Here is an 84,787-nt window from a genome sequence, read left to right on the forward strand (position 1 = left end):
TCCCGAAAAGTGGCACCGGTTTTCGGAAAAGATGTGTCAATACAAATAGATGAAGCGATGACGGAGTTCCACCTCGTACGAAATCGCTTCAGCCCACTGATCTGAAAGAACGCACCATGAGTTCCCCCAAAACGGTTTCCGCTGACTCCGGCGAGACGTTCAAGACACTGCGAAATCTATGGCCCTATATGTGGCCATCCGACAGGCCTGATCTGCGCATGCGCGTGGTTTGGGCCACGTTCTATCTGGTGATTTCCAAGATCGTGCTCATCCTCGTTCCCTATTTCTTCAAATGGGTGACGAATTCGCTGACCGGTCAATTGAACCCGCCGGATTATATACCGCTGTTTCTGGTCGGCGCGGTCATGCTGGTTCTGGCCTATAATGGTGCCAAAATCGTGCAGGCTGGCCTCAACCAGCTTCGTGATGCACTGTTTGCAAGCGTCGGCCAATATGCTGTAAGGCAGCTTGCCTACAAGACGTTCGTGCATATGCACCAGCTTTCGCTCCGGTTTCATCTTGAACGGCGCACCGGTGGCCTTTCACGGGTCATTGAACGCGGCACCAAGGGCATTGAAACGATTGTTCGTTTCACGATCCTCAATACGCTGCCCACCATTCTGGAGTTTGCGCTGACGGCGGTTATTTTCGCTTTCGCCTACGGCATTTCCTATCTGCTCGTAGTCGCGGCTACGGTCTGGCTCTATACCTGGTTTACGATCAAAGCGAGTGATTGGCGCATCAGCATTCGCCGCGAGATGAATGACTCCGATACGGATGCCAACACCAAGGCAATCGACTCCCTGCTCAATTTCGAAACGGTAAAATATTTCGGCAATGAGAACATGGAAGCCAAGCGCTTCGATGCATCGATGGCACGCTATGAAAAGGCTGCAACCCAGACCTGGACATCGCTCGGCTGGCTGAATTTCGGTCAGGCGGTTATCTTCGGTGTCGGCATGGCTGTGGTCATGGTCATGTCTGCGCTGGAAGTTCGGGCCGGAACGCAATCCATCGGCGACTTCGTTTTCATCAATGCGATGCTGATGCAGCTTTCCATTCCGCTCAATTTTATCGGCTTCATCTACCGCGAGATCCGTCAGGGTTTGACCGATATTGAGCAGATGTTCGATCTCCTTGATGTAAAGCAGGAAGTCGTAGACAAGCCCAATGCACCGGCGTTGAAAATCGATCACGGCGCAATCCGCTTTAATGACGTGCATTTTGCCTATGATGCAAACCGCCCGATCCTCAAGGGCATCAGTTTTGAAGTTCCGGCAGGAAAGACGGTAGCGATTGTCGGCCCATCGGGCGCTGGCAAATCCACGATCTCACGGCTACTGTTTCGTTTTTATGATGTCCAGTCGGGGTCGGTTTCCATCGACGGACAGGACGTGCGCGATGTTGCACAGGAAAGCCTGCGCAAAGTCATTGGCATGGTGCCGCAGGACACTGTACTTTTCAACGATACGATAGCTTACAACATTCGCTATGGTCGTCCCGATGCCACGAATGAGGAAGTGGAGAAGGCGGCGGAACTGGCGCAGATTTCCGGCTTCATCCAGCATCTCCCGGAAGGCTACCAGGCCATGGTCGGCGAACGTGGCCTCAAGCTTTCTGGCGGTGAAAAACAGCGTGTAGCCATTGCGCGTACGATCCTGAAAGCCCCCCCGATCCTGATTCTCGATGAAGCGACCTCAGCGCTCGATACGGCAACGGAACAGGAAATCCAGTCTGCGCTCGATATTGTTAGCCGGGGCCGGACCACGCTTGTCATAGCGCACCGTCTGTCGACCGTGATCAGTGCAGATGAGATCATCGTCCTCAAGGACGGCCTGATTGCAGAGCGTGGCACCCACCGCATGCTTCTCAAGCATAAAGGGCTTTATGCTTCCATGTGGGATCGTCAGCGCGAGGCGGATGAGGCGGAAGAGCGTCTGCGTCAGGTGCGGGCAAGCGACGAATTGGGTGTCGTTACACGTGGCGTTCCGGCGGCGGAATAGCCATTGTAACGGCGGCCAGTTATGTTAGGGCACGATCACATGCCCTAACAGCCGTGAATAATTTGCGAAATGGATTTCGATTCTGAGCAGGATGAGGTAAATAACGGCCAAACTCAAAGGAAGAGCGATGAGCCTTACTGACACCATCCGCAATACTTTCGTGCCAATTCATCGGGAAGGCTATCCGTTTATCGCGGGCTTCTTCGTGGTTTCGCTCATTCTGGGCTGGCTCTGGGACCCGCTGTTCTGGATCGGTATGGTGCTGACCGTCTGGTGCATTTACTTCTATCGTGATCCAGAGCGTGTGACGCCGATGGATGATGACTTGGTCATCAGCCCTGCTGACGGCAAGGTTTCTTTCGTCGGATCGGCGGTGCCGCCAGCCGAGCTGGACCTCGGTGCCGAACCACGCATGCGTGTATCGGTTTTCATGAATGTGTTCTCGGTACACATCAACCGCTCTCCGGTGCGTGGCAAGATCGACAAGGTCGTGCACCGTCCGGGCAAGTTCCTTAATGCGGAACTGGACAAGGCCAGCACGGAAAATGAACGCAACAGCGTGCTGATCGAAAGCCCGCACGGCAAGATCGGCGTTGTTCAGATTGCAGGTCTGGTTGCACGCCGTATCGTCTGCTGGTCCAACGAGGATGATGATCTGTCCGTGGGCGAGCGGTTTGGCCTGATCCGTTTTGGATCGCGCGTCGATGTTTATCTTCCGGCTGACGCGACAGTTCGTGTTGCTGTTGGTCAGACGGCAATCGCCGGTGAAACCGTGCTAGCCGATTATGGCAGCCAGCGCGGCGAACCCGTGGTGCGGATCGGCTGAGCCGATGGAAACACCATTCCCGCCCTTTGAGCCCAATGGCCGCGTGGATTTATCGCGCGGCCCAAAGCTGTCGCAGATACCGCTGCGTATTGTCGTTCCCAATGTCATAACAGTTCTTGCCATTTGTGCCGGTCTAACCGGCATTCGCCTGGCTTTCGAGAACCGCTTCGAGCTTGCCGTGGTGATGGTGCTCGTGGCCGCGTTTCTTGACGGCATTGATGGGCGCGTCGCTCGCATGATGAAGGGATCGTCCAAGTTCGGCGCCCAGATGGACTCGCTCGCCGACATTGTCAATTTCGGTGTGGCGCCTGCCTTGGTGCTTTATGCCTTCATGCTCGATCAGGCGCGCTCGTTTGGTTGGATTGCTGCGCTTCTTTATGCCATTGCCTGCTGCCTGCGGCTTGCGCGGTTCAACGTCATGCTTGAAGATCCGAACCGTCCGGCATGGCAAAGCAACTATTTCATCGGGGTGCCCGCGCCAGCCGGCGCCATGCTTGTTCTGCTGCCGGTCTATCTCGGTTTTCTGGGATTGACGCCCACGCGGGGACTCGCTTTTGGCGTGGCCATTTATACCGTGGCAATCGCATTCCTGTTGGTAAGCCGTCTGCCGGTCTATAATGGCAAATCCGCCGGAAGCCTTGTCCGGCGGGATATCGTTATGCCCCTCATCCTGTTCGTGGTGGTTTACGTTGCCTTCCTGATGAGCTTCACCTGGCAAACACTGAGCCTAACGGCGCTTGCCTATCTCGCATTTCTTCCGTTCAGCCTAGCTGCCTGGAACAAGCGGGAAGCCGCTGATCGAAAGGCTGAGAAAGCAGCGGATATGTCATCAGAGCAAAACTGATGACAATTCCCGCTTGATGAAATCGATGCGCTCCTCGACCGACCCTTTCGGCAGGAGCGCGATTTCATATCCGAGATGTCTGTAAGTTCTGTCCATCGCATCGAAAGTACGCACGGCTTCTGCGAAATCCTGCTTCCGCTCCGCATCCTGCCCGAAGATTTCTTCCCATGGCGGAGCCAGAAAGACTGTCTTGTTGTACTGAAACTGCTGTGCGGCTTCTTCCATGTGTTGCGGAACGGGCAAGTCACATAGTTTCAGATAGCCAATTACGTCTGGGACACCGCGGTCGAAGAAGACTGTCCCGCATTGTTGTTCTGCCATCGCGTGAGAGCGCATTTCCCAGCAAAGCATCAATTCCGCAAAAAGTGTACGGTCACTCCAAGGCAAGGCATTGCCACCGATAGCGACCTGATCCTGAATGATGGCGCGTCCGGCTTCCACCGTGCGGGGAAAGCCATCCTTTTCAAGCGCATCAATCAGCGTGCTTTTACCTGATCCTGGCCCGCCGCTGATGATGATAAAGCGCTTGTGGTTTTTGATCATAGATCATCCTCCAATAGCAAATAGAACGCGCGCCAAGCTTGGCCGCACGTGACGAAAGCGTTGAGGGTGGGAGAAATGCCCGCTTAAAAAAGAGCCACCAAGCGGCTAGGCGGGAAACATCAATAAACAAATAGAACCGGCCTTGCATTTAGGCAAGGCCGGAAAAAAATCAGCTTGGCAGATTATAATCGAGGAAACGATCCTGTCGCACATCGAAAAGCTTACCGCTAACTTCAAGCTTCGGGTCAGCGAGCTTGACGATCTTTTCCGCGACCGACTGCGGCGTTGGCAGCGTCTCTGGATCTTCGCCCGGCATCGCCTGTGCACGCATTGCCGTACGAGTAGCGCCCGGATTGACGGAGTTGATCTTGAGCTTCATCTGCTTGGTTTCTTCAGCCCAACTGCGGGCCATCACTTCGACGGCGGCTTTCGAGGCAGCATAAGGCCCCCAGAAGGCGCGGCAGGTGTGCGCTACACCGGAAGAGAGCAGAATGGCACGCCCGGCGTCGGAAGCTCGCAGCAGCGGATCGGTGGACCGGATTAGACGCCAGACGCTGGTAACATTGACGTTCATGACTTTCTCGAAGGTCTTCGCCTCGACATGGCCAATGGGAGAAATTGTACCGAGAACCCCCGCATTCGCGACCATGATGTCGAGCTTGCCCCAGCGCTCATGGATGGATCCGCCGAGGCGATCAATCGCTTCCATGTCGGTGATATCGAGAGGCACCAGGGTCGCGTTGCCTCCCAGTTTGCGGATGTCGTCATCCAGTTCTTCAAGTCCGCCGACGGTGCGGGCAACCGCAATCACGTGCGCGCCGCGTTTTGCCAGTTCAAGTGAAAGAAAGTAGCCAATACCGCGCGATGCGCCTGTTACCAGTGCGATACGGCCCGTAAGGTCGATGCTCATCTCGTCCCCATATGATGCAAGAACATGAAACAGGCGGCCTTTTGAGCCGCCTGCGTGAAGAATTGGGCGATCAGCCGTTGCTGGCCAGCAGCGACAGCGTATGCACGTTGCTCTCGCCTTCCTGATCAAGGAGGCGGGTGGGATATTCGCCCGTAAAGTAGTGATCGGTGAAAGCTGGCGCCTTCGGATCACGTGGCTTTCCGCCGACAGCTTTGTAGAGTCCATCGATGGAAAGAAAGGCCAAAGAATCTGCGCCGATATAGCGGCACATGGATTCCAGGTCTTTGTGCTGGTTAGCCAGCAGCTTATCGGCATGGGGGGTGTCGATACCGTAGAAGTCCGGGTGGTAGATCATTGGACTTGCCACGCGGATATGCACTTCCTTTGCGCCTGCGTCGCGGATCATCTGCACGATCTTGACAGAAGTGGTGCCGCGCACAATGGAATCATCCACCAGCACGACACGCTTGCCTTCGATCATGGCGCGATTGGCTGAATGCTTCAGCTTGACGCCAAGGGCGCGAATTTGCTGCGTCGGCTCGATAAAGGTGCGGCCCACATAGTGATTGCGTATAATACCATATTCGAACGGGATGCCGCTTGCCTGCGCGAAGCCAAGAGCGGCAGGTGTGCCGCCATCGGGCACTGGCACGACCACATCGGCTTCGATGCCGGATTCCCTGGCAAGCTCCATGCCCATGTTCTTGCGCGCTACATAGACGCTGCGACCGCCGACAACGGAGTCGGGGCGGGCGAAATAGACATATTCGAACAGGCAGAGCCGTTCGGGCTGCGGATTTTCAGCCTTGATGGACTCGATGGTGATGGAGCCGTCCTTCTGAATCTCGCAGATGACCACTTCGCCATTTTCGACGTCGCGAACATATTTCGCGCCGATAATGTCGAGGGCACAGGTCTCCGAGCAGAAGATGGGCTTGCCATCGAGCTCGCCCATGACGAGCGGGCGGATACCGATAGGATCACGCGCGGCAATCAGTTTGGTCCGGGTCAGCGCCAGCATGGCATAGCCGCCTTCGACCTGCCGGATGGCATCGACGAAACGGTCGGAAGAAGATGAATGGCGCGAACGGGCAATCATATGCAGCACGACTTCCGTATCGGAGGTCGCCTGAAAGATCGCGCCGGAAGCAATCAGCTGCTTGCGCAGCGTAATGCCGTTGGTGAAGTTGCCGTTATGGGCAATGGCAATGCCGCCGACTTCCAGTTCCGCGAACAATGGCTGCACGTTGCGCAGGATCGTCTCGCCGGTGGTGGAGTAGCGCACATGGCCGATGGCGCGGTCACCGGGCAGGCGGTTCAGCGTTGCTGCATCGGTGAAATGATCGCCGACGAGACCCATATGGCGTTCGGAATGAAAACGACGATTGTGATAAGAAACGATACCGGCGGCTTCCTGCCCACGATGCTGGAGGGCATGTAGGCCCAATGCGGTCAGCGCGGCTGCGTCTTCATGGCCAAGTATGCCAAATACGCCGCACTCTTCATGCAGGGTGTCTTCGTCCAGCATAAAGGAGGCATTTTCAGAAGAATGGCTGGTCATTGCCGCAAGGCCTTTCGATTGCAGAGGCAACTAAAGCGCCTCTCTATCACAAGATGGCTTTTTGTTAAAAGCGAAGAGTTCACCGCTGCGTCGATATAGTCTCATGAACATTAGTATCGCACGATGTTCACGAATAATCTCGCTAATTCCCGCCTGAAATATGATCGCGGAACTGAAATGACAATGTTTGAGCGTCAACTTGGCTATTTTGGTTCCAGAATCAGAAAAGCCGCCAGCGTGGCTGACGGCTTCCCGATAATCGAAAACGGCTTATTGCTGCGCAGGTGTATCGTCAGGAACCGGAGCTTCTTCCTGCTCACCAGCGGTCGGTGCATTGTGCTGTGGCTTGAACTTGTCGATCATCTGGTCGGGATTAGCCGGCAGAAGGTCAATCAGTTGCTGCCCGAACGAATCGAGCATTGGCTTTGACTTCGCGTTTGTAACCCAGGCTGGCTGGTTTGTCGGGACGAGCCAGTTGAAGAACAGCATGGCAACGACTACGAGAAGAACACCGCGCACACCGCCGAACAGAAAGCCAAGTGTACGGTCAAGCGCGCCGATACGGCTGTCGATAATGAAGTCGGCGATCTTCATTGTGATCAGGGAAACCACGATCAGCACGACGAGGAAAACCGCGCCAGCGGCAGCGATCTTCGCGATGGTTTCATTGTTGATATAGGGCTGCACGAATGGCAGAACCGGCTGGTAGAAGAGATAGGCAGCAGCGGCCGCTGCCGCCCACGATACCAGCGACAGCACTTCGCGGGAAAAACCGCGAACCATCGCTAGAACGGCTGAAACCAGCGTTATCCCGAGTAGAATTCCATCAAGCATGGTTATCGGCATTCTGCCTGTCCTCAGTTATTATGCGCAATCACTTTAATACGCAGGGCAGTCAAAGATGCTAGAGCTTATCACCGGAAGGTTGACAGATTCTTCCAGTCATAAAACTCCAGATTTTATTGTTTCTTTCCGGAGCCTGAAGCCGCAATGCGCGCAACAAGGTCAGGCAGGGCCGAAGTTTCCATAAGACGGAAGTTGCGATCTTTCCAAAGTTCGCCGCTGCCGCCGGGCACTTCTGCCTGCCGGAAGCCGAGTTTCTCAGCTTCCTTAAGCCTCTGTACAGCATGCGTTACCGCACGAACAGCACCGGAAAGGCTGATTTCGCCGAAATAAACACAATCTGGCGGAAGGGCAATACCGGCCATGGATGAAACCAGTGCAGCAGCCACAGCTATATCGGCGGCGGGTTCGCTGATACGATAGCCGCCCGCAACATTCAGATAGACGTCATGCTGGCCGAAACGAACCCCGCAATGCGATTCGAGCACGGCGAGGATCATGGCAAGTCGTCCGCCGTCCCAACCGACGACTGCACGTCGCGGGGTACCAAACGATGAGGGGGCGACAAGTGCCTGTATTTCCACGAGTACCGGACGTGTGCCTTCCATGCCGGCGAAGACTGCCGCACCCGGAGCCTTGGCGTTTCGCTCGCCCAGAAAAAGCTCGGACGGATTGGAAACCTCGCGCAGTCCGCCATCAGACATCTCAAAGACGCCGATCTCGTCAGTCGGGCCAAAACGGTTCTTCACCGTGCGCAGGATGCGATATTGATGTCCGCCTTCCCCCTCGAAATAGAGGACGCCATCGACCATGTGCTCGACCACACGCGGGCCGGCAATCTGGCCTTCCTTGGTGACATGGCCGACAAGGACCACGGCGGCACCGGTCTGCTTGGCGTACCGGATCAGCGCCTGTGCGGAGGAGCGCACCTGTGTAACGGTTCCCGGTGCCGAATCTGCCATATCCGTCCAGAGTGTCTGGATCGAATCGATGATGACAAGATCAGGTCGCTTGGCATCGGAAATAGTGGCAATGATGTCTTCGACATTGGTTTCGGCAGCAAGCTCTACCGTCGAGGACGCGACACCCAGACGCTGCGCACGCAGACGAATCTGAGCAACCGCTTCTTCGCCCGAAACATAAACAATGCGATGGCCGCGATTGGAAAGCGCCGCCGCAGCCTGCGTCAACAGTGTGGATTTGCCGATACCGGGATCGCCACCGATCAGAAGAGCGGAACCGCGGACGAAACCGCCGCCGGTCACACGATCAAGCTCGCTGATGCCGGAAATGATCCGCGGCGCATCTTCAATGTCGCCGGACAAAGACGTCAGGGCGACAGCGCGACCTTTGCGCTTCGACAACATTGCGCCGGGTCCAGACCCGATGCCGCTATTCGTGCCTTCCTCGACGAGTGTGTTCCACTCGCCGCAGGAGTCACACTTGCCCGCCCAGCGCGAATGAACAGTGCCACAATTCTGGCAGATGAATTGAACGCGCGCCTTGGCCATCAGACACGCCCTTTAGGATCGGGAAGCTTATTCATATTGTTCCGGGAGATAGGAACCCTCGGCCAGGTCTGCAAATCGTGTGAACTCAGACTGGAAGGCAAGCTTGACTGTGCCGGTTGGTCCGTGACGTTGCTTGGCTATAATGACGTCAGCAGTACCGCGCACTTTCTCAAAGTGCTGTTTCCATTCTTCATATTTCGGATCGAATTCGTCCCGCGGTTCGAGGTTCTTAACGTAATATTCCTCACGGAACACGAATAGAACCACGTCGGCGTCCTGCTCGATTGAGCCCGATTCACGAAGATCAGAGAGCTGTGGGCGCTTGTCGTCGCGGCTTTCCACCTGACGGGAGAGCTGTGAAAGCGCAATGATGGGCACGTTCAGTTCTTTGCCGAGCGCTTTGAGGCCAGTGGTGATCTCGGTGATTTCCTGAACGCGGTTCTGCGCCGAAGCTTTCGACGAGCCAGTCATCAGCTGCACGTAGTCGATCACAAGGACATCGAGGCCACGCTGGCGCTTGAGGCGGCGCGCCCGCGCTGCAAGCTGCGCAATTGAGATGCCGCCGGTCTGGTCGATATAGAGGGGGATCTTCTGCATCACCTGCGAGCAGGCGACGAGCTTTTCAAAATCGGTTTCTGTAATGTCACCACGGCGTATTTTCGAGGACGAAACTTCTGTTTGCTCGGAAATGATACGTGTTGCCAGCTGTTCCGCCGACATTTCAAGCGAGAAGAAGCCGACCACGCCGCCATTGGCCGCTTTTACGGTACCGTCGGCTTGCTGCTCGCCTTCATAGGCATTGGCAATGTTGAATGCGATATTGGTTGCAAGCGAGGTCTTGCCCATACCCGGACGACCCGCAAGGATGATCAAATCGGAAGGCTGCAAGCCGCCCATCTTGGCATCGAGGGTGTGAATACCGGTTGAAATACCGGAAAGGTGCCCATCGCGCATAAAGGCGGCATTGGCCATGTCTACGGCGGTGGTAACAGCATCCTTGAATGGCAGAAAACCGCCATCATAGCGGCCTGTCTCGGCCAATTCGAACAGGCGGCGTTCGGCATCTTCGATCTGTTCCTGCGGGGCCATGTCGACAGGCGCGTCATAGGCAACGTTCACCATGTCTTCGCCGATGCCAATCAGCGCTCGACGTGTCGCCAGATCGTAGATCGCACGACCATAGTCCTCTGCGTTGATAATGGTAACGGCTTCGGTTGCGAGACGGGTTACATATTGAAAGATCGTGAGATCACCGACCTTGCCTTCGGTCGGCAGGAAGGTCTTCATCGTCACGGGATTGGCCATCTTGCCCACGCGAATGAGATCGGTCGTGATCTCATAGATTCGACGGTGCAGAGGTTCGAAGAAATGCGTCGGCTTGAGGAAGTCGGACACCCGGTAAAAGGCATCATTATTGATCAGAATGGCACCCAGCAGCGCCTGCTCCGCTTCAATATTATGGGGGGCCTCCCGATAAAGCGCGTCTTTTTGGTCTCGCGCATCGTCGAGTTTACGTACCGCCGCTTCCGCCATGATTCTCTTTTCCGTTCCTGATGCAACCAGCTAGCCTTCAAGCGAGGCCAAACGCAACGAGGCTTCGGATGATTCCTGCTGGAAGAAACAAGCTATACCATGATTCACACTGATCCACAGTTTCGATGATGGTTTTGTCAGTCCGCTGTTGACGCGGACTGACTCCGGATTGGCGGGGCGGTTTCAAGCGTTCATGCTTTTCCTGACGGCTCGCCCCTCGCTATTGGCCCCTTTCGGCGCGCTGTCGAGGCGCTTGAGACGTTTTTCTTCCGCCTCGATATAGTTGCGGGTCAGTGGAACGGATTCCTGCCTGTGGGCGATCTGAATATGGAACACCATCATATTTTGCCAGCGGAACGCGCTTTCCGACGCTGCCAGATAGAACTCCCACATACGGCAGAAGCGCTCGTCATAAAGCGCCTTGGCTTTGTCACGATTGGCCATAAACGCCTCCCGCCACGCCTTCAGCGTTTCCGCATAATGCAGTCGCAGGATTTCTACGTCGGTGACATACAGCCCGGCCTTTTCGATATGTGGCAAAACCTCTGAAAGTGCCGGAATATAACCGCCCGGGAAGATGTACTTGCGGATGAACGGATTTGTCGCTCCCGGTCCATCAGCACGTCCGATGGCATGCAGAAGGAAAACGCCGTCCGGTTTCATCAGGCGAGCAACGTGCTGGAAATACTCGGCGAAATGGCCGACGCCGACATGTTCGAACATCCCGACCGACACCAGCCGGTCAAACTTGTCGTCGATGTTGCGATAATCGGTCAGTTCAAACTTCGCACGGTCGCCAAGTCCTTCATCCCGTGCGCGCTGGTTGGCAACGGAGTGCTGTTCTTCGGATAAAGTTACGCCGGTGACATTGGCCTTGAGATGGCGGGCGAGATAGAGCCCCATGCCGCCCCAGCCACAGCCGATATCGAGCACCTTGTCGCCTTCCTTCATCAGCAATTTCGCGGCGATGTGGCGTTTTTTGGCAAGCTGTGCTTCGGCCAGAGTGGCATTTGGCGGATCGAAATAAGCGCAGGAATACTGCTTATCGGGATCGAGAAACAGGTCGTAAAGCTCGCCCGAAAGATCATAGTGACTTTTGATGTTATCCGAAGACCGCGAAATCGTGTTCATCTGCTGAAAGCGGCGAAACAGAATGCGTAGCTTCGCCAGGGCCTTCATCCACGGCTCTGTGGCGGCTGTAGGCCCGGTATTTTCAAACACGATCCGGAGTAGCGTGTAAATATCACCTTCCAGAAAGTCGATCTCACCGTCCATGAAACATTCGGCGAGTTTCAGTTCCGGGTCGAGTGCTACGGCGCGCTCTGCATGCTTTGTCTTAAAGTGTATATGAACCGGCACGCCAGTCTTGTCGCCATAATGCGCACGCGCGCCACTGGAATCGGTAACCGTCAGGTCGCCGGTCTTAATCATATGCGAAAGAACGGTACGCATCATTCCATACATCGGCCCCATCTCCTCTTGGGGGATCGAAGCAGGCGCACGTCCATGCGTTTGCATGGCAGGCGGCAGAATAAGTATCAGGACCGCACTGTCATCAGATTTTCAGGCAATATCCCTTCGGTCAATCGGCCTAGGGAGTAATGCCCAAGCAACGCGGACGTTTCCGTCAGCACCCTCTCCAATCCAATACTAATATGCAGAATAGGGAGTTTTACCGATCTGAAAAGAGAAAATGCCCGACGGAGGCCGCCGGGCACGATCATATAAAGTTTACCCCGATGGGAATGCCAGCCGTCTGGCTGGCCATTCTCTCGGATATTAGTTGGCGAAATTAAGCCTGATCTTCAGCTTCTTCTTCGTCGTCGAAAACTTCTTCCGACAGAGGCTGTTCTTCGATGCCGTAGATAGCTTCGATCGAGGTCAGGTCTTCACCCTTTGCCTGACGTTCGGCTTCTTCTGTCGAACGGGCGATGTTGACCGTAACCTGAACCTGAACTTCCGGATGCAGCGAAATCGAAACTTCGTGCAGGCCGATCGTCTTGATCGGATGGTTCAGTTCAACCTGATTGCGGTGTAGGGTGAAGCCGTTGGCCGAGATGATTTCGGCGATGTCGCGGGTCGAAACTGAACCGTAGAGCTGGCCGGTTTCACCAGCCGAACGTACAACGATGAAGCTTTCGCCATTGAGCTTTTCAGCAACAGCGCTGGCTTCGTTCTTGCGTTCCAGGTTCTGGGCTTCGAGCTGAGCGCGCTGGCCTTCGAACTTCTTCTTGTTGGCTTCGTTGGCACGAAGAGCCTTGCCCTGCGGGAGCAGGAAGTTACGGGCATAGCCGTCCTTGACCTTGACGATTTCGCCCATCTGGCCGAGGCGGCCGATGCGTTCCAGAAGAATAACGTCCATTGGAGTTTCCTTTCGAGTTTCTGATTCGGTTACTGACTGTCAGCGCCCGGCATTTTCGAAACTGGCGCGCCGCGCGAAGTGTCGAAAAGTCCGAGAACCATGAAGATGAAAAGCAGGAATGCGAAGAGTATGATCGCAAAGTAGGCGAGCCACAGCGCCACTGGACGCCACACCTTGCCGCGTGTGCGAAAATGCATGATGGCAAGACCTGACATCATGAAGCCTGCGCTGAGCGCACCGGCGATGACGGTTGCAATCAATCCGGTACCGCCGGGAAGAAACGCAACCGCAAGAGCGACCGCGAAGACGAGCAGGGCCGGACGCGGCATACGCAGTGTTGCCGGCCAGTCGTCGCGCGGTCGGCGCATGCGACCCGACATAGAAATCAGGCGCTGTGCCAGATAGAGATTACCAACGAGAATTGCGAGGCAGGTTGCAGGCTGGATCGCGGGGAGGGCCACCATCAGCAGCGACGTCACACTGTTGCGAATGTCATCGCTGGCCGTGAACTGCGGATCGGCTTCGGCAACGCGGTCGATAAGCGTATTTGCGAGTTCGCGCGCCATGTCCGGGCCAAAGCCCAGAATCGCACCGATGACAACGAAGCTCAGCGCCACCATCACGGCGAGCCGGAACACGATATCCGACAACGGATACCATACGAGAATATCCTTCGGTCCGCCGAGTTCTTCGGCTGGCCGCGCGAGGCCGGACAGATAAGCGCCGGTTGCTGCGGGAATGAAACTCGTCAATGCCATCAGGAGTGCCGCAAGCGGGACAGCGACAACACCGACGGCAACTGTGGCTGTGGCGGCGGCAACGATACCGGCGCCCGAACCCCAGCCAAGCGCAACAACGAAGATGGGAAGGGGTGTCAGGAAGTAGAGAACCATGGCCATAGCCGCCATCGCGCCACCTTGGGCGACGACGCCGGACGACATCAACGCCGAGGCAAGCCCCGCCAATATGCCGATACCGATAATGGTTCCATTGAATTTCATCAGTTTCGCTGTCCTGCTCCGGTCCGGCCGGTCTTGCAGTTAGAGACGATTAACAAGACGTCTCAACTTGGGTTTTTGATACGTCCGCTACGCCCATCGCAACGGAGGAGACGGGAGGCAGCGAACCACCTCCCGAAATCTTGTTCTTACTTCACAACGTAAGGCAGCAGGCCGAGGAAACGAGCGCGCTTGATCGCCTTGGCGAGCTCACGCTGCTTTTTCTGGCTGACAGCTGTAATACGGGAAGGAACGATTTTGCCGCGTTCGGAAATGTAACGCTGCAGAAGCTTGATGTCCTTGTAGTCGATCTTCGGTGCGTTTGCGCCGGAGAACGGGCACGTCTTGCGACGGCGATGGAAAGGACGACGGGTCGGGATCTGATTGATATCAACCATGATTATGCTCCTTCACCAGCTTCGTTGTCGCGTGGGCGACGCGGACCGCGATCACCACGGTCCCCACGGTCGAAACCACCTTCACGACGACGCGGGCGATCATCACCATCACGCTCGCGACGGTCGTCACGGCGGGTCAGCATAGCCGACTGGCCTTCTTCGTGTTCTTCAACGCGAATGGTCATGAAGCGCAGGACGTCTTCATTGATACGCATCTGACGTTCCATTTCAGCAACGGCAGCAGCCGGAGCGTCGATGTTCAGAAGCGTATAATACGCCTTGCGATTCTTCTTGATGCGGTAGGTGAGGGGACGCAGACCCCAAGCTTCAACCTTACCGACCTTGCCGCCATTAGCTTCGAGGACACCCTTGTACTGTTCGACAAGAGCGTCGACCTGCTGCTGGGAAATGTCCTGGCGGGCAAGAAGCACATGTTCATAAAGAGCCATTGGCTTTGCCTTTCTTCGTTATATCACGCCGACACCAGCGGCTAAGCCCCTGCGACTTCTCTTTTGCCGGAAACCGGTGAAGAAAGGACGCGTATTTGAGACGGTCGAGAGCGGAGACACGGGAGGCAGAAGCGCTTATGACTTCCAACGTGCTATCCTGCTTTTAACGGCAAGAAGACACGGCCCTCCGTTCAGCCCCCAGCTGGTGCCGAACAATGAACGGGCGGCTATTACGTGTTTTTCCCCTTGTTTGCAAGCGCGATATCCCCGAAAAACCGACAAATGCTTGACTTTTCGCCCAAGGCTAAGGCACATCGCGCCAAATTGTGCATTTCATTGCAGGCATGGCGGCGAAAACGGATACCGGTTTCACCTTTATCATATGCATAGAACCAGAACGAGGCATCAATGGCGGTAGCATTTACCTTTCCCGGACAGGGCAGCCAGGCGGTAGGCATGGGCAAAGCCCTGGCCGAACAGTTCGCGGAAGCGCGCGCCGTCTTCGACGAAGTGGACGCAGCGCTTGGCGAAAAGCTGTCCGCCACCATGTTCGAAGGCCCGGAAGACGTTCTGACGCTCACCGCCAATGCCCAGCCCGCGCTGATGGCCGTGTCGATGGCCGTCCTGCGCGTCATGGAAGCGCGTGGCTTCTCGCTGAAGGAAAAGGTTTCCTACGTGGCCGGTCATTCGCTGGGCGAATATTCCGCACTTTGCGCTGCCGGCACCTTCTCGCTTGCCGATACGGCGCGCCTCCTGCGCATTCGCGGCAATGCGATGCAGAAGGCTGTTCCGGTTGGCGAAGGCGCGATGGCTGCGATCATCGGTCTGGAACATGGCGATGTGGAAGCAATCTGCACGGAAGCAAAGGCTTCCGGTTCGGTTCAGATCGCCAATGACAATGGCGGCGGCCAGCTGGTAATTTCCGGCTCCAAGGCTGCGGTCGAACTGGCGGCAAAGCTTGCTTCGGAAAAGGGCGCAAAGCGCGCCATCATGCTGCCGGTTTCCGCACCCTTCCATTCGACTCTGATGGCCCCGGCTGCTGAAGCAATGCGCGAAGCGCTGGCCAGTGTCGAGAAGCACAATCCGGTTGTCCCGCTCATCGCCAATGTGCGCGCCGCGCCGGTGACGGACGCCAGTGAAATCGCCGATCTGCTGGTTGAGCAGGTGACGGGTCAGGTGCGATGGCGCGAGACCGTGGAATGGTTTGCCGCCAATGGCGTGACCTCGCTTTATGAAGTAGGTTCGGGCAAGGTTCTGACCGGTCTGGCGCGCCGCATCTCCAAGGATGTGTCGGGCGCCGCTGTTGGTTCGGCTGAAGAAATCGAAGCAGCGCTTGCTGCTCTGGCATAAAAGCTCATTAGCTAAAAGGATCCGATATGTTTGATCTGACTGGCCGCAAGGCTCTCGTAACCGGTGCGACCGGCGGTCTGGGTGAAGCGATTGCTCGCGCTCTCCATGCACAGGGCGCTATTGTCGGCCTGCACGGTACGCGCGAAGAAAAGCTGAAGGAACTGGCTGCCGAACTCGGCGATCGTGTTTTCATCTTCCCGGCCAATCTGTCGGACCGCGAAGCCGTCAAGGCGCTCGGCCAGAAGGCGGAAGAAGAGCTGGGCGGCGTCGATATTCTGGTCAACAATGCCGGTATCACCCGTGACGGCCTGTTCGTGCGCATGAGCGATGAAGACTGGGATGCCGTTCTGAATGTCAATCTCACCTCGGTTTTCAACCTGACGCGTGAGCTGACCCATCCGATGATGCGCCGCCGCAATGGCCGCATCATCAACATCACCTCCATCGTCGGCGTGACCGGCAATCCGGGGCAGGCGAATTATTGCGCGTCGAAGGCGGGTCTCATCGGCTTCTCCAAGTCGCTGGCGCAGGAAATCGCAAGCCGCAATGTGACGGTGAACTGCATTGCGCCGGGCTTCATCGAATCGGCCATGACCGACAAGCTGAACGACAAGCAAAAAGAAGCGATCATGGGCAGCATACCCATGAAGCGCATGGGCGTTGGTGGGGATATTGCTGCGGCAGTTGTCTATTTGGCGAGCGACGAGGCAGCCTATGTGACGGGCCAGACCCTGCATATCAATGGCGGTATGGCCATGATCTAACCGCTCTTCTTCTCCCAATTATGGTATAAAATGCCTTAATACGGGGGTTGGAGAAGGAAAAGGCGCTTTGCCTTGCTCAAGAAGCATGGTAATGCGCCCATCGAGAGTTGCGGCATTCTGAGTAGAAGCGCCGTGATCCTGTTCCGAAAGGAATATCCACAGGATGACTGTCCGGGCGGCTTCGCTCGAAACTTGGCAGACATCTTATAACTTGATTACAATCCTGCATGCCGCTAACCAAGGCAGAGCAACAAACACACAGGTCGAGGTTCCGACATGAGCGATACCGCAGAGCGCGTCAAGAAAATCGTTGTTGAACATCTGGGCGTAGATGCCGACAAGGTCACGGAAGGCGCAAGCTTCATCGATGACCTCGGCGCAGACAGCCTCGATACGGTCGAGCTGGTCATGGCTTTCGAAGAGGAATTCGGCGTTGAAATTCCTGACGACGCTGCCGAAACGATCCTTACGGTCGGCGACGCTGTGAAGTTCATCGACAAGGCTTCCGCCTAATCTGAACTTGGGCATTGGGCTGGGGTTCTCGCGAATCCTGGCCCTGCTTGTTTTTAGCCGTCTCTTTCGTCTTTGCGATCGGGGCGCATATGCACAAGGGCCGTTAAGCGGCCTGTTTGTGAATCTGCCGGAACGCTGGTCGGAGATCGCGTTCGACATGGCAGGCTCCGGTTTCAACAATTGGAGCGCCATCCCTTCCAGGCCCGGACATATGTTCTGCCGGTTCAAGCCTGCGGGGCGGTGTTCCTGACATAACAGAGTTTTAAGGGGTGGATATGAGGCGTGTCGTCATCACCGGTCTTGGTCTGGTGTCGCCGCTTGCCAGCGGTGTCGAAGAGACCTGGAAGCGTCTTATTGCCGGTGAAAGCGGTGCTCGCCGCATCACGGAATTTGAAGTTGACGATCTGGCCTGCCAGATTGCCTGCCGCATCCCGGTTGGCGATGGTACCAATGGCACCTTCAATGCCGACCTCTATATGGAGCCCAAGGAACAGCGCAAGGTTGATCCCTTCATCGTTTATGCTGTCGGTGCTGCCGATCAGGCACTGGACGATGCCAACTGGCATCCTGAAAGCGACGAGGATCAGGTCCGTACTGGTGTTCTCATCGGTTCCGGCATTGGCGGTATCGAAGGTATTGTCGAGGCAGGCTACACGCTGCGCGACAAAGGTCCGCGCCGTATTTCGCCGTTCTTTATTCCTGGCCGCCTGATCAATCTGGCTTCCGGCCACGTGTCTATCAAGCATAAGCTGCGCGGACCGAACCACTCGGTTGTGACGGCTTGCGCAACCGGCACGCACGCTATCGGCGACGCTGCTCGTCTGATTGCTTTTGGCGATGCGGATGTCATGGTTGCCGGTGGAACGGAATCGCCGGTCAGTCGCATTTCGCTGGCAGGTTTTGCCGCCTGCAAAGCCTTGTCCACCAAGCGCAATGACGATCCGACCGCAGCTTCTCGCCCTTATGACGAAGACCGCGACGGCTTCGTGATGGGCGAGGGTGCGGGCGTTGTGGTTCTCGAAGAGCTGGAGCATGCACTGGCGCGCGGCGCAAAAATCTATGCCGAGGTCATCGGCTATGGCCTTTCGGGCGACGCCTATCACATTACTGCCCCGACCGAGAGCGGTGAGGGCGCTGAGCGTTGCATGGTCGCGGCTCTGAAGCGTGCAGAAATCACACCCGATCAGATCGACTACATCAACGCCCATGGCACGTCGACCATGGCTGACACCATCGAACTTGACGCTGTCGAGCGCGTGGTGGGCGATGCTGCATCGAAGATTTCGATGTCCTCAACCAAGTCTGCTATCGGCCATCTTCTGGGTGCCGCTGGTGCCGCCGAAGCAATTTTCTCGACGCTTGCCATCCGCGACAATATCGCGCCAGCTACGCTCAATCTCGACAATCCGGCTGTCTCCACAAAGATCGATCTGGTTCCGCACAAGGCGCGTGAACGCAAGATCGATGTGGCTCTGTCGAACTCTTTCGGATTTGGCGGAACCAACGCTTCGCTGGTCTTGCGCCGATACTCCTGATTGGTATCGCTGAAGATAGAATATGGAATATAAAAAACGCGGGGATTTCTCCGCGTTTTTGCCAAAATATAACCCGATGCGATGTTTAAAATCGCGAACAGCGGTTAGTGTATCATGACTCCGAAGGGCTTTATCTGCTCGGACGAGTAATAAGTGCAAATGGCCGTTTGGGCGCGCATTCGGCACAATATGCCGGGCGGCTCGCCAAAATAGATAGGCAGAGCCTTTCTCGTGGTTTGCTATGAACCAACGAAATACTCTGGACCGAGGTGATTGAGTGAATTCAGAGGCGCAATCCGGAACACCCCCTGCAGACGAGCAGCTCAAGGGTGCGGGGCAGGAAGCGAACGTGACTTCAAAGCCGTTCGTGCCGAAATCCGCGTCTGAAGCTCTGCGTCCTGAGCCGGGAACACCGCCGCCGCGCAAGCGTTCGCGCCATGCGCGCAGCCAGATTGTCGTTTTCATGAACTTCATGCTGTCGCTGATCGTGCTTGTTCTGCTCGGTGCGTCGGCCTTGTTCTATTTCGGCAAGATGCAGTTTGACGGGCAAGGCCCGCTCAATACCGAAACGACGTTTCTCGTCAAACGCGGTGCTGGTATTGCAGAAGTTTCCAATAGCCTGGAAAATCGTGAGATCGTCAGCGATGCGCGTATTTTCCGCTATGGTGTGCGGACGCTCGGTCATGAGAATGATCTGAAAGCGGGCGAATATGCCATTCCGGCGGGCGCTTCGATGCGCGATGTAATGAAGATTCTCATCAGCGGCAAATCGATCATGTATCCGCTGACTATTCCAGAAGGTCTGACGGTCAAGCAGATTTTTGACCGTATCTCGGCTGATCCGACACTGGTTGGCGATATGCCGAAGGACATGCCGCCGGAAGGTTCACTTTTCACCGATACGCTAAATTTCACACGCGGCACGACGCGTTCAGAAATCATTGATCGTATGATCGCCTCGCAGAAAAAGCTCGTGGACGAGACCTGGGCCAAGCGTAACGCTGACTTGCCAATCAAGGACAAGAACGAGTTTGTGACTTTGGCTTCAATCGTGGAAAAGGAAACCGGCATAGCGTCCGAACGCCCGCATGTGGCTTCCGTTTTTATCAATCGCTTGAAGAAAGGGATGCGCATCCAATCCGACCCGACCATTATTTATGGTCTTTTCGGCGGGGCTGGCAAACCGTCAGACCGACCGATCTTCAAGTCGGATATCGAAAAGCCGACACCCTACAATACCTATGTGATCAATGGTCTTCCGCCGACGCCGATTGCCAATCCGGGCAAGGCTGCGCTGGAAGCTGTCGCTAATCCGCTGGATACAGAAGATCTTTACTTCGTTGCCGACGGCACAGGTGGTCACGTGTTCTCGAAGACGCTACAGGAACACAACGCCAATGTCCGCAAGTGGCGCTCTGTGGAAGAACAGAAGAATATCGAACGGCAGAACAATAGTGGCAGCAATAACAAACAAGGTTCGGGTCAGAGCGCGAGCGAATAGCACTTTGCTATAGACCTTGACGGAATGTGAGAATGTATAACCGAAGCCGGTGCTTGCCGCTGGCTTCGGCTTGGTTTTTGAGTAACCCCGCGCTGTTGCGGGCGTGAGTTGAGGGGATGGAACGCATGGCGCTCCAAAGCATGACCGGATTTGCACGCCATGCCGTGCAACACGCCATGGAAGGCGGAGAAGCGCGTATCGTCTGGGAAGTGCGATCCGTCAATGGTAAGGGGCTCGATCTACGGCTGCGTCTGCCGCAGGGCCTTGAAGCGACCGAACATCCTGTACGCTCAATGTTGGCGCGTCATTTCTCGCGTGGGAATTTTCAGGCCAGTCTCAGTGTGGAACGCAGCGAGGCTCAGCCCGGTTTCAGCATCAATCGGGCGATGCTCGCGGAGATCCTGAAAATCGGCGCGGATTTACAGGCCCAGCATGGGCTGGCCCCTGCCAGTGTTGACGGCGTTCTTTCACTGCGCGGTATCATTGATCAGGCTCAGATGGCTGATAATGAAGACGAGCGCGCCGGACTGGAATCTGCCATCGTCTCGGGGTTTGAGGGGGCACTTAAGGCAATCGCCGATGCGCGCATGCAGGAGGGCAAAGCCCTCTTCAGTATTCTTACTGGCCATATTGACAGTATAGAGCGGCTGACCTCGAATGCGCGTCGCGATCCGTCACGTCGCGCGGATGCGATCAAAACGCGCTTGGCTGGCCAGGTGGCCGTGCTGATGGATGCCGCACGCGAGCTTGATGAAGCGCGGCTCTATCAGGAAGCGGCGTTTCTTGCGACGAAGGCCGACATTCAGGAAGAACTTGACCGGTTGGAGACCCATGTGGCATCCGCCCGCAAGCTTCTGGCAGATGGAGGGCCTGTCGGGCGTAAGCTCGACTTTCTTTCACAGGAATTTAATCGTGAAGCTAATACACTGTGTTCCAAATCGAATGCAGCGTCGATCACAGCCATCGGTCTGGAACTGAAAGCAGTCGTCGATCAGTTTCGCGAACAAGTACAAAATCTGGAGTAACAGGTATCATGGCCATCTCGTCGGTTGAAAATGGCGTCGCACGTAGAGGCCTGATGGTGGTGATTTCATCGCCATCTGGAGCCGGTAAGTCTACCATTGCCCGGCTGTTGCTGGAAGACAAGAAGATGAACCTTTCGCTGTCGATCAGCGTGACGACGCGCCAGCGTCGCCCAAGCGAGATCGAAGGGGTTCACTACCATTTCAAGACGATCCGCGAGTTTGAACGCCTGCGCGACAATGACGAACTGATTGAATGGGCCGAGGTCCACGGCAATTTCTATGGTACGCTGCGCGAAACTGCTGAAATCGCACTGGCCGACGGTCAGGATATGCTGTTTGACATTGACTGGCAGGGGGCGGACCAACTGCAAGCAAAGATGCCCGCTGATGTGGTTTCAATCTTCATTCTGCCGCCCACCATGCGCGAGTTGCAGCAGCGCCTGAACCGTCGTGCGGAAGATACGGCTGATGTGATTGAGACACGCTTGCAGAATGCCCGTTTTGAAATCCAGAAATGGGTGAAATACGACTACATTGTCATCAATGAAGATCTGGACCGCTCCTTTGCTGCCATCAAGTCGATCATCGACGCGGAGCGTCTCCGCCGCGACCGCCGCCCGGGCTTGTTCGATTTTGTAACCGGTTTGCTGGAAGAGGATCCGGGCATATAAGTTCAGACCGGCTTTTACGAGAATCTGACGACTATCCGATCTGCTTCGTTTATGAGGCGTTTGAGTGACTCGAGAAATGGCTTGCCGGCGCGCGTTTTCAGCTTGTCCAGAGCTTCGGCATTTCTAAACACCAGTCTGCATTCACCAGGCCAGCCTGGACCTTGTGACCTGCCACTAAGAATTTCTTCCAGAATGAATCGAGTGTGTAAACGAAGGCTTCCGGTTTTGGGTTGGAACAGCGGAAAGATACCGTCTCCAAAAGATCGTTAGGGCTTTCTACCCCGGCACAACTGATTTCGTAGACTGAAGCATATCAGCCGAGCAGGATCAGCAGGCCGTCCACCATGCCGAGGACAAGAATGAGTGCGCCCATTGCGATGGCTGTCACTACCAGCATATGCTTCTGCCGGTCGCGTTTTTCTGTTCGCTTACCCGTCCAGTCGTAAGGCGATTCAGGCATTTCTATCTCCAGATCGGCCTCACATCTCACACCGCTGTGCGGGCCACAGCCTGTAATTTGCACTTTACAACCCGTGCCTGCAAGTTAGGTGATGCTCACAAGTGGGCTTATGACCGAAAGCGACAGCACGACTTTTATACAGCCGTGCCGCCCACCGTTACCTGATCCATGCGCAGATGCGGCTGACCGACGCCAACAGGAACCCACTGGCCACCCTTGCCGCAATTGCCGCTGCCGGTATCGAGCTTCATATCGTTACCAATCATCGAAATCCGCTGCATGGCGTCTGGACCGTTGCCGATCAGCATTGCGCCCTTAATCGGTGCTCCAACCTTGCCGTCCTCGATCAGGTAGGCTTCCGTGCAACCAAATACGAACTTGCCGGAGGTGATGTCGACCTGACCGCCGCCGAAGGAAACGGCATAAATGCCCTTCTTCATGGAGGCGATGATCTCCTCAGGTGTCTTGTCGCCAGAAAGCATATAGGTGTTCGTCATGCGCGGCATGGGGGCATGAGCATAGGATTCCCTGCGTCCATTGCCGGTGGCTTTCATATCCATCAGACGGGCGTTTTGGCGGTCTTGCATATAATTGACGAGCTTACCGTCGTCGATTAGCACGGTGCGATTGGTGGGTGTACCTTCATCATCAATAGTGAGCGAACCGCGCCGCTCGGCGATGGTGCCATCATCGACAACCGTTACTCCCCTTGAGGCAACTTGCTGTCCAAGCAGCCCGGCAAAGGCCGAGGTCTTCTTGCGGTTAAAGTCGCCTTCCAGGCCGTGCCCGACGGCTTCATGCAGCATCACGCCCGGCCAGCCACTTGCGAGAACAATGTCGAATGTGCCTGCGGGGGCAGGGATGGCTTCCAGATTGACGAGCGCTTGACGCAATGCCTCATCCGCCGCGTGCTGCCAGCTTTCGGCGGTAACAAATTCACCGAATCCCTTGCGTCCGCCAACCGTATGTGAGCCTGATTCCTGACGGTCGCCATCGCCTGCCACCACCGAAACACTCAGGCGCACCATGGGTCGTATATCGCGCACGAAATGACCGTCGGCGCGCAGAATCTCGACCTGCTGCCACGAGCCTGCGAGAGAGACGGAAACCTGGCGTACTTTCGGGTCTTTGGCGCGCAGATAGGCATCAATCTGCTGCAAGAGTTGCACCTTAGCATCGAAGGTCGGCGAACCGATGGGGTTTTCATCCGAGTAAAGGTGACGGTTGGTACCGGCGGGTGCCGCCGCGTAGTTTCCGCCATAGCCCTTTAAGGTAGCAGAAACAGCATCTGAAGCGCGTTTCAAGGCAGCAAGTGAAAGATCACCCGCGTGGGCATAACCGATTGCTTCGCCCGCGACTGAACGCAGCCCAAAGCCCTGGTCTTGATTAAATGATCCACTCTTGAGACGGCCATTGTCGAAAACAAGTGCTTCTGCTTCGCGATATTCCACGAAGAGCTCGCCATCATCGCTGCCTTGCAGACTCTGGGCGACAAGGCGTTCGATATCGTCGCGGCTGGCGTCGAAACTGTCGATAAGGCTTCTCATAAAAATACATCCTGCAGCATGTGTTTGCTGCAGGATGTAAGCCTTAAATCGGTTGAGAACAACCGGTCATCGCAGTTGTGATCAGGGGAGAGCGTCGAAGCCTTCGCCAAATCCCTTCAGATCAACGGGTATGCCCACGCCTTCCTCCGGCGTCTGGAAGACGATAAAGGTCGCAGCCTTGCCAGAGCGCAATGTCTTGAGAAGATCATCCTCAAGGATGACTTCAGCGTAGCAGCCATCTTCGAAACAGCGGACAAAATAGGCGCGCCCAATGTCCTTGCCATCCACATTCAGACCAAGTCCGTTGGGCAGCAAAACGCCGAGCGGGGCCAAGACGCGAAGAATACGGGCCTTGTTGTCTGCAGTTTTGAGAACCACGACTGAAAGGCCCAACTCGGGACGCTTTGCTGCAACCACGTTCTGGATCAGCGCGCACTGTTCCGTTTTGGCACCAGCGGGCGTATCGCAGAGAATGGACCATGCTCCATGCTGCGACTTGAGCTTGCCGCTCTGTTGCGGGCTGGTCGGAGCGGCCTGCGACTGGGCGGCAGGGGCCTCCTGTGGGGTTTGTAACTGCGCCGATGGTTCCTGAGCAACCGAAGGAAGCGCCGCAGCGGCAAGTGTCAAGCTGACACCTGTTGCAATAGTTGCAAGGCGCTGGCTGGTCGTACGGCGGGCAAGCATGCGAAAAGTCATGAAATCTCCAGATCGAATCACCGGGACGTTAACGCGCTGCATTGGCCATGAAAAGCACCGTGATTGGCGTTAATCTGTCCTGGCCATCATAGCAACGGTGATACCGTCTGTTGCATCGATTGTCACGCGGCACGTTAAGAAAAACGTCTTGTCAAATCATGGCTTCATTATGGGTTTCGTGCGGTTTTCCCAAGTTTTTGCAATGAAAGCGAGCACCTCTGGCCGATTGAACAAACTCGAACGCTTGAACTTCTCCCCATGGGCTGCGCGCAAAAATGCCGCACAGGAACATATTCGCCTTCCTTGCGGTGTGCGCTAAGGTGTGGTTTGAACGCCGACGGGGGATGCGGCCGTCTTTAGCGTCCGGCGTCCAGCTCGAAAGGGCGAAAAGGGAGAGAGTTCTGGTGGATAAGATTGTTGCCACAACGAAGGGCGCCTTCGGCGGTGCTCTTGCAGTGCTGTGGACGACTGGTGCCGCTTTTGCGGATCAGCCCCGTCCCTGGGAATGGAGATTTCAGGACGCAGCGACTGGAATTGCCGAACAGATTCATTGGTTTGAGCGTTATACGCTCTGGTTCATTATTCCAATTACCTTGCTGGTGCTGTTTTTGCTGGTTTGGGTCGTGCTTCGCTTTCGTGCGAGTGCAAATCCTGAGCCGTCCAAAACAAGCCACAATACCGCTATTGAAGTGATCTGGACCATTGGGCCTGTGATCATTCTTCTGTTTCTGGCGGTTCCGTCTTTCCAGCTCCTGACGGCGCAGTATTCGCCTGAGGATCCGACGCTGACGGTCAAGGCAACGGGATACCAGTGGTATTGGGGTTACGAGTATCAGGTCGACAATCCGGTCAGCTTTGATTCTCTTCTTCTGAAGGACGGTGATCGTGCTGCCGCCGGAAAAGAGGATCGTGCGCGTTATCCGCGTCTTCTCGCCGTCGACAATGAAGTTGTGGTTCCGGTTGGTGAAACGGTTCGCCTCCTCGTCACCGCTGCCGACGTGATCCATTCGTGGACGATACCGGCTTTCGGCGTGAAGATGGATGCCGTTCCGGGTCGCATCAACGAAGCCTGGTTCAAGGCGGACAAGGAAGGTCTTTATTACGGTCAGTGCTCTGAGCTTTGCGGCAAGGATCATGGCTTCATGCCAATCGCCGTGCGCGTTGTTTCGAAAGAGCAGTATCAGACCTGGATCGCTGCTGCGGGATCGGATCTGAACAGCGCGAATAAGGCACTTCAGGCCACTGTTGAAGGTGGTGCAAACGATAAGGTGGCTGCGGCGGGTCTTTAGACCTCGAACGCCAAGACTGTTGAAAAACGGGAGCGAAATCCATGGCTGGCACAGCAGCTCACGAGCATGGTGCCCACGACGACCACAAGCCGCACGGCTGGGTTCGTTGGGTATACTCGACCAATCATAAAGACATCGGTACCCTGTACCTGATTTTTGCAATCATCGCCGGCATCATCGGCGGCGCACTGTCCATCGCGATGCGCGCTGAACTCCAGGAGCCGGGCATTCAGATTTTCCATGGGCTCGCGTCCATGGTCTACGGTGTTGAGGGCGACGCTGCGCTCGATGCCGGCAAGCAGATGTTCAATGTGTTCACTTCTGCGCATGCTCTTGTCATGATCTTCTTTATGGTCATGCCGGCTTTGATTGGCGGTTTTGCCAACTGGATGGTGCCGCTGATGATCGGTGCGCCGGACATGGCTTTCCCGCGCATGAACAATATTTCGTTCTGGCTTCTGCCGCCTGCGCTATTGCTGCTGATGATCTCGCTGTTCATGCCTTCAGCGCCCGGTGCCTGGGGTCCCGGCGGCGGCTGGACACTGTATCCGCCTCTGTCGACCTCGGGTCAGCCCGGGCCGGCTGTGGACTTTGCCATTCTGGCAATCCACATTTCGGGTGCGTCGTCGATCCTCGGCGCGATCAATTTCATCACCACTATCCTCAACATGCGCGCGCCGGGCATGACGCTGCACAAGATGCCGCTCTTCGCCTGGGCTGTGCTGGTGACGGCGTTTTTGCTTCTGCTTTCTCTGCCGGTTCTGGCAGGCGGCATCACCATGCTGCTGACCGATCGTAACTTCGGAACGACCTTCTTCACGCCGGATGGCGGTGGTGATCCGATCCTGTATCAGCATCTGTTCTGGTTCTTCGGGCATCCGGAAGTGTACATTCTGATTCTGCCGGGCTTCGGCATCGTCAGCCACATCGTATCGACCTTCTCGCGCAAGCCGATATTTGGTTACCTCGGCATGGCCTACGCTATGGTCGCGATCGGTGTCGTTGGCTTTGTGGTTTGGGCTCACCACATGTATACGGTCGGCCTGTCGCTCGATACGCAGCGTTACTTCGTGTTTGCCACGATGGTCATCGCGGTTCCCACAGGGATCAAGATCTTCTCGTGGATCGCGACGATGTGGGGTGGTTCGATCACCTTCCGCGCACCGATGTTGTGGGCAATCGGCTTCATCTTCCTGTTTACGGTTGGTGGTGTGACGGGTGTTCAGCTCGCCAATGCCGGTCTCGACCGTGCATTGCATGACACCTATTACGTCGTGGCGCACTTCCATTACGTTCTGTCGCTGGGTGCGGTCTTTGCGATCTTTGCGGGCTGGTACTACTGGTTCCCGAAGATGAGCGGCTACATGTACAACGAGTTCACGGCCAAGCTGCATTTCTGGGTTACCTTCGTTGGCGTTAACCTGGTTTTCTTTCCGCAGCACTTCCTTGGTCTTGCTGGCATGCCGCGCCGTTACATCGACTATCCGGACGCATATGCAGGCTGGAACATGGTATCGTCCTACGGCTCCTATATTTCGGGCTTTGCCGTACTGATCTTCCTCTACAATGTCTTCGAGGCATTCGCGAAGAAGCGTGAGGCTGGTGCAAATCCGTGGGGTGAAGGCGCAACCACGCTGGAATGGCAGCTCTCATCCCCGCCGCCGTTCCACCAGTGGGAACAGCTGCCGCGCATCAAGTAATTGTGCGATGGGCGGAGTCCGGAAAAAACTTCGCCCTCCTTCACAAAATGTGCTATGGGCGGGCGGCATTCTGTTCCGCCCGTCGCCGGTAGACGAAAAGTCGGCCAACAAGCACGGCATTCCCGGCGGGAACAGAACGGTTTCCGGGAGGACATTGTTGTGATTGTGCCGATCCGCGCTGTAGGGGCGTGGTGTTCGGACCGGTGAACTTGAGGTTTTTAAGTTAAATGTCTCTGGTGGAAAAAAACGCAGGTACTGATGATGCACTCGTCCTCTCTGAGGCGACTGCGCGGGATTACCTTGTTCTTTTGAAACCCCGGGTGATGTCCCTTGTGGTCTTCACCGGGCTGGTCGGTCTCGTGGTCGCGCCGGGACATATGAATCCTATACTCGCTGCTATCAGTATTCTCTGTATCGCGGTTGGCGCGGGTGCGTCCGGCGCGCTGAACATGTGGTACGATGCCGATATTGATGCGGTTATGAAGCGCACACGTAACCGGCCTATTCCGGCTGGCGTCATCGCGCCCAATCAGGTTCTGGCTTTCGGTTTGACCCTGTCGGCTTTCTCGGTCGTGACGCTTGGTCTGATGGTCAACTGGCTGGCGGCAGCGCTTCTGGCTTTCACGATTTTCTTCTACGCAGTCATCTACACGATGTGGCTGAAGCGTTCGACGCCACAGAACATCGTTATCGGCGGTGCCGCAGGTGCGTTTCCTCCGATGATCGGCTGGGCGGCCGCGACCGGCGAAATCACTTGGGACAGCCTCGTCCTGTTTATGATTATCTTCCTGTGGACGCCTCCGCATTTCTGGGCGTTGTCGCTCTTTTCAGCCAATGACTACGAAGCGGCGCGCATTCCGATGATGCCGAACGTCAAGGGTGAGCTTTCGACCCGTCGTCAGGCGCTATTCTATTCAATTATCATGGCACCGGTCGGGGTTCTGCCGTGGGTGCTTGGTTTTGCCGGTCCCGTCTATGGCGCAGTTTCGACGCTGCTCGGACTGGCTTTCGTTTACTATGCATGGCGGCTTTGGGCGGCCGGGTCGCAGCCCGCAATGCTGGCAGCAGCGCGCAAGCTGTTTCGCTTTTCGCTGCTCTATCTGTCGGGATTGTTTGCAGTGCTGCTTGTTGAGGCACTGGCTATGAAGGCATTGTCCGCCTTTGGAGTTTTCTAATGGATGAAACCGTACAGAAGCCAATGGATAGCAAACTGGAGCTGATCGTTCCGACGGAGCAGCAAAAGCGGGCCCAGCGCAATCGTTCCTGGGGACTGGCAATCGCCTTGGCTCTGTTCGTGTTGCTCGTTTACGTTGGTACGATTGCCAAGCTGGGCGCAAACATTCTGGTGCGGCCGCTTTAAATTTTACCTGGGAGGAGAAGATGGCGGATCTGCAGGGAAAAGACCAAAAGCTGAGAAAGCAGCAGCGTTCTAACGCGACCATTGCTGTTGCTTGCCTATCTTTCTTTGTCTGCATGATCGGTGCGGCCTACGCTTCAGTGCCGCTTTACCGCATTTTCTGTCAGGTGACTGGCTATGGCGGCACGACGCAGCGTGTGGAACAATATTCCGATACGATTCTGGACAAGACCATGAAGGTGCGTTTCGACGCGAACACGGCCAACGGGCTGCCTTGGGATTTCAAGCCCGTGCAGCGTGAGGTCGCGGTTCGGATAGGCGAAACCACGATGATCAAATATGAGGCTCGCAATCTGTTCGATCAGCCTACCTATGGCCGCGCAAGCTTCAATGTCGCGCCGGGTCGAGCAGGAGCCTATTTCAATAAGGTTGAATGCTTCTGCTTCACGGATACGACTTTGAAGCCGGGTGAGGACATGGAGATGCCAGTGGTGTTCTTTGTTGATCCAGAGATCGTCAATGATCCCGATCTGAAGGACGTCAAGACGATCACGTTGTCCTACACGTTCTTCCCTATTGAGAAACCGAAGCCTGTGGCGAATGCCAAGGCGGCGACCTCTACCAACGGAACTTGATGCCTTGAGCGTTCTCGAAAACGCGAGATGCTCTGGCGGCGCATAATGCCGCAAAGACAAAACAATGAAGTGGTTTTATTCTGATAAGAAATACCGCTTGTTACAGACAGACTTGCTTGGAACCGTATAAGCGGTTTAAGCAGGGAGGTACGAGAGAGGAACCCCTAAGGGGATTTACGGGGAGAGACATGGCCGACGTTCATCAGAAGAATCACGACTATCATATTATCGCGCCCAGTCCTTGGCCGTTTCTGAGCTCGGTAGGTGCATTCGTGCTCGCCATTGGCGGTATTGCATGGATGCGTTACATCAATGCCGGTGAGTTGCCGTTCTTCGGCCTCAACGTTGTGACACCGTGGATTTTCTTCATCGGTCTCGCGATCGTGCTTTACTGCATGTATGGCTGGTGGGCCGATACCATCAAAGAAGGCCATGAGGGCCATCATACCCGCGTCGTGTCACTGCATCTGCGTTATGGCATGATCATGTTCATCGCCTCCGAAGTCATGTTCTTCGTGGCGTGGTTTTGGGCGTTTTTCGACGCCAGCTTGTTCCCGAATGAAGTGCATCAGGTTGCACGTGCCGAGTTCACGGGTGGCGTATGGCCTCCCAAGGGCATAGAGGTTCTGGATCCTCTGCACCTGCCGCTCTACAACACCGTGATCCTGCTTCTTTCGGGAACGACGCTGACCTGGGCTCACCATGCGCTGTTGCACAATGATCGCAAGGGCATGATTACCGGTCTCGCTATCACGGTTGCTCTTGGCGTTCTGTTTTCCTTCGTGCAGGCCTATGAGTATATTCACGCACCGTTTGCATTCAAAGACTCGATCTACGGTGCAACCTTCTTCATGGCGACTGGTTTCCACGGTTTCCATGTTATCGTCGGTACGATTTTTCTTCTGGTTTGCCTCTTCCGTGCCATCGGCGGTGACTTCACGCCGAAACAGCATTTCGGTTTCGAGGCCGCTGCATGGTATTGGCACTTCGTTGACGTCGTCTGGCTGTTCCTGTTCTTCGCCATCTATGTATGGGGTGGATGGGGTGCGCCGATGCATGGTGGCTGATAGCTAGCAGTCACAAGTTTCGAGGCGGCCCTGGCAACATGGCCGCCTTTTGTTTGTGAACAGATAATGAGAAGGGAACCGCAATGCCGGATCACAACATCTATCCTCCCGTTGATCCAATAAAGAGCGGCATTGCAGGACATTGCCCGCGTTGCGGCGAAGGGAAGCTCTTCGATGGTTTCCTGAAAGTCGCTCCGTGCTGTAAGGCCTGTGGGCTGGATTATTCCTTTGCTGATTCCGGCGATGGCCCTGCAGCCTTCGTCATTTTGATTATCGGTTTCATTGTCGTCGGTCTTGCGCTCTGGATGGAGGTTAATTGGGGGCCGCCGCTCTGGGTGCATTTCCTTCTTTGGGTACCACTTGCGATTATCTTCAGCCTTGTGGCCATGCGATGGGCCAAGGGAATTCTCATCAATATGCAATATCGCAACAAGGCAGCACCCGGCCGAATAGACAACCGACAGGATGAGAGCCAATGACGACAGCACAGCAGTCGCGTCGCTTCCCATGGGGTGTGGTGATTGCATCGGCAATAGCGCTCGTCATTTTGCTGGCGCTTGGCACTTGGCAGGTTGAACGCCTGCAATGGAAAGAATCGCTGATTGCATCGACCGAACAGCGCATTCACGAGCCGCCACTACCGCTCTCCGAGATGGAAAAAGTCTATAGGGAAGACGGATCGGTTGAATACCGTCCGGTGACAGTATCGGGCACTTTCATGCATCAGGGCGAACGGCATTTTCTGGCCACCTATGAGGGAGCAGCCGGATATAATGTCTATACCCCACTGATGCTTGAGGACGGGCGTTTCGTACTGGTTAATCGCGGCTTCGTTCCTTATGAGAAGAAGGACCCGTCAACGCGCGCCGAAGGGCAGATAGACGGTCCGGTGAGTGTGACTGGGCTGGCGCGCGATCCGTTGTCGGCGAAGCCTGGTTTCTTTCTTCCTGATAATGATGTCGCCAAGAATATCTTCTATTGGAAGGACTGGACGGCGATGGCGGAAAGCGCTGACCTGCCAAATCTGGACGAGGTCGTGCCGTTCTTTATTGATGCCGACAACAAACCCAATCCGGGCGGTCTACCTATAGGCGGTGTAACGATTATCGATTTCCCCAATAACCATCTGCAATACGCGGCGACATGGTACGGCCTCGCTCTGGCGCTGTTGGGGGTTGTCGGCGTATGGTTGTGGCGCTATCGCTTTATTCGTCCGAGATAACAGGAATAACGACGAAGAGGGGTGAGGGGTTGACAACGCGCGCGTTGCAGCCCAACTCCGGATCAAAGTATGTCTCCCAAAAGCGAAGGCCGGTTTTGAGAAGAAGACATATGTGAGAACAAACTCAAAGCGCACCGCGCTTAAGTTTCAAGCCACGCCGAACCTTGCGAGCACGCTTCATGACCGATCAACGACAACCACTGGAAATCCGCCTTTGCGGCCCGCGCGGCTTTTGTGCCGGAGTGGATCGCGCGATCCAGATTGTGGTGCTCGCACTGAAGAAGTACGGCGCTCCCGTTTATGTTCGCCACGAGATCGTTCATAACCGCTATGTAGTCGAGGGTCTGCAATCCCGCGGTGCAATTTTTGTCGAGGAACTGGACGAGATCCCTGCAGAGCACCGTAATCAACCGGTGGTGTTTTCCGCGCATGGCGTACCGAAGTCCGTGCCTGCAGATGCGGAAGCCAAGAACCTCTTTTATCTCGATGCTACCTGCCCCCTTGTTTCCAAAGTGCACAAGCAGGCCATGCGTCACCAGCGCTTGGGACGCCATGTCATTCTGATAGGCCATTCTGGCCACCCGGAAGTGATCGGCACCATGGGGCAATTGCCTGATGGTGCGGTGACGCTGATCGAAACCGTTGAGGATGCACGCAATTGCCATTTTGACGACGAGAACAATCTCGGATTCGTGACGCAGACGACGCTTTCGGTGGATGACACGGCAGGTATCATTGAGGAATTGCAGGCGCGCTTTCCGAACCTTTCGGCTCCGGCAGCGGAGTCGATCTGCTATGCAACGACCAACCGGCAAGATGCGGTGCGCGCCGCTGCACCGGGATGCGATCTGTTTCTGATCGTCGGTGCACCAAACTCGTCCAACTCCAAGCGTTTGGTTGAAGTTGCGGAAAAGGCTGGCGCGCATATGTCTATGCTGGTTCAGCGCGCGGCTGATATCGAATGGGATCGCATCGGAGATATTTCGGTGGTGGGCCTGTCGGCAGGGGCCTCGGCACCAGAGATTATCGTCGATGAAATCATTGACGCCTTCAAGAAGCGCTTCAACGTGAAGATCGAATTGGCCGAGACTGTGGTCGAAACCGAGAACTTCCTTGTAAATCGCGAGATTCGCGATGTGGAGCTGACGGTGCAGGATATGGCATTCGTCAACGGGGACCATCGCGTGGTCGGTATTCCAAAGTTAATGCAGGGGAAATAAGCGGCATGGCCGTCTATACGGATATCAATGAAATCGAACTTGGCGCTTTCCTGCAGCAGTACGATATCGGCACACTGACATCTTACAAAGGCATTGCGGAAGGGGTGGAGAACTCCAACTATCTGCTGCATACCTCTTCAGGTTCCTTCATCTTGACGCTTTATGAGAAGCGCACCAATCGCGAAGATCTGCCGTTCTTTCTCGGACTGATGCAGCATCTGGCCCGTCGTGGCCTTGAGTGTCCGCAGCCGGTGGTCCGTCGTGACGGCACAACTATCGGTGAGCTTGCCGGACGGCCTGCCGCAGTCGTCACTTTCCTTGAGGGCATGTGGATGCGCCGCCCGACAGTGGAGCATTGTGAAGCCGTCGGTGAGGGATTGGCACATATGCATCTGGCAGGCACTGATTTTTCCCTACGTCGCCGCAATGGCCTGACGCTTTCTGATTGGCGCCCGTTGTGGAATCTGTCGCGTGAACGTGCGGATATGGTAGAGCCGGGACTTGTCCGAGAGGCGGAAGCCGACCTTGCATTTCTGGAAAAGAACTGGCCGACCGACCTGCCGCAGGGGGTGATTCATGCTGATCTCTTTCCAGACAATGTCTTCTTCCTTGGCGACAAGCTTTCAGGTTTTATCGACTTCTATTTTGCCTGCACGGACACTTTGGCCTACGATGTTGCTGTGTGCCTGAATGCGTGGTGCTTTGAGAAGGATTTCTCCTACAATCGCACCAAAGGGGCAGCACTTCTGCGCGGATATACTTCGGTTCGTCCGCTTTCTGCGGCTGAGGCCAATGCGTTGCCGGTTCTGGCGCGCGGCGCCGCTATCCGCTTCATGCTCACCCGGCTTTATGACTGGATCAACGTTCCTGAAGGAAGTTTCGTGGTCAAGAAAGACCCAATGGAGTACGTGCGCAAGATGCGCTTCCATCGCCAGATTGAGACTGCTGCTGAATATGGTCTTGAGCAGCAAGGAGTGACTGCGTGAAGCGTATTGAGGCTTTTACGGATGGTGCCTGCTCGGGCAATCCTGGTCCGGGCGGCTGGGGCGCAATTTTGCGCTGGAACGGCAATATCAAGGAACTAAAGGGCGGCGAAGCCGACACGACCAACAATCGCATGGAGTTAATGGCGGCCATTTCGGCGCTTTCTGCACTGAAGGAACCATGCGAAGTCGATCTCTACACGGACTCAGTCTATGTGCGTGATGGCATTTCCGGCTGGATTGAAGGCTGGAAGCGCAACGGCTGGAAGACGGCAGCCAAAAAACCGGTCAAGAATGTCGAGCTATGGCAGGCGCTCGATGAAGCGCGAAAGCCGCATAAGGTGAACTGGCATTGGGTCAAGGGTCATGCTGGACATCCGGAAAATGAACGCGCCGACGAACTTGCGCGGGAAGGCATGGAGCCATTCAAGTACGGCGGCCATAAATCTCTGAAAGTGCAATGAGTTTGCATATTAAAGGGCGGCGTCGCCGCCCTTTGAAAACGCGTCCCGAAAACTGTGAAACGGTTTTCGGACAAGATGCGCGGTAAAATAGACCTCTACAATTGCTCGAGGATACCCGATGCAGCCGACGTTACGGCCTGACCAGCCTGTTCTTCGATATTGAGCGTCTTGACCACACCGTCTTCCACGATTGCCGAATAACGCTTGGAACGAATGCCAAGGCCCCCAGCAGTGGCGTCAAGCTCAAGACCTGCGGCCTTCGTAAAAGTTGCAGAACCATCGGCCAGATAGAGAATCTTGCCTTCTCCGCCCGTGCTCTGCGCCCACGCGCCCATAACGAAGGCATCGTTCACCGCCACAACAGCAATCTGGTCGACGCCCTTGGCGAGGATCGCATCGCGGCTATCGAGGTAGCCCGGCAGGTGATTGAGGCTGCAGGTCGGCGTGAAGGCACCCGGAACGGCAAAGAGAACGACTTTCTTGCCTTTGAAGACTTCGTCGGTCGTCATTTCCTTGACGCCGTCTGCGGTCTTTACCTTGAAAGCCACTGCAGGCAGCTTGTCGCCAACTTTGATTGTCATCTAATCTCTCCTCGGGGCAGGGGCCGTCTGCTCCACTGCCTATTTTCAAACGCTAATCGCACCGCGAAGCGCGGGCCACACAGTTAAACCGATAACAGGTCGACGGACAATTTCAAAACACGGATAGAAGCCGGACTAATCCAGCATCACTTGTCCGGCGACGGCTTTACCATTTTGCACAACAGTATAGTCGATAACTGGCTTGTCTGCTTTCCCATGAACCTGGACGGAAAAACGCTGGCTGCCTTCAATTGCAATGGCGTCAGAAAGCCTGACCTTGTCGCTGGCAACGAAAAGTTCCGCAGGAATTGCCGGATCTGGAACAGCAAGATTGAAGATGGCCTTGTCTCCCTCCCGTTTCGCATAGGTTATGCCGAATGTTGGAGTTGCTGGTGCTGGGAGCCGATCAAATGCGGTCTTAATGATCGTGCGGGTGGCAATCGCTTGTGGGGAAGCCTGTTGTGCATCGTCCTTGAGGGAAAAGTCGAATTTAGCCTGCACCGGGACGCAGATTTTCTCGCAGATACCGAGAAAAACATCGCCCTTCAGCCGCGTGTCTGTGGATGTCAAGTGAAACACTATCGGTAGCGAAACGGGGTGCTTGTATCCGATCCCGCCTTCATCATATCCATCGAAGCGGACAGGCGCAGGGAAATCGATCTGCGCTTTTGCATCTCCCTCGAGGTTAATCTGTGGCGGCACGCCTGCGTCGCCGGGATTACGCCAGTAGGTCTTCCAGCCCGGCTGCAACTCAATCTGCAAAGCGCCGCGTCGTTCATTACTGGCTTCACTGTTCGGGCCACTGTCTTCAATAATGACACGCACGCGCCCTCCCGGCGTTTCGGTCCAGCCGGAGGTTGAGGCCAATGCTGGTAGTGCCAGCGAGGCCAGAAATAGTGGTGTGAAGGCAAAAATTCGGATGACCATCGTTACAGGATGGAACGAAAAGATGGTCGCTTCAAGTCCAATATTGCCGCGATCTTCTGGTGCATATTTTGCCTGTAGGGCGAAGTCCGTCCAGCTATTCGGGCTGTTTAGGCTCCGAATTTGGAGTTCCAAATAAATGGCCATTGTTATTTTGCGTAGTCTTGCTACCTTCATAATCATGACCATTCTTAAGACGTCGAACAAAGAGCAGGGCTTTCTAAACGGGCAATTCCTGCTTGCCATGCCTGGAATGAGCGACGAGCGTTTTGCCCGGTCGGTGGTCTATATCTGCGCGCATTCAGATGAAGGTGCGATGGGGTTCATCATCAATCAGCTTCAGCCGGTCGAGTTTCCTGATCTTCTGCGTCAGATAGGGGTCATTGATGAGGATGAACTGATTATTCTGCCGGATCGCGCGCAGCATATGAGGGTGCGCAACGGTGGCCCGGTGGACAGCACACGCGGTTTCGTGCTGCATTCAGACGATTATATGGTCGATTCTACCATGCCGGTTTCTGAGGATGTCTGCCTCACGGCAACGGTCGATATTCTGCGTGCGATCTACGGGGGCAGGGGACCGTCGCGAGCTCTGATGGCGCTCGGTTATTCTGGTTGGGCGCCGGGCCAGATCGAAGTGGAACTTGCCGAGAATGGCTGGCTAACCTGTGATGCGCCGCTCGACATGTTGTTCGACAGTGATATCGAGGGCAAGTACTCGCGACTGATGCTCCATATGGGCATTGATATGTCCCGGCTCGTTTCTGATGCAGGGCATGCCTGAGGGAGAGAATAGAACTGTAAGCAATCTAATTGCGTACGATCATACTCTCTACTACCCTTTTCAAGCTGTCGCAGCGTCCAACTGTTCGCGGATCATGCGAGTTGCCTCATCGCGGCTTGTCGGCTGGCCGAACATGAAGCTCTGCACATATTCACAACCCATCTGGCGAAGCTGAAGCGCATCGCTTTCGCTCTCCACACCTTCCGTTACGACGGCAAGGCCAAGATCGTGCGCCATGCTGACAATGGAGCGTAGCAAGGTGGCTTTCTGTGGCTGGTCCCCTTTCACGAAGGACCTGTCGATCTTGATGATGTCAAACGGAAAGCGCGTGAGATACGCCAAGGAGGAATAGCCTGTTCCGAAATCATCAAGCGACAAGCCTATACCCATGGTCTTGAGTCGAGCCAGAACATGGGTGGACTGTTCCGGGTTTTCCATCAGGACGGATTCGGTCAGTTCAAGCTTGAGGCTGCCCGGGTTCAGGTGAATGCGCGAAAGCACTGAACGGACATCGTTGATGAGGTCCTGACGGATGAGTTGTGTGGATGAAAGATTGACCGAAACGAAGAGTTCGAGCTTCGGGAACTGTTCCTGCCATGCGAACAAGTCTTCTGCGGCCCTTTGCATTGCGAACAGGCCAAGCTGAACGATAAGGCCGGAGCTTTCAGCAATGGGAATGAACTCCGATGGCGAAATGGCGCCGCGCCGCGGGTGTTCCCAGCGCATAAGCGCCTCGAAGCCAGCAATCGTTCCCTCATCAAGCTTGACTATAGGCTGATAGACGAGGCTGATTTCGTCGCGTTCCAGCGCCCGCCGCATATCGGATTCAAGCTGGAGCTTGTCACTGCCGATGGCTCGGAATGCCGGGCGGAACGGCTCGATACGATCACCGCCGAAACGCTTTGCCTGATGCATTGCAAGCTCGGCATCCTTCACGAAATCTTCTGCAGTGGTGGCCGTTTTCGTCCAGGTGATCAGGCCGACAGATGACGTCAGAACGATTTCGCGCTTTGCATAGGCAATTGGTGCGCGCACCGCCTGGCGCAAAGCCTCGGCGAAGGAAGCGATGCGCCCTGGATCGCTTTCAGAGGTGAGCAGAAGGCCGAACTGGTCGGAAGACAGGCGCGAAAGCGTGTCTTGGGGCTTCATGAGGCGCGCCAGACGGCGCGAAATTGTCAGGAGGATTGTATCACCTGCCGACATGCCAAGGCTGTCATTGACCTGCTTGAAGCGGTCTATGTCGATAATGAACACCGTCGGATGCAGATTGCTTTCCCCACGTGCCATGTTCATAACATTGCTGAGGCGATCAAGGAACAGTTCACGGTTCGGGAGGCCCGTCAGATTGTCGTGCACGGCATCGTGCAACAGGCGTTCTTCGGCCTTTTTCTGCTCAGTCACATTGACCAGAGTGCCGACGCAACGCACCACTTCGCCATCGGAGCCGATGACTGGGCGTGCACGAAGCGCATACCAATGATAGTGGCCATCATTGGCACGGAGCCGGAATATCTGGCCGATCCGGCCACGCCGGTTTTCCAGAATGGCATCAAGCGTCGAGCGGAAACGATCGCGGTCGTCAGCATGCATGACGGGGAGCCAGTTGCGCACCGGGCCCTGCAGGCTATTGGCCGCATTGCCGAGATAGTTAGCAATGTCGGGGGTGGTCACCACACGGTCGCGCGGAACGTCCCAATCCCAGACGATGTCTCCTGCACCGATGACAGCAAGAGCCTGGCGCTCCATGTCGGACAGAAGACCCTGTTGCAGCGCTCCGCCAGCAAAGGCATGCTGCATGACAGTAAAGCCGATCAGAAGAACGATCAGGACAAGACCGCCGCCGAGGGCCGGCTGCACGATATCATTATCGAGCCTGCCTGAAATCGTCATCCACGCACCTAACAGCCATATGAGGGTAAGGAGCCAGGCCGGTATCAGCATAACGGCGCGATCATATCCCTTGACCGCTAGATAGCCGATGATGGCCACACCGGACAGAACGGTGAGCGCCAGCGAAATGCGCGCAATACCAGAAGCCACAGGCGGATCGAAAACGGCGACTCCAGCAAGCGCAAGCAGACCCAGAACCCATGTTACCGCACCATAACTGAAATGATCGTGCCAGCGATTAAGGTTGAGATAGGTGAACAGGAAAATCACGAGCGACGCGGCCAACGCCACTTCGGTACCCGCGCGCCAGATTTGCTCATTACCTGGCGTTATCTCCATCAGCTTGTTCCAGAAGCCGAAATCGACGCAGATATAAGCAAGAACCGCCCACGCAAGGGCGGCAGTGGCAGGAAACAGCGATGTACCCTTGACGACGAAAAGGATAGTCAAAAACAACGCCAGCAGGCCGGAAATACCGAGCAGGATACCGCGATACAGCGTGTAGGAATTGACCGCATCTTTGTAGGCTTCCGGCTCCCAGAGATAGAGCTGCGGCAGGTTGTGCGATGACAGTTCAGCTACGAAGGTGACAACGCTGCCCGGATTGAGCGTGATGCGGAAAACATCAGCATCTGCACTTGGCTGACGGTCAAGCGCAAAGCCCTCGCTCGGCGTGATCGATGCAATGCGTGGGGAGCCAAGATCTGGCCAGATGACGCCGGAACCGACGAGACGGAAATGGGGAGCCACAATCAGACGGTCAATCTGCTCGTCGGTGGGGTTCGCAATCGAGAAAGCTGCCCAGTCACCGGATGCCTTGCTGTTCTCATCAGCCTGCACTTCGATGCGGCGGACAATACCGTCAGGCCCCGGCGCAGTCGAAACTTGCACGCTTTCACCCTTGTTGCGCAGAAGTTCGACAGCGCGAGACAGGTCGAGGGCAGTGTCTTCCTTGGAAATCTTGATGGGTTCTATGGCCGATGCCTGGACGACCGAAACGGTCAGAAAAACCATGAACGCAAGAAACCGCGCACCAGCAACAAACCACTTATCCGAAAAACCCGTCACGAGCGTCCAACCTTGCCATTGATCATGCGGGTATCCGTCATACGTTTGTCGCTTTCTATAAGGGCAAAAAGCAGGTGATCCTGCCAGAAGCCGTTTATCTTGAGATAGGAACGCAGCAGTCCTTCTCTCTCAAATCCGGCTTTTTCGAGAAGCCGTATCGAACGCTCGTTATGAGGGATACAGGCTGCTTCAATCCGGTGCAACCGGAGTTGGTCGAATGCAAAGGGGATAACCAGCGACAGGGCTTCAGTCATATAGCCCTTGCCGGCATAAGGCTGGCCGCTCCAGTAACCGATCATGCCGTTCTGCCCGACGCCGCGCCGTATATTGCCGAGCGTAATGCCCCCAACAAGCTTGTTGTCGCTATTGCGGAAAACGAAAAACGGATAACCGGTTCCAGCCGAGATTTCATCCTGAAAACGCCGAATCCGGTAGCGGAAGGCGCTTTTGGTGAGGTCGTCGTCAGGCCAGGACGGCTCCCAAGGAGCCAAAAAGGCGCGGCTTTGTTCCCGCAGGCTCGCCCAACTGGAGAAATCGCTCATCATCGGCTCGCGCAGATAAATGCGCGGGCCGCGCAGGACGGTCGTGTTGCTTTTTCGGAAGGGCAGGCCGATCATGGCGAGATAGGGCACTACGGCAAGAGGTCAAGAAGGCAGCAAGGAAGGCTAGACACATTCACTGAGCTAAACATCCCTTTCTACTCCCCCTAATATCATATCGCCTTGCTTATACGGCGATTTTCCTCGCATGCGCGCTGGTCGAAAGCGCATCCGACAGCCCGTCGAAACTCATCAGTCGGCCAACCGGTCCGACACCCGCAATGGTGGGCTTGCTATCAAGGAACAGGCGCCCAGCCAGATCTGTCAGCCGTTCAGGCGTAATCAATGCAAGGCGGTCCATCAACTCGCTGTTCTCTACGGGGCGACCATAAAGAAGCAACTGGCGCGCGACCTGTCCCGCCCGGCTTGCAGCACTCTCCTGTGACATTAGCAGACTTGCACGATACTGCGCACGGGCACGGTCCACTTCTTCCAGACTGATGGATTCTGCCGCCTTGTGCAATTCATCGATTAGAACCGGAACCAGTTCGACCAGCTCGTCGCGGCCGGTCGCAGCGTGGATGCCGAACAAGCCGGTATCCGAGAAGCCCCAGTGGAAGGCATAGACAGAATAACAGAGACCACGTTTCTCGCGGACCTCTTGGAAGAGGCGGGAGGACATACCACCACCAAGCACCATGGAGAGAAGCTGTGAGGCATAGAAGTCGCGCACGTGGTAGGCGCGGCCCTCAAACCCAATCAGAACCTGTGCATCCATGAGTTCGCGATTTTCGCGGAAATCACCGCCAACATAGTGGGCTAGATCAAGTGTAGGGGCTGTATTGTGGGCGCGGAAACCGCCGAGGCGTTTCTCAACTTCCTTCACGAACGCATCGTGGTCGACGCCACCTGCGGCCGTGACGACCATGCGGTCGGCACTATATTGTTCATCCATATACTGGCGTAGATCAGCGGACGTGAAAGACATCACCGTCTCAGGTTCGCCGAGAATAGCTCGCCCGATCGGCTGATGACGGTAGGCCGTTTCTGTGAAGCGGTCGAAAACAATATCGTCGGGCGTGTCGTGCGCCGCACCGATTTCTTGCATGATGACTTGCTTCTCGCGTTCCAGTTCTGCTTCGTCGAACTTGGACGCGGTCAGGATATCGGAGAGAATATCAATGGCCAGCGGCACGTCATTGCGCAAAACACGCGCATAATAGGATGTGGTCTCGACGCTGGTGGCGGCATTGATCTCGCCGCCGACATTCTCGATATCCGAAGCAATTTGCCAGGCGGAACGGTTCTCGGTTCCCTTGAATGCCATGTGCTCCAGCAGATGAGCAATGCCATGCCTGTCGGCAGCTTCGTTACGCGCACCGGCCTTGACCCAGATTCCAAGTGCCACGCTTTCCACGTGGGACATCGTATCGGTGGCTATCGTCAATCCATTGGAAAGACGCGTTACTTCAACACCCATAAGCAAACAGCTCCCTGCATTCCCGCTCTGGTTCTCGTCTCGGAGCCGGTTTTTTAAGCTCTCGAATGGCGGCGAACGTATTCTTCCACGATTTTCAGGTCGTTGTGAAGAACTGTGAAGCTTTCTTTTCGTTGCATCAAGTCCGAAAGCCATGCTGGAAGCTGCGGCTCGACACCGCTTGCAGCCTTTACTGCATCGGGGAATTTGGCGGGATGTGCTGTTGCCAGAACAACCATTGGTGCAGCATCGGACACATTTTCGCGAGCGACCTTCACGCCGATTGCCGAATGCGGGTCGAGCAGATAGCCGTTAGCCTCTAACATGGATTTGATCGTTTCTGCGGTTTCGCCGACATCTGACCGGCCAGCGGAGAATTCGCCGCGGATAGCCGAAAGCGGCTCTGCAGAGATGGAGAAACCGCCTGACTGCTTCAGGCTTGCCATCAGCCCGCGCAATGCTGCCGCATCGCGTCCATGTGCTTCGAACAGGAGCCGTTCGAAGTTCGATGAAATCTGGATATCCATCGACGGCGAAGTTGTCTGTGCAACGCCGCGCATTTCATAGGCGCCGGTTTCGAGCGTGCGTGAGAGAATGTCGTTATCGTTGGTGGCGATGATCAGTCGCTCGATTGGAACCCCCATGCGCTTGGCCACATAGCCCGCGAAAATATCTCCGAAATTGCCCGTCGGTACGGTGAAAGAAACAGCGCGATCCGGCGCGCCGAGGCTTAGTGCCGCCGTAAAGTAGTAGACGATCTGCGGCATGATGCGTGCCCAGTTGATCGAATTCACACCCGAAAGCGACAATGCATCACGGAACTGAAGGTCGTTGAACATGCCTTTTACAAGGTTCTGGCAATCGTCGAAATTACCTTCGATCGACAGAGCATGAACGTTGGAGAAGCCGGACGATGTCATCTGACGCTGTTGCACCGGCGACACACGACCGTTCGGGAAGAGGATGAAAATATCAGTATTGTCGCGGCCACCGAAGGCCTCTATGGCTGCGCCACCTGTGTCGCCCGATGTGGCGCCGACGATGGTTGCGCGTTCACCGCGCTGCGCCAGCACATAATCCATCATGCGAGCGAGAAGCTGCATGGCTACATCCTTGAAGGCAAGCGTCGGACCATGGAACAGCTCAAGCACGAATTCATTGGCCCCGGTCTGGACCAGAGGGCAAATTGCGTCGTGGCGGAAAGTACCGTAGGCTTCGTGCACCATTCGACGGAAATCCGAATGCGGAATTTCGCCATCGACAAATGGGGTCAGCACCGTCAGCGCAATATCCACATAGGATTTTCCGCGCAGGGCGCGAATTTGTTCTGGTGAAAACTGAGGATAATCCTGCGGCAGATAGAGACCGCCATCCCGGGCGAGGCCGGCGAGCAATGCATCGCTGAATCCCAGGACCGGCGCTTCCCCACGCGTGCTTACATATTTCATTTCTTGGGCCTTCATTTCAGATTGGCGCGGTTTTGAGCCGGATAATGCAATAGAGCCTCCCTAAAAAAGCCGCAAGGTTTTAAAGCATGGTGAGGTGTATGGGGTTGCTCTCAGGAGCAAAAAACAGGAAAACGTGATCGCGCTATACAAATGCGTGATTTAGAAGACAGGTCGATCAGTGCAGGGAAGCCCGGTTTATGCAAACAGCACCACAGAATCGTTCATCGTTGTTTCCAGTCTTTGCAACGGTCTTGCTCGCAGCTCTCGCGGGTTGCACAACCAGCGGAACGAATAAGGCAGCCGATGGAGATCCAGGCTCGTCGCTGAGTACGCCCGCCGCCTCCGGCGATCAGCGCGTCAAGGAATCCGAGCTGCGTGCTTTCTGTCCTTCGGTTTCATTGCGTGATGGGACGGCCTTCTTCAATACATACGAGAAAGGCGGCGATAAGGATCCGGCGCGCGTGATCTATCAGGCGGCTCTGACCGATACGACCCGCGCCTGCCAGTATGGGGCGGGTACCATGACGATTGATGTTGCGGCTGCCGGTAAGGTTGTTCCTGGTCCCAAGTACAAGAACGGCACCATCACCATGCCGATCCGTGTCGCTGTTCGTCAAGGCGATCAGGTCATCTATTCCAAGCTGCATAAGCAGGCGGTTACGATAGCCAACGCGGACACCGCCACCCAGTTCGTCTTCAATGACAAGGCGATTACCGTGCCGATGACGGACAAGCGTAATATCCAGATTTTCGTGGGCTTTGACGAGGGGCCTTACAATACGAAATAATTCACTGTTCAATAGGTTTTTGCCGGTGAATCAATACACTCAGATGATGCGCTGAAATATATTCAGCGCATCATTTGCTTTGGCATTTGCGAAGTATTTTAGGCGTGTCGTAATTATATAGAATATTTGTTTTAGCGCTCTGTAAATTGTATTTTGTCGAATTGCGCGTTTTGCTTTAATCGGGAGTTAATGAAAATTTCAGATGTAATCATATAGGCGTTTATTTGTGCTATAATTTTCTGATATCAGTGTTTTATCGTATCGTAATATGACAATTAATAGTTGGTGCGATAAATCCCTGAACATACTGTGAGATATATTTAGGGGCAAGGATCGTATGCGATTTGATCGCAGCAAATTTCTAAAGCCTGTTCCACTCATTCTGCTTTTTTTGCTGTTTCTTGGGGCAGCTTTCGGGCAGTGGATAGGTAATAGATTTCGAATTGTCGACGAAGAACGGCACATGAATATATACATGGCCGCATTGATTACCCATGCCAATCGTCTGGCGACCTCAGCTCAGGAAACCATCGAAGCAGCTAACCGTTCACCCTATGGCATGTGTTCTCCGGAAGAGATGACCTATCTGCGCAAGCTGGTTTTCTCTGGATATCACATTAAGGACATTGGTCGGTTTCGCGGAGGCCGACTGATTTGTTCGACCCTCCTGAGCGATATTCCTCAGCAGCCAATCCGATCACCCGCCGACATTCAGTTGAGCGACGGCACTTACGTATATGGTGACCGATCCCTGATTACGCCGGGGAGTCATGGTGCTGTGATTGGAAAAGATGCGGCAAATGTTGTTTTAAGTTCGGTCGCGTTCGATCTGCTCCACACGCCGCAATACGACTTTGCTGTTTATATGCGCGATGCGGATCAGAAACGTTTCGCACGCCTTTACGGTTATCCTTCAGGAAGTGTGCCCGCCCCGGATTTCACTATGTCTGGGCGGAGATACGATGTGGCGGACAATGCCATCAAGGAATATCGTTGCGACGATAATACGGCTATATGCATCGCTCTTGGGGCGCGGCTGGACCATTCCAGTAAGTCCGCCCGATGGAGATCCTTCGTCTCAACGGGGCTTGGCCTCCTGGCTGGCGCAGCCATTGGTTTGGGCTGGCTCGGCTATCGCAATCGTGAACGTCCCTTGGCTTCCATGCTCAACAAAGCGCTGAACGCCCGACAGCTTGATGTGGTTTATCAGCCAGTGGTCAATGTGGCGGATGCCAATGTGACCGGTTTTGAGGCTTTGTTGCGCTGGCAGCTTCACACCGGTGACCTGATCCCGCCTGACGTTTTTATTGCGGAAGCAGAAAGTAAAGGCATGGCCGATCGGGTAACGGCCTATGTCGTAGATCAGGTTATTGATGAGATGGGAGATTTGTTGCGCAGCAACCGGAATATCCAGATCAACATCAATATCACAGCAAGCGATGTCCAGGCGCCAGCATTTCAGAAAAGCATCGGGAGGAAATTTGCTGCTGCAGGCATTGAACCCCGTCAGATTGGACTTGAGCTGACCGAACGTACAGCAGTGGATTTCTCAAAAGCTTCGGAGGGGATCAGGCAGCTTCGAGAACAGGGACACAAGCTCTACATTGATGATTTCGGAACGGGCTATTCAAGTCTTTCCTATCTTGGCGAGCTGCAGATTGATGCGATTAAAATCGACAAGGCTTTCACGCGCACTGTCTGTACTGAAGGTGATACGGTTTCCATTGTGCCACAGATCATCTCGATGGCTCGCCAGCATAATCTTGGCATTGTGGTTGAGGGCATAGAGACCGAAGCACAGGCTAATTATTTCCGCAAGATGAAGATGCCGATGACTGCGCAGGGCTGGTTCTACGGCAAACCTCTGTCAGCAAACGAAGCGGTGGCGCTGCTAACGAACCGTTCGTCCCAAACAAGACAAACGCGCAAAAAAAAGGTCTCGGAAAAAGTCTGATTGTTCCAATGCTTGTGGATAAATGCAGATCGATAAAATTCGAATTAAATGCGACCGCTCGTATGAAATGAATAGCAACAGGTTTGGGCTAGTGTGTTCTCATGAAACAGAAATATGAACGCATTCTTGAACCGACGGAAACTTGGGCGATATTTGATACGTCCACTGGTGAACCCGTCATCATGGGAACCCGTATGCTGATCGGCCTCTCTGAGAGCGAAGCCGAAGAGCTTCTGGCTATTCTCAATGCTCCCCCCAAGGGGCGCAACAAACAATCCGCCGCCTGACAAACGCCAGGCGTCGGAGTATCTCAATCAGGCATCAGTCCAGATGGACAGGGCTTCGATAACGCCGGGCAAATCCCTGTGGCGATGGATGACAGTTTCCGCACCTGCATCTGTCAGCTTGTCGGCGTGGCCAGGATATGTGTGAGCACCGCCTGTAAAGCCGATCACGCGCATGCCAGCGGCGCGCGCGCCCTGAATGCCATGCCCGGAATCTTCAATAACAATGACATCTTTCGGCTCGACCCCGAATTGCTTGGCCGCATACAGGAAGACGTCTGGAGCAGGCTTGGTCTTTTGGGTGCCAACTTCTTTCGCTGAGAAGATATTCGGCAGGAATAATTCGTAAAGACCGACGCGCTTCAGCATGCTTTCCAACCGATGGCTGGTCGAGTTGGAGCAGATGCATTTCGGCAGGTTCAGCGCCGACACCACTTCCACAATATCCTCGACGGCTTGAACTTCGTTCTTGAGCTTATCGTCCAGAATTTTTTCGGACCTATCGAGCAGCGATGCCGAAAGTGGAATCCCTGCTTCGCGCTCTACGGTGAGAAGGATATCCTGCCACGTCAGGCCAGCGAAGCGCTCAGCCATTTCATCTGCCGCAATCTGATAGCCGGCTTCGGTGAGGAGGGCGGATTCGACTTCCGCTGCGATAATTTCGGAATCCACCAAAACACCATCGCAATCGAAAATAATGAGGGACGGGGCCGCCATGATAATAGCCTTTTGTTGGGATGAGTGAGCACCGGCAGCAGCCGGAAACGCGATGGTTGAGCTACACCTTTATGGCCAAGCCGTCAAATTGGAGCATTTCCATCAACAGTGTGCGGCGGATAATGCGACGGGACAAAAAGCTGGAGTATTTTCAAGAGTGCTGCCTTAACTGATGGCCGTTCCGGTGTTGTCTGAATTCAGACCTCACCGGAAACCTCGCGTCGCCGCCGGTCCAGTTCTTCACTGTAGCGGCGCAAGGTGTGAGCTTCACTAAGGAGGCCGAGGACTTTACGCTCCTGTGCGTTGTTCAGCACAGCCAAGGCTTCACTTTCTGCCCGGTCGAAACGGGCGACAGCTTCTTTGGCGTTCATCTGCGGCAACAGAAACTCATCTTTGTATTTGAGAAGCGCGCTGATGCTGTGTTCTCCATCGGATGGGTCGAAGCTGTCGGCATAGACCTCCGGAACCGGGATCATACCAACGTAGCGCCCATCAGCATCCACCGCGATCACGCGCTGGGTCGAGCCGAGTGGGAAATCGTGCCGGAATGTTTCGATGTCGGTGTCGATCAGCACGGTTCGCACATCGTGACGCATCATCCGGTTCACGGTCAGATCGCGGATCCAACCAATGTCGTGCGCGGACCGGATGGCCTCACCGCGCAGATGGAAGCGCCAAGTTGCGAAGGAGTAACCGAAGGTTTTCCGCACCATCAGAGAGGACGAGACGACCGCTCCGAGGACCAGCATCGAGATTGGAAAATCGCCAGTCATTTCCAGCGCAAGAAAAGTCATTGTCATCGGGCCTCCGACGACCGCGACGGCAAGAGAGCTCATGCCGATAACGGCATAAACCTCAGGCGCGAGCGCCAGACCGGCAGGCAGAACAGCTCCTGCCACGGCTGCAAACAGCTTGCCCGTCAGTGCGCCGAGAAAAAGCGATGCGAAAAACAGACCGCCGCGAAAACCTGCCCCAATGGAGACGGCAGAGGCGAGCGACTTGCTGAGGATCAGGAGCAGGAGTGCCGGAATAGTGATATTTGCATTGAGATCGAGATGCAGTGCCCCATGACCTGACGCTAGAACCTGAGGCGAAATGAAAGCGATCATTCCAACGACCGCACCACCGATTGCTGGTGCCAAAACATTGGGCACCACGCTGCGTCGGGCGACCTTTTCAACAAAGGTGACACCGCGCATGATAAGGATCGCAATACCGGCGGAGAAGAATCCCAGAACGAGCGCCGGCACGTAGTCGCGCGGCGTAATGTCATTTATCTGACCGATATCAATGATGAAAGGCGCTCCACCGATTGCCTGCGTTACCAGTGCGCCGACGATGGCCGCAACGACGACGGGCGCCAGCGTGGCAATTGAATAGACGCCAATGATCAGTTCAAATGCATAGAACGCACCAGTCAAAGGGGCATTGAAGGCGCTGGCTATGGCTGCCGCAGCGCCGCAGCCGACCAAGGTTCGCAAATCTGCCCGGCGGAGCTTGAGCGCTCGACCAATACGGGATGCAAAGCCGCTTGCAAGCTGCGTATAAGCAGCTTCAAGTCCGACCGATGCGCCGAACCCGTTGGAAATCAGGTTCTGCCCGACGAGAATAAAGCTGTCCGTGAGCGAGAGACGCCCACCATGAAGTGCATTTGCTTCGATAGGGTCGACGATTGGGCGTTTGCGCCAGCGCGCGAGCACCCATATCACTATGCCCATCAAGACGCCGCCCGCAAGCGGTGCAATATAAGCGCTCGGTTGCAGTGATGCTGCCGAGCTCAGTTTTTCGCCGGGCTGAAGAGCAAAGATTGCCTGATGCATCCATTGGGAAATGCCGCCAATTGCAGCAACCATCAATCCCGAAATGATGCCGATGACTGTACCGGCAATAACAAGTCCTATTTCGCTGCCGCGGACCAGCGCACGCATGCGAAAGGGTACAAAAAGCACCCGCAAATACCGGTTATGTCGCAGTTCAGCGATATTCATCATAAAACACACCGGACAAGCGGGCGGTGTACAAACCCGCCACGCAAATTCAGAAATTGACTGCCAACTATAGGCAAAAAGGAATAACCAAGCCTTATCAAGGGCAAAAAGTTAAAATTACAATTGCATGGCGATCGCGGCGTTAAGATGACAGGCGGCAAAATGTCGGGGGCCAACTCACCCTGAAAAACCCAGAACTATGGTCTTTCTATCGGGATTAAGAAAAGATTTACGATTTCAATCACTTGGCGTTAACTGCATATTTACCCTACCCGGTAACCATAAGGACAAGTTTTTTGCGTCCACAGGTAATCGAGTATCCCATGTCTCTTGTACGTCTTGCACATGAGTTGCCCATTGAGGCCCCGCGTACCGCCTGGCTTGACTCCATCATAAAGGGTGATTGCGTCGCGGCTCTGGAACGCCTGCCGGATCATTCCGTGGACGTCATTTTTGCCGATCCCCCCTATAATCTCCAACTCGGCGGTGATTTGCATCGTCCCGACCAGTCGATGGTGAGCGCAGTTGACGATCACTGGGATCAGTTCGAGAGCTTTCAGGCCTATGATGCCTTCACGCGCGCTTGGCTGATGGCATGCCGCCGTGTCCTGAAGCCGAATGGCACTATCTGGGTCATTGGTTCCTACCACAACATCTTCCGGGTCGGTTCCCAGTTGCAAGATCTCGGCTTCTGGTTGCTGAACGACATCATCTGGCGCAAGACAAACCCGATGCCGAATTTCCGCGGCCGTCGTTTCCAGAATGCTCATGAAACACTGATCTGGGCTTCGCGCGATCAGAAGGGCAAAGGCTACACCTTCAATTATGAAGCGATGAAGGCAGCCAACGATGATGTGCAGATGCGCTCGGACTGGCTCTTTCCGATCTGCACCGGTTCCGAACGCCTGAAAGATGAAAACGGCGACAAGGTTCATCCGACACAGAAGCCGGAAGCATTGCTTGCCCGCATCATGATGGCGTCCAGCAAGCCCGGGGACGTCATTCTCGACCCGTTCTTCGGTTCCGGGACAACCGGTGCGGTTGCCAAGCGCCTCGGACGCCACTTCGTGGGTATCGAGCGCGAACAAAGCTATATCGACGCGGCAACGGCCCGTATTGATGCAGTTGAACCGCTCGGCAAAGCTGAATTGACGGTAATGACCGGTAAACGGGCGGAGCCGCGTGTTGCCTTCACCAGTGTCCTTGAAGCCGGCCTGCTTCGCCCAGGAACAGTGCTGTGTGATGAACGTCGCCGTTTTGCTGCCATTGTTCGCGCAGATGGTACGCTGGCTGCCAATGGTGAAGCAGGTTCGATCCATCGTATAGGTGCAAAAGTCCAGGGCTTTGATGCCTGCAACGGATGGACTTTCTGGCACTATGAGGAGAATGGCGCGCTGAAGCCAATTGACGCCCTGCGCAAGGTAATTCGCGAACAGATGGCAGTTGCGGGTGCGTAGAGTGCATCCCGAAAAGTGTGAATCGGTTTTCGGGACAAAGACTTGCGTAGATGATTAGTTATCGGACGGCCTCCAGGATAGTCTGATAGTGAGGCGCTCGAAGCACTGGCTTCGGGCGCCTTCGCTATTTTGGCTTAGAACGTGAGCCCCAGAGCTTTCAAGTCGGCGCTCAACTTACCCGCATCCGTAAAATGCACAGCCTGCCAGCCAGCTTGTCTGGCTCCATCCACATTGTGCATCGTGTCATCGATGAAAAGCGTTGCTGCGGGATCGAGGTCGAAAGATGCAACGTGATGATCGTAGATCTCTTGGTCAGGCTTCAGCATGCGAACGTCACCCGATACGGTGACACCGCGGCTTTCGGTCAGGAATGGAAACCGGACCTGTGCTTCGCGGAAAGTGTCTGAAGCGAAATTCGTCAGCATGGTGACGTCGTTACCATGGCCGATCAGGCCGCGTAGAATCTCGACGCTGTCCTCGTACGCATGAGGCACCATGCGGTTCCAGTTTTGCCGGAAAGCAAGGATATGGTCGCGTTTCTCAGGATATGTATCGATCAGGAGGGCTTCAGCTTCCTGCCAGGTTCTGCCGCGATCCTGCTCGATGTTCCATGCGCTGGTACAGATGTTTTCCAGAAACCAACGCCGCTCCGAAACATCGGGTATGACATCCAAATAGGCGAGCTCAGGGTCATAATGAATCAGAACGCGGCCAATATCGAAGACGATATGCTTGACGGGGCTGGTCAATGGCTTCTCCTCCCTCGTTTGAATGCTTCCGGTATGGCGGCGATGATTGCCTTTTTCATGACAGTTGGCAGCGCCTCGTCCGAAAGCTCGTCGGGTCGGGACCACCACCCATCCGTGGATGTGGTCTTACAGACATTCTCAGAGCGATAGATAGACAATCGCAGTTCGAAATGTGTGAAAACATGTGTTATTGAACCAGAAGCGGTCCATTGTGCCGGGAACGGTGCCGCATCAATTGTTGCATCTCCGTCAATACGTGCAGTCCAATGGCTGCCGGGAACCTCGGTCATTCCGGCAAGTAGTCCTTCCCCCCTCCGTTTGCGCAGGAGGATTGAACCATCTTCCGCAATGGCGATGAATGCTGCTCCGACGCGAATTGGTTTTGCCGCTTTGGGGGCTTTAACCGGAAATTCTTCCGGATCTCGCGATTTAAGGGCTGCGCATTCATCGTTGAGCGGACAGATCGCACAGGTGGGTCGTCGTGGGGTGCATATGGTCGCGCCGAGATCCATCACGGCCTGCGCAAAATCTCCAGGCCTGTCGATTGGCGTCAATTGCCCCATGTGTGCTCGGATTTGCGTTTTTGCTGCGGGCAAGGGGGTCTCGATCGCGTAAAGTCGCGAAACTACACGTTCCACATTTCCGTCGACGACGGCAACCGCTTCGCCAAACGCGATTGCAGCGATCGCCGCCGAAGTGTAATCACCGATGCCCGGAAGTTCCTTTAGCCTGGCGGCACTCTCTGGAAACTTGCCGTCATGCTCTACGACTACGGCGTCGGCGCACTTTTTCAGGTTGCGTGCACGTGAGTAATAGCCAAGCCCCGCCCATGCGCGCAGGATATCGTCTTCACTCGCCTTTGCCATGGCTTTAACGGTGGGCCAGCGTTCAACGAACTTTACAAAGTAGGACTTGACCGCCTCCACTGTCGTCTGCTGAAGCATAATCTCGGAAAGCCAGACGCGATAGGGATCGGGCTTGATACCGGAAGCCTGCTCAGGCGGGCTTACGCGCCACGGTAAAACGCGATGGTGTCGGTCATACCAGCGCAGAATCTTAGTGCTTCGATCGGAAGTGGCGGAATTCAGCATGAGAAGGATATCGTTTAACAGTTGGGCAGTATTCTGATTAATGCCTTATTTTTACAATTGATAGAAACAATGCTGTGCATATGAGTGTCCAGCGCTTAGAAGTCTCCTTATGAATCTCATGATGTGATCCTTCGGAAAGAGAATACGTGGACCATTCTGTACCTGTCTATGTCATCAATCTTGCGCGGTCACGGGATCGCTGGGACAGGCTGAAGTCCAATGCGGATGCGCTTTCGATCGAACTCCGGCGTGTGGAAGCCGTTGAAGGAAAACTGCTGTCTCAGGAAGAGTTGGGGGATTTCGACAATGCAGGCTTTCGCCGCTGGCACGGCAAAGTCGCGCTCCCGGCAGAGATTGGCTGTTACTTTAGTCATATCCGAGTGCTGGAAATGATAGCCGTCGCACCTGAACCTTTCGCGGTCATTGTTGAAGATGACGTAATTTTTACTCCAGCGTTTCAACCGTTCCTGAAGCGTTTGACAAAGTGGACAGGTTGGGACGCGGTTAAACTTGTGAATCACAGGACGGCTGCCTTTCGCTCGCTTCAAAGGGTGGATGATCGGTTCTCTATCGGCCGTTGTTTGCATGGTCCGTTGGGGAGTTCTGCGGCATATGTCGTAACTCGGGAAGGCGCTTCGAAAATGCTTAAGGCGCTTCGTCCTATGCGACTGCCTTATGATGTTGCATTGGAACGAGGATGGGCTGGCGCATATCAGATTTTTACAGCCGACAAGCCGGTGGTCGAGTTTTCAGATATTGCGATTTCGACGATTGCTCAGGGGCGTTCTGCCTACGCCAAGAAGCGTTTACCGGCGTACAAAAGGATAAGCACTCTTCTGTTTAGAGCGACTGACTATGTCAGGCGAATCGCCTACGCTTTTGACAGAAAAAGCTTAAGAGAGGACAAGGGTTGAGTTTCTTTAAAAAGTCTTTTCTGCGTCGTCGTCGTGTGGATACATGGGTCATAGGGATCGCGTCGGCAGCGATGCCCATTCGCGTTGGCCTTGGGCCGCTTATACTTTTCGTTTTTTCATGTATTGGTGTTTATCTGGCCTGCGGACGCCACGCGACGACGCGTATGTTTGCCAAGAAATTCTATCTTTTTATAGTTCTATATGCTGTCTGGTCGTTGGGGTTGATCCTGTTTCGCGGTGAACCTTTTCAGGATAACCGGCAGATTGGTTATACCCTGTTGATTGCCATTTTCGCTTTTGCCGGTTCGGGAATGGTGCTCATCCGCGATCCATTGCGGGCCTACGTTCTCGGCGCGCGCGTGGGTACTTTGCTTGCCGTCCTTACGGCACTCTATCTTTCTGTTACCCACGGTGGCCGCATTGGGATTGGCGGTAATCAGGCCGTCTTTGCATTTGTCGCTGGGGTGGCGGCGATCTCTGCTGCAATCCCATTGCATAAGGCCACTCGCTATTTGCCAAACGGTCCACACTGGCTGGTTCTAGGGACCGCTGCTGTTTTGACGTCTGAAACGCGCGCGGTCATCGTCGTACTGCCAATTTTCGCTGCGGTGGAAATTATGCTTTTCCTGAGGCGCTTCAGTATAAGACAGCAAGGCGCAGTGTATGCTGCACTGTTTGCAGCAATGGCAGCTCTTGTCGTCGTCGGGCCCGTCGGCGATATCATTTCCAAACGTTTTTCGGGCATGGTCGAATACTACGATACGGGGCGCGCCGCAGATTGGGAGGATAAAGTCTCGGCTGACATTCGCGAGGTCATGTGGAGAAGTGCGTCCCGTGTTATTGTGGCCCATCCGTTTACAGGTGTCGGCTCCTACTCGAAGATGGATTTCGTTAAAGCTGAGGCTGGTGACAAGGCTACGATGCTTGAGGGCTTTCGCCATGTTCACAACACTGTGCTCGATGAATTACTGAACGATGGTATCGTCGGTCTCATCTTTATGGCTGGCGCGTTTATATCAATTTTCGTCTATTTGTGGCAGACTGCCGATAACTGGGCGATGCGGCGAGCCTTGCTTTATTTTGCGGTGGTGTGCGGCAGCTATGGCATGTTGCACAATCCGCTTTTGCACGAGGTCACTATATCCTCGACCATGTTCTTTCTTGCAGCACTGAATGCCGCCGCATCGCGGCGGATGATGGCCGGACGTCGTGCTGGCCTTACATCCTATGTCTTTGGAAAGAGATCAGCCGCATGAAGGCGATAGTAACGGGCGCAGCTGGATTCATCGGGTTCCATACGGCTCAACGTCTGCTGGATGAAGGCTGGCAAGTCATCGGCATCGACAATGTAAACGACTATTACCCTGTCGCCTTGAAAGAAACACGCCTCTCCAAACTTCATATGAGGGATGGTTTTCGGTTCGCGAAGGCTGATATTGCCAACGCAGAAGCATTCAATACAGCGATCGCCTCTGATCGGGACGCAGACATCATAGTGCATCTCGCTGCGCAAGCGGGCGTACGTTATTCTATCGAGAATCCCTCGGCCTATGTTTCCGCCAATGTGCAGGGACAGGTTACTGTCTTTGAAACCGCGCTGAAACTGGATAAGCGACCACCTGTTGTCTATGCGAGTTCATCATCCGTTTACGGAGCGAACGAAAAAGTGCCTTTCTCCGAAAGCGACCCCGTTGACCATCCCGTTTCGATCTATGCGGCAACAAAGCGTTCGGGCGAGTTGCTGGCCTACTCCTATCGTCATGTACACAAGCTCCACTCCGTAGGACTGCGCTTCTTTACCGTTTACGGTCCTTATGGACGCCCTGATATGGCGCCATGGCTGTTCACGTCCGCTATTCTCAAGGGTGATCCCATCCGCGTGTTTAACAATGGTGAGATGCAGCGGGACTTCACTTTCGTGGACGATATCGTCGCTGGCGTGGTCGGCGCGATATGGCGCATACTCGACAAACCCGATGATACGGCACCGGTTTATAATCTCGGCAACAATCGGCCCGTAATGCTTAATGATTTTATAGCGGCAATCGAGAAAGCGACCGGCAAGCAAGCAATTCGGAAGCTGGAACCCATGCCGGCTGCCGATGTGCCTCGCACCTATGCCGACATCACCCTCGCGGCTGGTGATCTTGGCTTTAGCCCCAAGACAACCCTTGATCGGGGTATTCCTTTGTTTGTCGAGTGGTTCCGCGGCTATAATGGAGCGCGATGAGCGAACCAACGTCCAGACGCGGTTTCAGACCGCTGGCAGATATGGCTTCGGGGCTGGTGGACCCGATGCTGCAAAAGCGTGCGGGTATTAATCTTGCTCTGCTTCAGTCGTGGGAAGATATTGTCGGCCCCGCCATCGGCGCAAGTTCGCGCCCGCTGCGCATTATCTGGCCGCGCCGTTTGCACGAGGATGACCCGTTTTCGCCAGCAACGCTGATTATAGCCTGCGAAGGCTTCGCAGCGCTGCAGATTCAGCATGAAACGGGTGAAATCATCAGCCGTATCAACGGCTTCCTCGGCTTCTCGGCGGTTGGCCGAATTCGCATCGAGCAGAAACCCCCGGTCATTCCAACCAAACGCCGGGTGAAGCGGCTGCCACCGCTCGGTCCGGCGGAAGAGCGCCGTATCGACAAGGCTACGGGCGGCATTGAAGATGACGCACTTCGTGCAGCACTGGCGCGTCTTGGTAAGAATATTCTCGCTGAGAAACAGGCGACCAGCCGAAAAGGTGATAAAGACAGTTGAATTCGGCTTGCTGCCATAAATTTGATGCAAGCTTTCAGCAGTTTGAGCTCGGTACCCTAATTGATTGTCGCAAATTTAAAGACAAAGAATGCAAGGTGCTGACTTTCATGTGAACGCTGCGGGTCTGGCGAAGTGTGATCCGCCGCTTTAGATTGTATGTCGAAGTCAACTATTGAAACAGGACTGGATGATTCGGATGCCTGCAGCGTTTAATCGCAGACACGTTATTTCACTTGCTGGAGCGGCGGCTGCCGGCCTGGCTTTTGCCGGTGGCGCGAATGCGCAGCAGCGCGATCCCGAAGGCACTGTCGATGCAGCCAAGATTGCCGAACCCGGCAAGCTCAAGGACATGGTCTATGGGAAGGCTGATGCGCCGGTCACCATCGTTGAATATGCATCGCTGACGTGTCCACATTGCGCAGATTTCACCATCAACACATTCCCGAAAATTAAGGAAAAATATATCGATACGGGCAAAGCACGGCTTATCTTCCGTGAGTTCCCGTTCGATCCGCGCGCGACTGCCGCATTCATGCTGGCGCGCTGCGCACCGGAAGATCGCTACTTCCCTATGATCGACGTTTTCTTCAAGCAGCAGCAACAGTGGGCAACCGCCGAAGATGGCGAAGCTGCCCTCTTGCAAATTGCGAAACTTGCCGGTTTTACACAGGAGTCCTTCAAGGCTTGCTTGACGAACCAGCAACTTCTCGATGATGTGAGAGCAACGATGGAGCGTGGGTCGAAGGATTTCGGTGTGAGTGCAACGCCGACCTTCTTCATTAACGGACAAAAATACGCTGGAGCGCTTTCGGTTGACGAAATGTCGGCAATCATCGACAAGCTTCTCTAAACCGTTTTTCAGATCGAAAAGCGGGCGCGTTTTTGCGTCCGCTTTTCGCGTTTCTGAGGTGACAATGGGAGGAGAATGCTGATGCGCTTCTCCAAGCTGCGCCTTGTCGGTTTCAAATCCTTCGTAGAACCAATGGAGTTTGTCATCGAAGGTGGGCTGACGGGTGTCGTTGGCCCGAATGGCTGCGGCAAATCCAATCTGGTTGAAGCGCTGCGCTGGGTGATGGGTGAAAACTCGTATAAGAACATGCGCGCCTCTGGCATGGACGATGTGATTTTTTCCGGCTCGGCCACGCGGCCCGCGCGCAATACCGCAGAAGTCACTCTCTTTCTTGATAATTCTGATCGCACGGCTCCTGCTGCTTATAACAATGCGGACGAATTGCAGGTCTCGCGCCGTATCGAAAGGGAATCCGGGTCAGTCTATCGCATCAATGGCAAAGAAGCGCGCGCCAAGGATGTGCAGCTTCTTTTCGCGGACCAGTCAACCGGTGCACGTTCGCCCTCCATGGTAGGGCAGGGGCGTATCGGGGAGCTTATTCAGGCGAAGCCGCAGGCTCGACGTGCGCTTCTGGAAGAAGCTGCTGGAATTTCTGGCCTGCATACGCGTCGTCATGAGGCCGAGTTGCGCCTGCGTGCTGCAGAGACCAATCTTGAGCGTCTGGACGATGTGGTTGGCGAACTGGCCAGCCAGATCGAAAGCTTGAAACGCCAGGCGCGCCAGGCGAATCGCTTCAAAGCCCTTTCCGCAGATATTCGCCGGGCGGAAGCTGCACTTCTGCATTTGCGCTGGTCGCAAGCAAAGATGCAGGAAGCTGAGGCGCAAAGCGCCTTGGCGCAGGCTACCTCCACTGTCGGCGATATGGCGCAAGCGCAGATGAACGCCGCAAAGGCACAGGCCGTCGGTGCGCACAAACTGCCCGAACTGCGTGAAGCTGAAGCGAAGGCTGCTGCCGCATTGCAGCGTCTTTCCATCGCCAGAACCCAACTTGATGAGGAAGGCGAACGTCTTCGCGCCCGCCGGGCAGAGTTGATAAAGCGTCTTGAGCAGCTTTCCGCTGACATCGCGCGCGAAGAAGAAATGATGCGCGAGAACGCCGATATTCTAACGCGGCTCGATGACGAGGAACAGGAGTTGATCGCTTCCGCCGAAGAGTCCGGCGAGCGCGATCAGGAACTGCATGCACTGTTTGAACAAGCGGAAGTTCGCTTGCAGGGCAGCGAAAATGCGTTGTCCCGCGTGACGGCTGAACGTGCCGAAGCGGCAGCAGAGCGCGCTCAGATCGAGCGCGCACTGAAGGAAACACGTGACCGTCGCGACCGTCTTTCTGTGCAGATGGAAGCGATCGAGCGCGACATCGCTGCTGTCGCGGAACAGATAGGTGGCCTTTTCGATCCGGCGGAAAAGCGCATCGTGGTCGAACGTTGTGCAGAAGCGCTGTCATTTGCCGAGGAAATGGTTGCCAGTGCGGAAGAGCTTGTTGCAAGCGCGCGAGAAGCCGAGACTGCCAGCCGTCAGCCTTTGAGCGAAGCGCGCACCGAACTGAACCGTATCGAAACGGAAGCGCAGACTCTGGCGCGCATTCTGAATGCCGGTGAAACGGGACAATTCCCGCCCATGGTCGAACAACTACGTGTCGAGAAGGGCTATGAAGTCGCGCTCGGTGCCGCACTCGGCGAAGATCTCGATGCTGCCAGCGATGAACATGCACCGGTCTTCTGGGGTTACAATCCAGCAGCCAGTTCTGACCCCGCCCTTCCTGACGGCGTGACACCTTTGGATAGACTTGTGGAAGGGCCGAAGCAGTTGCGTCGGAGGCTGGCGCAGGTCGGCGTTGTCCCGGATGGTGACGGCAAGCGGCTGCAAGCGATGTTGCAACCCGGCCAGCGGCTCGTCAGCAGAGCGGGTGCGCTCTGGCGCTGGGACGGTTATACAGCGAGTGCTGACGCGCCGACGCCAGCAGCCCAGAGGCTGGCGCAAAAGAACCGGCTAGCAGAGCTCGAACAGGAAGCGGTTGCTGCACGCAAGCGCGTCGAGCAGGCCGAGCAGGATGTGCAGCGCGCCGAGGCAAGTGTTCGCGAAGCCATCGAGCAAGAGCGCGTTGCGCGGGATCAATGGCGTGCAAACCAGCGCAAGCTTGATGAGGCGCGTGAGGCTCTGGCGGCTGCGGAGCGGGCTGCCGGTCAGCTTGCGACACGGCGTGCTGGTCTGGAAGACAGCAAGGCCCATCTCGATGAAAACCTCGAAGAAGCACAGATCCGTGTCACGGAAGCCGAAGATAGGCTTGGCGAAATGCCGGATATTGATGCGATTGGCGAACGCCTTGCCGCGTTAAGCAGTGAAGTCATGGCGGATCGCACGGCTCTGGCTGAAGCGCGCGCCGCCTATGAAGGGCAGCGGCGTGAAGCCGATGCCCGCAAGCGTCGGCTGGAAATGATTGCGCTGGAGCGCCGCAATTGGAAATCCCGTGCGGAAAACGCCGGCCGCCATATAGCTGCATTGAATGATCGTCGAGCTGAAACGGCGGATGAGGCCGAAGCGCTTGCGGATGCGCCTGATGAGATCGAGAGCCGCCGCCGCACGCTTTTGAATGAGCTGTCACAGGCCGATGCCTTGCGGAAACAAGCAGGTGACAATCTGGCTGAGGCAGAAGCCGCTCAGGCGGAACTTGACAAGGCGGCGACCCTTGCCATCCAACAACTGGCGACAAGCCGCGAACAGCGCGCGCGCGCCGAAGAACGCCTCGCGGCGGCAGAAGAGCGGCGCAAGGATGCCGAAGCCCGCATTGTCGAAGCTTTGAATTGCGCGCCGCATGAGGCTATTCGCCAAACAGGCTTAAGGCCGGATGAAGCTCTGCCTGATCCTGACCAACTGGAACGTCAGTTGGAGCGGCTGAAGATAGAGCGCGAGCGACTTGGTGCGGTCAATCTTCGTGCCGATGAAGAGCAGCAGGAACTGTCCGAGCGTCTCGATACCATTGTCTCTGAACGGGAGGATGTAATCGAGGCTATCAAGAAACTGCGTCAGGCGATCCAGAGCCTCAATCGTGAAGGACGCGAGCGCTTGCTGGCGGCATTCGATGTGGTGAATGTGCAATTCCAGCGCCTTTTCACGCATCTCTTTGGCGGCGGCACGGCTGAACTGCAACTTATCGAAAGCGACGATCCGCTGGAAGCGGGTCTGGAAATTCTTGCCCGCCCGCCTGGCAAGAAGCCGCAGACAATGACACTGCTTTCCGGCGGTGAGCAGGCACTGACGGCTATGGCGCTCATTTTTGCAGTGTTTCTCACCAATCCGGCACCGATCTGTGTGCTTGACGAAGTGGACGCGCCGCTCGACGATCATAATGTCGAGCGCTACTGCAATCTGATGGATGAAATGGCCGCTTCGACCGAAACGCGCTTCGTGGTCATCACGCACAACCCCATCACCATGGCGCGCATGAACCGTCTCTTCGGGGTAACGATGGCTGAGCAGGGCGTGAGCCAGCTCGTTTCGGTGGACTTGCAGACGGCGGAACAATTGCGCGAAGCAAGCTGAACAGGACTATTGCTAGGGAGGACGGTGTGAGCGGCGATCACGACCATGGAGACGTCAGCGATACACCGCTTCCGAGGTTGTGGATTGCTTTTGGGCTGACCAGTCTTTTCATGATTGTCGAGATTATTGGCAGTTTCATCACCGGCAGTCTCGCGCTTTTATCCGATGCCATGCACATGGCGACTGACAGTTTTGCGCTTCTCCTTGCCCTGATTGCCATCTATCTGGGCCGACGGCCAGCCGATATTCTTCGCACTTATGGCTATGCTCGCTTTGAAATCCTTGCCGCGACGGTCAATGCGCTTCTGTTGCTGGGAGTGGCGCTCTATATCCTCTATGAAGCCGATGAGCGTCTTTCACGCCCCGCCGATGTGCAGGCCGTCGGCATGATGGGCGTTGCGGTGCTTGGCCTGATCGTCAACCTGATGTCCATGCGGGTCTTGATGGGGCACAAGGACGAAAGCCTCAACGTCAAGGGCGCTTATCTGGAAGTCTGGGCGGATATGTTGGGCTCCATGGGCGTGATCGTCGGCGCTCTGTTCATTTATCTGACCGGATGGGAATGGGTGGATTCCCTGATTGCTATCGGTGTCGGCTTTATGGTCTTTCCGCGCACATGGGTTCTGCTCAAGGAATGCATCAATATTCTGCTGGAAGGGGTCCCCGTTGGCTTGGATCTTGATGACTTGAAGAAAGCAGTTATGGCTGTGCCCGGCGTGACAACGCTCCACGACCTGCATGTCTGGTCGCTGACCAAGAACCAGAAATCCCTGACTGCGCATATCGTGCTGACGAATGGTTCAGAGGGAGAAACCGTACGTCGCGCGGTTGAACAGGTCTTGCAGGAGAAATACGATCTCCATCACACCACCTTGCAGATGGAAACGGTAGATCGCGCTTCTGCCGAGCACATTCACTGAAACTCGATACTCTGCCGGCACAAACAGGAATTACCGGTCGCTCCAAACGGCAAGTTCATTTCCGGCTGGATCGGTAAAATGAAAACGCCGGCCGCCGGGGAAAGAGAAGATGGGCTTCACAATGGTGCCGCCTGCATCGGTAACGGCTTCCAGGGCTTCTTCCAGCCGCGCAGCATACAGTACTGGCAGAGGCTTTGCCGTCGCCTGTCCATCCGCATCAAAACCCCCGTCCAGTCCTTCCGAAAAGGCTGAATAGGTTGGGCCGTAATCAACAAAAGACCAACCGAAGGCGCGTGCATAGAAACTTTTCGCCGCATCGAGCGACCCGTTCCCTGCTGGCATTTCCAGATAATCAAGCTTGCCTGTGATACGCATGACCGAATTCCAATTCGTTCCTTATTTGTTCTTATTTTTGCTGTATCTGGCCAGCAGAGTCAATCAGTTATGTTACTGTTTTTCGGCTAATCTCGCCTCTAATCGATTCTATTGTCGCGGCTTGTCTTTTTTGGTTGGCAGTAGCCTTGCGGATCGCATAAGCAACGGGAAGCAGGTTCTGGGAGTGCTTGCAACTGTTGCAAGCCTTTCATGAACCGATCCTGCATCAAGGGAGGCCATGATGGCGAAGTGGGTGTACACGTTCGGCGACGGCAAGGCAGAAGGTGCGGCAAGCGACCGTAATCTTCTCGGCGGCAAGGGAGCGAACCTGGCTGAAATGAGCAGCCTTGGTCTTCCGGTGCCTCCAGGCTTTACCATTACGACCGAAGTCTGCACCTATTATTACGATCATGAGCGCACCTATCCAACCGAACTGAACGATCAGGTTCAGGCGGCGCTGGCCCATATTACAAAAGTGACGGGGCGCAATTTCGGCGACGCAGAAAAGCCGCTTCTCGTGTCGGTGCGCTCCGGCGCCCGTGCTTCGATGCCTGGCATGATGGATACGGTGCTCAATCTCGGCCTCAACGACGAGACGGTTCAAGCCATTGCCCGTGAGGCAGGTGACGAGCGTTTCGCCTATGATAGCTACCGCCGCTTCATCCAGATGTATTCTGATGTCGTACTGGGCGTTGATCATGGTTTCTTCGAGGAAATTCTCGAAGACAAGAAGGCTGATCTTGGCGTCGAAGTCGATACGGCGCTGACAGCCGAAGACTGGAAGGATGTTATCGCTTCCTACAAGGCCAAGGTGGAGGAAGAACTCGGCCAGCCTTTTCCGCAAGACCCGCGCGAACAGCTTTGGGGCGCTATCGGTGCAGTCTTCTCCAGTTGGATGAATGCGCGCGCTATCACCTATCGTCGGTTGCATAACATCCCAGCGGCTTGGGGCACGGCGGTTAACGTGCAGGCTATGGTGTTCGGCAACATGGGCGAGACTTCTGCGACCGGCGTTGCCTTCACACGCAATCCCTCGACCGGCGAGAAGAAGCTATACGGCGAGTTTCTCGTCAATGCGCAGGGGGAAGATGTCGTTGCTGGTATCCGCACGCCGCAAAACATTACCGAAGAAGCGCGTATCGCAGCCGGGTCCGACAAGCCGTCGCTCGAAAAGGTAATGCCGGAAGCCTTCGCCGAATTCCTCAAGGTCGCTGACCGGCTGGAACAGCATTATCGCGACATGCAGGACCTCGAATTCACCATTGAACGCGGCAAATTGTGGATGCTCCAGACCCGTTCGGGCAAGCGCACCGCAAAGGCAGCGTTGAAAATGGCTGTAGAAATGGCGGGCGAAGGCCTTATTTCGGAGGAGGAAGCGGTTCTGCGTGTTGATCCAGCATCACTCGACCAGCTTCTTCACCCGACCATCGATCCACGTGCAGAACGTCAGGTTATCGGTCAGGGGCTACCGGCATCGCCGGGCGCCGCAACGGGTGAAATTGTCTTCTCTTCTGAAGATGCGGAGCAGGCAAAATCGGAAGGCCGCAAGGTTATTCTCGTTCGCATCGAGACCAGCCCGGAAGATATCCACGGCATGCATGCGGCGGAAGGCATTCTGACAACGCGCGGCGGCATGACCAGTCACGCGGCCGTGGTCGCACGCGGCATGGGCAAGCCGTGTGTTTCCGGCGCGGGGTCGCTTCGCGTCGATTATCGCAATGGCGTCATGCTCGCAGCCGGCCAGACCTTCAAGAAGGGCGATGTCGTTACCGTCGATGGCGGTACCGGGCAGGTCCTCAAAGGGGCGGTCGCCATGCTGCAGCCTGAGCTTTCCGGCGATTTTGGCAAGCTCATGGAATGGGCTGACCGGACCCGCCGGATGAAGGTTCGCGCCAATGCAGAAACACCGGCAGATGCCCGCACGGCGCGTTCGTTCGGAGCGGAAGGCATCGGACTTTGCCGGACTGAACATATGTTCTTCGACGGCAGCCGCATCGTCGCCATGCGTGAAATGATTCTGTCCGATAACGAAGAAGGTCGCCGCACCGCTCTGGCAAAGCTTCTGCCGATGCAACGTTCGGATTTCGTAGAGCTTTTCGAGATCATGAAGGGGCTCCCGGTTACGATCCGCCTGCTCGATCCGCCATTGCATGAGTTCCTGCCGCATACGGACGAGGAAGTGGCGGACGTTGCGCGTTCTATGGGTGTCGGCGCTGCCAAGTTACGCGAACGCGCCGACGCTTTGCATGAATTTAACCCGATGCTGGGTCATCGTGGTTGCCGTCTGGCCGTGTCCTATCCGGAAATCGCGGAAATGCAGGCCCGGGCGATTTTTGAAGCTGCCGTCGAAGCAGGTAAGAAAACCGGCGAGCATGTCGTGCCGGAAGTGATGGTGCCTCTGGTCGGTCTGAAAGCCGAGCTCGATTTCGTAAAGGCGCGTATCGATGCTATTGCCAAAGAAGTCATGGGTGAGGCGGGCATAAAGATAGACTATATGGTTGGCACGATGATCGAACTGCCGCGCGCTGCATTGCGCGCCGCCGAAATCGCCGAAACGGCTGAGTTCTTCTCGTTTGGCACCAACGACTTGACGCAAACGACGTTCGGCATTTCACGCGACGATGCGTCGTCGTTCCTGACCTCCTATCAGAGCCGTGGAGTGATCGAGCAAGACCCGTTCGTGTCCCTCGATCTCGAAGGTGTTGGCGAGCTGGTGGAAATTGCCGCCGAACGCGGACGAAAAACCCGCGAGAAACTGAAGCTCGGCATTTGCGGCGAGCATGGAGGTGATCCGGCATCGATCGCATTCTGCGAGAAGACAGGTCTCGACTATGTTTCCTGTTCGCCGTTCCGCGTGCCGATAGCCCGCCTCGCAGCAGCGCAGTCGGCCATACGCAAGGTTTGACAGAACGCCACAATTTGGCTTAGCTGCCGGAGTAATTTTCCGGTGGTTAAGCTATTTTCAGAAGATATTGTCATGCTTCGTTACATCGCTGCGGCCGGGGCCGCCATTCTCGTCACGACCGGCATTGCCAGCGCCTACGATGTCTCGCCGCAGGAGCGTGCAAATAGCAAGGCCAGCCACGACACGATCAAGATCGTTGAGCCGCAACTGCATATCGCGCGCGGTGGTGCTGCTTCGCCACAGGTGGCGCTGACGCTTGATGCATGCATGGGCAAGACAGATCACCGGATTCTGGACATGCTGGTGCAGAACCGTATTCCAGCGACGATCTTTGTGACGGGTCGATGGATAAAACAGAATCAGGCCGCCATGGCGGTTTTGAAGGCCAATGCCGATCTGTTCGATATCGAAAACCATGGCGCAATGCACATTCCGGCCATCACCAATGAGCCGAAGATGTATGGTATCAAGACCGCAGGGTCACTTGAGGCGGTCCATCGGGAAATCGATGCCGGAGCGACAGCGATCACCGATGCCGGAGTATCGAAGCCCGTCTGGTATCGCGACGCGACAGCCCGTTATTCGACCGATGCGATCAAGCTGGCAACGAGCATGGGCTACAAGATTGGCGGTTATTCGCTGAATGGAGATCAGGGCGCTTCGTTGCTCGCGCCCACAGTTGCGCGCCGCATTGCCGCCGCGCGTGATGGCGATGTCATAATCTCGCATATCAACCAGCCAACACGGTCAGCGGGCGCAGGTGTGGCCAAAGGCGTTCTGGCATTGAAAGCGAAGGGAATGAAATTCGTACTTCTCAAGGATGTTGAGACGACAATGACGCTCAATCCGGTCGCGCCGCACAATGTTCACGCAGGCGTTCCAAAGCCTGACGCGCCGAAATAGCCCAGTTTGACAGCTCAGGCGCTGTTGAGTTTCTCTTTCGGGGAAAGACTTCTCATAACGGCGGCGTAGTTGCGGCCGAGGCTTTCAAAAACGGCATTCTCGCCCGTTGGCGGTTCAACGGAAAGGGTCGTGCCGTCATTGCGTAATGTGACGAAGATGACCTGGTCTTCCGGCTGTCCGGCAATGGATATTGCACCGATGCGTTGTGCTTCGCTGGTGTCGAGAGCTGGCATATTGAACAGAACTTCGCCGCCCACACGGTCAGCGGCTTTGGCGAGCGCGGAATCAAAACCTTCGATAAGGACGTCGATGGCTCCGAGCGCGAACTCCAGTTCGACGGCTTCAAGCGTCATCGCATCCTCTGCGGTTGTGCCGTCCGGCGACTGGTTGCCATTTTGAAGGGCGCGATCCATTCCGTCCTCTCCGACGATTGCAATATAAGCCCCCATTACACAATCATGCCTTCTATTAGCAGTCGCTGCAATGCCTTTTTATTTGATTTACCTAGCTTTTTTCACTTACCAGTTAAAACTGGTAATCTTTGCAGGCTAAGAACGTATCCCGAAAAGCGCGAAGCGATTTTCAGACCAGATGCGTATTGAACAAACAGTTGGAGCGCAGGTCCGACTGAGTGGCGCTTCGGGAGGGCTCCGCCTCTAATGCGATTTGCCTAATCTATCAAGTACGCATGGAGTCTATGAGATATTGCTTTAGTAGATCGCTAAATATTGATCGCGATAGGTTTTGATCGCGGTCAATGCTCTTTCCTCGCGAATCTTCGACGTTCTCCTCATCACAAGGGAATTGGTGTCGGAGGGCACATGAAATTGATATGGAAAGCGGCGATCGGCAGCGCAGGTGCGCTAGCCGCAGCCTGGTTCTTTGCGCTTTCAACCCCCCATTGGCTTGCCACGAGGCATGAAATTGCGGTCGATGTCACCGATAAGGCTTTGATCGAAAAAGGCGAATATATTGCGCATGCGGGTGATTGCGCTGCATGTCATACGGCACCTGGAGGCAAGGCGTTTGCGGGCGGGCTCGGCATGCAGACGCCGCTTGGCACGATTTATTCAACGAACATCACGCCAGACAGAAAAACCGGTATCGGTGGCTATAGTTATGCCGATTTCGAGCGTGCAGTGCGGCAGGGTGTGCGTCGGGATAACGTTCATCTCTATCCGGCAATGCCATTTGTGTCCTATACGGTAGTGAATGACGAGGACATGAAAGCGCTTTATGCGTTCTTCATGTCGAAGGTCGAACCGGTACAACAGGATAACCAGCCCAGCACCTTGCCTTGGCCGACCAACATGCGCTGGCCGCTCGCTTACTGGCAGCTCTTCTTTGGCAATTCGCGTCCATTCGAGATTGCAGCCGATACGGATCCAGTGATCGCCCGCGGCGCTTATCTGGTTGAGGGGCTGGGGCATTGCGGCGCGTGTCATACGCCACGCGGTTTCGCTTATGAAGAAAAAGCGGTGAAGAACGATCCGAAGGGCAGGTTCCTGTCTGGCTCGGTTCTGGAGGGCTGGTACGCGAAGAATCTGCGTGACCAGGATACGGGGCTTTCGACATGGGCCGAGGATGAGATTGTCACCTTCCTCAAGACCGGGCGTACCGATCGTACAGCGGCATTCGGCTCGATGGCTGATGTCGTGCAGCATTCAACACAGTACCTTGCGGAAGATGATCTGCGGGCGATTGCCCGTTATCTGAAGTCGCTACCGCCAAGCGAAGATCGCAAGCGTAAATGGCAGCCGAAGGAAGATGTGACGACGGCGGCACTCAAGGCGGGAGATTTCAGTGCGCCAGGGGCCTTGTCCTATGTCGAGCAATGTTCGGTCTGTCACCGTATGGACGGTAAGGGGGCACCCCGCATCTATCCGGCGCTTGCTGGCAATTCGATTGTCTTTGCGGATGATCCAAGCTCGCTCATTCAGGTCACTCTGACCGGCGGAAAGACGCCCGATACGCCAGCGGACAAAATGGCATTCACCATGCCCGGCTTTGCCAACCTTCCGAACTGGCAGGTCGCCGAAATCCTGAACTTCATTCGCAACGGCTGGGGCAATCACGGCGCTGCCATATCGGAGCAGGATATTGCGCGTATGCGGCGTGAAATCGCTCACAAGCCCGTCCACTACATTCCGGAGAATAAGCAATGAAAACCAGTACGATTGTCGTCCTCGGTGCCGGTTTTGCGGTGGCAGTAACGAGCGGTGCTTTCCTCTTCAATCATCTGCGACCTTCGCTGGATGCTCCGGTTCCCAAAGCCTACGCTGTTCTGGACAAGGACAAAAATCAGGTCGGAGCCTATGTCATTCCGGCGGACCGTGACATTCTCAGGCAGCCGAACGCGTCCGAGATCATGCATGGCAAGCGTCTTCTCAACGAAACGGCACGGCTTCTGCCCGACAATGTCGGCAACGGCCTGAACTGCAACTCCTGTCATATAGGGCAGGGAAAGGTGGACAATGCAGCACCGTACATCAATACCAGTAATTTTTATCCTGCCGTCATGCCGCGCGCGGGTAAGGAGATTGATCTGGTGATGCGCATCAACGGCTGCTTCCAGCGTTCGATGAATGGCAAGCCGCTGGCACCCGACGGGACCGATATGAAAGCGATGATCGCCTATATGGACTGGCTGCGGCAGGATGTGAAAAAGGGTACGAAAGTGGCGGTCCGCAATGCCGGTCCCATCGATCAGAGCCTCGTTCCCGATCCGGTCAATGGCGCAAGGATCTATGCCGCACAATGTTCGACCTGTCATGGCACGGATGGCGAAGGCATGAAAGACCAGGCCGGTGACTACATTTTCCCACCGCTCTGGGGGGATGAAAGCTTCAATATCGGGGCAGGGATGGCCCGAACTTACAAGGCGGCGCAGTTTGTAAAATATGCGATGCCGCCAGCCCAGAACTACAATCTGCCTATTGGGCAGGGCGGAGTTCTGACCGATCAGGAGGCCATCGACGTGTCGGAATATTTCACCCATATGCCGCGCCCGGATTTCGCAGGTAAGGTGAAGGACTGGCCGAACACGAAGAAGCCGAAAGACGCGCGTTATTGAATGGCATAGACAGGAAAAATGCCCCGTCCTGTAGAAGGGTGGGGCATTTGAGTTTCTATGTTGAGGTTTTGCCGAGCGAAAGTCTCTCTGCTATTCATACTGCGTGAAAACAGAGTAGCTTCAACGATTCCGTATCAGTTGGAAATACTCTGGGCCTTTTCCGGTTGAGGCAGTTTTCTGAAGATGCTGCCTGGGAGACCATATGAGAAAACTTCGCTACCAGCGGCGTCAGTCACGCTCTGCAGTATGGGCGCTTCGGCTTGGCTTTTTTGCGCTTGTGCTGCTTGCGATGGCATTCCTTTTGCATCGCTTCTGGACACTGGAGACACCGGATCTGGTGCTCGTCGCAGGATTGAGCACCGGTCTTGCCGCGCTGGCCATTCTCTGCTCGGCAAAAGGCTTTCGCAACCTTTGGGTCAATGGCGACAAGGGTGGTGCGCGCTCTTTCTGGGGCGGCATATTCGCTCTTGCCGTGTTGCTTCCGGTTGGGCTGGTGACGGCACTGTGGTATCTCTCTCCGCCGTTCTACGACATCTCTACGGATTTCGAGACGCCGCCGCAATTTCCGCCCAATATGCCGCCGCGTCTGCAATGGATGAATCCGGTGACGGTGGCGGTGAGTGGTGATGCACTGTCCCAGTTGACCGCCTATCCCGATGTGGTCGGACGCCGTTACGAAGCCGCGCCGGACCGTGTTGCACAAGGGGTCGAGACGGTTCTCACGAGTTTCGGGTGGCGGGAGATCACGCGCAATGCTTCGTCGCCCGAAAGGAACGCTACACGATTTGCCGTGACGGCGCATAGTTTCATTCTGGGCCTGAAAAGTGATATCGTTGTCCGCCTGTTCGACGAAGGCGAGACCACCTATGTCGATATGCGTTCGCTGTCCCGTTATGGCAAGCGTGATATGGGGCAGAATGCAGCTTTCATCACCAGTTTTCTGGGCGCTCTGGAAGGTGAGGTCAACAGGGCTCCGGCTGACGTCGAATAGTCAGCCGGGAAGATAGATACTGCCGAGCGACGGATCGCCCTCGGTTATGACCTCACGACGCCCGACCAGATCTTCCAGATGCGCAAGCACGGACAGCGCAGCCGCACCATGCAATCGCGGATCGGTCTCGCGATAGATCGTTTTCACCATGTCACGGATTGTCCGGTCCCCCTGTAGAACGCGCTCTAAAATGGCACGTTCGCGCATCTTGCGGTGGGCACGCAGGCCGCGAACGAAGGCGGCAGGCTTGGTCACGGCGCCGCCATGCCCCGGGAGATAGACCACATCATCGCGTGCCAGCAGTTTTTCAAGCGAAACCATATAATCACTCATTGAACCGTCGGGCGGTGCCACGATAGACGTTGCCCAGGCCATGACATGGTCTGCGGAGAAAAGAATGCCCGTTCCCTTCAAGCCGAACGCCATATGATTTGCGGCATGTCCGGGCGTATGAACGCCTTCCAAGACCCATCCATCGCCTTCAATCATAGTTCCGTCGGCCAGTGCAATATCTGGAATAAACTCCATATCAGCGCTTGCCTCAAGCATGTTCGTTTCGCCCGCATAATAGGGGCGGGCAGGGCGATGCGATCCCTCGGCAACGGTGCAGGCGCCGAGACTTTCCTTCAGGCGCTGGGCCAAAGGTGAATGATCGCGATGGGTGTGGCTGACGAAAATATGGCTGACCGGGCGGCCGGCAATGGCTGCTAACAGAGCGTCGTAATGCGTTTCATCTTCCGGGCCGGGATCGATGATAGCCAGCGTGTCCGTGCCGATAATATAGCTGTTGGTGCCGTGAAAGGTGAAAGCGCTCGGATTGTTGACGGTGAGGCGCAAAATGCCTTTACTCAGTTCAACCGGTTTCCCATATTGGGGTGTGAAACTGCTGTCGAAAACAAGCGCCATTGAAGCGGCTTCCATTCTTCTTTGGTTTGATTGATGAAACGGCATAGGCCTTATATAGTCGGGTTGCAAACGTGAACAGTCGCGCGCACTGACAATCGCGTCAGAGGGCAGATTCTGGGGAACTGCCGCCGCGTCAAAAGTGGAGTTGGATATGCCTCATAGAGCAAAGTCTCGCGTCGCCACCGCCTCTCTCGCCGCAGAATATCTGCCGACCAGACAACTGGCTCGTGCTTTCTGGTTTGTCGGGCTTGCGCTGATCGGAACGGCTGTTCTTACTATTTCCGCCAAGATCAAGGTCGATCTGGTCTACGTCAATGTGACGATGCAGACCTTCGCTCTCTTTGCGATTTCAGCTCTTTATGGTTCGCGGCTCGCCGTGGCGACTGTCGCTCTTTATCTGCTTGAAGGTGCGCTTGGCATGCCGGTCTTTACTGGAACACCGGAGAAGGGCATCGGCCTTGCCTATATGGTTGGCCCAACGGGTGGTTATCTGCTCTCCTATCTTGCTGCTGCCTGGATTGTTGGGCGCGCTGCCGACAAGGGACTGGCGCGCAACCCCCTTGCTCTCGGGGGTGTAATGTTGCTCGCGGAAGCCGTCATTCTTGTGATGGGCGCAGGCTGGATGGCCTACCTCTTCGGTCTGGAGAAGGCCGTTATTTTCGGCTTCGGCGCCTTTATCGTTGGCGATCTCGTTAAGCTTGCACTCGCCGCATGCGGTGTGCCTGCTGTGATGTCGCTTCTGAAGCGCTGAATTAGTCTCAGTTGGGGACGTTGTAAGCCGGGTCTTTGACCCGGCTTTTTCTTGTTTCGGTTGAAACTGCTTCGCAATTGACAGCAGCCACATCAACAAGCTTTGTCGCTATAAGAAATCTGTTTCTACAAGGAGGATGATTTGCACTTCGAAACTCTGGTGGTCGAACCGCTGACAAAAGATGCTTTTGCGCCGTTTGGCGACGTCATTGAGACAGAAGGAGCAGAGCTCCGCCTGATCAACAACGGCACGACCGAGCGATACCACGATCTCGCCCGTGTCGAAGCCGCTGGCACTGAAGCAAGGGTCCTCATCAATATCTTTCGCGGGCAATCGTTTGAAGCGCCGATCGACATCGTCATGATGGAACGCCACCCTTTCGGCTCGCAGGCATTCGTTCCGTTGAACGGCAGGCCGTTCCTGGTTGTGGTTGCCGAAGATGATGGAGGCACGCCCGCACGCCCGCGTGTTTTCCTTGCGCGCGGTGATCAGGGGGTCAACTATTTGCGCAATGTATGGCATCATCCGCTACTGGCGCTCGAACAGAAGTCTGATTTTCTGATTGTCGACCGGGCAGGCAAGGAAAACAATCTGGAGGAGTTCTTCTTCTCCGATATCGCCTACCGCATTAAAACGACAAAACCTTAATGAGCTTGATCGAGGAATATTATGGGTAAACTTTCCACGCATGTTCTCGACACTGCCCATGGCAGCCCTGCGGCGGCAATGCGCGTCGAACTTTATCGAGTTGGCGCAAACGGTGCTGTTGAACTGATTAAGCGCACGGTGACCAATCTGGACGGGCGCACGGATGCGCCTTTGCTTGCCGGTGATGAACTGCGCGCCGGCATTTACGAGTTGCAGTTTCATGTTGCCGAATATTTTGAAGGGCGCGGTGCCGAACAAGCCAACCCGCCGTTTCTCGATCTTATTCCGATCCGTTTCGCAATCGCCGATGTCAATGGAAACTACCATGTACCGTTGCTTGTAAGCCCATGGTCCTACTCAACTTACCGCGGTAGCTGATCTGGATTTATCCTCTTTCCGGACAGACGAGCTAGACTCCTTGCATTATCCATTGCGAGGAGTTGTTCATGGACCAAACCCCAAATCTGAAAATGCCCTATATTCTGCCCAGCCAGGCGCAGAAACATGTCACCCACAATGAGGCATTGCGGCTGCTTGATGCCATCGTGCACTTAAGCGTCAAATCAAGGAGCCAAGTTGAAACGCCCGAAACACCTGTCAGTGGAGATCGCTATCTCGTGGCTGCGGCTGCTACCGGAGCGTGGGTCGGAAAAGATGGCGCGATTGCCTTTTTTGTCGATGACGGATGGTTGTTCATTATTCCCGCCACCGGCTGGCAAGCCTATGTCGAAGACGAAGCACAGCTTCTGGTTTTCGACGGTGCGCTCTGGAACGGCGTTTCGTCGCTTCCAGACAGCCTGTCCTTGTCCATGCTGGGTGTTCACGCCACTGCGGATGCGGTTAATCGGCTTGCGATCTCGTCGGATGCCAGCCTGTTCAACAATGCCGGTGCAGGTCATCAGGTGAAGGTGAACAAGCAAGCGGTTAGCGATACGGCAAGCCTTCTGTATCAGACCAACTGGACCGGCTTTGCCGAAATGGGATTGAATGGCAGCAACGATTTCAGCGTAAAAGTAAGCAACGATATCGGACAGTGGCGGGAGGCGATCAAGATTGATCATTCGACGGGCAATGTTTCGATCGGTTCGGTCTGGCCTCAGACCCGGCTTCAAGTCGACGGCCCAATACGCCCCGCATCCTATACAGTCGCGGCGCTGCCCGCTGCGGCAATTCACGGTGCGGGCGCTATGGTCTTTGTGACCAATGCTCCATCCGGCGCTGAGATGGCCTATTCCGACGGCACCAATTGGCGCAGCATTCGCAACGGCGCAGTCATTGTCTGATCATATGTTCCTGAAGCGAGACCTGGTGTCTAGAAAAACAGGGCGACAGAGTGTGGCGGATTAGTCCGCACTGTTGCCGGAATGCAGTCGGCAGGCCGTAATTTGGCCAAAAGATGTTTGTTAAGCCTCTGAAACGGCGATTGATATAGTCCTCCCGGAGGACTCATGTTAACGGTGGCAAAAATTTGAATGCTTCGCAGCTACGACGTGAGACAAGCCGCGAAGGGATTGACTAAGCTTTAGTCCCTATTAGTAGTATAAACAGCCTTATGGCGCTGGAATCGTTCCGGTATTTCTCTCCGGCGGAGAGCGGGATAACACGCGTATGAGTTTAAAGTATCCATGGCAGAGATTGGCGCTTTTGCCCCGCGCCAGCAAACAGATCATTCTGATGCTGAGTGACTGTATTCTGCTGTTGCTGAGCGCTTACCTGGCCTTTGTGATGCGTCTCGGTTTTGTTTTCGTACCGAACGAGGGGCAGGTTTTTCTGATTCTCATCGCGCCTGTTCTGGCTATACCAGTTTTCATTCGGTTTGGGCTCTACCGCGCCATCATCCGCTATTTGGCTGAACGCGCGATCTGGCCTATTTTCCAGGCCACGGCCATTGCAGCGCTTTTCTGGGTCGCGCTTGTCTTCTTGATGGAGCTCTACGGCGGAGCCGGCCTCCCGCGCTCCGTTCCGCTACTTTACTGGCTTTTAAGCACCGTATTTATCTCTGCCAGCCGTTTCGGGGCAAAATGGCTCTTGCGTAGTTCCGAGTCCGACAAACGTTATACGAGTTCTGCACTGATCATCGGCGTGGGTGAGCCTGCCCGTCAGCTTGCGACGGCGCTCCGCAGCCATAGCGATACGTTGGTCGTCGGCTTTGTCGATCCCGATGGCCAACTTAATGGAATGGATATCATCGGACTGCGTGTCTACGCGGTGGAAGACATCCCCGCCTTGGTCGAAAATTACGGTATCAAGCAAGTAGTGGTATCGGAACCGGCGTTGGAACAAAAACAGCGGCAGGATTTTGCACGGCTTTTGGGACGTCTTCCGGTGGATACACGTATTCTGCCGCCCATCGCCGATCTGACGGCTGGAAAATACCTGGTCAGCTCGCTGCGAAATGTGGAGATCGATGATCTTCTCGGGCGCTCGCCCGTGCCGCCGGATGCGTCCCTATTGCGAGAGGTTGTCGAAGGTCGGCGCATCATGGTGACGGGAGCGGGTGGTTCGATCGGTAGCCAGCTTTGCCGTACCATTGCGCAATGGAATCCAGCTTGCATTGTCTTGTTCGAGTCGAGTGAGTTCGCCCTTTACACTATTGAAAGGCAACTCAAGCAGATGGTCGGTTGCGAAGTCGTGCCAATCCTTGGGACGGTCAGCAATCGTGACTGTGTTGAGAAAGCCATTCGCGATAATAATGTCGATACCGTCTATCATTGTGCAGCGTATAAGCATGTGCCGCTTGTCGAGAAAAACCCGCTGGTCGGCATATTCAACAATGTGTTTGGCACTCTGGAAGTGGCGCAAGCCGCTCTCGACACCGATGTCGAGCGCATGGTTCTCATCTCGTCCGACAAGGCGGTTCGGCCGACGAATGTAATGGGCGCAACCAAACGCTGGGCTGAGCTGGTCGTCTATTATTGCGGTTTGCAAGCCGAGCAATCCGGAAAGAAGAAAGCGTTCTATTCAGTGCGTTTCGGCAATGTGTTGGGGTCAAACGGCTCAGTCGTTCCGCTTTTTCGTGAACAGATTGCCAATGGCGGCCCGATTACGCTGACGCATGAGGACATGACCCGCTATTTCATGTCGATTAAGGAAGCGGCCGAACTCATTGTGCAATCTGGTGGCATCGCCGCCTCGGGTGACACGGTTCTGCTCGAAATGGGCGAACCGGTGAAGATCCGCGATCTCGCCGAGAACATGATCTTGCTGGCAGGACTGACTGTTCGCAACGAGGAGAACCCGCACGGCGACATTGCCATTGAGACCACAGGGATTCGTGAAGGCGAGAAGATGTATGAAGAACTCTTCTATGATCCGTCACAGGCAAAGGCGACCCGCCACCCCAAGATCATGCGCGCACCTCAGGGCAAAAAGGCTGCGGTGGACGTTCCGGCAAGTCTCGCGGCTTTGCGCGCGGCTATGGAAAGCGGCGATGTACACGCTGTTCGCAAGGTGCTGTTCGAAGTTATAGCTTCCTGAAGCGTCCGCGAAAATCCAGCAGCAAGACCAGCGTCGCGACAATGGCCACAAGCAGGAAGGCGATCTGGGTGATTGTGTGATCGAGAGTGAGCAACCCTATGGCGCAGGCAATGAGGAACAGGTTCAGAAGCGACACGTGGCCGACGACCTTTAACACGCTCCAGCCCGAGCGCTTTGCCGCTTGATAGGCATGTTTGGAATGCGCTTTCAGGATGTTCTCACCCTGACTTAACCGCATCACGATGGTCGTGCCTGCATCGAGAATATAATAAAGCGGCAATATCAGCGCCACCGCGATATGCGTTTCGCGCGCGAGCAGGATCAGAGCCGTACCTGTGATCAGGCCGAGTGGCAGACTTCCAGAATCGCCCAGAAAAATTGTTGCTGGAGGTCGGTTGAACAGGGCAAACCCCAATACTCCACCCGCTGCGATGATGCCAAGGCCACCGCTTTCCAATCCGGCAAGACCGAGAGCCGCTAGAATGCCGATTCCAGTCAGCGGGAGCCCTATCCCTGCGGCGGTCATGAGATCAAGCCCATCCATGAAATTGGTGACATTGATCGCTATCACCAGTGCAAAGACAATCAGCGCTGCCTCCAGCCAGTGGGGCAGGAGGTCTGGCAATAACCGGAAATCCGGCCCCAGACCGTAGACAACCAGTCCGGCAGCAATGAATTGCGATCCCAGCCTGATGATCTCCGAGAGCTCATAGCGGTCGTCCAACCCGCCGACAATCCAAAGCAGCAGCGAAGCGCCGGAAAGACAGAGCGCCAGATGCGTGTTGATTTCCAGATCTGGCGCAAAGATGAGCAAGGTCACGATGATAGCGGGGATAAGCGCCAGCCCACCAATCTGCCGTGCGACCGTTGTGTGGTTGGAACGCGAACTCATACGCGCCGAGAGAAAACGCTCGGGCAAGAGCCGGTTTAGCAGATAAAGACCGATGCCGCACAAGGCGGCGCCGAAGAGAAACGAAATCAACAAAGCTAGCATCGTGAATACCAAAAATACACTCTTCCGTAGCAAGTAGCAGCTTTGAAGCTGGACACAAATCGGCGATTCTATTCTGGGAGCAGGCGGAGATTATATCCAGTCGAAAACGTTCTTCACAGAACCCGTAACCTTGAACGGGATTTCGTGATTAGGCGATTGCGCTCAGGTTTCGAAGCGGCTATAAGGCCGCGCAACCGATTGCTTCGGTTTGATTTGTTGGGGCGTAGCCAAGCGGTAAGGCAGCGGTTTTTGGTACCGCCATTCCCTGGTTCGAATCCAGGCGCCCCAGCCATGAATCGTGATTCAAATCAAAATTTTATTGATTTTGCTTAGTGTTTCCCAAGGTGGGAAACCTCGCTTTCTTTCGAACTTGCCGAATGTGCACTTAACTGTGACACAGAGCTATGACACATGCCGATTCGCCTTATTCGGTTTGTCTCGTAAGCTCCAAACGGCGAGCATCTTATGGCAGTCAGACATCAGGTTCAGAATCTTCAACGGTGTGGAAATATTTTTTATTGGCATCCGCGTCTCCCGTCACGGATGAGCGCGCATATCGGCGCGCGTCTGTCAATCGACCACGTTAAAGAAGCGGCCGCGCGTGCTGTTGCGTATGAGCGCTCGGGCAATCGCGATAGCCAGATGGCTCTTGTCCATTCCCGTGCCGCCGACGAGAACAACGTTGCGCTGGTCGGCAAAGAAGGTGCCGGTGGCCAGTTCCCGCATCAGGATTTCATTGACGGGTTGGTCGGTGAAGTCGAAGTCGTCGATGTCTTTTGCCAACGGCAGCTTGGCAATACTGAGCTGGTAGCGAATGGACCGGGCCTGTTTTTCGGCGATCTCCGACTGCAGAAGGTCACCGACAATGTGTGGTGGGTTCGTGCTGCCTCTCGATGCCGTTGCCCGGGATAGCGGCTTCGCGCCAAAATATTGATGATCACCGAGGCCAAGCAGACGCTATAATTGAGCGCCGCCTGACAGGCAGCCTCAACCGCTTGCCGACCTTCTCCATCACAGCGGGCAAAACTCATTCGCGGAATGGAGCGCGGTTGCGCAAAGCACCCGGCTTGAGGGTGACGACAGGAACATACTGGCAGGTGTCATAGACAGTTTCGCCCCGGCCAAAGCAACGACGGTGTTCAGCGACCATCACTCCATCTTGTTTGATGACGACCCGATCAGCATAGACATGAACCTCGACGGGGCGGCCAATGGCGATTGAAAGAACCGAGTATTTGTTATTGTCGAAGCGGACAGTGCGGGTCTTCGAAAACCAAAGCCGGGACACTGTAGAAGCCGTCGAAGGGGCCAGCGTAATGCACGAGGCTGCCGCGTTCGGCTTCGAACATCTGCCAGATCGTCTGGGCCGCTTGTTCAGGATGGTGATGCGCCTTGGCATAGGTAACACATTTGTCGAGCAGTCAGACATTCAGCTCTTCCAGACTTTCTACTCGCAGGCGCGGCGTGAAGAAGCGCTCGCGCACGCGGTCAACCTGGCTTTCGACCTGTCGCTTCTCCCAGTCGGATGTTGGCGTACAGACTACGGGCTGGACAAGATAGTGGCTGCACATTTGCAGGAACCGCCGGTTATAGACACGCTCCTTGCCGACAAATACGGCCTCGATCGCCGTCTTTATATTGTCGTAGATGCCACGCGTGCAGGTGCCACGGAAGAATTCGAAGGCCTTGTCATGCGCATCGAAGACCATCTCCAGGCTCTCACGCATATCGGCGTGCGCGAACATCATCCGGCTGTGGCAGAGCCGGACATGGGCAACCTTCACCGTCGTCGTTACGCCCTGGATCAATACGATCTCGTGGCTCCAGTCGAACTGATAGGCTTCGCCAGGCGCATATTAGAGTGGTATGTAGGCTTCGGCTGTCACTGCACCTTGAGCTTTCGACCATCCCTTGCATAAAGCCGGATCGCATCGTGGCTGCCGTCATAACCCAGCGCCCGAAACTCTTCATGAATCCGGATCAGCGTCAGCCGTTCACGAGATGACTTGCCTTCGTTTAAAACCAAGAAGCGCTTGCTCTCATCATTCCAAGCTACTGTCTTCGGCTGTGGTTGGCGTTCTAGTTCGTAGGAAAAATCCGCTTATCGGATCGCATTATCTTGCGGACCGTATTGCGGGACACATGACGCTCCCGGACGATCCTCTTCACTGACCAGCCCTGCACATGGAAGGCTCGACGAACACGCGCAATAGTATCCATTCGCATCAACTTCCTCTCCATCCGTCACCAAAAGACGGATGGTCAGAACGCAAATTACCTGTTCGCTAGTAGCGAAGAGGCCTTCGATGACATTCCTCATTCTGAACAGGCCCGGATTTGTGGATCTTTGGCCATATGTGTCATGCCTTCGACATTCAGATTGGCCGCAGTCGTATTGTCTGCAATCCTTGCGGCTATAAATGGGAACAGGGCAGAAACGGCTTTCGGTAGGATTGGGTGGTCGATATGGAAAAGCCAATGTCAGGCCATACACTGTAAATTCAGAAAACCAAAAGTTAGCGGTAAGCTATTTGGTAAACAAGAGCATAAAAGTGCCTGATTTAGGCGGGAGTGTAACATTGACTCTGCCTTGCGAGAGTACCATTCATGCGTACTATTAGCTCTATCGGAAGGCGATTCTGGTAATTTCGTCCCCTATAATAGGGTGATTAAGCTAAGGTGATTGTGATTTATGAGTGTTCGAGCTCTTGATAAACCTGATATTTCTGATCAAGTTGTGACTATGCGCCCCAAAACTGGCGCTAGCGTTGCAATTAGAGATATTGTTGATGGATTGATTAAGTATCGTTTGGCGCTGGTGTTTGGTTGGCAAGACGTGGCGCAACGTTATCGTCGATCTCGAGTTGGGGCTTTTTGGCTAACCATCAATATGGCTGTTTTCATTGGCGCACTAGGATTAATATTTGGGACGCTTTTTCAGTCGGAGATGCGAGAGTTTTTGCCTTACCTGTGCGCGGGTGTTATTATGTGGGGCTTCATTTCTACGACGCTCTCGGAAGGTTGTTCCGCATTTAGTGGATCAGATGGCATTATCCTCCAGGTACGCATGCCATTGTTTGTTCATGTCATGCGTGTACTGTGGAGAAACGTAATAATATTGGGGCATAATATTGTTATTTTTCCTATGATTGCATTGATAATGGGGCGGAACATAAATCTAAACATTATGTGGGCCGCTCCAGGGTTCTTACTTGTGTTTTTGAATATTGCTTGGATGGTATTGATTTTAGGTGTTGTGTGTGCTCGCTTTCGCGATATGATGCAAGTAATGACTAATGTCTTGCAGGTTTTGTTTTATGCAACGCCGATAATGTGGATGGTAAAGATTTTACCGGATCGCGTATCTAAAGAATTTATACAATGGAATCCATTTTACCATTTTATTGAGTTGGTCAGAGCTCCCCTCCTCGGTAGTGCGCCAACGCTGTTGAACTGGATTTTTCCAATGGTTCTGATGTTTTTGGGATGGGCCTTTGCCATCGTATTCTATGGCAAGTATCGTTGGCGTGTAGCATATTGGTTGTAGAATGAGTGTGATTAGATTGAACGACGTAAGCGTCGAGTTTCCAATATACAATTCTTCGAGTAGGTCGCTTAAAAATCGGGTTCTAAGCGTCGCTACGGGAGGAAAAATCGAGCGACGAAATGATGGTCTTGTTATAATTCGTGGCTTGGATAGCGTTTCCCTCACTTTACGCGAAGGCGAGAGGGTAGGGCTTATTGGCCATAACGGATCTGGAAAAACGACGCTTCTGCGCGTCCTTTCGGGGATTTATACTCCAACCCAGGGGAGCGCTGTTGTTGATGGAGATTGTGTCTCATTGATCAATATCAGCCTAGGTATCGATCCCGACGCTACAGGTCGAGAGAACATCCGTTTGCGTTCGGCAATTATGGGAATGGATCCTCGAGAAATGGCTGACAAATTCGAGCAGATAGCGGAGTTTTCCGGGCTGGGTGATTTTCTCGATATGCCATTTCGCACATACTCATCAGGTATGCAGTTGAGACTTGCATTTGCCACCTCAACTGCTGTCAGGCCAGAAATCCTGATTATGGATGAATGGCTTTCGACTGGGGATGAAAACTTTAAAGAACGTGCTAATCAGAGAATGCGGGAACTCGTTGATTCTACAAAGATTTTAGTGCTTGCCAGTCATTCTGTTGATTTGTTGAAGAAGAACTGTAACCGCGTTGTTTGGCTTGAGCATGGGCGCATAAAAATGGATGGTTCTCCTGATGACGTTCTGTCATCCTATTTTGGGTTAAATGCGATGAACTAGAACTCCTCATGAACAGTGTATTATTTTAGTTGCAATAATGCTCTGAATGGTTACGAAGCTCACTTACTACGATTAATGCGATGTACGGGTCTGGAGTTTTTCCTGATCATGCCATGAACTACTACGGTGATTGGCTCGGTCCGCAGCCTTGTGCTCGGCTTACAGAGTCGATGCAGAAGAAAAGGAATTATTTGTATGAAACGCTCCTATCTCATCGCTCGTGACTTGTATCTGAGTATGCCTCCACAAATTCAAAACGCATTAAGAGGACCCGCACACGGGGTCGCAAAGTTTTGGCGTCGTTCGTCCCTTTCCGATATAAACAACGGAAAACTTCGTCACATGAAGAACGGCCACGCGGATTTGGAATGGGGTCAGTTTCAAGCACAGATTCTGTCCCATAGGGATGACTATACCGGCGTTTTTATACAGGGTGCCATCATTGATTGGGATGTTGATCTCTATCAACGTCCTCAGCATTTGGCTTCGGCATTCGCTAAAAGAGACTATCTTGTTATTTATCAGACGCACAACTGGGCAAATGATGATGTTCAGGGCTTTCGGCAAGTAAAAAAGAATGTTTGGCTGACTAATTTTGATGTCGCCAAACAAATATCCGATGCGGTCATTTCCGTATATTCGACCGGATATATTGGTGACGTAATGAAGAACGCGTATGATAAGAACACTATTGTTTATGAGTATATTGACCATATTGATCCAAAAATTAGCGGTGATCCAGAAAACATCAAGAAGCTGAGCAGCCTAAAGGATTTTGCCTTTTCCGGTGGAGCCGATTATGTAGTCGCCTCATCAGCGGCGCTGTATAAGGAGGCTATTGATGCTGTTGGTCAGGGTAAAGTGATCATGGTCCAAAATGGAGTGGATACAAAGCATTATAGATGCGGAGATCATCAAACTACTAAGACTACCGATGAGTATAAGTGTTTCAGGCAGAAATATAAGAAAGTCGTGGGATATTTTGGGGCTCTTGCCCCCTGGATTTGGTATGATGAAATCAATAAGTTGGTTTTGTCTAGGCCTGACTTAGGTTTTATTTTTATCGGTCCTGATTATTATGGTGGAAGATCGAAACTAATCCAATCAGAGAATATATTTTGCCCAGGACCTATCGATTATAAGATTCTTCCGGCGTATGCGCGGGAGTTTGATATTTGCTTTATTCCATTCGAGCCTGGTGAAATTGCTCGAACAACCTCCCCCTTGAAACTGTTTGAATATTTTGCGCTTGAAAAGCCGGTAGTAGTTACGTCTTTTATGGATGAATGCGTTATCTATCCAGAAGTGTTCTCAGGCAGAGACGCCGCCGAACTTTCTACAAAGATAGATGAAGCTCTGAACGTGAGTAAAGACCCGGCTTTTAAAACGCGATTGGCGGAGTTGGCGGATAGAAATAGTTGGGACCAACGAGCCGCTGCTTATGAAAAAGTATTCGAAGGACTGAAGCGATTAAAATGAAAAAAGTTCTCTGCGTAGTTGGAACCCGACCAGAAGCAATAAAGATGGCTCCAGTAATATTGGGGCTGCAGAAGGAAACTTGGGCGGAAGTTCGTGTTTTGGCTACTGCTCAGCATCGACAGATGCTTGATCAAGTATTGAACTTCTTTGGTATAGAGCCCGACATTGATCTCAATATAATGCGTCCTAACCAAGCTTTAACGACCTTGACGGCCCGTTTGTTGCTGGAACTTGATAATGTTCTAACCGCAGAAAAACCAGACGTCGTTCTCGTTCAAGGTGACACGACTACGGTCATGGCTGTTGCTTTAGCTTGTTTTTACCATCGTATACCTGTTGGTCATGTCGAGGCGGGGTTGCGCACGTGGGATATTCAGAATCCATTTCCTGAGGAAGCTAATCGCGTTATCGCTGCTAAACTTGCGACTTGGCATTTTGCGCCAACGGACGGTTCCAAACAAAATCTTCTGAGAGATGGTGTGTCAAATGATAAAATCTTTGTCACAGGTAATACTGTCATCGATGCACTGTTTATGGCGGCAAACCGAGATATATCGATAGGCATCCCTTTGGATGAGACGAAGAGAATGGTTCTCGTGACATCTCATCGGCGCGAGAATTTTGGAGCCCCCTTCCAGGAAATATGTCGTGCCTTAAGAATTTTGGCGGAAGACAATCCGGATGTACAATTTTTGTATCCGGTTCACCCGAACCCGAATGTTAAAGATGTAGCCCACAAGCACTTGTCCCCGTTGAACAATTTCATCCTTTGTGAACCGTTGGATTATGCACCTTTTGTAGCAGCTATGAAGCGTGCTTATCTCATTATTACCGATTCCGGAGGTGTTCAGGAAGAGGCTCCGGCCTTGGGTAAACCTGTAATCGTTTTACGTGACGAGACCGAGCGTCCGGAAGCTGTCGCTGATGGCGTAGTGAAGTTGGTCGGCCCCAATTGCGAACGCATCGTCAAAGAAGTGCAATTGCTCCTTGATGACGATACTGCCTATTCAAATATGGCGCGTGGTGTCTCTCCATATGGTGATGGGTGTGCGACAGAACGTATTACAGAAACACTTAGGGTACATTTTTCTTGAAGAATCTCATCTTCATATCGCCTGTACCTTGGGCCAGTTTTGCGCAGAGACCGCATAAGTTTGTGGCCTGGTTTCGCGAGCGACATGGTGGCAGAGTATTGTGGATCGAGCCTTATGGCACGCGCTTTCCAGCTTGGACGGATTTGCGCCGTGTTCGAAAGGTCAGTCTTACAGAGTCAGCCAATCCCGTTCCGGATTGGCTGACTATTCGTCGGGTTCGCCATCTTCCAATCGAACCGCTTCCAGGATCCGGTTGGTTAAATGGCCTTCTGTGGTGGCCGACGGTCATGGATGCAGTTAAATTTGCCGATGGTGGTGAATGTATCATCACTGTGGGGAAGCCTTCAGTTTTCTCTCTCGGTCTTTTAAAGGCTTTGCCGCACTGCATCTCCATTTATGACGCGATGGACGACTTCCCAGCTTTTTATAGTGGTACATCTCAGATTGCTATGAAGCGCAGGGAAGAGAAAGTCGTTGCGCAGGTAAACAAGGTCTGGACGTCTAGTACTTTACTCTACGAAAGATGGTTGAATGAGCACAACAATGTTCGGTTAGTCCGCAATGGGTTGGACATAGATGTAATCGCTTCCGTTGATCCAGCAATAAAGGTGTCGGAAAAAGCAGTTTTTGGTTATCTGGGGACCATTGGAAACTGGTTCGACTGGGAAATGGTTCTCGCATTGGCCAAAGCCGTTCCGGAGGATGTGGTCCGTATTATTGGGCCGGTACACAAGCCAGGTCCAAGTACATTACCCGAGAATATCGAGATACTTCCGCCATGCGACCACTCGAAAGCGATAGGCCAGATGTCACGTTTTGATGTGGGTCTTATCCCGTTCATGAAGAACGCACTTACCGACTCCGTAGATCCAATTAAGTATTACGAGTATCGAGCTTTAGGGATTCCCGTTCTTTCATCGGATTTCGGTGAAATGCGATATAGAAGTCATGAGAAGGGCGTATATCTTGTGAGCGATGTAGCTGGGCTTGAATCAGTGGCTAAAGAAATTCGGCTCGATCGTACCATTAAAAGTGTTGACTTAGCTTTTGCGGAGGCAAATTCTTGGACCTTGCGTTTTGATCAAGGTGGTATTGAGCTGTAGACACGGTTGGCGCGCTACAGAGTAAGCCATTGATTTAGTAAAGTACGATTATAGCTTTACGCATTTTGCTGGGGCTTTCGCCGTTGGATGTGGCTTATCGTAACTTCTTATTTTTCAGCCGACCTGTTAGTGGTAATCCCTCCGTTTTTAACGGGGCTCGTCAGTAGAATTCACGCGGCCCTTTTCAGCTTCTGTGCGGGCGTTACGCCGCCGGGGCCCATATTGGGACGTTCGTTGTTGTAGGCCCAGAGCCACTGCGTGGCAAATTCCTGCGCCTCCTCAATGCT

Annotated in this window: 76 protein-coding genes, 1 tRNA gene and 3 pseudogenes; 49 read left to right on the forward strand and 31 right to left on the reverse strand. The window is 54.7% G+C overall.

Annotated elements, in window-relative coordinates; all coding sequences use genetic code 11:
- Positions 1-116: 116 nt before the first annotated feature.
- The 3 genes from FJQ48_RS01850 (at position 117) to pssA (ending at position 3,673) form a co-directional block, all read left to right on the forward strand.
- Positions 117-2,003: an ABC transporter ATP-binding protein/permease gene (locus tag FJQ48_RS01850; protein ID WP_139973511.1), complete on the forward strand. Its 1,887-nt coding sequence runs from the start codon at positions 117-119 to the stop codon at positions 2,001-2,003.
- A gap of 127 nt (positions 2,004-2,130) precedes the next feature.
- Positions 2,131-2,829 (forward strand): phosphatidylserine decarboxylase, encoded by a 699-nt coding sequence (locus tag FJQ48_RS01855; protein ID WP_139973512.1) that lies wholly within the window; start codon positions 2,131-2,133, stop codon positions 2,827-2,829.
- A 4-nt stretch (positions 2,830-2,833) separates the two neighbouring features.
- On the forward strand, positions 2,834-3,673 hold the full coding sequence (gene pssA, locus FJQ48_RS01860) for a CDP-diacylglycerol--serine O-phosphatidyltransferase (RefSeq protein WP_139973513.1): 840 nt from the start codon (positions 2,834-2,836) through the stop codon (positions 3,671-3,673).
- Here the strand turns inward: pssA and FJQ48_RS01865 are convergent.
- The 11 genes from FJQ48_RS01865 to rpsF form a co-directional block, all read right to left on the reverse strand.
- A complete protein-coding gene (locus FJQ48_RS01865) occupies positions 3,659-4,216 on the reverse strand; it encodes an AAA family ATPase (protein ID WP_139973514.1) in 558 nt (185 codons plus the stop codon). The two genes, pssA and FJQ48_RS01865, sit on opposite strands and share 15 nt — an antisense overlap.
- 169 nt (positions 4,217-4,385) lie before the next feature.
- A complete protein-coding gene (locus FJQ48_RS01870; RefSeq protein WP_139973515.1) occupies positions 4,386-5,126 on the reverse strand; it encodes an SDR family NAD(P)-dependent oxidoreductase in 741 nt (246 codons plus the stop codon).
- A gap of 70 nt (positions 5,127-5,196) precedes the next feature.
- Positions 5,197-6,687 carry an amidophosphoribosyltransferase gene (gene purF / locus FJQ48_RS01875; protein ID WP_139973516.1) on the reverse strand — a complete coding sequence of 497 codons (1,491 nt, stop codon included), beginning with the start codon at positions 6,685-6,687 and terminating at the stop codon, positions 5,197-5,199.
- A gap of 270 nt (positions 6,688-6,957) precedes the next feature.
- Positions 6,958-7,533, reverse strand: coding sequence for a CvpA family protein (locus FJQ48_RS01885; protein ID WP_139973517.1), 576 nt, complete (start codon positions 7,531-7,533; stop codon positions 6,958-6,960).
- A gap of 113 nt (positions 7,534-7,646) precedes the next feature.
- On the reverse strand, positions 7,647-9,041 hold the full coding sequence (gene radA / locus FJQ48_RS01890; RefSeq protein WP_139973518.1) for a DNA repair protein RadA: 1,395 nt from the start codon (positions 9,039-9,041) through the stop codon (positions 7,647-7,649).
- A 27-nt stretch (positions 9,042-9,068) separates the two neighbouring features.
- Positions 9,069-10,574, reverse strand: coding sequence for a replicative DNA helicase (locus FJQ48_RS01895; protein ID WP_139973519.1), 1,506 nt, complete (start codon positions 10,572-10,574; stop codon positions 9,069-9,071).
- Between the two features lie 183 nt (positions 10,575-10,757).
- Positions 10,758-12,038: a cyclopropane-fatty-acyl-phospholipid synthase family protein gene (locus FJQ48_RS01900; protein ID WP_139973520.1), complete on the reverse strand. Its 1,281-nt coding sequence runs from the start codon at positions 12,036-12,038 to the stop codon at positions 10,758-10,760.
- Positions 12,039-12,366: 328 nt separating this feature from the next.
- Positions 12,367-12,936: a 50S ribosomal protein L9 gene (gene rplI / locus FJQ48_RS01905; protein ID WP_139973521.1), complete on the reverse strand. Its 570-nt coding sequence runs from the start codon at positions 12,934-12,936 to the stop codon at positions 12,367-12,369.
- Between the two features lie 29 nt (positions 12,937-12,965).
- Positions 12,966-13,937 (reverse strand): DUF2232 domain-containing protein, encoded by a 972-nt coding sequence (locus FJQ48_RS01910; RefSeq protein WP_139973522.1) that lies wholly within the window; start codon positions 13,935-13,937, stop codon positions 12,966-12,968.
- 146 nt (positions 13,938-14,083) lie between these two features.
- A complete protein-coding gene (rpsR, locus tag FJQ48_RS01915) occupies positions 14,084-14,332 on the reverse strand; it encodes a 30S ribosomal protein S18 (protein ID WP_006466219.1) in 249 nt (82 codons plus the stop codon).
- A gap of 2 nt (positions 14,333-14,334) precedes the next feature.
- Entirely contained in the window at positions 14,335-14,781 is a 447-nt protein-coding gene (rpsF, locus tag FJQ48_RS01920; RefSeq protein ID WP_139973523.1) for a 30S ribosomal protein S6, read from the reverse strand.
- A 408-nt stretch (positions 14,782-15,189) separates the two neighbouring features.
- Between rpsF and fabD the strand changes: the two genes are divergently transcribed.
- The 7 genes from fabD (at position 15,190) to gmk (ending at position 22,140) form a co-directional block, all read left to right on the forward strand.
- The gene (gene fabD / locus FJQ48_RS01925) at positions 15,190-16,131 is read left to right on the forward strand and encodes an ACP S-malonyltransferase (protein ID WP_109368479.1); all 942 of its coding nucleotides are present in this window, start codon (positions 15,190-15,192) and stop codon (positions 16,129-16,131) included.
- A 26-nt stretch (positions 16,132-16,157) separates the two neighbouring features.
- Complete coding sequence (gene fabG, locus FJQ48_RS01930) at positions 16,158-16,895, forward strand: 3-oxoacyl-[acyl-carrier-protein] reductase (protein ID WP_139973524.1); 738 nt, start codon at positions 16,158-16,160, stop codon at positions 16,893-16,895.
- Positions 16,896-17,171: 276 nt separating this feature from the next.
- Positions 17,172-17,408 (forward strand): acyl carrier protein, encoded by a 237-nt coding sequence (locus tag FJQ48_RS01940; protein WP_002963616.1) that lies wholly within the window; start codon positions 17,172-17,174, stop codon positions 17,406-17,408.
- 275 nt (positions 17,409-17,683) lie between these two features.
- Positions 17,684-18,943 (forward strand): beta-ketoacyl-ACP synthase II, encoded by a 1,260-nt coding sequence (gene fabF / locus FJQ48_RS01945; RefSeq protein ID WP_139973525.1) that lies wholly within the window; start codon positions 17,684-17,686, stop codon positions 18,941-18,943.
- A 277-nt stretch (positions 18,944-19,220) separates the two neighbouring features.
- Positions 19,221-20,444: an endolytic transglycosylase MltG gene (gene mltG / locus FJQ48_RS01950; RefSeq protein ID WP_139973526.1), complete on the forward strand. Its 1,224-nt coding sequence runs from the start codon at positions 19,221-19,223 to the stop codon at positions 20,442-20,444.
- Between the two features lie 125 nt (positions 20,445-20,569).
- The gene (locus tag FJQ48_RS01955) at positions 20,570-21,469 is read left to right on the forward strand and encodes a YicC/YloC family endoribonuclease (RefSeq protein ID WP_139973527.1); all 900 of its coding nucleotides are present in this window, start codon (positions 20,570-20,572) and stop codon (positions 21,467-21,469) included.
- An 8-nt stretch (positions 21,470-21,477) separates the two neighbouring features.
- Positions 21,478-22,140, forward strand: a complete 663-nt coding sequence (gmk, locus tag FJQ48_RS01960; protein ID WP_139973528.1) for a guanylate kinase — start codon at positions 21,478-21,480, stop codon at positions 22,138-22,140.
- A 313-nt stretch (positions 22,141-22,453) separates the two neighbouring features.
- Here the strand turns inward: gmk and FJQ48_RS22255 are convergent, their stop codons facing one another.
- The 3 genes from FJQ48_RS22255 to FJQ48_RS01975 all read right to left on the reverse strand — a co-directional run bounded on the left by FJQ48_RS22255 (position 22,454) and on the right by FJQ48_RS01975 (position 24,843).
- Positions 22,454-22,600, reverse strand: a complete 147-nt coding sequence (locus FJQ48_RS22255; RefSeq protein ID WP_180350089.1) for a hypothetical protein — start codon at positions 22,598-22,600, stop codon at positions 22,454-22,456.
- A gap of 134 nt (positions 22,601-22,734) precedes the next feature.
- Complete coding sequence (gene tldD, locus FJQ48_RS01970) at positions 22,735-24,147, reverse strand: metalloprotease TldD (protein ID WP_139973529.1); 1,413 nt, start codon at positions 24,145-24,147, stop codon at positions 22,735-22,737.
- 81 nt (positions 24,148-24,228) lie between these two features.
- Positions 24,229-24,843: an invasion associated locus B family protein gene (locus FJQ48_RS01975; protein WP_139973530.1), complete on the reverse strand. Its 615-nt coding sequence runs from the start codon at positions 24,841-24,843 to the stop codon at positions 24,229-24,231.
- Between the two features lie 404 nt (positions 24,844-25,247).
- Here FJQ48_RS01975 and coxB point away from each other — a divergent pair, with 404 nt between their 5' ends.
- The 11 genes from coxB to rnhA all read left to right on the forward strand — a co-directional run bounded on the left by coxB (position 25,248) and on the right by rnhA (position 34,780).
- Complete coding sequence (coxB, locus tag FJQ48_RS01980; protein WP_139973531.1) at positions 25,248-26,132, forward strand: cytochrome c oxidase subunit II; 885 nt, start codon at positions 25,248-25,250, stop codon at positions 26,130-26,132.
- 41 nt (positions 26,133-26,173) lie between these two features.
- Positions 26,174-27,832, forward strand: a complete 1,659-nt coding sequence (gene ctaD / locus FJQ48_RS01985) for a cytochrome c oxidase subunit I (RefSeq protein WP_139973532.1) — start codon at positions 26,174-26,176, stop codon at positions 27,830-27,832.
- A gap of 227 nt (positions 27,833-28,059) precedes the next feature.
- Entirely contained in the window at positions 28,060-29,007 is a 948-nt protein-coding gene (locus FJQ48_RS01990; RefSeq protein WP_139973533.1) for a heme o synthase, read from the forward strand.
- The gene (locus FJQ48_RS01995) at positions 29,007-29,192 is read left to right on the forward strand and encodes a hypothetical protein (RefSeq protein ID WP_139973534.1); all 186 of its coding nucleotides are present in this window, start codon (positions 29,007-29,009) and stop codon (positions 29,190-29,192) included. The genes FJQ48_RS01990 and FJQ48_RS01995 overlap by 1 nt, the downstream gene beginning before the upstream one ends.
- Positions 29,193-29,212: 20 nt before the next feature.
- The gene (locus tag FJQ48_RS02000; protein ID WP_139973535.1) at positions 29,213-29,824 is read left to right on the forward strand and encodes a cytochrome c oxidase assembly protein; all 612 of its coding nucleotides are present in this window, start codon (positions 29,213-29,215) and stop codon (positions 29,822-29,824) included.
- Positions 29,825-30,012: 188 nt separating this feature from the next.
- Positions 30,013-30,891 (forward strand): cytochrome c oxidase subunit 3, encoded by an 879-nt coding sequence (locus tag FJQ48_RS02005; protein ID WP_139973536.1) that lies wholly within the window; start codon positions 30,013-30,015, stop codon positions 30,889-30,891.
- 83 nt (positions 30,892-30,974) lie between these two features.
- Positions 30,975-31,370, forward strand: coding sequence for a DUF983 domain-containing protein (locus FJQ48_RS02010; RefSeq protein WP_139973537.1), 396 nt, complete (start codon positions 30,975-30,977; stop codon positions 31,368-31,370).
- Positions 31,367-32,113 (forward strand): SURF1 family protein, encoded by a 747-nt coding sequence (locus FJQ48_RS02015; RefSeq protein ID WP_139973538.1) that lies wholly within the window; start codon positions 31,367-31,369, stop codon positions 32,111-32,113. Before FJQ48_RS02010 ends, FJQ48_RS02015 begins: the two co-directional genes overlap by 4 nt.
- A 179-nt stretch (positions 32,114-32,292) precedes the next feature.
- Positions 32,293-33,333 (forward strand): 4-hydroxy-3-methylbut-2-enyl diphosphate reductase, encoded by a 1,041-nt coding sequence (ispH, locus tag FJQ48_RS02020; protein WP_139973539.1) that lies wholly within the window; start codon positions 32,293-32,295, stop codon positions 33,331-33,333.
- A gap of 5 nt (positions 33,334-33,338) precedes the next feature.
- Positions 33,339-34,319: a homoserine kinase gene (locus FJQ48_RS02025; protein WP_139973540.1), complete on the forward strand. Its 981-nt coding sequence runs from the start codon at positions 33,339-33,341 to the stop codon at positions 34,317-34,319.
- The gene (rnhA, locus tag FJQ48_RS02030; protein ID WP_139973541.1) at positions 34,316-34,780 is read left to right on the forward strand and encodes a ribonuclease HI; all 465 of its coding nucleotides are present in this window, start codon (positions 34,316-34,318) and stop codon (positions 34,778-34,780) included. The genes FJQ48_RS02025 and rnhA overlap by 4 nt, the downstream gene beginning before the upstream one ends.
- A gap of 95 nt (positions 34,781-34,875) precedes the next feature.
- On the opposite strand, the gene FJQ48_RS02035 is transcribed toward rnhA, so the two are convergent.
- Positions 34,876-35,361 carry a peroxiredoxin gene (locus tag FJQ48_RS02035; protein WP_139973542.1) on the reverse strand — a complete coding sequence of 162 codons (486 nt, stop codon included), beginning with the start codon at positions 35,359-35,361 and terminating at the stop codon, positions 34,876-34,878.
- A 135-nt stretch (positions 35,362-35,496) separates the two neighbouring features.
- The gene (locus FJQ48_RS02040) at positions 35,497-36,288 is read right to left on the reverse strand and encodes a protein-disulfide reductase DsbD domain-containing protein (RefSeq protein ID WP_139973595.1); all 792 of its coding nucleotides are present in this window, start codon (positions 36,286-36,288) and stop codon (positions 35,497-35,499) included.
- A gap of 178 nt (positions 36,289-36,466) precedes the next feature.
- Here FJQ48_RS02040 and FJQ48_RS02045 point away from each other — a divergent pair, with 178 nt between their 5' ends.
- Positions 36,467-37,069, forward strand: a complete 603-nt coding sequence (locus FJQ48_RS02045; RefSeq protein ID WP_139973543.1) for a YqgE/AlgH family protein — start codon at positions 36,467-36,469, stop codon at positions 37,067-37,069.
- A 60-nt stretch (positions 37,070-37,129) separates the two neighbouring features.
- On the opposite strand, the gene pdeA is transcribed toward FJQ48_RS02045, so the two are convergent.
- The 4 genes from pdeA to thrC form a co-directional block, all read right to left on the reverse strand.
- Positions 37,130-40,027: a phosphodiesterase PdeA gene (pdeA, locus tag FJQ48_RS02050; RefSeq protein WP_139973544.1), complete on the reverse strand. Its 2,898-nt coding sequence runs from the start codon at positions 40,025-40,027 to the stop codon at positions 37,130-37,132.
- A complete protein-coding gene (locus tag FJQ48_RS02055; protein ID WP_139973596.1) occupies positions 40,024-40,644 on the reverse strand; it encodes a GNAT family protein in 621 nt (206 codons plus the stop codon). Before FJQ48_RS02055 ends, pdeA begins: the two co-directional genes overlap by 4 nt.
- A gap of 109 nt (positions 40,645-40,753) precedes the next feature.
- Positions 40,754-42,046 carry a pitrilysin family protein gene (locus tag FJQ48_RS02060; RefSeq protein ID WP_139973545.1) on the reverse strand — a complete coding sequence of 431 codons (1,293 nt, stop codon included), beginning with the start codon at positions 42,044-42,046 and terminating at the stop codon, positions 40,754-40,756.
- 53 nt (positions 42,047-42,099) lie between these two features.
- Positions 42,100-43,491: a threonine synthase gene (gene thrC / locus FJQ48_RS02065; RefSeq protein ID WP_139973546.1), complete on the reverse strand. Its 1,392-nt coding sequence runs from the start codon at positions 43,489-43,491 to the stop codon at positions 42,100-42,102.
- A gap of 197 nt (positions 43,492-43,688) precedes the next feature.
- Here thrC and FJQ48_RS02070 point away from each other — a divergent pair, with 197 nt between their 5' ends.
- From FJQ48_RS02070 to FJQ48_RS02080, 3 genes are all read left to right on the forward strand, one after another.
- A complete protein-coding gene (locus FJQ48_RS02070) occupies positions 43,689-44,279 on the forward strand; it encodes a hypothetical protein (protein WP_139973547.1) in 591 nt (196 codons plus the stop codon).
- 337 nt (positions 44,280-44,616) lie between these two features.
- Positions 44,617-46,233 carry an EAL domain-containing protein gene (locus FJQ48_RS02075; RefSeq protein ID WP_139973548.1) on the forward strand — a complete coding sequence of 539 codons (1,617 nt, stop codon included), beginning with the start codon at positions 44,617-44,619 and terminating at the stop codon, positions 46,231-46,233.
- 101 nt (positions 46,234-46,334) lie between these two features.
- Positions 46,335-46,520 (forward strand): hypothetical protein, encoded by a 186-nt coding sequence (locus tag FJQ48_RS02080; RefSeq protein WP_139973549.1) that lies wholly within the window; start codon positions 46,335-46,337, stop codon positions 46,518-46,520.
- Positions 46,521-46,547: 27 nt separating this feature from the next.
- On the opposite strand, the gene FJQ48_RS02085 is transcribed toward FJQ48_RS02080, so the two are convergent.
- Both FJQ48_RS02085 and FJQ48_RS02090 read right to left on the reverse strand, forming a co-directional pair.
- Positions 46,548-47,234: an HAD family phosphatase gene (locus FJQ48_RS02085; RefSeq protein ID WP_139973550.1), complete on the reverse strand. Its 687-nt coding sequence runs from the start codon at positions 47,232-47,234 to the stop codon at positions 46,548-46,550.
- Between the two features lie 197 nt (positions 47,235-47,431).
- The gene (locus tag FJQ48_RS02090) at positions 47,432-49,222 is read right to left on the reverse strand and encodes a chloride channel protein (RefSeq protein ID WP_139973597.1); all 1,791 of its coding nucleotides are present in this window, start codon (positions 49,220-49,222) and stop codon (positions 47,432-47,434) included.
- A gap of 323 nt (positions 49,223-49,545) precedes the next feature.
- On the opposite strand from FJQ48_RS02090, the gene FJQ48_RS02095 reads away from it, so the two are divergent.
- On the forward strand, positions 49,546-50,679 hold the full coding sequence (locus FJQ48_RS02095) for a site-specific DNA-methyltransferase (protein ID WP_139973551.1): 1,134 nt from the start codon (positions 49,546-49,548) through the stop codon (positions 50,677-50,679).
- 134 nt (positions 50,680-50,813) lie between these two features.
- Here the strand turns inward: FJQ48_RS02095 and FJQ48_RS02100 are convergent, their stop codons facing one another.
- A complete protein-coding gene (locus tag FJQ48_RS02100; RefSeq protein ID WP_139973552.1) occupies positions 50,814-51,428 on the reverse strand; it encodes an HAD-IA family hydrolase in 615 nt (204 codons plus the stop codon).
- On the reverse strand, positions 51,425-52,519 hold the full coding sequence (gene mutY / locus FJQ48_RS02105; protein WP_139973553.1) for an A/G-specific adenine glycosylase: 1,095 nt from the start codon (positions 52,517-52,519) through the stop codon (positions 51,425-51,427). The genes FJQ48_RS02100 and mutY overlap by 4 nt, the downstream gene beginning before the upstream one ends.
- 146 nt (positions 52,520-52,665) lie before the next feature.
- On the opposite strand from mutY, the gene FJQ48_RS02110 reads away from it, so the two are divergent.
- The 7 genes from FJQ48_RS02110 (at position 52,666) to FJQ48_RS02140 (ending at position 61,497) form a co-directional block, all read left to right on the forward strand.
- The gene (locus FJQ48_RS02110; protein ID WP_139973554.1) at positions 52,666-53,433 is read left to right on the forward strand and encodes a glycosyltransferase family 25 protein; all 768 of its coding nucleotides are present in this window, start codon (positions 52,666-52,668) and stop codon (positions 53,431-53,433) included.
- Positions 53,430-54,689, forward strand: coding sequence for an O-antigen ligase family protein (locus FJQ48_RS02115; protein WP_139973555.1), 1,260 nt, complete (start codon positions 53,430-53,432; stop codon positions 54,687-54,689). The genes FJQ48_RS02110 and FJQ48_RS02115 overlap by 4 nt, the downstream gene beginning before the upstream one ends.
- Positions 54,686-55,663: an NAD-dependent epimerase/dehydratase family protein gene (locus FJQ48_RS02120; protein WP_139973556.1), complete on the forward strand. Its 978-nt coding sequence runs from the start codon at positions 54,686-54,688 to the stop codon at positions 55,661-55,663. The genes FJQ48_RS02115 and FJQ48_RS02120 overlap by 4 nt, the downstream gene beginning before the upstream one ends.
- Entirely contained in the window at positions 55,660-56,187 is a 528-nt protein-coding gene (locus FJQ48_RS02125; RefSeq protein WP_139973557.1) for a DUF721 domain-containing protein, read from the forward strand. Before FJQ48_RS02120 ends, FJQ48_RS02125 begins: the two co-directional genes overlap by 4 nt.
- A gap of 196 nt (positions 56,188-56,383) precedes the next feature.
- Positions 56,384-57,037, forward strand: a complete 654-nt coding sequence (locus tag FJQ48_RS02130) for a DsbA family protein (RefSeq protein ID WP_139973558.1) — start codon at positions 56,384-56,386, stop codon at positions 57,035-57,037.
- Positions 57,038-57,118: 81 nt separating this feature from the next.
- A complete protein-coding gene (gene smc, locus FJQ48_RS02135; protein WP_139973559.1) occupies positions 57,119-60,577 on the forward strand; it encodes a chromosome segregation protein SMC in 3,459 nt (1,152 codons plus the stop codon).
- Positions 60,578-60,603: 26 nt separating this feature from the next.
- Positions 60,604-61,497: a cation diffusion facilitator family transporter gene (locus FJQ48_RS02140; protein WP_139973560.1), complete on the forward strand. Its 894-nt coding sequence runs from the start codon at positions 60,604-60,606 to the stop codon at positions 61,495-61,497.
- A gap of 30 nt (positions 61,498-61,527) precedes the next feature.
- Here FJQ48_RS02140 and FJQ48_RS02145 read toward each other — a convergent pair whose 3' ends face one another.
- Positions 61,528-61,872 carry a VOC family protein gene (locus tag FJQ48_RS02145; protein ID WP_139973561.1) on the reverse strand — a complete coding sequence of 115 codons (345 nt, stop codon included), beginning with the start codon at positions 61,870-61,872 and terminating at the stop codon, positions 61,528-61,530.
- A 241-nt stretch (positions 61,873-62,113) separates the two neighbouring features.
- Between FJQ48_RS02145 and ppdK the strand changes: the two genes are divergently transcribed.
- Positions 62,114-64,777 carry a pyruvate, phosphate dikinase gene (gene ppdK, locus FJQ48_RS02150; RefSeq protein ID WP_139973562.1) on the forward strand — a complete coding sequence of 888 codons (2,664 nt, stop codon included), beginning with the start codon at positions 62,114-62,116 and terminating at the stop codon, positions 64,775-64,777.
- Positions 64,778-64,849: 72 nt separating this feature from the next.
- On the forward strand, positions 64,850-65,680 hold the full coding sequence (locus tag FJQ48_RS02155; protein ID WP_139973563.1) for a polysaccharide deacetylase family protein: 831 nt from the start codon (positions 64,850-64,852) through the stop codon (positions 65,678-65,680).
- 14 nt (positions 65,681-65,694) lie between these two features.
- Here FJQ48_RS02155 and FJQ48_RS02160 read toward each other — a convergent pair whose 3' ends face one another.
- A complete protein-coding gene (locus FJQ48_RS02160; RefSeq protein ID WP_139973598.1) occupies positions 65,695-66,093 on the reverse strand; it encodes a hypothetical protein in 399 nt (132 codons plus the stop codon).
- Between the two features lie 408 nt (positions 66,094-66,501).
- Between FJQ48_RS02160 and FJQ48_RS02165 the strand changes: the two genes are divergently transcribed.
- The 3 genes from FJQ48_RS02165 (at position 66,502) to FJQ48_RS02175 (ending at position 69,744) form a co-directional block, all read left to right on the forward strand.
- A complete protein-coding gene (locus FJQ48_RS02165; protein ID WP_139973564.1) occupies positions 66,502-67,845 on the forward strand; it encodes a cytochrome c in 1,344 nt (447 codons plus the stop codon).
- A complete protein-coding gene (locus FJQ48_RS02170; RefSeq protein WP_139973565.1) occupies positions 67,842-68,753 on the forward strand; it encodes a c-type cytochrome in 912 nt (303 codons plus the stop codon). The genes FJQ48_RS02165 and FJQ48_RS02170 overlap by 4 nt, the downstream gene beginning before the upstream one ends.
- A 202-nt stretch (positions 68,754-68,955) precedes the next feature.
- Entirely contained in the window at positions 68,956-69,744 is a 789-nt protein-coding gene (locus tag FJQ48_RS02175; RefSeq protein WP_139973566.1) for a DUF1499 domain-containing protein, read from the forward strand.
- Here the strand turns inward: FJQ48_RS02175 and FJQ48_RS02180 are convergent, their stop codons facing one another.
- A complete protein-coding gene (locus tag FJQ48_RS02180) occupies positions 69,745-70,650 on the reverse strand; it encodes an MBL fold metallo-hydrolase (protein ID WP_139973567.1) in 906 nt (301 codons plus the stop codon).
- Positions 70,651-70,801: 151 nt separating this feature from the next.
- Here FJQ48_RS02180 and FJQ48_RS02185 point away from each other — a divergent pair, with 151 nt between their 5' ends.
- From FJQ48_RS02185 to FJQ48_RS02205, 5 genes are all read left to right on the forward strand, one after another.
- On the forward strand, positions 70,802-71,401 hold the full coding sequence (locus FJQ48_RS02185) for a biotin transporter BioY (protein WP_139973568.1): 600 nt from the start codon (positions 70,802-70,804) through the stop codon (positions 71,399-71,401).
- 141 nt (positions 71,402-71,542) lie between these two features.
- Positions 71,543-72,049, forward strand: coding sequence for an ureidoglycolate lyase (locus FJQ48_RS02190; RefSeq protein WP_139973569.1), 507 nt, complete (start codon positions 71,543-71,545; stop codon positions 72,047-72,049).
- Between the two features lie 21 nt (positions 72,050-72,070).
- Positions 72,071-72,427 carry a hydroxyisourate hydrolase gene (gene uraH / locus FJQ48_RS02195; protein ID WP_139973570.1) on the forward strand — a complete coding sequence of 119 codons (357 nt, stop codon included), beginning with the start codon at positions 72,071-72,073 and terminating at the stop codon, positions 72,425-72,427.
- Between the two features lie 68 nt (positions 72,428-72,495).
- Positions 72,496-73,332, forward strand: coding sequence for a DUF2793 domain-containing protein (locus FJQ48_RS02200; RefSeq protein WP_139973571.1), 837 nt, complete (start codon positions 72,496-72,498; stop codon positions 73,330-73,332).
- A 325-nt stretch (positions 73,333-73,657) separates the two neighbouring features.
- Entirely contained in the window at positions 73,658-75,526 is a 1,869-nt protein-coding gene (locus FJQ48_RS02205) for a nucleoside-diphosphate sugar epimerase/dehydratase (RefSeq protein WP_139973572.1), read from the forward strand.
- Here FJQ48_RS02205 and FJQ48_RS02210 read toward each other — a convergent pair.
- A complete protein-coding gene (locus tag FJQ48_RS02210; protein WP_139973573.1) occupies positions 75,513-76,520 on the reverse strand; it encodes a glycosyltransferase family 4 protein in 1,008 nt (335 codons plus the stop codon). The genes FJQ48_RS02205 and FJQ48_RS02210 overlap by 14 nt on opposite strands.
- 217 nt (positions 76,521-76,737) lie before the next feature.
- Here FJQ48_RS02210 and FJQ48_RS02215 point away from each other — a divergent pair.
- Positions 76,738-76,812, forward strand: a tRNA-Gln gene (locus FJQ48_RS02215).
- 281 nt (positions 76,813-77,093) lie between these two features.
- Here the strand turns inward: FJQ48_RS02215 and FJQ48_RS02220 are convergent.
- Both FJQ48_RS02220 and istA read right to left on the reverse strand, forming a co-directional pair.
- Positions 77,094-77,387 (reverse strand): annotated as a pseudogene (locus FJQ48_RS02220) (ATP-binding protein); the annotation flags it as partial.
- Positions 77,388-77,425: 38 nt separating this feature from the next.
- Positions 77,426-78,749, reverse strand: a pseudogene (gene istA / locus FJQ48_RS22625) (IS21 family transposase); the annotation flags it as partial.
- Between the two features lie 463 nt (positions 78,750-79,212).
- On the opposite strand from istA, the gene FJQ48_RS02235 reads away from it, so the two are divergent.
- From FJQ48_RS02235 to FJQ48_RS02255, 5 genes are all read left to right on the forward strand, one after another.
- Positions 79,213-80,067 carry an ABC transporter permease gene (locus tag FJQ48_RS02235; RefSeq protein WP_139973574.1) on the forward strand — a complete coding sequence of 285 codons (855 nt, stop codon included), beginning with the start codon at positions 79,213-79,215 and terminating at the stop codon, positions 80,065-80,067.
- A 1-nt stretch (position 80,068) separates the two neighbouring features.
- Positions 80,069-80,824 (forward strand): ABC transporter ATP-binding protein, encoded by a 756-nt coding sequence (locus FJQ48_RS02240; protein WP_139973575.1) that lies wholly within the window; start codon positions 80,069-80,071, stop codon positions 80,822-80,824.
- 195 nt (positions 80,825-81,019) lie between these two features.
- The gene (locus tag FJQ48_RS02245) at positions 81,020-82,303 is read left to right on the forward strand and encodes a glycosyltransferase (protein WP_247870276.1); all 1,284 of its coding nucleotides are present in this window, start codon (positions 81,020-81,022) and stop codon (positions 82,301-82,303) included.
- Positions 82,300-83,397, forward strand: a complete 1,098-nt coding sequence (gene wecB, locus FJQ48_RS02250; RefSeq protein ID WP_139973576.1) for a UDP-N-acetylglucosamine 2-epimerase (non-hydrolyzing) — start codon at positions 82,300-82,302, stop codon at positions 83,395-83,397. The genes FJQ48_RS02245 and wecB overlap by 4 nt, the downstream gene beginning before the upstream one ends.
- On the forward strand, positions 83,394-84,500 hold the full coding sequence (locus FJQ48_RS02255) for a glycosyltransferase family 1 protein (RefSeq protein ID WP_139973577.1): 1,107 nt from the start codon (positions 83,394-83,396) through the stop codon (positions 84,498-84,500). Before wecB ends, FJQ48_RS02255 begins: the two co-directional genes overlap by 4 nt.
- A 170-nt stretch (positions 84,501-84,670) precedes the next feature.
- On the opposite strand, the pseudogene FJQ48_RS02260 reads toward FJQ48_RS02255, so the two are convergent.
- Positions 84,671-84,787, reverse strand: a pseudogene (locus tag FJQ48_RS02260) (IS3 family transposase); the annotation flags it as partial.

The organism is Ochrobactrum sp. CGA5, assembly GCF_006345815.1.
Classification (GTDB): domain Bacteria; phylum Pseudomonadota; class Alphaproteobacteria; order Rhizobiales; family Rhizobiaceae; genus Brucella.

Excerpts from the sequence above, each read along its gene's own strand:
- FJQ48_RS02010 (WP_139973537.1), top strand. The coding sequence starts at position 30,975 with ATGCCGGATCACAACATCTATCCTCCCGTTGATCCAATAAAGAGCGGC.
- FJQ48_RS02130 (WP_139973558.1), top strand. The coding sequence starts at position 56,384 with ATGCCTGCAGCGTTTAATCGCAGACACGTTATTTCACTTGCTGGAGCG.
- FJQ48_RS01895 (WP_139973519.1), bottom strand. The coding sequence starts at position 10,574 with ATGGCGGAAGCGGCGGTACGTAAACTCGACGATGCGCGAGACCAAAAA.
- FJQ48_RS02120 (WP_139973556.1), top strand. The coding sequence starts at position 54,686 with ATGAAGGCGATAGTAACGGGCGCAGCTGGATTCATCGGGTTCCATACG.
- FJQ48_RS01910 (WP_139973522.1), bottom strand. The coding sequence starts at position 13,937 with ATGAAATTCAATGGAACCATTATCGGTATCGGCATATTGGCGGGGCTT.
- FJQ48_RS02015 (WP_139973538.1), top strand. The coding sequence starts at position 31,367 with ATGACGACAGCACAGCAGTCGCGTCGCTTCCCATGGGGTGTGGTGATT.
- FJQ48_RS02205 (WP_139973572.1), top strand. The coding sequence starts at position 73,658 with ATGAGTTTAAAGTATCCATGGCAGAGATTGGCGCTTTTGCCCCGCGCC.
- FJQ48_RS02090 (WP_139973597.1), bottom strand. The coding sequence starts at position 49,222 with ATGAATATCGCTGAACTGCGACATAACCGGTATTTGCGGGTGCTTTTT.
- rpsR (WP_006466219.1), bottom strand. The coding sequence starts at position 14,332 with ATGGTTGATATCAATCAGATCCCGACCCGTCGTCCTTTCCATCGCCGT.
- FJQ48_RS01885 (WP_139973517.1), bottom strand. The coding sequence starts at position 7,533 with ATGCCGATAACCATGCTTGATGGAATTCTACTCGGGATAACGCTGGTT.
- FJQ48_RS01955 (WP_139973527.1), top strand. The coding sequence starts at position 20,570 with ATGGCGCTCCAAAGCATGACCGGATTTGCACGCCATGCCGTGCAACAC.
- rplI (WP_139973521.1), bottom strand. The coding sequence starts at position 12,936 with ATGGACGTTATTCTTCTGGAACGCATCGGCCGCCTCGGCCAGATGGGC.
- ctaD (WP_139973532.1), top strand. The coding sequence starts at position 26,174 with ATGGCTGGCACAGCAGCTCACGAGCATGGTGCCCACGACGACCACAAG.
- FJQ48_RS02095 (WP_139973551.1), top strand. The coding sequence starts at position 49,546 with ATGTCTCTTGTACGTCTTGCACATGAGTTGCCCATTGAGGCCCCGCGT.
- FJQ48_RS02040 (WP_139973595.1), bottom strand. The coding sequence starts at position 36,288 with ATGGTCATCCGAATTTTTGCCTTCACACCACTATTTCTGGCCTCGCTG.
- FJQ48_RS02155 (WP_139973563.1), top strand. The coding sequence starts at position 64,850 with ATGCTTCGTTACATCGCTGCGGCCGGGGCCGCCATTCTCGTCACGACC.
- tldD (WP_139973529.1), bottom strand. The coding sequence starts at position 24,147 with ATGAGAAGCCTTATCGACAGTTTCGACGCCAGCCGCGACGATATCGAA.
- FJQ48_RS02125 (WP_139973557.1), top strand. The coding sequence starts at position 55,660 with ATGAGCGAACCAACGTCCAGACGCGGTTTCAGACCGCTGGCAGATATG.
- fabF (WP_139973525.1), top strand. The coding sequence starts at position 17,684 with ATGAGGCGTGTCGTCATCACCGGTCTTGGTCTGGTGTCGCCGCTTGCC.
- FJQ48_RS02165 (WP_139973564.1), top strand. The coding sequence starts at position 66,502 with ATGAAATTGATATGGAAAGCGGCGATCGGCAGCGCAGGTGCGCTAGCC.
- fabG (WP_139973524.1), top strand. The coding sequence starts at position 16,158 with ATGTTTGATCTGACTGGCCGCAAGGCTCTCGTAACCGGTGCGACCGGC.
- gmk (WP_139973528.1), top strand. The coding sequence starts at position 21,478 with ATGGCCATCTCGTCGGTTGAAAATGGCGTCGCACGTAGAGGCCTGATG.
- FJQ48_RS02045 (WP_139973543.1), top strand. The coding sequence starts at position 36,467 with ATGACCATTCTTAAGACGTCGAACAAAGAGCAGGGCTTTCTAAACGGG.
- ppdK (WP_139973562.1), top strand. The coding sequence starts at position 62,114 with ATGGCGAAGTGGGTGTACACGTTCGGCGACGGCAAGGCAGAAGGTGCG.
- radA (WP_139973518.1), bottom strand. The coding sequence starts at position 9,041 with ATGGCCAAGGCGCGCGTTCAATTCATCTGCCAGAATTGTGGCACTGTT.
- FJQ48_RS01865 (WP_139973514.1), bottom strand. The coding sequence starts at position 4,216 with ATGATCAAAAACCACAAGCGCTTTATCATCATCAGCGGCGGGCCAGGA.
- FJQ48_RS01850 (WP_139973511.1), top strand. The coding sequence starts at position 117 with ATGAGTTCCCCCAAAACGGTTTCCGCTGACTCCGGCGAGACGTTCAAG.
- FJQ48_RS02060 (WP_139973545.1), bottom strand. The coding sequence starts at position 42,046 with ATGGGTGTTGAAGTAACGCGTCTTTCCAATGGATTGACGATAGCCACC.
- FJQ48_RS02080 (WP_139973549.1), top strand. The coding sequence starts at position 46,335 with ATGAAACAGAAATATGAACGCATTCTTGAACCGACGGAAACTTGGGCG.
- mutY (WP_139973553.1), bottom strand. The coding sequence starts at position 52,519 with ATGCTGAATTCCGCCACTTCCGATCGAAGCACTAAGATTCTGCGCTGG.
- FJQ48_RS02000 (WP_139973535.1), top strand. The coding sequence starts at position 29,213 with ATGGCGGATCTGCAGGGAAAAGACCAAAAGCTGAGAAAGCAGCAGCGT.
- FJQ48_RS01870 (WP_139973515.1), bottom strand. The coding sequence starts at position 5,126 with ATGAGCATCGACCTTACGGGCCGTATCGCACTGGTAACAGGCGCATCG.
- pssA (WP_139973513.1), top strand. The coding sequence starts at position 2,834 with ATGGAAACACCATTCCCGCCCTTTGAGCCCAATGGCCGCGTGGATTTA.
- FJQ48_RS02145 (WP_139973561.1), bottom strand. The coding sequence starts at position 61,872 with ATGCGTATCACAGGCAAGCTTGATTATCTGGAAATGCCAGCAGGGAAC.
- thrC (WP_139973546.1), bottom strand. The coding sequence starts at position 43,491 with ATGAAATATGTAAGCACGCGTGGGGAAGCGCCGGTCCTGGGATTCAGC.
- FJQ48_RS02180 (WP_139973567.1), bottom strand. The coding sequence starts at position 70,650 with ATGGCGCTTGTTTTCGACAGCAGTTTCACACCCCAATATGGGAAACCG.
- FJQ48_RS01990 (WP_139973533.1), top strand. The coding sequence starts at position 28,060 with ATGTCTCTGGTGGAAAAAAACGCAGGTACTGATGATGCACTCGTCCTC.
- FJQ48_RS02240 (WP_139973575.1), top strand. The coding sequence starts at position 80,069 with ATGAGTGTGATTAGATTGAACGACGTAAGCGTCGAGTTTCCAATATAC.
- smc (WP_139973559.1), top strand. The coding sequence starts at position 57,119 with ATGCGCTTCTCCAAGCTGCGCCTTGTCGGTTTCAAATCCTTCGTAGAA.
- FJQ48_RS02160 (WP_139973598.1), bottom strand. The coding sequence starts at position 66,093 with ATGGATCGCGCCCTTCAAAATGGCAACCAGTCGCCGGACGGCACAACC.
- FJQ48_RS02235 (WP_139973574.1), top strand. The coding sequence starts at position 79,213 with ATGAGTGTTCGAGCTCTTGATAAACCTGATATTTCTGATCAAGTTGTG.
- FJQ48_RS01975 (WP_139973530.1), bottom strand. The coding sequence starts at position 24,843 with ATGACTTTTCGCATGCTTGCCCGCCGTACGACCAGCCAGCGCCTTGCA.
- FJQ48_RS02035 (WP_139973542.1), bottom strand. The coding sequence starts at position 35,361 with ATGACAATCAAAGTTGGCGACAAGCTGCCTGCAGTGGCTTTCAAGGTA.
- FJQ48_RS01995 (WP_139973534.1), top strand. The coding sequence starts at position 29,007 with ATGGATGAAACCGTACAGAAGCCAATGGATAGCAAACTGGAGCTGATC.
- FJQ48_RS22255 (WP_180350089.1), bottom strand. The coding sequence starts at position 22,600 with ATGCCTGAATCGCCTTACGACTGGACGGGTAAGCGAACAGAAAAACGC.
- ispH (WP_139973539.1), top strand. The coding sequence starts at position 32,293 with ATGACCGATCAACGACAACCACTGGAAATCCGCCTTTGCGGCCCGCGC.
- FJQ48_RS02210 (WP_139973573.1), bottom strand. The coding sequence starts at position 76,520 with ATGCTAGCTTTGTTGATTTCGTTTCTCTTCGGCGCCGCCTTGTGCGGC.
- FJQ48_RS02175 (WP_139973566.1), top strand. The coding sequence starts at position 68,956 with ATGAGAAAACTTCGCTACCAGCGGCGTCAGTCACGCTCTGCAGTATGG.
- FJQ48_RS02245 (WP_247870276.1), top strand. The coding sequence starts at position 81,020 with ATGAAACGCTCCTATCTCATCGCTCGTGACTTGTATCTGAGTATGCCT.
- FJQ48_RS02070 (WP_139973547.1), top strand. The coding sequence starts at position 43,689 with ATGCAAACAGCACCACAGAATCGTTCATCGTTGTTTCCAGTCTTTGCA.
- FJQ48_RS02170 (WP_139973565.1), top strand. The coding sequence starts at position 67,842 with ATGAAAACCAGTACGATTGTCGTCCTCGGTGCCGGTTTTGCGGTGGCA.
- FJQ48_RS02200 (WP_139973571.1), top strand. The coding sequence starts at position 72,496 with ATGGACCAAACCCCAAATCTGAAAATGCCCTATATTCTGCCCAGCCAG.
- FJQ48_RS02055 (WP_139973596.1), bottom strand. The coding sequence starts at position 40,644 with ATGATCGGCCTGCCCTTCCGAAAAAGCAACACGACCGTCCTGCGCGGC.
- FJQ48_RS02005 (WP_139973536.1), top strand. The coding sequence starts at position 30,013 with ATGGCCGACGTTCATCAGAAGAATCACGACTATCATATTATCGCGCCC.
- wecB (WP_139973576.1), top strand. The coding sequence starts at position 82,300 with ATGAAAAAAGTTCTCTGCGTAGTTGGAACCCGACCAGAAGCAATAAAG.
- rpsF (WP_139973523.1), bottom strand. The coding sequence starts at position 14,781 with ATGGCTCTTTATGAACATGTGCTTCTTGCCCGCCAGGACATTTCCCAG.
- FJQ48_RS01900 (WP_139973520.1), bottom strand. The coding sequence starts at position 12,038 with ATGTATGGAATGATGCGTACCGTTCTTTCGCATATGATTAAGACCGGC.
- fabD (WP_109368479.1), top strand. The coding sequence starts at position 15,190 with ATGGCGGTAGCATTTACCTTTCCCGGACAGGGCAGCCAGGCGGTAGGC.
- purF (WP_139973516.1), bottom strand. The coding sequence starts at position 6,687 with ATGACCAGCCATTCTTCTGAAAATGCCTCCTTTATGCTGGACGAAGAC.
- FJQ48_RS01940 (WP_002963616.1), top strand. The coding sequence starts at position 17,172 with ATGAGCGATACCGCAGAGCGCGTCAAGAAAATCGTTGTTGAACATCTG.
- FJQ48_RS02075 (WP_139973548.1), top strand. The coding sequence starts at position 44,617 with ATGCGATTTGATCGCAGCAAATTTCTAAAGCCTGTTCCACTCATTCTG.
- FJQ48_RS01855 (WP_139973512.1), top strand. The coding sequence starts at position 2,131 with ATGAGCCTTACTGACACCATCCGCAATACTTTCGTGCCAATTCATCGG.
- FJQ48_RS02025 (WP_139973540.1), top strand. The coding sequence starts at position 33,339 with ATGGCCGTCTATACGGATATCAATGAAATCGAACTTGGCGCTTTCCTG.
- uraH (WP_139973570.1), top strand. The coding sequence starts at position 72,071 with ATGGGTAAACTTTCCACGCATGTTCTCGACACTGCCCATGGCAGCCCT.
- FJQ48_RS02185 (WP_139973568.1), top strand. The coding sequence starts at position 70,802 with ATGCCTCATAGAGCAAAGTCTCGCGTCGCCACCGCCTCTCTCGCCGCA.
- FJQ48_RS02085 (WP_139973550.1), bottom strand. The coding sequence starts at position 47,234 with ATGGCGGCCCCGTCCCTCATTATTTTCGATTGCGATGGTGTTTTGGTG.